The organism is Pseudomonas sp. OF001 (genome assembly GCF_904426495.1).
Classification (GTDB): Bacteria; Pseudomonadota; Gammaproteobacteria; order Pseudomonadales; family Pseudomonadaceae; genus Geopseudomonas.
This window is the reverse complement of sequence record NZ_CAJGBM010000045.1, coordinates 1-112,665: the sequence shown is the minus strand read 5'-3', so window position 1 is coordinate 112,665 and position 112,665 is coordinate 1. Positions and strand designations below refer to the sequence as shown.

Here is a 112,665-nt window from a genome sequence, read left to right as displayed (position 1 = left end):
CATGCTGCGGTTCACGTCGAGGGCGATGCTCGACAGGCTCTTGCGCATGATGTCCATCAGCGGCCCCAGCTGGGCCAGCTCGCCGCGGCCGAGATCGGGCAGGCAGGCGCTGAGGTTGCCGGCGGCGATCTGCGAGTTGAAGCGCTTGGCTGCCTCCAGCGGCGCCAGGCTGGCGCGCACCGTGCGCCGGCCGAGCAGGCAGGGCAGTGCGGTGCCGCCGGCGAGCAGCGCCAGGTCGAGGCCCGGCACGGGGACATCCGTCATGCCGCTGCTCCGCCCCAGCCAGTAGCAGGCCGGCAGCAGCACGGCTACCAGAGCGCTGGTCGCCGCGCTGCCGAAGCCCAGGGAGGCCGGATTGATCCGCCCGAGCAGACCGGCCAGGCCGCTGCGGCGCAGCTCGCCGTCGACCAGCCGGTAGCCGTGTGCGCAGCCGCTGGCGAGCGCCTCGTACACGCGGTTGGCCAGGGCGATGGCCTGCGGCTCGGCGCGGGTGCGCACCGAGGCATAGCCGACCAGCTGGCCTGCCTCGAAATAGGGGGTGACGTGCGCCTGTACCCAGTAGAACTCGCCGTTCTTGCGGCGGTTCTTCACCAGCCCGTTCCAGGCGCGGCCGGCCTTGACCGTCGACCACAGGTTGTCGAATGCCTCGCGTGGCATGTCCGGGTGCCTGACGATGTTGTGCGGGGCGCCATGCAGCTCGTCCCAGGCAAACCCGCTGACTTCGATGAACGCCGGGTTGGCGTAGGTGATCTTGCCGGTCAGATCGGTCCTCGAAATCAGGAAGTCGTCCGGGCTGAGGGTGTATTCGCGGGAGCTGGAAGTGCGGATGTTCATGTACTCGATCACGGTGGCTGACACAGCCCGATTATGTGACGTGCGTCACATTGCTGGCGCTGACGCCGGTCAATTTTCTGTCGCCGGCAAATCGTGGAATAGTCGCGCTGGAGATCGACTATTCCGCGATTGGCCCGGCCCGCGCTGCGGTAACAATGGAACGTGGATTGTCGGAGCCGCTCGTGGGGAGCGCCGGCACGTCATCGGCAGTCGTCCGCCGCGCGGTGCGGACCACCGGCCGAATCGCTCGGACTGGCGCAGAGGCAGACGGATGTACAACGCACAAGGCAAGATCAGGCAGCGTGACCTCTTCGACGAGCATCTGCCGCTGGTGCGCCGGCAGGCGCTCAGCCTGCAGGTGCGCCTGCCGGCCAGCGTCGAGCTGGACGACCTGATCCAGGCCGGGATGATCGGTCTGCTCGATGCGGTGAATCGCTTCGATGCCGGCCAGGGCGCCAGCTTTGCCACCTTCGCCAGCCAGCGCATCCGCGGTGCGATGCTCGACGAGCTGCGCAGCCGCGACTGGGTGCCGCGCAGCGTGCGGCGCAATACGCGGCTGCTCGACGAGACCATTCGCCGCCTCGAGCAGCAGCTCGGTCGCCCGCCCGAGGATCGCGAGATCGCCGCCGCCCTCGATGTCAGTCTCGAGGAGTTCCATCACCTGCTGATGGACGCCAACGGCAGTCAGCTGGTCGCTCTCGACGAGCTGCCGGAGGAGGAGGGCGACAGCCTCTCGGCGGGAGCGCATGCCACGCCCCTGGCCGAACTGCTCGAGGGGCGCCGCCGCGCGGATCTGGTCAAGGCCATCGAGCGCCTGCCCGAGCGGGAGAAGCTGCTGCTCACCCTTTATTACCAGGAAGACCTCAACCTCAAGGAAATCGGCGCGGTGCTCGGTGTCAGCGAGTCGCGGGTCTGCCAGCTGCACAGCCAGGCCGTGGCCCGCCTGAGGGCCGCGCTGGCGGCCTGAGGTGCGGTACGGCTCAGCCGCGGGGCGTCGGGCTGGCTGCGCCGGCCGTCAGCGCATCGCCGAGCAGGATGCCGCCGCCGCTGCGCTTGGCCGCATACATCAGCTGATCGGCCCGGTGGATCAGCTCCAGGGCGTCCAGCCAGTGCTCCGGGCCGTTCTGCACGATGCCGATGCTCAGGTGGGGCGCATGGGCGCTGTCTGCCAGCCGTCGCAGCAGCCGCTCGGCGAAGCGGCTGGCGCCCTGCACGGTGCAGTCGGGCAGCACCACGCAGAATTCGTCGCCACCGTAACGGCAGCAGATGTCGTAGGTGCGGCTTTCCTCGAGCAGGATCGTGCCGATGGTGCACAGGACCGCATCGCCGGCCAGGTGGCCGGCACTGTCGTTGATCTGCTTGAAGTTGTCGACGTCGAAGTACAGCAGCGACAGCGGCTTGCCCGCGCGCTGCGCGCGTGGCAGCTCGTTGCCCAGGCTCTCCATGAGGAACCGCTGGTTGTACAGGCCGGTCAGCGAGTCCTGGCGGGACAGTTCCTCCAGCTCGCGGGTGCGCTCGGCGATCTGCTCCTCCAGCGACAGCGCGTGGCGAATGGCCTCGTTCCTGGCTGCCTCGACCTCGGCCAGCAGGCTGTGGATGTAGGTGTCGAAGACCAGGCCGGTGTCGAAGTGGAACAGCTTGTCCAGCGCCTGGCGGGTGGCCTCGCGCAGGGGGCCGGCGCCCAGGTGGGTGTCGAGGACCTCGAGCAGCAGATGCTTGAGCAGGTGCATCGCCGCCAGGAAGTGCTTGGGTTCGATCGCCAGGCGCTTGTGGATCATGCCGATGTGCAGGCGGTCGTTGACGTACGCCGCGCCGTAGTCGCCGGAGAACAGGTCGCTGACGTAGCGGCTCAGTTCGCCGCGCAGGCGCCTGAGGGTGTCGGCATCGCCGATGATCTCGGCGACCTCCGCGATCTCGGTCTGCAGGCTGAAGAAGCGCCCCACCAGCTCGTCGGTCCGCGCGGCGATGCAGGGCCGGCAGGCGGCCAGCAGTTCGGCGTCCCTGGCGGTGAAGCCGAACAGTTCCTTGCGCCGGGCGATTTCCAGGTCATTGATGTGCATCCGCTGCGCCGGGCTGTAGTGCGTCGGATTCATGCGCTTACCTCGGCTGACAAGGATCGGGTGCGAGCAGGCGGCTTCCCATGCCGGGGGCCGCGCCGGCAATCGGCCGGCCTGGGGACGGATTGGGCGGCGGGCTGTTTCATGGGGCGGCCCTGCCGAGCGGCGGATGCGCGGGCGCAGCCTGCTCCCGGTCCGTCAGGCGTTCGAGGTAGAAGCGTTGCAGTTCCTCGGCGGGCATCGGCTTGCCGACCAGATAGCCCTGGATCTGGCTGATGCCGATGGCATCCAGGTAGTCCTGCTGGCGCTGGGTTTCGATGCCCTCGGCGATGGTGGTCAGGCCCATGCTCTGCGCCATGACGGTGACCGCGCGGACGATCGCCCGGTCGCTGGGCGACTCGACGATGTCCTTGATGAAGGCGCGGTCGACCTTGATCGCGTCCAGCGGAAAGCGCAGCAGATACTCCAGCGAGGAGTAGCCGATGCCGAAGTCGTCGATGGCGATCTGGAAGCCGCGCTCGCGCCACTGGCGCAGCTGCTCGACGGTAGCCTGCGGATCCTGCATGGCGGTGCTCTCGGTGATCTCCAGCTTGAGGTCGCGAGGACGGATGCCGGCCTCGTCCACGCACTGTTCGAGGATGGCCGACAGGTTGCTGTCCTGGAACTGGCGCGGCGACAGGTTGATGCTCATCTGCAGGCGGATGCCGGCGTCCTGCCAGCGGCGCAGCTGCCGGCAGGCGGTGCGCAGGATCCACTCGCCCAGCAGGTTGATCAGCCCCAGCTCCTCGAGTATCGGGATGAAGCGCGGGGGCGCCACCGGGCCGAGCTCGGGATGAGTCCAGCGCACCAGTGCTTCGACACCGACGATGCGGTTGTCGTTCAGGCGCAGTTGCGGCTGGTAGACCAGATGGAACTGCGCGAAGTGGTCCTCCAGGGCCGCGCGCAGGGCGAACTCCAGCTTCAGCTCGACGGCCTTGTTGGCGCTCACCGGTCTGGCGATGGCCAGCGGCTTGCCCTGCAGGCGGGCGTGCTGGCGGGCATCCTGGGCGGCCTGGATCATTTCCTCGGCGCTGCCGGCATGTTCGGGGAACAGGGCGATGCCGGCGGTCATCGAGACGAACAGGGTTTCCTCGCCGATGGTGATCGGCTGGCCGGTGCGCTTGAGGACCGCCTCGGTCTTGAGGCGCACCCGGTTCAGGTCGTTGTGCTGCACGAGCAGGGCGAACTCGTCGCCGTCCAGCCGGGCGATGCTGGTTTCCAGTGGCAGCACCTGGCGCAGGCTGTTGGCTATGCGCGCCAGCAGTTGGTCGCCGGCCTGAATCCCCAGGGCGTCGTTGATGCGGCTCAGGCGATTGATGTCGAACAGCACCATGGTCACGCCATGGCCCTGCTGGCGGGCGCGCTCGATGGCGGCCTCGAGCTGGCGCAGGAACAGCTTGCGGTTGGGCAGGCCGGTGAGGCTGTCGTGCAGGGCCAGGTGCTGGACCAGCTGTTCGGTCTCGCGTACCTGGGTGAGATCCTGGAAGGCACCCTCGAACAGCTCGGGGCTTCCTGGGGAGGGGTGGTGCGCAGCTACCAGGTGCACCACTCGCACCGAGTTCTCCGGGGCCAGCAGGCGGATCTCCTGGTCGAGCCGTCCGCGCGCATCCCGGGCCACCTCCAGCGCCAGGGCCAGGCGCTTGCGGTCATCCGGGTGAGTGCAGGCGAGCAGGGCCTGGCGGTTGCCGAGCTGCCCGCCGTCCAGCCCGGTCAGCTCGGTCAGGTCCGCCGACCACTCCAGGCTGTCGTCCTCGGCATCCCAGGCCCAGAAGCCCATGCGGGCGATCTTCTGCGCATGTTCCTGGCGCAGACGGGTGCGCAGCAGCTCGCGATTGGTGCGACGGGCGCGCAGTGCGTGGCGTATCCGGGCGATCAGCAGCGGCCAGCTGATCGGCTTGCTGATGAAGTCGCTGGCGCCGGCCTCGAAGGCGTGCTCGACATCGACGCCCGCGTCCGCGGCGGTGAGCATGATGATCGGCGTGCCCTGTTCCGCTTCGAGCTGGCGCAGGGCGCGGCAGGCGGCGAAGCCGTCGAGCCGCGGCATCATCACGTCCATCAGGACCAGGTCGGGTTTTTCCCGCTGGAACGCTTCGACGCCCTCCTGTCCGTCGGCGGCCTCCAGGGTGCGGAAGCCCTGGCGGCCGAGGATCGACTGGATCAGTCGCCGTGTCATGCTGTCGTCGTCGACGATGAGGATGGTTTCCAGCGTAGTCATGCGTTGCGCGTCACTCCGTGTCGAGGGAAGAAGGGCGAGCGGGCTCTCCCGCTGCTGGCAGGGGCTGCGCCAGGTAGCGCTCGGCCAGTGCCGAGCGCGTGGCGGCAGCCAACGCCGCGAGGGAAGGAGCGTCGGCGGCCGGGATCGCCTGGCGCTGACGCGCCTGCCACTCGATCCGCCGCGCCAGGTCCGTCAGCGCCAGGGCGCCCATGCTGCCGGCGCTGCCCTTGAGGTTGTGCGCCTGGTGGCGGATCGACTCATGATCGCCGCTGCGCAGGCTGAGCAGCAGGGTGTCGACCATGCCGGGCAGCTTGCCGCAGAACAGGGCGACCACCTCCTGCAGTTCCTCGCCCAGGATCGCGTCGAGGGTGTCGAGCAGGCTGTCGTCCAGCAGCGGCTGGTCGTCGGGCAGCGCACGGAGCGTGTGGCTGATGCTGGCGAGGGGGGTGTCTTTCATTCAACGTCGGCCTGGCGAGCTGGCTGATGCAGCCTGATATGTGACCTTCTTCACATATTATCGGTCGTTCGCAAGCGAACTTGAACCACCTGCGAAGCGCCGCCGCCGAGCAGATCCCCTGCAGGTGCCTGGGAGGGCTCCGGGAAGAGTCGTCGTTTCCATCCGCGCGGGAATCCCGGCTCCTGCCGTCGCGGCAGCGAGGGCAAGGGCCTTTCCGCGAAGTCCCTAAAGAAATCCTGCCGGTGGGCCGATACAGAGCGGTTGGGAAGTATTGCGCCGTTGACCAGTAGAGGCCTTGTGATGGAAGAGCAAATCGACACGCCCACCCGGATCGAACACCCCGGTGAGTGTCTGTCCCTGCTTGAAGGGCTCTGTCAGCCGGGTGGCGCCGCACTGCTGTTCGCGGCCCAGCCGGGACAGCCGCATCCGGTGGTGCTGATGGAGCTGGATCCGGAGGAAGGGCTGGTGATCGACATCAGCGCCACTCCGGAGCTGGCCGGGCGGATCGAGCGCAACGACCCCTTCCATCTGTGCGGCCAGGTCGACGGCGCCATGCTGCGCACCCCCAGCCTGAACGTGCTGGGGCGGTGCGAGGCAGCGGGGCGCGTGCAGTTCCTGTGCGCCTATCCGCAGTGGCTGGACCTGCTGCACCGGCGCAGTTCCTATCGTGCCGAACTGCACAGCGACATGCTGGTGGTGGTCGAGCTGCACCTTCATGGCGGCGAGCAGGTCCTGCGCGGCCGCCTGGTCAACCTGTCGCTGGGCGGCTGCCTGGTCGAGTTGCCGGCCAGGGAGGCGGTGCGCCTCGAGGGGCCGCAGGTGCTCGACCGGCTGGTGCTCGGCTTTCCCGGTGGCCAGCGTCTCGAAGTGCCCGCGCGGGTCTGTCACATGCACGGCGAGCTGGACTGGCAGAGCATGCGTTTCGGCTGCCAGTTCCTCGGCATCAGCGGCGACCAGGAACGGCGCCTGTGGTTGTACGTGCGCGAGATCGAGCGGGAGAAGGCCCGCGCCAGCCATAACGGCAACCGGGCCCTGCAGCCCTCGGCCCTGTTCATCCAGCGCGCGCCGCTGACGCAGGCGCTGCCGGCAGGCGGCAACCCGCTGCCAGGCAGCAGCATCGGCCGACGCCTGGGGCGGGTGGCGGCCTATCTGGACACCCAGCTGATCAAGCTGCGCCACGGTGCGGCGGTCGACTCCAGGCAGCTGTCGCGCCACAGCGATCTGCTGCTCGAGCTGCTGGCGACCGACCGCGATTCCCTGCTGTTCGCCGTGCTGCACCAGCCCGGCGAGCCGCTGCTGGTGCAGCACGGCATCGCCCTGGCGGTGCGCATGGCGGACATGGCCCAGGCGCGCAACCTGCCGCGTCAGGCGACCAAGGCGATCGTCGCCGCCGCCCTGGTACATGACCTGGGCAAGGCGCTGCTGCCGGTCGAACTGCGCCTGGCCAGGCATCTGGATGCCGGCCAGCGCCTGGCCTTCGGCAGCCATGTGGGCCTGCTGCGCGAGCGTCTGGACAGTTGCAAGTGGCTGGCCGGACCGGTGCTGGATGCCGTGGTGGGAGCGATCAACGAGCGCCTCGATGGCAGCGGCTACCCGCAGGCGGCTCCGGCCGAGCGTCTGGGCGAGCTGGCGCGCATGGCCACGGTGATCGATGTGGTCGACGCCATGAGCCGTCCGCGTGCCGATCGCCCGCCCCAGCCGATCGACGCCATCTACCGTCACCTGCTCGCCAGCACCGGCCAGTTCGATCCGCAGTGGAGCCAGCGCTACATCCGCCATTTCGGGCTGATCCCGGTCGGCAGCCTGGTGCGCTTCGGCAGCGGCCAGCTGGCCTGGGTGCGCCGCCTGGATCGCGAGGGGCAGGTGGGCCAGGTGCAGCTGACGGCCAGCCCGGCGCTCGATCCGCGGGGCAGCGGGCCGCTGCTCAGTGATGCCGAGCTGAGCGGGCTGGGGCCGATCGAGAGTATCGTGCTGCCAGAGCTCGCATGATGGCCGGTGCCTGGCCGGGCGACCCACTGATTCTCATGGTGCTGGGCATCCTGGCGCTGGGGGCTCTGGCCGTGTTGCTGGACGGGTTGCGTATCGGGCGTCGGAACCTGGAGGGGCGCGACATGGAGGGCGCGTTCGCCGCCCCGGCTCATGCCAGCGACCCGGTCAGCCAGATGGCGGCCATCCACCGGGTCATGGCGGTGATCGAGTTCGACCTGCAGGGCCGCATACTCACCGCCAACCAGAACTTTCTCGATCTGTTCGGCTGCCGCCTGGAGGAGATCCGCGGGCAGCCGCACAGCATCTTCTGTCCGCCGGGAGTGGCGCACAGCCAGGACTATCAGGAGCTGTGGGAGCGCCTGCGGCGTGGCGAGCACGAAACCGGCGAATACCGCCGGCTGGCCCTCGACGGTCGCGAGCTGTGGGTCCAGGCCTCCTACCACCCGATCTTTCCGCCCGCTGGCGGGCCGGGCAAGGTGGTCAAGTTCGCCAGCGACATCAGCTTCCACCGCGAGATGGAGGCGGAGCTGCTCGAAGCCAAGGAGCGCGCCGAGCGGGCGGCGGCCGCCAGGAGCGCCTTCCTGGCCAACATGAGCCACGAGATCCGCACGCCGATGAACGCCATCATCGGCTTCACCGAGCTGCTGCTCGGCAGCCGGCTGGACGACACGCAGCGCCGGCACCTGCAGACCGTGCAGCACTCGGCCCGCTCCCTGCTGGCCCTGCTCAACGACATCCTCGATACCGCCAAGCTCGAACGCGGGGTGGTCGAGCTGGAGGCGGTCGACTTCTCGCTGCGCGAGCTGGTCGAGCGGATCTGCGCCCTGCTGCGCCCCAATGCGACGGCCAAGGGCCTGACGCTGTCGCTGCACTACGCGGCGGAGCTGGGCGAGGGCTTTCGCGGCGATCCGCTGCGCATCCAGCAGGTGCTGCTGAACCTGCTCGGCAACGCGATCAAGTTCACCCCGCAGGGCGAGGTGAGCCTGCATGTGCAGGCCGAGGGCGAGCAGGTGTGCCTGGCCGTGCGCGATACCGGCATCGGCATCGCGGCCGACCGCCTGCAGAAGATCTTCGAGCCGTTCGCCCAGGCTGACGCCTCGATGAGTCGCCGCTTCGGCGGCACCGGCCTGGGCACCACCATCGCCCGCCAGCTGGTGGAGCTGATGGGCGGCCGCATCGAGGTGCACAGCCGGCCCGGTGAGGGCAGCACCTTCCGCATCACCCTGCCGCTGCCCGCCGTGCAGGCGCTGCCGCGCCAGGCGGTGCCGAGCCTGCCGCACCTGCCGCCACTGCACATCCTGGTGGTCGACGACGTGGAGCAGAACGTCGAGCTGCTGGCGCTCGGCCTGGGCCGCCTCGGCCATCGCATCGGCACCGCCCGCGACGGCGCGCAGGCCCTGGCGGCGCTGGCCAGTGGGCGCTTCGACCTGGTGCTGATGGACGTGCAGATGCCCGGCGTCGACGGCCTTGCCGCCAGCCGCCAGTGGCGCGCCCACGAGCAGGCCCATGGCCTGCCGCGAACCCCGCTGATCGCGCTGACCGCCAGCGTGCTGGAGAGCGACCGCCTGGCCGCCCGCGAGGCGGGCATGGACGGTTTCGCCGCCAAGCCGGTGGAGCTGGATCGGCTGCTGGACGAGATCGTCCGCGTCACCGGGATTGCCCCCGCCCAGGCCGGCGTGGAGCCGGGCACTGCGTCCATGGCCGTTGCCGCCTGTCCGCTGGCAGACAGCTGCCGGGCGACGGCCTGCACGTCTGCCAGTTGTCCGCTGGTCGAGGTGCCGGTGCTGCTCGAGCGTCTGACGCGCGTCTGGCGCCGCGGCGAACTGGACGACCTGGCGTGGCGCCAGCTGCTCGCCAGGCTCGACCCGCAGGGGAACTCGGCCAGCCTGGCCGCCCTGGTGGGTGCAGTAGACGAATTCGAATTCGACCGGGCCCTGCAGCTGCTGGAAGTGCTGCGGAGCCGGCTGGAGACATTGCCCGAGGGCCAGCCAGCATGACCACCGACATCGCCGAACGACGCCAGAAACTCCTCCTCGTCGATGACGAGCCGAGCAACCTGCAGGTCCTGCGCCATATCCTGCAGGACAGCTATCGCCTGCTGTTCGCCCGCGACGGCGACAAGGCCATCGAACTGGCCGGCCGCGAACAGCCCGACCTGATCCTGCTCGACGTGATGATGCCGGGCATGACCGGCTACCAGGTGTGCCGGGCGCTCAAGCGCGATCCGGCGACCCGCGCGATCCCGGTGATCTTCGTCACCGCCCTGACCGATACCGACGACGAGGCCGAGGGCTTCGAGGCCGGCGCGGTGGACTACATCACCAAGCCGGTCAGCCCGCTGATCGTCAAGGCGCGGATCCGCACCCACCTGTCACTGGTACGCGTCGACGAGCTGCGCGAGACCCGCCTGCAGATCGTCCAGCGCCTGGGCATGGCCGCCGAGTACAAGGACAACGAGACCGGCCTGCACGTGATCCGCATGAGCCACTACTCGCGCCTGCTGGCGCTGGCCGCCGGCCTCGGCGAGGACGAGGCCGAGGACCTGCTGCACGCCGCGCCGATGCACGATGTCGGCAAGATCGGCATCCCCGACGCCATCCTGCGCAAGCCCGGCAAGCTGGATGCGGACGAGTGGAGCGTGATGCGCGAGCACTCGCGCATCGGCGCGAAGATCATCGGCGAACACCCCGGTGGGCTGCTCAGGATGGCGCACAACATCGCCCTCTGCCATCACGAGAAGTGGGACGGCAGCGGCTACCCCCATGGCCTGCGCGGCGAGGCGATTCCGCTGGAAGCGCGTATCGTGGCGATCGCCGACGTGTTCGACGCGCTGACCAGCGAGCGTCCGTACAAGAAGGCGTGGAGCGTGGAGGAGGCGGTGGCGCTGATCCGCAGCGAGGCGGGCCGTCACTTCGAGCCGCGGCTGGTGGAGCTGTTCATCGACCGCTGCCTGCCGCAGGTGCTGGAGGTCAGGGAGCTGTGGAAGGAGCGCGAGGTCAGCTGCGCATCAGCCTGAGCATCTCCGCCTCGGCCTTCCACAGCTTGTCGTACAACGTGGCGGCGGCCTTGCTGGCGGCCGGCGGCACTTCGCTGGTGATCTTGAAGCGATGCTCGCGGGTCAGGCCGATGGCTTCGCCGAGCAGCGCCATCACCTCCAGCGGCAGCACCGCGCCATGGCGGGCCAGGTATTCGCCGAGCGCGGTGTCGATCTTGGCGAAGTCGTAGGCGATCTCGTTGCATGCCGCCTCCCACGCCATGCCGGGGAAATGGAAGGTCGGCAGGAACTGGCGCAGCAGCGCCACCAGCGCCGAGGTGGCCTCGAGTTCCTTGTCCAGCAGCAGCGCCGCCTTGCGCGCCTGCAGTTCCAGCCCGCGGTCCTGTTCGCGGCGTACCCGCTCGGCCCATCGGCGACCGATCCAGCCGGCGAGCAGCAGGGTCAGCAGGCTGCCGGCGACGATGGCGGCGAAAAGGACGATGGCGATTTCCGTGGTGGCGCGCAGTTCCATGATGGGGCTCGAAACAGGGGAAGGGAGCGGTACGTGCAGGCGAATTCCTGCGGTGTCAAAAAGTTATCGTCAGAGAGGTGACGAACTTTAGGGCATTGTTCGGGAATGTGGCAGGTCCTTGAGATCGCTCACTGGTACGGCCCAATCGACAGTTTCTGCTGGGCTGGTGCGGCGGGCAGTGCATGTGCCTGACGCTGCAGAAGAGCCTTGGCCTGCAGTTCGTGCAAGGCCAGGTAGTCGTCTTTCAGCTGGGCCTGCAGGCCGTAGTCCTCGAAGCGCTGCAGCAGGTGGGCGATATCGGCGAGCAGTCGGTCGAGTTCGTCGATCACTCGCTGCTGGTCGGCGGCGCTCAGCTCGGCCGGTGTGGCGACCGCTGCCGGGGTGTTCACGCGAAAGTGTTGATCTGCGTGCCTAGAGCGCCCTCGGTGGCCAGCTCGACAGCCGGCTTGGTCGATTGCAGCAGCTGCTGCACCGAGGCGGCTTCGGCCTGCACGGCCTTCTTGAAAAGCAGTGCCTGCTTTTCCTGTTCGCCTTGCACCTGTTGCATCTGCAGGGCGCTGTTGACGGTGGCGTTGACGGAAATATCCATGGCTGGGGCTCCTTGCGGTGCAGTTCAGAAAGAAAAAGGCGCCAAGAAGGCGCCTTTTCCATGGGCTGGAGCAGACGGGGAAGCGCGGCGCGCCACGCTTTCCCATCCAACCATCAGCGCAGCAGGGACAGCACGCCCTGCGGCAGCTGGTTGGCCTGAGCCAGAACCGAGGTGCCGGCCTGCTGCAGGATCTGCGCGCGGGTCATGTTGCCCACTTCCACGGCGTAGTCGGCGTCCTGGATGCGCGAACGAGCGGCAGTCAGGTTGGTCTCGTTGGTGCTCAGGTTGGTGATGGCCGACTCGAAACGGTTCTGCACGGCGCCCAGGTCGGAGCGCAGGCTGTCTACCATCTTCAGGGCGTCGTCCAGAGTTGCCAGCGGATCTTCGGTTTTGGTGCCAGCGGTGGTGGCGGCACTGGTGATGTTGCCATCCTGTCCCACGAAGTACTGATTGGCGGCGCTATCCGTCACCTTGCCGTTTGAGTGCACGGTCAGAGCGGTGTCGGTCGTTGCAGCGGTAGTCAGCTTGCCCGCGGCATTCGTGTAGGTGTCCGTGGGCACGCCGTTGGTAAGAGTTACGTTAATGGGCGCGCCGGTTGCAGAGTCGCCTGCCGCAATGGTGGCGGTAACGTCAAATGTCTGGTCTTTGGAAAGAGTAGCCAAGGCGCTGCTGGAAATGCTTGCACCAATAATGTCAGCAGTGCCTGCGGCGGTAGTGGATTTAATGGTCGGCCCGCCCTCGATAGCCAGCTGCAGGTCACCAGCGGCAGTAGTACCCGCGCCTATTGCTTCGGTCAAAACATCTGCAGTGGCCAGTACGGTACCCGCATCGCCTTGGTTGACGGTTAGTTCATTGTTTGTTGTCAGGTAAAGTGCAACGCCATCGGTGTTAGTGATATTGCCGGCGCTGTCGATAAGGATTTCTTGCGAGGCGCCGCCAGTGGCATTGGTGAAGGTTGCCTTGGTTGGGCCTTCAGCGGTGCCCATGACAAGCGCCTTGATGTCATTTTGGGCATTGGTTGCAGTGACAGCAGTAACATCGTAAGTATAGTTGTTACCGCTTTTGGTCAACGCACCCAAGGTGCCACTGCCATAGCCAAGATCGGTGGCATTTGCGGTGGTGGTGACGGAGCTTGCCTTGGACAGGATGTCATTCGCGCTAATTTTGGTATTAGCTTGGTTCAGGGTGTATGTCGGCGGGGTGCCAGGGGCGGTGGTAATGTTCTTGGCAAGCTTGAGGTCATCTTCGGTGGCGGCCTTGTTAGCGATCTCAGCCTTGCCATCTACGTTGAAGTTGGCCAGGCCCAGGCTTTCCGCATTGATCTTGCCCAGGTTGATCTTGATGGTCTGACCGTCGTTGGCACCGACCTGGATGGTCAGTTGCTGATCCTCGGCCAGTACCTTGACGCCGTTGAAGCTGGTTTCTTCGGAGACGCGATTGATTTCCGCAAGGCGCTGGCCGATTTCGTTCTGGATCGAGCCTAGGTCGTCCGGAGAGTTGGTGCTGTTCTGCGCTTGCACCGCCAGCTCGCGCACGCGTTGCAGGTTGTCGTTGATCTGGTTCAGTGCGCCTTCGGCGGTCTGGGCGACGGAGATGCCGTCGTTGGCGTTGCGCTGGGCCTGGGCCAGGCCGCGAACCTGGGCGGTCATGCGGTTGGAAATCGCCTGGCCGGCGGCGTCGTCCTTGGCGCTGTTGATGCGCAGACCGGAGGACAGACGCTCCATGGCGGTGGTCAGGGCGCTCTTGGAACTGGTCAGGTTCTTCTGCGCGATGACAGAAGTGATGTTGGTGTTGATCACGGACATGGAGTAACTCCTTGCTTGCTCAAGTTAGGTGCCAGTGGCGAGCTGTGCTGCGCGCGTGCTGCGCCTGGCGACAACGGCGCCGTTGGCCGTTACCTCAGATATCGACGGGGAGCGGGGAAGCTTTAGGGCTGGCGACGATTTTTTGTGAGTGGATCGGCATTTTTTGATCTGCCTCAATCCTGCGAATTGCCGGCAGGCCGGCCATGCGCCGGTCGACAGGTCAGGTCAGGCCGCAGGCCGGAGCCCGACTGCGGGCTGGCGGCTTGCGTGCCAGCTTGTGCGGAGCCGATCCGGCCTGCGTTCAGGCCATTTCCAACTGGCGTGCCGCGCAGAACTCGATGAACTGCTCCACCTTGAGCGGCGGCGAGTACCAGTAGCCCTGGGCCAGTTCGCAGCCCATGCCCCTGAGCATTTCCGCCTGTTCGGGCTTCTCCACGCCTTCGGCGACGGTGATGCAGCCGAAGTTGCGCGCCATGTCGATCACGGTCTCGGCCAGGCGGCGGTCCTGGGGTTCGGTGTCCATGTTGCTGACGAAGGCGCGGTCGATCTTCAGCACCGAGACCGGCAGGGTCTTCAGGTAGGCCAGCGAGGAGTGGCCGGTGCCGAAGTCGTCGATGGCCACCGGGACGCTGTGGCGGGCGAGCAGACGCAGCTGTTCGCGGGCCAGCTCGACGTTCTCCATCAGTCCCGATTCGGTGACCTCGACCTCCAGCGCGCCGGCCGGCAGGCGGCTGCGCAGCAGGCGGTTGAGCAGGTTGCGGGCGAAGTCCGGGCGGGTCAGCTGCTGCACCGAGACGTTGACCGCCAGGCGGAAGTCGGGGGAGACCTGTCTGGCGATCAGCCATTCCTCGAGCTGGCGGATGGCGTGCTCGATCACCCATTCGCCGATGCGCAGGATCTCGCCGCTGTCCTCGGCCATGGGGATGAAGTCGGCCGGGGAGACGAAGCCCAGGGTCGGGTGCACCCAGCGCAGCAGGGCTTCGGCGCCGACGACCCGGCCGCTGGGCAGTTCGATCTTCGGCTGGTAGACGAGGAAGAACTCCTGGTTGTCCAGGGCGACGCGCAGCGCCTCGTGCAGGCGGATGCGCTTCTGCAGGGTGTCCTCGATGCTCGACTGGTACAGCCGCCACTCCGCGGCGGTGTCCGGCAGGGCGAGGGCGGCCAGGCGCAGCAGGTGGTCGGCGGACTGGTGGGGCATCGCGGTGTGGCTGATGCCGATGCGGGCGTCGAGGCGGACCTGGACCTGGTCGATGCTGAAGGGCTGGGCGATGCAGTGCAGGATCGCCCGCGCCTGGTTGCTCAGTTCGCCCCTGGCCAGCGGCTGTTGGGTGATCATCAGCCACTTGTTGGTGTTCCAGACGCCCACGGTGGCCTGGGAGGCGAAGTGCTCGAGCAGGCGGTCGCGCAGGTGCAGGCTGAGAGCCTCGCTGGTCGCATAGCCATGCAGGCGGGCGATGTCGTCCACGCCTTCCAGGGCGATGAAGTACAGCGCCGCCGGCGCCTTCTCCCGCAGGCGGCCTTCCAGCTGGGCGAGCAGGGCGCGGCGGTTGGGCAGGGCGGTGACCGGGTCCTCGAGGGACAGGCGGGCGATGGCGGCGGTGCGCTCCTCCACCAGGTTCTGCAGGAGGATGGCGCGGTCGTTGCGCTCCTTGAGCAGGAAGTGCACCTGCAGGGCATTGCGGATGCGCTGCATCACCTCCTGCTGGTCGAACGGCTTGGTGAGGAAGTCGCGCGCGCCGAGGTCGAGGGCCTGCATGCGGGTGTCCCGGCTGGTCTGCGCGGTCAGCACGATGACCGGCGGCGCCTGCTCGCCCCAGCGGGTCTTGAGCCAGGCGAGGATGTCATGCCCGCTCAGGTGCGGCATGTTGATGTCCAGCAGGATCAGGTCGGGCAGTTGCTCCTCGAGCATGGGCTCGACCCAGCGCGGGTCGTTGATGCCCTGGCAGTTGCGGTAGCCGTAGTGCTCCAGCAGCGCCAGCAGCAGCTTGACGTTCACCGGGCTGTCATCGACCACCAGGATGTTGGCGTCGGTGTGGAGCGGTGCGGTTGACTGCACCGGACCCTCTGGCGGACAGCTTTGGGCGACGGGCGCGGCTGCCAGGTCGGGGCCTGCGAGAGTGCCGTGATTGCTGGTGATCATCGTGGTCCCTGTGGGGCGGCGTGGTTCCTCAACGGAATAACGGCCCGGGCAGCGAAAACTTTATGACGATTTGTCGGTGGCGCTGCTCGACGGGTGCGGTTTTGTGCGGTGCTGCACGCCGAGGGCTTCAGAAATGCCCGCGGCTGCCGATAGTTGCGCAGAGGCCCGCCCGGGAGGCGTGCCGTCCCGTCCCCGGTATGCATACGGAGTCCGCATGAATCCCTCCACGCTTATCGGCATCCTCTCCAGCGTCGTGCTGCTGGCGGTGGTGCTGGTCTTTTCCGCCGAGGATCCGTCCCTGTTCCTCGACCTGCCGAGCCTGGGCATCGTGCTGGTGGGCACGCTGGCGGCGACCTTCATCAGCTATCCGCTGGGCGAGGTGCTGCGGGTGTTCGGGCTGTTCGCCACGGTGATGCGCAACGAAAAGCTGTACACCCGCGACGACATGGAGGAGCTGGTGAACATCTCGCGGCTGTGGATGTCCGGCAACCTGCGCCAGGTGGAGGAGGCGCTGCAGCACGTGCGCAACCCGTTCCTGCGCACCGGGGTGCAGCTGGTGGTCGACAACACCCCCGAGGAGGACATCATCGAGCTGCTGCAGTGGCGCATTTCCCGTCTGCGCGCCCGCGAGCATGCCGAGGCGCAGCTGTTCCGGGTGATGGCCAGCTTCGCGCCGGCGTTCGGCATGGTCGGCACCCTGGTCGGCCTGGTGAACCTGATGTTCCTGCTCGGCGATGGCGACATGACCGCCATCGGCCGGCAGATGGCGATCGCGCTGATCACCACCTTCTACGGCGTGCTGCTGGCCAACCTGGTGTTCAAGCCGGTGGCGGTGAAGCTGGAGCGGCGCACCGAGCAGCGCGTGGTGGTGATGAACATGGTGGTGCAGGGCATCTCCATGATGTGCAACAAGCGCAGTCCGGGGCTGATGCGCGAGACGCTGAAGTCGTTCATGGCCCAGTACCAGGACGAGATCAACGATGGCGGCGCCGGGGCACGCGGCCTCAATGGCGGCCGGGCCTGAGGAGCGCCGAGCGATGAGCGAACAGGCAGCCGAGGGCGCCGCGAGCGACGCCGGCACGACCACGGCGATTCCCGCCAGGCAGGCGTTGCTGATGCGCCAGCGCGAGCTGGAGGCCGAGCTGGCGCACGCGCGCCAGGTGGCGGGGCGGGCCAAGCGCAAGATGGGGGAGGGCGAGCCGCTGGCGACCGAGCCCGAGGAAGAGTCCTGGCTGATGACCTACCTGGACATGATGACCCTGATGCTGGTGCTGCTGGTGGTCATGCTGGCCTTCGCCGGCAAGGGCGCGCTGGAAGGGCTGCGCCAGGCGGCCAGCAACCTGCGGCCGGCCCATGAGGGCGTGCTGCCGGCCACTGACGGCCTGCTGCCGCAGTCCGCCCTGCAGGTGCCGACGCCCCTGCCGTCCAAGGCGCCGGTCGATCCGCTCAAGGGCCTGCCGCTGGACCAACTGGGCGACGACATCGACGTGGTGGTCAACGAGAGCACGGTGAGCTTCCGCATCAGCAGCGAGATCCTGTTCAGCTCCGGCCAGGCCGATCTCAGTCTGGCCGGCCTCTCGGTGCTCAAGCGCCTGGTGCCGGTGCTCAACAGCACCAGTCACCGCATCGCGGTGGAGGGCCACACCGACTCGGTGCCGGTGCGCAGCGGCCGCTATCCGTCCAACTGGGAGCTGTCCGGCGCGCGGGCGGGGGGCGTGGTGCGCTATCTGGAAGCCAACGGCGTGGCCAGCGGGCGCCTGCGCGCGGTCGGCTACGCCGATACCCGGCCGCTGGGCGACAACGCCAGCGCCGAGGGTCGGGCGAGCAACCGGCGCGTCGAGCTGATCATGGAAGCGCCGGGTTCATGATGGTGCACTGAGCTGCTCCGTTGTGGTGCGTGAGCCCGCCAGAGGTGCGCGGCGGTTTCCCCGTGCCTGCAATATGACGCCATTTTGATGGCGTGCTTCTTGCTGTGACGCAGTCATCACTTTTGTTGCACGGAAGAACCCCCGATGTCGTCACAGCAAAGCAAGCGCATGGACCTGTCGTCGGCCGAACGCCGCTGGCTGCCCTGGCTGGGCAGGACCGGCAAGCTGGCCATGGGCTGGTCGTGCTGGCTGAACCGCGATACCTGCGCCGAGGTGGAGAAGGTCTTCGAGGGCATCGCGCAGACCCGCAGCCACCTGCTGCACAACTGGGCGCTGACCCAGTGGGCCTGGCTGGCGGAGCTGGCCGACGGTCTGGCGCGCGACTTCACCTGGCTGGACAACCGCCTGCTGCAGGAGCGGCTCGCCCAGTCCGCCGACTGCTCCGAGCTGTTCGTGGTGTCGCCGCAGGGCGTGGTGCTGGCATCGAGCTGGCCCGGGCACTGCAATGCCCGCGATCTCGACCCCGCGGCCCTGGCGGCCGGCCTGCGCCAGCCGTTCCTGCACGGCCCCTATGTCGACCCGCTGACCTTCGACATCGGCCCGTCCAGCTCGCGCTTCCACGACGAGGTGACGCTGATGTTCTATCAGCCGATCCGCCGCGACGACCAGTTGCTCGGCTGCCTGTGCGCCCGGGTGCCCAACGACGTGCTGGGCGACCTGATCCAGCGCGAGGCCGGGCACGTGTACGCCGAATCCGGCGACAACTACCTGTTCATGGTCGAGTCGCGCTTCGATCCGCGCATCCGGGCGGGCACCGCGCTGTCGCGCTCGCGCTTCGAGGACAACACCTTCAGCCACGGCGAAAACCTCAAGACCGGCGTGCACACCCGCTGGGGCACGGTGCGGGTCCGCCGCCACACCGAGCTGGAGCTGCGCTTCGTCGACCCGGCCACCGGCGAGCTGCACCCGGGCGTGCGCGAGACCATCCGCAAGGGCGCCAACCTGTTCGTCAACTATCCCGGCTATTCCGACTACCGGCACGTGCCGGTGGTCGGCAAGGGCGTGACCTTCCAGTTGCCCGGCTCGCCGGATCGCTGGGGGATGATGTGCGAGGCCGACCTCGAGGAGGTCTACCGGCGCCGCTCGCTGACCTTCGGGCTGATGCGGACCTTCCTCTTGGTGATGGGCGGCTGGTACGCCGCCAGCACCGGCCTGCAGCACTACAGCGGCCTGCCGCAGGGCGTGCTCGACCTGCTCGACCTCGGCCTGCTGGGGCTGTGCGGGCTGCTGTTCGCCGCCCTGGGGCCGCGGCGGCTGGCCAGCCGCATGGGCGAGATGACCGCGGTGATCCGCACCATCGCCGAGGGCGGCGGCAATCTGAGCCAGCGCCTGGATCGCGGGCGCATGGGCAACGACGAAAGCGGCGACATGGCGCGCTGGATCAACAGCTTCATCGACAACCTCGACGGCATCGTCGGCGAGGTGATCCGCGCCTCGCACAGCGTCGGGCAGACCAACGCGCAGATGCTGGCGCACAACAACGCGGCCTGCAGCACCTCCACGGCGGTGGCCGAGTCCATGGGCAGCATGCTGGCGCTGGTGGAGGCGCAGCTGACCGAGATCCAGCAGGCCTCACTGACCGCCGAGGAGATGAAGAGCGCCATGGAGGCGGTGATCGGCAGCGCGCGCGAGAGCACCCAGGCGATCCGCAACGTGGTGGACCGCTCGGCGCGCAGCGTGCAGTCGCTGGACAGCCGCATGGGGCAGATCGGCAACATCGTCGAGCTGATCAGCGAGATCACCATCCAGACCAACCTGCTGGCGCTCAACGCCGCCATCGAGGCGGCGCGGGCCGGCAGCCACGGTCGCGGCTTCGCCGTGGTGGCCGGGGAGATCCGCACCCTGGCCTCGCGTACCGCCAGCGCCGCCGACGAGATCCGCCACGTGATCGAGGGACTGCAGGAGGAGACCCGCGACGCGGTGGCCTTCATGACCCATGGCGTGTCGAACGTCGATGCCAGCCTGCGCCAGGCCGAGCAGGGTTCCAGCGAGAACCTGCGCCTGCAGCAGGCGGTGCAGCGCATGTTCGAGCTGATCAAGCAGCTCGACCAGCGCAGCCAGCACTACGGGGACACGATCCGCGGCGTCGACCAGGTATCCCAGAACATGCAGCAGACCCTGCGCACGCTGCAGGGCAGCACCTCCCGGGTGCGGCACACCACCAGCAAGCTGCAGCAGCTGGTGGGGCAGTTCGCCGTCACCCAGGGCTGAGCAGGTCTCAGGCCGACATGGCCGCGACGAGGGAGGAGGCGAGTTCGCTGTCCTCCGCGCTGTCGACCTCGCAGTCGAGGCCGAGCTTGGCGAAGGCGGCTACCTGGCCCCAGTCGACGCCGGCCAGCAGGTGGTCGGTGTCGAGATAGCTCTGCAGCACGGCGACCTGGACGACATCGGCATAGTCGACATCGTTCGTGTCGCGGCTGAAGTTGAGATGCTGGGAGGGGATCGAGGCGATCGACTCGGGGAAGTTCCACTGGTGCAGGATGCGGTCGCCGATCACCGGGTGGACCTCGTCGATGATGAAGGTCAGGCTCTGCGGGTCCTGCAGCAGCTCCGGGTGGTTCTCGGCATAGGTCAGGATCGGCAGCGCGCCGATCTGGTGGACCAGCCCGGCGAGAGCCGCCTGCTCCGGAACCAGGGTCGTGTAGTTGCGGCTCAGCACATAGCTGATGCTCGACACCTCGAGGCTCTTGCTCCAGATCTCGTGCATCTTGCGCTCGATGATGGGCGACTTGGCGCGGAACATCTGCTCCAGCGCCAGGCCGATGGCCAGGGTGCTGGTGTAGTTGATGCCGAGGCGGCTGATCGCCATCTGCAGATCGGTGATTTCCGTGCGCGCCCGCAGCAGCGGGCTGTTGGCCACCCGGATCAGGCGGGCGGTCAGCGCGGTGTCGCTGCCGACTTCCCGGGCCAGTTCGGCGATGCCGATGTCGGGCTGTTGCACGGTCTGGCGAATCCGCAGCGCTGCCTCGGGCAGGGTGGGGAGGACCAGTTGGTCATTGCGAATGGCCTGTAGCAGTTCCCGGCTGACCGTCTCTGCAAGTCGGCTCATGGCTTGGTGTTCCTTGTCGATTCTGGGTGTGACACTGGCGGAGCGCAGGGCTTGCGCCTGGAGGCGGCAGTATTGCCGATCTGGCAGGCAAGAGCGAGCCGGCCGCCTGTCCCGGGCAATGGACAGCGCCTGCCGGCGCCCCTCCATCGGGTATTGCCGCAGGGGCTCGACGCCGAAGGCGTGGCCGATGCGCAACCCGGCCAGTTTGCCGTCCGCGCCCTCGCTGTGCACGCGGAAGCCGCCATCGCGGTGCTGGAAACGTGACCTGATCCCGTTGTGCCACAGGGCCCGGGCCGGCGAGACGGGCAATCAGGCCCGCCGCTGTGCTGGCCGGCGCGTCTCGCCCGTCAGAGCAGCATGACCGGCCAGCCGTGGAGGTAGGGCATGGCGCAGCCATGGAGAGACAGCGCTGGCGGGCACCCATCGGCCGGCTGGCTGTTCGTGCTGCCTTCGTAGTTGCCGCCGAAAACCATCACCAGGCTGACGACCAGCGCTCCTGTCAGCCAGACATAGCCATCGATGCTCATGACATGGCTCCCTGTTTGCTCTTGTTGTTGGCGGAGGGTGTGCGGTCCGTGCGGTTGCAGACGACGCCATTGGCTGGGCGTCGAAGTCCTGCGCGGCCTTGCGTCACGGTTCCTGTCAGGACTCAGCTTAGCCCGCACTCGGTGGGGTTACATTCGGGAAAAGCGAATGATCCGTTCGGTTTATCCGGATCATGGCAGTCCATGCCGCCGCGTTGCTGCGGCAGTCTCCCAGCACGCATGACGGGAGTCCGTTAAGGGCGGCGGCGCCCACCATCTTGCAACTTAACTGAACAACCCCTTCGCCCCGGCGGCCTGTCATCCCCATCGTCCCCTGCAAATAATCCGCCCCAACAGGTCAGCGGATTCGAGGAAGGGGACCATGCAGGATTTCGACGTCATAGTGATCGGCGGGGGCAATGCGGGGCTGTGCGCCGCGCTGTCGGCCCGCGAGCAGGGCGCGCGGGTGGCGTTGCTGGAGCGCGCCCCCGAGGAGCTGCGCGGCGGCAACTCGGCGCACACCGGCGGCGCCTTCCGCGTCGCCTATCGCGGGGTGGACGACCTGCGCCAGCTGATGCCCGACCTGCTCGACAGCGAGATCGAGAGCAGCGACTTCGGCAGCTACACCCAGGACGACTTCTACGGCGAGCTGGCCGCGCAGAGCCAGTACCGCGCCGACCCGGAAGTGCTCGACACCGTGGTCAGCCAGAGCCTCGACACCCTGGGCTGGATGACCCGCCAGGGCGTGCGCTTCATGCCGATCTACGGCCGCCAGGCGTTCAAGATCGACGGCAAGTACAAGTTCTGGGGTGGCCTCACCGTCGAGGTGTCCGGCGGCGGCCTGGGCCTGGTCGAGGCGCTGATGCGCCGCGCCGAGCGCAGCGGCGTCGAGCTGCGCTACGCCTGCCGCGCGCAGAAGCTCGGCCGCGCCGACGGCCGCTGGCAGGTCGAGTGCGCCGATGGCCGGCGCTTCTCCGCGGGCGGGCTGATCCTCGCCACCGGCGGCTTCCACGCCAACCTCGAATGGCGCGCCAAGTACCTGGGGCCGGGCTGGGACCTGGCCAAGGTGCGCGGCTCGCGCTTCAACACCGGCGACGGCATCCGCATGGCCATGGACGTCGGCGCGGTGGCCCACGGCAACTGGTCGGGCTGTCACGCGGTGTTCTACGACGTCAACGCCCCCGAGCTGGGCGACCTCGACCTGCTCAACATGCAGAAGAACTACTTCCACCTCGGCGTGGTGGTCAACGCCGACGGCAAGCGCTTCGTCGACGAGGGCCTGGATTTTCGCAACTACACCTACTCGGGGATGGGCGCCAAGGTCCTGCAGCAGCCGGGCGGCGTCGCCTGGCAGCTGTTCGACCAGCACAGCGAGCACCTGCTGCCCGACGAGTACCGCGTGCGCCACGCCACCCGCATCCAGGCCGACAGCCTCGAGGAGCTGGCCGGCAAGCTCGAGGGCGTCAACGTCAACGCGCTGCTCGATACCCTCAGGGAATTCAACGCCGCCGTGCGCCGCGAGGTGCCGTTCAACCCGGCGATCCGCGACGGCCGCGCGACCCGTGGCCTGGCGATTCCCAAGTCGAACTGGGCCAACCCGCTGGAGCGCGGCCCCTTCGTCGCCTACGCGGTCACCTGCGGCATCACCTTCACCTTCGGCGGCCTCAAGGTGAACAGCGGGGCGCAGGTGATCGACGAGGACGGCCAGCCGATCCCCGGCCTGTACGCCGCCGGCGAGCTGGTCGGCAACCTCTACTACGTCAAGTACGCCGGCGGCGCCGGCCTCACCTCGGGTTCGGTGCTCGGCCGCATCGCCGGCGCTGCGGCCGCTGCCCAACGTTAAAAGGACATCCCATGACCATCCGCATCTGGCACCAGAGCTTCACCGTGCTCAGCGACCTCGGCGCCTACGACGCCGCCCTGCGCGCCCACTTCAGGAAGGTCGCCCGTCCCGACACGGTGATCGACATGCACGGCATGCAGCCGGGCACCTACCGCAGCAACTACCCGGGCGACGACATCAAGTACGCCGCCATCCAGTACCTGCACGGCCTGCAGTTCATGGCCGCCGGCCTCAACGCCGAGCAGCAGGGCTACGACGCCTACGCCATCAGCACCCTGCCGGAGCCGGCGCTGCGCGAGATCCGCAGCCTGCTCGGCATCCCGGTGGTCGGCTACGGCGAGGCGGCGATGCTCACCGCCTGCACCCTCGGCCGCAAGTTCGGCGTGCTGGTGTTCATCGACGAACTGGCCGAACTGGTCACCGACAACGCCCAGCGCCACGGCCTCGGCCAGCGCCTGGCCGGGGTGCGCCACGTCGGCTTCCGCTTCGCCGACGTGCTGGCCGCGTTCAGCGATCCGGCCTCGCTGATCGACCGCTTCCGCACCGCCGCCCGCGCGCTGATCGCCGCCGGCGCCGAGGTGATCATCCCCGGCGAGGCGCCGCTCAACGTGCTGCTCGCCACCCACGGCATCAGCGAGGTGGACGGCGTGCCGGTGCTCGACTCGCTCGGCGCCTGGATCAAGCAGGCCGAGTCGATGGTCGACCTGCAGCGCGCCAACGGCACCCGCACCTGCAACCGCGGCTACTTCTCCGCCCAGCCCGACCCCGAGCGGGTGCGCGAGATCTTCGCCTTCTATGGCCTGGCCCAGCGGTTTCTCGAGCCGCGCTGAGGAGTGATGAACATGAGCGAGATCCTGAATACCCAACTGCTGGTGATCGGCGGCGGCCTGGCCGGTTTCGCCGCCGCGCTGAGCGCCGCCGAGGCCGGCGTCGACGTGCTGCTGCTGGAGAAGACCGCCGCCACCGGCGGTTCCTCGGCGATGAGCGGCGGCTGCCTGGCCTTCGCCGGCACCGACCTGCAGCGCGAGCGCGGCATCGAGGATTCCGCCGAGCTGCTGTACCGCGACCTGGTCGAGGTCGGCAAGGGCGAGTGCGACGAGGCGCTGGTGCGCGCCTACGCCGACCACCAACTAGCCACCTACGAATGGCTCAAGGCCCACGGCGTGGCCTTCCAGCCGGTGATCGAGACCGCCTCCGGGCAGTCGGTACCGCGCGTGCACAACGTCGACCCGGCCGACATGGTGCGCCAGCTGGAGCTGGCCGCGCTCAAGACCGGCAAGGTCGAGGTGCTGCGCAACACCCGCGCCCGCCGCCTGCTGCGCAGCGCCGGCGGGCGGGTGATCGGCGCCAGCGCCGAGCAGGGCGGCCAAGCCCTGGAGATCCGCGCCGCGCGCGGGGTGATCCTCGCCTGCGGCGGCTTCGTCCACGACCGCGAGCTGATCCACCGCTTCGCCCCGCTGTACGACAACGCCGTGTTCATCGGCGGCGAGGGCAACGAGGGCGACGGCCTGCGCATGGCCTGGGCGCTGGGCGCCGACGTGCGCGACATGGTCCACATCAAGGGCACCTTCGGCAAACACCCGATGGACGAGAACAACCACCACGCCTGCCTCGCCGTGTACAAGGGCGCCATCGCGGTCAACCAGGAGGGTCGCCGCTACGTCGACGAGTCGCTGTCCTACAAGCTGCTCGGCGACGCCTGCATGCAGCAGTCCTACGGGGTGACCTACCAGATCCTCGACCGCGACATCATGGAAAACGGCGACGACCGCGTGCGCATCCTCGACTTCGAGCGCCGCCTGGAAGAGGGCTTGTTCGTCGAGGCCGACAGCCTGGAACAACTGGCCAAGCTGCTGGAGCTGCCGGTCGACGACTTCCTCGCCGAGGTGGCCGCCTACAACGCCGCGGTCGGCGCGGGCGAAACCCCGGCCTTCGGCCGCCGCCACCTGGTCCACCTGCACGGCGCGCTGCGCACCATCGCCCGCCCGCCGTTCTACGCCTACCCGTCCACCGCCGCGGTGTTCGGCACCTACTGCGGCGTCAAGGTGGATGCGCAGATGCGCGTGTACGACGTATTCGGCGCGCCCATCGACGGCCTGCTGGCTGCCGGCGAAATGGTCGGCGGACTGCACGGCGCGGCCTACATGACCGGCTCGGCGCTGGGCAAGGCGGCGATCTTCGGCCGCCTGGCCGCCGCTACCGCAAGCCAGAGCTGAGGGGGAAGGGCCGATGAACATCCTGGTACTGCTGGCCGGCGTGGCCGACAACCGCTACCCGCTGCACGACATCCGAATCGACGCCGCCGGGCTGATCGAGGAGAGCGGCCAGTCGCGCCGCCAGCTCGGCCCGTTCGACGAGGGCGCCCTGGAGCTGGCGCTCAAGCTACGCGATGCCCGCGAGGACTGCCGCATCGAGGTGCTGGTGCTCGGCGGCAGCAACAACGACAACCTGCTGCGCAGCGTCGCCGCCTTCAAGCCCGACCGCCTGCGCCTGCTCGACCTGCAGCCGTGCCGGCCCTGGGACGCGCGCCTGAGCGCGGCGCAGATCGCCGGGCTGATCGGCGCGGAAGGCACTCCCGACCTGCTGCTGATCGGCCGCGAGTTCGGCGACCTCGACGAGGGCAGCCTGCCGGTGCTGCTCGCCGCGCGCCTCGGCCTGCCGCTGTTCGCCCTGGCCCAGTACGCCGAATGGCAGGACGGCCGCGTGCGCCTGCTGCGCGAGCGCGGCATCCGCCAGCAGTGGCACGCCGTCGCCGGCCCGCTGCTGGCCACCGTGACCAACGACCGGCGCAACAAGCTGCGCCACCCGCTGATGAAGAACGTGATGCTGGCCAAGAAGATGACCTTCGACAGCGTGACTGCCAGCGCAGGGGAGAACAGCAGCGTCCGCCTCGCCGACCTGGCGCCGGCCCGCGCAGTGCAGCGCGGCGGCCAGTGCCGGCTGCTGGATGGCGACGTGCCGAGCCAGGCCCGCGCGCTGGCCGGCTACCTGCGTGGCGAAGCAGAGGAGAACGCGGCATGAGCGCAGCACGCGAGATACTGGCCCTGATCCCCCTGGCCTGGGGCGAGGACGCCCTCGACATGACCCTCGGCGCCGCCCAGCGGGTGGCCGCCGACGCCGGCCTCGGCTTCGCCGCGCTGCTGCTCGGCAACGCCGGCGCCGAGGAGGGCGCCCGCCGCGCGGCCGTCGCCGGCGCCGCGCGCATCTGCCTGGCCGCGCATGGCGGGCTGGCTCTCGACGCCGAACCCGCCGCCCTGGCACTGGCCGGCGCCGACGCGGTGCGCCGTCAGCCCGCCGCCGCGCAGCGCCTGCTGCTGGTGACGCCGGGCGCCGACGGCGAGGAACTGGCCGCGCACCTGGCGGCAGCACTGGACGCCCAGCCCCTCGGCCGCTGCAACGCGCTGCGCTGGACCGAGGCAGGTCTGGAGGCCGAACGCGCCACCTGGGGCGGCCGCCTGCGCCTGGGCATGACCCAGGCCTCCGGCCACGCCGTCGCCTGCCTGCGCCTCGGCAAGCCCGAAGCGGCCGCCAGCGCCGAGCCGCCGTGCGAACGCCTGGAGTTGGCTACCCTCCTGCCCGCTCCGCTGGCGGTGGAGGAAACTACCAGCGGCCAGCGCCTGCCTCCGGTGGAGAGCGCGCGCATCGTGGTCTCCGGCGGTCGCGGGGTCAACGAACAGGGCTTCGCCCTGCTCGAGGAACTGGCCGAACGCCTGGACGGCAGCCTCGGCGGCAGCCTGCCCGCGGTCGACGCCGGCATGGTCCCGGTGGTGCGCCAGGTCGGCGTGTCCGGCAAGTTCGTCAGCCCGGACATCTACCTCGCCGTCGCCATCTCCGGCACCCCGCAGCACCTGGCCGGCATCAGCCCGGACACCCGCATCGTCGCCATCAACAAGGACCCGGCGGCGGACATCTTCAAGGTCGCCAGCGTTGGTGTGGTGGGGGATTGGGAGCAGGTGTTGCCGGAGTTGTTGAGGGTGGTGGGGGAGGGGCGGGTGGGGGCCTGAGTTGCGCTCGGAGTGGGGCGTGCCGATGAGGCAGCCCCATCTCGTCGGAGTGGTGAGCAGTCTGCTACCGACCCAAAACAGACGCTAAGGAAGCTCTGAAAAAGTCCCGCCTTCGTCACCAAGCCGAGCTGTTTCGGCTTATCCAAGACCAATTGATGAGCGACTAACGCTGCAAGCTCACGTCTGCCCGCAAATTCTCTTCAAGGTGGGCGATGTTTGAGGTGCCGGGTATTGGGAACATGACGGGAGAGTAGTCTAGTAACCACCTTAGAGCCTGCCCGGGAGTAAGCGAGGTTTTTTCACCACCCGAGACCTGCCTTTCAAGGCATTTGCCGGCACCTAACGGAGCGTATGGAACGAACGGAATACCATTACGCTCGCACCAGCTCACGACGTCAGCCGATTGAGGGTTCAACAGGTTGAAGGGGTTTTGGACGGCGGCAATCGGGGCGATTGCTGTTGCCTGCTGGAGCTGAGCGACGCTGACCTTGGACATTCCCAGGGCTTTGATTTTGCCTTCCGTGCGCAACTTCTCCAGCTCTCCTAGCTGATCAGTCAGCGGAACATTTTGGTCAACCCGGTGCAGGTAGTAGAGATCAATCGCTTCGACATTGAGCTGTCTCAAGCTGAGTTCCACACATTGGCGCAGGTACGCTGGGACACCGCACGGCGTCCATTGACCAGGCCCTTGTCGGGTGAACCCCCCCTTGGTCGCAATGATCAAATCATCTGCATACGGATGCAGCGCTTTGCGGATAAGTGATTCCGCAACGTGTGGCCCATAGGCGTCCGCAGTGTCGATGTGTTGGACGCCTGATTCCACGGCAGTGCGCAACAAGTGAATCGCGTCTTTTTCGCTGGCGGGCGGCCCCCATATCCCAGGCCCGGTCAACCGCATCGTCCCAAATCCAAGGCGACGAACTACCTTGCCCGCAAGGAAGCCCTGCATAGGTGCAGTCATAACAACCTCATGCGCTGAAAAACGTCGGTTTGTAGCTCTGCTAGTAGAGATTCGCGCACTTGTGGAAAGAGCACGCGGTGTTTAATCCCGAGGCGGCCTAGGAGCTGGTGCAGGTGGGTGTCAACCAACTCCCTGAAGTGGCTGTTAGTGTCTCGCCCTGGGCCGAGTGCCACTGAGGTGTCCAGCTTGGTTGCTACGACTGCCGTGTAGTTTTGGCAATGGCTGAGCATGAGGGCGTCTATGGCATCAATCTCATAACTTGCGGCGGATGCTCCTCTATACTCAACCGCCGCATACCAGTAGGCCACCGCGTCGATAATGGGGCGATCAACCAGCACGACGTCAGCGTTGGCACAGGCCGTTTGTTGTGCTTCAAGCGTTCTGTCGATAAACCACATCGTTGAGTCATACGTATGCTGGGTCAGAAGGGCGATGCCTTGCTCGACCGCAAGCTTTCCGAACGAAGGGATGGTCGCAACGTGTACGCCCTTCAGCTCAAGGGACACCTTCAGGTCATTGCAGAATGTGGACTTGCCGGTCGAATGAGTACCGGCAACGCCGATGACAACTGGGCTCACCATAGGCTTCCTTGCTCCGGTGCAGGTGCTTGTTCGTCGGTTTGCGTTTTGAGCTGGGCGATCTTGCACACTTCAATCCAGCTCTTGGAGAGGGAGTCCTTGATGAGGCGGTTCAGGAGTAGGGCGGTAACGCGTGCATCCTCTCCGGCTCGATGCAGATCGCATAAAATTTCATCCTGTAAGCCGGTCATCGTCAAAAGCGCCAAGAGGCTATGGCTCTTGGCATCGGGATACACGTGCCGCGCGAGCTTCAACGTATCTATCACGCCAACGGGGGTCCAGTCGGGCAGATGGCGTTTCATAACCCCGTAGTCAACAGAGGCATTGTGGGCGACAAACCATTTGCCTTGCAGATGTTGTTCGACGTCGGCCCGAATTTCCTCCCAGCTTGGGGAGTTCTCTACCTTCGAGTTGCCAATGCCATGCACCCGTTTTGCTTGCCACGTAATTCGATTGGGTGGCTTGATCAGCCAGCTCAAAGGCTGCTCACCTTCAGTCACTGGAAAGGGAGCAATGGCGAGTTCCACCAGATCCGGAGGGTTGTGTCCGTTGCCTTCGACGTCGACAATAACGATGGGCTCGGACGGCCACAGAAAGTCGGTGTCAGTCATCAGAGACTCCTCTGCGCTTCGGCGCGGCCATGGCGGTCGTAATGGTGTGGCTTGTCGGCATCGTGCACTTGGTATCCTAGCGTGTGCTGCATGAAATATCGCCGCTGCTCGTCCAAGCCTCGAACGATGATCGCTCTGTCGGTTATTAGTGGTTCACCCTCTGCCCCCAAGGTCGTGCACAGGGTGTTGAGCAGCGCTTCATCAGGCCTTTTCCATGCCGCTTTGCACGTCGAATATTGAGCAGTTGGACAGGTGTCACACAGCTCGGTGATGCCGAAATGGCCGTTGTAATCTGGTTGCCGGTGAGCGTAGGCAACACCACAAGAGGTTTTACGAAATATGGGCGTACCAGGGGAGTGCACCTCATACATCCTGAGCAATCTCTGTTCCTCCGCCAGCGGCAGCAGCTTGCGCCTCGCGGTAGAGCTGTAGGGTTCGGGAATGCCCTGGCTCTGGTAGTACTGGGCGATCTCCCTACGATAGAACAATCCGCTGAAGACCGTCGCATGCGAATGGTTAGCCAACTCTGCAGCCTGGGCGATGTGCTCCGCCGAGTCATTGAGCCCTGGGATGATAGGGCGCCAGTAAAGCAACGCCCGGTACCGCTGTGCGTGCTGGAACAGGATACGTAGGCTGTTGGCAGCGATTGATGATTTGATGGGCTCAACCTTGGGGTCGTTGATTCCCGAATAGGTCACCAATATCGTCAGCTTGATGTTGCGCAGGGCATTGAAGTGCTCGCAGTCTTCTAGCGTCACTCGCCAGCGAGTGATGACCAAAACGTTGTTCGTGAGGCCAGCCTGATCCAGCAACCGCAAGAGGTTGTGCGTATGGGGTTTGACTTCGGGCAGCATGGGATCTGTTGCCCGATTGAACAGCTGAATCGGAGTGATGTGAGGCTGAAAGTAGCGATGCGAGATGAGCTGCTCAAACGCTTGCTCGTCACTCATCAGTGCTTGGGGCGTCCGCTGATCGAAGTTTTCGAACAGGTGTCGTACGCAATAGCTGCAATCGAGCGGGCAGCCGACGATGTGATTGAGGCTAAGACCGCTTTTGCGGTATTCAACGGGATCCCTGAGACTTGGGTTGACGTCGGACAACTGCTTAGCGTCGATGATGGCGATGTGTTTTTCCATTGGGAACTCCAAATGCCCACTTCTGACCGATAGCTGTCAATCAATGGGAAAGTGTCGGCGCACTGTCTGTCAACCCTCGCCCCCGCCCCCGTCTCCCCGTAAGCAACCCCACACTCGCCCCGGCGCCGGCCTGCGCTGGGCGTCCAGGCTCGCCAGCAGGAATTCGATGAAGGCGCGGGTGCGCGGGGCGACGAAGCGGGATTTGGGGGTGACTGTGAAGAGGGTATGCCCGCAAGTCTGCCAGCCGGGGAACAGTTCCACCAGCTTGCCCTGGGAGAGCAGCCGGTTGACGAACACGCCCAGCACGTAGATGACGCCCAGATCGACCAGCGAGGCGACGTAGTGAACCTGATAGATCGGCGAGGGAGCAGACTTGGCTATGCAACTGCACTGCGACACTCCTCAATCACCTTGGCAATCTCCACCACCGTATCGCGCCGGATCGGGTGCCCGCTCGCCCGCTGGCGGAAATGCCCGGCCTGTTCGAGGATGCGCTCGATGATCGCATTGGCTTCGACAGGTTCCACCCCGCCCTGGCTGGCGAGGGTGAGCAGGTGGCTACGGGTGATGAGGCGTCCTTCGCCGCAGATGTCGGTCTGGTGTTCGCCGCCCGGTCCCTGGCTGAAGGTCAGGTCGTAGGCCGGGGCGAGTCGCCAGCGACGGTCGCTGTCCAGCCGGTAGGCGAAGTTCTTCGCGTGGTCGTCGCGGTTGTGGAACACCACGTTGAATACCGCGTGAGCGAAGGCCTGTTCCACTTCGCGCTGGTCCCGGGTCATCAGGCGGGTGGCGCGCAGGAAGGTGGTGTAGTCCAGCGCGGGCAGGCGGAAGTCGGCATGCAGCAGGCCGGCCAGGCTGTGCACCGGCACGCGCTGTTCGCCGGCGCGGTCGAAGCGGGCGATGCCGAAGCCGGCCAGCCTGGGCGACAGGTCGAAGTAGGTGGTGGCGGGCATGCGCAGCCCGCAGGCGCGCGCCAGTTCGGCGTACAGGTTCTCGATGGCGCACACCTCCTTGTGCTCGCCCTGGGCCTGGAACTTCACCAGCCAGGGTTCGCCGGGGGCGCCGGGCAGGGTGCTGACCTGCTGCGCCTGCAGGTCATACTGCACCAGCGCCTTGGGTCTGGCGCCCTGCGGCGATCCGCCGGTGAGCACCAGCTCCATCAGCACGGCGGACTCCTCGCCGGCGAGCACCTGCTGCGCTTCCTGCGCCAGCGCCAGCAGTTGCAGGTTGGCTTCCGGCAGCGGCGGGGCGGCGGCGGGCACGAAGCTCAGCGCCCCCAGCGCACGGTCGCCGATGAAGGCCAGGCGGTCGAGTGGGCCGGGGCTGATGCCCTGCCTGCGGAACAGCCGGTCCATTAGCAGCAGGCCCCAGCCATCGGGGAGGGCGTCCGCCACCAGTCCCGGCAGGCGATGCTGGTAGGCAGGAAAGCCGCCGTAGGCCTGCGCGCGCAACTTGAGGTGGCGGGGCGACAGTTCCAGCTTCTGGGCCAGTGCCTCGGGGGAGTACTCGAACAGCAGGCTGGCGCCGTCGTCGGCCAGGGTGCCCAGTCGCCAGTGCTCACCCCAGCCGCAGTAGTACACGTCGAGCTTTTTCATGGGCGCTTTCTCCGCGGCGCCCGTACCCGCTGTGTCTGCCGGGCCTGTTCGGCCTGTTCCATCTGGGCGATGGACTGGCTGGGCAGCACGAACAGCGACTGCAGCTCATCGGTCAGCCCGAGGGCCTGCACCACGCGCACCACGGTTTCCAGCGAGGAGGTGCCGTTGCCCTCCAGCTTCTTGATGGTGCCGGGAGCGACGCCGGCCATGCCGGCCAGCTCTTGCTGGGTCAGTTCCTGCGCCAGTCGCTGGAGGCGCAGACGCTGGCCCAGCTCCTGGAGGATTTCGCTGCGGTCTGCGAATGAGAAGTCCACTATATTGACCCTTGGCAGGTGGATATCCGGTTAAAGGATATCATAGTGGCTCTTATGTGGTTGGTCGGGTGTGCAATCGCGTGGAGCCGATTTCCCGTTTTGTAGGGGCGAATTCATTCGCCTGACATGGCCGCGTTGGCGAATGAATTCGCCCCTACAGTGATTGGCCGGGCTCGGAAGCCATTCATGCGATTGCCCTGCGACCATCTCTTGAACGGTATGGTTCTGGGCGTCACTCCTCTAGAATGGCGCCGATAGATAGAGCTTTCGACCTGTTGCCAACAGGTTCGCAGGGCTAAGATGCTGGTGAAGTGCAGGTTTCTGCACGCTCTGACCATGTGGAGCGCGACATGCAAGCCGAACGAGTGTTGAGTGACGAGCTGGTGAACCTGCTGGAAGACAAGATCCCGGTCATGGCCGAAGGCGCCGTCAATACCGCGTACATCAACGCGCTGGTTGCTGGCCGCAGCGTGATGGAGGTTGTGGGCGGCATGCTTGTCGAAACCACTGCCGACGGCAAGCGCAAGGTCATCAGGGCGGCCAAGCCCAAGCACAAGGTGACCCTGGGTGGCGTGATCAAGGTGCGTAGCTGCTCATGACTGTCCCTCGGTTGAGGGTCTTTGCCGGCCCCAACGGCTCCGGCAAGAGCACGATGAAAAGTGCCATCCCTCCCCACCTGATCGGCATCTACATCAACCCGGACGAGATCGAGAAGGCCGCCAAAGAGAGCGGCCGCCTGGAGTTCGGCGATTTCCAGCTGGCAGTTGCCGCTGAGGACGTTCTCGGCTTTCTCCGGGATCATCGACTGGTCAAGTCCGCCCGGCTCGGTGAGGAGGCAGCGAAGATAGGCTTCAGCAACAACGGGCTGGATTTCCAGGCGGTCGCAATGAACTCCTATTTTGCCTCCGTGTTCTCCGACTTCATCCGCAGCAAGCTCCTCGACGCCCGGCTGTCGTTCACCTTTGAAACGGTGATGTCCAGCGACGACAAAGTCGCTTTCATGCTCAAGGCGAGAGAGTCCGGATACCGCACCTACCTCTACTTCGTGGCGACCGAAGATCCTGAGATCAACATCAACCGGGTCAGGAACCGTGTCGCGGCAGGTGGGCATCCGGTTCCGACCGAGAAAATCGTCCAGCGCTACGGCCGCTGCCTCGGCCTTCTGCCGGCGGCGGTTGCCGCGTCGAACCGGGCCTACATCTTCGATAACTCCGGTGCCGATCTGGTGCTGCTTGCCGAAGTGACGGATGGGACCGACCTTGAATTCAAGGTCGAAGAGGTCCCTGACTGGTTCATGGATGCCTACGTCGAGAAGGTGTGCAACGGCTAGCGACAATGCGCCGGGAGCCTTGCAATCAGCCCGGACACCCGCATCGTCGCTATCGACACCCCTTGACCTCTAGCTATCACCCCCGCCCCCGTCTCCCCACATGCAATCCCACACTCGCCCCCGGCGCCGGCCGGCGCTGGGCGTCCAGGCTTGCCAGCAGGAATTCGATGAAGGCGCGGGTGCGCGGGGCGACGAAGCGGGATTTGGGGGTGACGGTGAAGAAGGTGCGGCCGTAGGTCTGCCAGCCGGGGAACAGTTCCACCAGCTTGCCCTGGGAGAGCAGCCGGTTGACGAACACGTCCAGCACATAGATGAAGCCTTGGTCGGCCAGCGCGGCGTCGATCAGGGCGTCGGTGCTGTTGAAGTTCAGCTTGCCCATCGGCTGCAGGTCGTGGGCTTCCTCGCCGAGGGTGAAGGACCAGCGCGCCGGGGTGTAGCTGCTCTTGGGGAACAGGCCCAGGCACTGCGCGGGGTCGAGCTGGGCGGGGTGGTCGGGGGTGCCGAGCTTCTCCAGCAGAGAAGGGGTGGCGCAGGCGACGTAGTGGGCCTGGTACAGCGGGCGGGCGACCAGGTCGGCGTCGTTGACCGAGTCGATGCGGATGGCCATGTCGGTGCCGCTCTCGATCAGCCCCTCGGGGTGGTCGGTCAGGCGCAGGGCGATGCGCAGGTCCGGGTGGCGGGCGCCGAATTCGGCGAGCAGCGGGGCCATCACGTCCTTGCCGAAGGCGGCCGGCGACTCGATGCACAGCTGGCCCTGGACGCTGGCGGTCTGCTCCATCACCTCGGATTCGGCCTGCTCGACCTGGCGCAGCAGCTCGACGCAGTGCTTGAAGTAGCGCTCGCCGGCGTCGGTCAGGCGCAGGGTGCGGGTGTTGCGGCTGAGGAGGGTGACGCCCAGGTGGGTCTCCAGGTTGCGCACGCTGGCGGTCACCGTGGCGTTGGCGATGTCCAGCGATTCGGCGGCGCGGTTGAAGCTGGCGCATTCCACCACGCGGGTGAACACCTGCATGGCCCAGAGTTTGTCGATCCGGCTCTTCATCTTTTTCTAATGCCCCATTAGCTCGGCCGGCCTCGTTCCGTGGCCGGCGCCTTCCTATCGTAACAACCACCAGAGGGAGGCTCAAAAATGACCGATCTGAATTTCGATTTGATTGTGGTGGGGTGCGGCGCCGCGGGGCTGTCCACGGCGGTGTCGGCGGCGGAGAGCGGCCTGCGCGTGGCGGTGCTGGAGCGGGCGAAGAAGGAGGAGCGCGGCGGGCAGACCCGCTTCACCGAGGCCTACTTCCGCATGAAGAGTCACGAGGAGGTGACCGACGACTTCGACGCCTTCCTGGCGGAGAACTCCGGCTACTACCAGGACCCGGACTTCGTCGCCGAGAGCCTCAGCGAGCGCAGCGCCTGGTCGGTGCAGACCCGCGCGCTGGCGAGCATCGACGCCAACGTGATCGGCACCTTCGCCGCCGAGGTGCCGGGCACCGTGCAGTGGCTGAAGGACAACGGCGTGAAGTTCGACTTCCTGCCCACCCAGTTCCTCACCAGCACCCAGCCGCGCCTGCTGCCGGTGGGCGGCGGCGAGGCCATCGTCGAGGCGCTGGCGGCGCGCGCCGAGGCGCTCGGCGCCGAGTTCTTCTACGAGACCACCGCGCGCGGCCTGTTCACCGCCGGCTGCAACGAGGTGGTCGGCCTGCGCGCGTACTCGCCGGCCCGTGGCGAGATCCGCTTCGGCGGCGCGGTGATGCTGGCCTGCGGCGGTTTCGAGGGCAACCTGGAGATGCTCAGCCGCTACGTCGGCCCGCGCGCTTCCTTCATGCGTCCGGTGTGCAAGGGCGGCTACTACAACCGCGGCGAGGGCATCCAGATGGCGCTGGAGGTCGGCGCCGCCGCCGCCGGCGAGTACGGCAGCTACCACGCCGAGCCGGTCGACCCGCGCTCGGGGATCTCCGAGCCGTCGATCTTCATCTTTCCCTACGGCGTGCTGCTCAACAAGGAAGGCCTGCGCTTCACCGACGAGGCGCCGGGCACCGTGGATGCCTGGTACGAGCGCGTCACCCGCAAGATCTTCGCCCAGACCGACGGCATCGCCTGGGTGATCCTCGACCAGAAGGTCAAGGACATTCCCAACTATCGCCTCGGCATCCGCACCGACCAGCCGGCTATCGAGGGTGCGACCCTGGCCGAACTGGCGGCCAAGCTGGAGCTGCCGGTGGCGGCGGTGGAGCGCAGCGTGGCCGAGTACAACGCCGCCTGCCGCCCCGGCGAGTACCGCCCGCTGCAGCTCGACGGCCTGGCCACCGAAGGCCTGACCCCGCCGAAGAGCAACTGGGCGCTGCCGCTGGATAAAGGCCCGTACCTGGCCTACCCGATCATCTCCGCCAACGTGTTCACCTTCGGCGGCCTGAAGACCGACGAGCAGGCGCGGGTGATCAACGTCGACGGCGAGCCGATCCGCAACCTGTACGCCTCCGGGGAAACCGCCGGCATGTACTTCGGCAACTACTGCGGCGGCACCTCGGTGCTGCGCGGCCTGGTGTTCGGCCGCATCGCCGGCCACACCGCTGCGGAGCGTCGCTGAGATGGCCGTGGCAATGGTGACCGGCGCCGGCGGCGCCATCGGCAGCGCGGCGTGCCGCCTGCTCGCCGCGCAGGGCTACCGGGTGGCGGCGCTGGATCTGAGCGAGCCGGCGACGCTGCCGGCCGGCGCCTGCTTCCGCGCCTGCGACGTGTCTTCGCGCGCCAGCGTGGCGGCGGTGGTGGAGGAGGTGGAGCGCGAGCTGGGCGAGATCGACGCGCTGGTCAACGTGGCCGGGGTGGTCTCCAAAGGCAGCGCGCTGGATCTGGACGAGGCCGAGCTGCAGCGGGTGCTGCGCATCAACGTGCAGGGCACGCTGATTCCCTGCCAGCTGGTCGGTCGGCGCATGGCCGGGCGGGGCAGGGGCGCCATCGTCAACATCGGCTCGGTGGTCGGCAAGAACGGCGGCAACGCCCGCCCGTGGCTGGACCCGGCCGAGCAGGCCAGCGCCGGCAACGTGGCCTACGGCATGTCCAAGGCGGCGGTGCACAGCCTGACCCAGTTCCTCGCCAAGGAGCTGGCCAGCCGCGGCGTGCGGGTCAACGCGGTGGCGCCCGGCCCCATCGCCACCGACATGACCACGACCTTCCCCGAGACCCTGCGCGCGCTGATCCCGCTCGGCCGCATGGGCCGCGCCGAGGAGGTGGCCGAAGCAATCGCCTTCCTGCTCTCCGACAAGGCCGGCTTCATCAGCGGCGAAATCCTCGACATCAACGGCGCCCTGTGGTGCGACTGATTCAACCCAGCAGAGACTTGAAACAATGAAGAGCATTTATCTGGTTCTGGACATGCAGAACGACCTGATCCACGAAGACGGCGCCAGCGGCAAGTCGCCGCTGGGCGAGCAGGTGCGCTCGCGGGAGATCGTCGCGCGCACCGCCGCGGCCATCGACAAGGCGCGCAGCAAGGGCATTCCGGTGGCCTTCGTGCGCGTGGCCTTCTCCGACGACCACGGCGAAGCCAATCCGAACTCGCAGGTGTTCGGCCCGATTGCGAAAAACGGCATCCTCAAGATGAACGCCTGGGGCGGCCAGGTGCACGCGGCGCTGGCGCCGCAGGCCGGCGAGTGGGACATCGTCAAGCACCGCGTCTCGCCGTTCTACCAGACCAAACTGGAGCTGCTGCTCAAGCGCGAGGGCATCGAGCGCATCTACTGCAGCGGGGTGAGTACCCAGGCGGTGGTGCAGGCTACAGTACGCGACGCGCATGACCGCGACTTCGACGTGGTGCTGCTGGAGGACTGCTGCGCTTCGCCTTCGGCCCAGGAGCATGCCAACTCGGTGGCCAGCATCGGCCGCTTCTGCACGGTGACCACCGCGGACGCCGCGTTCGACTGACAGAGCTGGGTGGACCAGCGGAGACACGGAAATGACCACGCTGGAAAACCCGTCGCTGCGCACCGAGGACGCGCCCGTGCAGGGCGCTGCCCTCGGCGCCACTGCCGCGCTGATCGTCGGCACCTTCGCGGTGGTGATGTCGGCGACCACCATCAACATCGCCATCGTGCCGATGATGCAGGAGTTCGCCGTCAGCCACCGGGTGGCGCAGCTGTTCTCCTCGCTGTTCCTCGGCGCCACCGTGCTCACCGCGCCGCTGGCCGCCTGGCTGTCGCGGCGCTGGGGCGCGCGCCAGGTGTTTCTCGGCGTGCTGCTGCTCTACGCGCTGGCCTCGCTGGCCGCCACGCTGTCCGACTCCTTCCTCTCCATGCTGCTCGCCCGCGGTCTGCAGGGCGCCTGTGCCGGGGTCATCCAGCCGCTGTCGATGTTCCTGGTGCTGGCGGCGGCATCGCCGGAACGCCAGGGCCGGGCGATGTCGTTGTACGGCCTCGGCGTGGTGCTGGCCCCGGCGCTGGGGCCGACCATCGCCGGCTGGTTCGTCGATCACATCGGCTGGCGCAGCACCTTTTCCCTCGGCGTGCCGCCCTGCCTGCTGGCGCTGGGCCTCGGCTGGTTCTGCCTGCCGCGCAGCGCGGCGGAGCGGGAGGAGGGCGGCAGCTTCGACTGGCCGGGCCTGGCCCTGCTCGGCGTGCTGGTGACGCTGACCTTCGCCACGCCGTTGGTGCTGGAGCGTTCCGCCCTGCTGGCCGCGGCGCTGTGTCTGCTGTGGCTGGGCGCGGCCTGGCTGTTCTGGCGCGTCGAGCGCGCTCGCAAGGATGCGCTGCTGCCCTTCGCGCTGTTCGCCAGCCCGGGCTTTCGCGCCGCGGCGCTGGTCAGCGTCGCCTACGGCGCCGGCATGTACGGCTCCACCTTCCTGATCCCGGTGTTCATGCAGGGCGCGCTGGGCATCCCGGCGCTGACCACCGGCAACATCCTGCTGCTCGGCGGCGTGGCCCTGGCGCTGAGCACCAGCCTGGCCGGGCGGGTGGTCGACCGGCTGTCCGCGCGCCTGGTGGTGGCCGGCGGGCTGGCCTGTTTCGCCCTGGCCTGCGCGCTGCTGGCCTGGGCCCGCGAGCTGGCGTGGATCGCCGTGGCGGTGGTGCTCTGCCGCATCGGCCTGGGCCTGGTGATCCCCGGTCTGTACACCGGCATGGCCCAGGTGGTGGTGCCCGGCGGCCTGCGCGAAGGCACCGCGGTGATCACCCTGCTGCGCCAGGGCGGCGGGGCGCTGGGGGTATCGCTGATCGGCGTGCTGACCGCCTCCGCCGGCAGCGCCGAGCTGGCCGGCTGGCTGGGGCTGGCGCCGGCGGGCAGTGCGGCCGCGGCGCCGGCGACGGTGTTCGCGGGCATCGCCCTGCTGTTCGTCGCGGCGTTGGGGGGGGTGCGGCGGCTGCGTTGAGCAGCGGATCAGGGCAAGCCATCGCAAGGGGCACATTCAAGGCGCCATGCATGAGGCGCGGCTCTTTGTAGGGTGGGCTTTAGCCCACGCTGATCGCCGTTGGTGGGCTAAAGCCCACCCTACGGGCCTTTGCGCCCGGTCCCAACATTTAGCCAATTCATTGGTCAGGAGCCGACCAGCCAGGCGCCCGCCGGCACGCGATGGCGCAACTTGCGGCAGTCGCCGGGCGGCGGCTGTTTGCCTGGCGAGCGTTCCGGAAACCAGATGCGGCATCGCCCGGGTGGCGGAAGATGGCCACGGGGGATGCGGTAGATCTCCGCCTCCTGCGTCGTGTCGAGCGCCGCCGCCTGCATGCCCGGCTCCTCGAAATCGTCCTCGTATTCCGCGTCGCGGGACCAGCTCCGCTGGTTGCTGCGGGCCTGCTCCTGCGCCAGCCGCTCGCGCAAGTCGGCAGCCCGGGCTTCGGCCTGCTGGCGCTTCTCGATTTCCTCGTAGAGCTGCTGTTGCAGGGCGACCTGCTCGTCATCCACGGGCTCCGCGGTTTCCGCCGGGGGAAGTCCCTGCACGGCGGCCTGCCGGGCGGCATTGATCAGCCAGACGTTGCGCTCGCGCAGGGTGCGGTCGCCCCCGGAGAGGACGTCGGATTTGGCGGCCAGGGCCTCGGCCTGCTGGAAGTTGCCCTGGCGCAAACGAACCTGACCGAGGTAGTGCACGATCACCGGATTGCCCGGTTCGATGCGCTGGGCGCGCTCCAGGGTGGCGGCCGCCTGCTCGGTCCGCCCGGCTGCGAGGTCGCGGGAGGCGCTTTCCACCAGGGCCCTCACCACCGGGCTTTCCGGGCGTAGCGGGCGTTCGGCCGCGCTGGCGGCGAACGCCGTGCAAGCGGCCCAGATCAGCAGTCCCGGCCAGAGGGCGGCCTTCCTCAGGTTTTTTTTCATCATGATGGCGAGCGGTCGTCGAGGCCTCGGTGATCTTCCCGCCCGTGCCCGGGGCGGGGCTTGCGGTCCTCTTCGATCGCCTTTCGTGGCTGCCGTTCCCAGGCACGGCAGCTCTTTTTGCCGGCCGCCTCAGCCTTCGCCCTGCGCCATCTTCTTCAGCCGGTAGTCGAGCTGGGCGCGGGTGTAGCCGACCATCCCGGCGGCCCTGGAGACGTTGCCTTCGCTGAGCTCCATGGCCACCTCGATATACACCTCCTCGATCTCGGTGAGACGCACCGGACCGCGCTGCAGGGTGCGCCGGGCCAGCGCCTGCAGCTGGTCGCGGCTGGCGTTGTCCTGCAGGCCCATGCCGACGCCGACTTCCTCGCCCGCCGGCAGGCGGATGCCGATGGCCGGGGCGGCCTCCCAGCTCACCGTGCCGACCCGTTCGCGCTGCTCGGCCAGATTGAGGCCGGACAGGTGGCGCAGGTCGATGGCCTCGTCGTCATCGGCGAGGATCACTGCGCGTTCGATGACGTTCTCGAATTCGCGGATGTTGCCCGGCCAGTGGTAGTCGAGGATCGCCTGCAGCGCGCGCGGGGTGATGCCGGTCAGCCGGCGACCGTGCAGCGCCGACAGCTTGGTCATGCACACGTCGAGCAGCAGCGGCAGGTCGTCCTTGCGCTCGCGCAGCGGGGCGATGGTCACCGGGAACACGTTGAGGCGGTAGAACAGGTCGCTGCGAAAACGCCCCTCCTTGACCGCCACGGCGAGATCCTCGTTGGTCGCGGCGATCACCCGCACGTTCACCTTGAGCGTCTTGTTGCTGCCCAGGCGCTCCAGCTCGCCGCTCTGCAGCACCCGGAGCAGTTTGCCCTGGGCGGTCATGCTGAGGGTGCCGATCTCGTCGAGGAAGATGGTGCCGCCGTCGGCGAACTCGAAGCGACCGGCGCGCGGCTCGGTGGCGCCGGAGTAGGCGCCGCGCTGCACGCCGAACAGCTCGGACTCGATCAGCGCCTCGGGGATGGCTGCGCAGTTGATCTCCACGAAGGGGCCGTTGGCGCGCCGGCTGTTGGCGTGCACCTCGTGGGCGAACATGGTCTTGCCCACCCCGCTTTCGCCGAGCAGCAGCACGGTGGCGTTGGTGCTGGCGACGCGGAGGATCTTGTGCAGCACTGCGTGGTAGGCCGCCGAGCTGCCCACCGGACGATCCAGCTCGGGCAGGTTGCTGCGCGGCTGGCTCAGGCCGAAGGGGGCGGGGCCCAGGCTGGCCGGTTCGGAGCGCTTCGACGGCGGCGGGGCCGGCTCGCCGCGGCGGTGGTCGGCGGCACGCGGCTGGAAGTACTTGAGGTCTTCCTCGGCATCCTCCCATTCCTCCACCGGCCGGGCCACGGCGCGGCACACCTCGTCGCCGCTGGCGCGGCACTCGGTCTCGCGCACCAGGATGCGCTTGCCCATCAGGCGGGTGAGGAAGCCCGAGCTGTAGCCCACTTCCATCCAGCAGATCGGGTCGCTGCTGGTGCCGTTGCTGGCCACGTGCAGGTCGCTCTCCACCGAGTGCTTCCAGATGAACTCGCCGTACAGGTAGCCCTTGCTCTGGTCGAACTCGACGCACACCGGGGTGACCTCGACCATCCCGGACAGCGCGTGCAGCTGCGCGCCGGCGGCGAGGATGTCGAGCTGGGAGCCGCTGGTGCGGGTCCTGATCGCCAGTTCGGCGTCGCGCAGCCCGGTGAGGTAGCCGATGCGGGTGAACAGGCCACGGGTGTACTCGACGCCCATGGACTCCAGCAGCTCCTGGCGCATGGCGCCGAAGGCCTCGGCGTGGACCAGCAGCATGCGCTTCTCGCCGAGCCAGATCAGGCCTTCCCGGGGATTGAAGTACAGGTGCTCGGCGAGGTCCTGCATGTCCGGAAAACGCAGGTCGGTGATGATGCCACGCGCGTCGCCGCGCATTCCCTTGCCTGCGCCTGCGCTGTTTTCGGTCGTGGTCATGGTGATGTCCGTTGTCGTTCTTTGCTTGTCGAGGGCTCTGGCGGCCGTTTTCAGCTTCGCCCGCCCGCTCCGGCGCCGGCAAGGGAAAGTTGCGATTTTTCATCGCGGATTTTCTGAGGCTTGCGAATTTTCGCAAGGCCGGCCCGACGGCCGAGGCGCCGGTGCGAGCCTTCCGCTTGCGGCAGGAGATTCTCTATCTGTCTGATTGAAAAGGATTTTCCTGTCGATCCTGGCGGCCTCCACGAACTTGGCACGCCGCTCGCAATGTTCCTCGCAAGACGAAGCCCCGCTCAGGGGCACTTATAAAAACAACAGAGGAACGAGCAGTGGCAGAGATCAACTCACTCGGTTACGTCGGTCTGGGCGTCAGCGATCTGGAACAGTGGCATTGGTTCGCCACCGAGATTCTCGGCATGCATGTGGGCCAGCGCGACGCCCAGGGCATGAGCCTGCGCATGGACGAGCACCAGCAGCGGATCTTCCTCGAGGAGAACAGCGCCGACGACCTGCTGGTGGCCGGCTGGCAGCTGAAGACCGAGGCGGGCCTCGAAGCCTACGTGGCCGAGCTGCGCGAGAAGGGCGTCGAGGTCACCGCGCTGCCGGCCGAGATCCTCAAGCGCCGCAAGGTGGAGAAGGCCTACGCCTGCCAGGACCCCAACGGCTTCACCCACGAATTCTTCTTCGGCGCCCATGTCGCCGAGCTGCAGGACGTGTTCCGCTCCAAGGTGCTGAAGAGCCGCTTCATCTGCGGCGAGCTGGGCGTCGGCCACATCCTGCCGTTCGCCAAGGCCGGCAAGGGCGAGCAGACCCTGAGCTTCTACAAGGACGTGCTCAAGCTGCGGGTCAGCGACTACATCCGCGAGGAGATCATGCCCGGCCTGCTGGTCGACGCGACCTTCTTCCATACCGCCAGCGGCCGCCACCACTCCATCGCCACCGCCGAGAACCCGGTGGCGACCAAGACCCTCAACCACATCATGTTCCAGGTCGAGGACATCGACGACGTCGGCCTGGCCTACGACCGCACCGTGAAGGCCGGCATCCCGGTGGCCCTGGAGCTCGGCCACCACCCGAACGACCGCATGTTCTCCTTCTACGCGCGCACGCCGTCCGGCTTCAACTTCGAGATGGGCTGGGGCGGGGTGGTGATCGACGAAGCCACCTGGGAAGTGCGCAGCTACTCGGAGATGAGCGACTGGGGCCACAAGCGCAACCAGATCGCCTGACCGGCACCACGGAGAATCGAACATGAGCATTTGGCTGGATTTCCTGGGCGCCGAGATTCGCTTCGTCGAGCTGCCCACCTACGGTCGCACCCGCATCGCCGAAGCCGGCAAGGGCAAGGCCGAGACGCTGATCCTGATGCACGGCATCGGCGGCCACCTGGAGGCCTACGCGAAGAACGTGGTGGCCCTCGGCGAGCACTACCACGTGATCGCCTTCGACTACGTCGGCCACGGCCTGTCGGCGAAGAAGACCGACATCGAGTACTCGATCGCCGACTACGTCGAGCAGCTGCGCGAGCTGATGGATGTCCTCGACATCCCGCAGGCGCACATCTCCGGCGAGTCGCTGGGCGGGGTGGTCACCGGCGACTTCGCCGTGCGCTACCCGCAGCGCATCGGGCGCGCGGTGCTCAACACCACCGGCGGCATCCCGGTGGTCAGCGACAAGGGCCGCGCCGACCTCAAGTACCTGGCCGAACTGTCGGCCCGCAGCTTCGGCCAGGCGCCGACCTTCGACAGCATCCGCGAGCGCATGCAGTGGCTGCTGTTCGAAGGCAACTGGCACCTGCTGAGCGACGAGCTGATCGCCACCCGCCTGGCCTTCTACTCCTCGGTCGGCTACCAGCAGTGCGCGCCGCTGATCTACTCGCGCCTCAAGCGGGTCAAGGAGGGCGGCAAGCCCGACATGATCGAGCTGGAGCAGGTGCAGTGCGAAACCCTGCTGCTGTGGACCACCCACAACCCGATCCACGACGTGGCCGCCGCCGAGGCCGCCCTGCCGCGCCTGCCCAGGGGCCAGCTGTACGTGATGAAGACCGAGGCCGGGCACTGGCCGCAGTACGAGGACCCCGAGGAGTTCAACGGCGTGATGCTGAAGTTCCTCGCCAGCGGAAAGCTCTGAATCCCGCACAACGCTCAACCGCATCTCCCCGCCGCCCGTCGCGGGCGGTGGGATGCCGATAACAAGAACAGAGAGATCACACCATGAACCAAGTCCTGAAGAAGTCCGAACTGCTCGCCTGCCAGCAGATTCCCAGCGAAGCCGAGATCCTGCAGCGCGCCCGCGACCTGATCCCGATGCTGCTGGAAAAGGCCACATCGGTGGAAAAGAACCGCATGGTCTCGAAGGAAACCATCCAGGCCTTCGTCGATGCCGGTTTCTTCAAGATCCTCCAGCCGGCCAAGTTCGGCGGCTGGGAAATGAATCCCAGCGTGTTCTACAAGGTGCTGATGGAACTGGGCCGCGGCTGCTGCAGCAGCGCCTGGAACATGATGATCCTCGGCATCCACCAGTGGGAATTCGGCAGCATGCCCGAGCAGGCCTGCGTCGACGTGTGGGGCGAGAATGATGCCACCATCATCGCCTCGTCCTACCCGCCCTTCGGCAAGCTCGAGGAGGTCGAGGGCGGCTACCGCATCAGCGGCACCTGGAAGACCTCCAGCGGCTGCGACCACGGCCAGTGGGCTTTCCTCGGCGGCCTGCGCAAGGACGCCAACGGCAAGGTGATCGACCGCCTGTCCATGCTGGTGTCGGCCACCGACTACGAGATCATCGACGACTGGCACACCTTCGGCCTGGCCGGCACCGGCAGCAAGAGCCTGCTGGTCAGGGATGCCTTCGTGCCGGCCCACCGGGTGCATAGCCTGATCAAGTACGAGTACAGCGAGCGCGGCAATCACTACCTGTACCCGTTCAACCAGGTGTTCTTCGGCGCGGTGTCCTCGCTGATTGTCGGCATGGCCCAGGGTGGCGTCGACGAGTACATCCGCCAGATGAGCGTGCGCACCAACACCACCGACGGCAACAGCGCGGCGCTCAGCCCCTACGTCAAGGATCGCCTGGGCAACGCCGTGGTGCGCGTGCGCACCGCCCGCGCCCGCCTGCTGCAGATGATGGCCGAGACCACCGAGATCGTGGAACGCCGTGAGCTGGTGCCGACCCATGACCGCGTGCACCACATGCTCGACATCGCCCGCGTCGGCCGCGAGTGCGAGGAGGCGGTGATGCTGCTGTTCAAGGCCACCTCGGCGCGCGGCATCTACCTGGACAACCCGCTGCAGCGGATCCTGCGCGACGTCATCGCCGCCGCCAACCACATCACCCAGAACGCCGACGACACCGCCGGCATGCTCGGCGCCTACCTGCTGGGCCAGCAGCTGCCGCCGATGATCTTCGGCCTGGAGCCGGTATCCATCCACGACTGAGGAGAGCAGAACGTCCGTATGTGTGCATCTGCCGGCCGCCGGGGCCGGCAGACATCCCGATAACAATAAAAGCGCTCAAGCGTAATTCGAGGTATCCACATGACTTCCAAGAAAGCCGCGCGGCCAGTCGACTCTGCCTGCGCAGTGGAAAGGGCCTTCAAACTGTCCGCACTGACCGTCGCCATCGTCCTGCTGCCCAACATGTCGGCGCAGGCCTTCCAGTTCGATACCGGTAGCGACATCGAGGTGCGCTGGGACAACACTCTCAAGTACAGCAACGCCTGGCGGATCAAGGACCAGCACGACAAGCTGATCGCCGACCCCAACCTGGACGACGGCGACCGCAACTTCGACCAGGGGCTGATCTCCAACCGTGTCGACCTGCTCTCCGAGCTGGACGTCAGATACCAGGACCTCGGTTTCCGCGTCAGCGGCGCGGCCTGGTACGACGATGTCTACAACAAGAGCAACGACAACGATTCGCCGGACACCGCCAACGCTTTCAGCGTCGACCACGACGAGTTCACCGACGATACCCGCGACCTGCACGGCCGCGATGCGGAGTTCCTCGACGCCTTCGTCTACGGCAAGTTCGCCATCGGCGAGGAGATGTGGGGCGTGGCCCGCCTGGGCCAGCACGCGCTGCTCTACGGCGAGAGCCTGTTCTTCGGCAACAACGGCATCGCCGCCGCCCAGCAGCCGATCGACGCAGTCAAGGCGCTGTCGGTGCCCAACTCGCAGTTCAAGGAACTCGGCCTGCCGGTCAAGCAGATCTCCGGCCAGTTGCAGCTGACCCCCAACTTCTCGGTGGGCGCCTACTACCAGTTCGAGTGGGAGCGCAACCGCATTCCCGGCTCCGGCAGCTACTTCAGTCCGGCCGACCTGCTCGACGAGGGCGGCGAGCGCATCATCCTCGCCACGGCGCCGGGCGTCGGGCCGGTGGCTTCCTTCTACCGCGGCAAGGACATCGAGGCGCGCGACTCCGGGCAGGGCGGCATCCAGCTGCGCTACCGCTCCGATGCGCTGGATACCGACTTCGGCCTGTACGCCGTGCGCTACCACGACAAGAACTTCCAGGTGCAGGTGCGTCCGGGCGCCAATGTCGGCCCGGGCCAGCCGGCGGACAAGCAGGGCGAGTACATGCTGGTGTTCCCCGAGGACATCACGGCCTACGGCTTCAGCGCCAACCGCGGCATCGGCAACGCCAACGTCGGCTTCGAGGCGTCGATCCGCCACGACGCCCCGCTGGTCAGCCTGACCGTGGCCGATCTCAGCGCCGTGGCGCCGGTGGCGGTGGGCGACAACGACCGCAATCCGCTGTACGCCATCGGCAAGACCGCCCATGCGCAGATCAACATGATCAACGTGCTGCCCACCGGCACCTTCTGGGATTCGGCGACCATCCTCGCCGAGCTGGCGTGGAACCGCACGCTGAGCGTGGACAAGAACCGCGAGAACCTCGACCCCAACTCGACCCGCGACGCCACCGCCATGCGCGTGGTGTTCACCCCGACCTACTTCCAGGTGCTCGACGGGCTCGACCTGTCGGTGCCGATGGGCTTCGGCTACGGCATCGACGGCCGTTCCTCGGCGGTCGGCGGCTTCAGCCAGGCCAAGGGCGGCAACTACAACATCGGCATCGCCGGCGACTACCTGAAGTCGATCAACTTCAGCCTGTCCTACAACGGCTACTTCGGACCCTCGGCGCCGATCAACATCAACGGCATCAAGACCTACGAGCAGACCAACGCCGACCGCGACTTCATCGCCTTCAGCGTCTCGCACACTTTCTGAGGTGTTGACCATGTACAAGAACAACAAAGCCCGTTTCCTGACTTGCGTATCCCTGCTGTCCCTGTGCATCGGCGCCGCCCATGCGGCGGTCAGCCCGCAGGAGGCCGAGGCCCTCAAGGGCAAGCTGACGCCGATGGGCGCCGAGCGCGCCGGCAACGCCGACGGCAGCATCCCGGCCTGGAACGGCGGCTTCACCGAGGTGCCGGCCGGCTACCAGCAGGGGCAGCGCAACGTCGACCCGTTCGCCGCCGACAAGCCGCTGTACACCATCACCGCGGCCAATCTCGACCAGTACAAGGACAAGCTGTCCGAGGGCGTGATCCAGCTGTTCAAGGACAACCCGCAGACCTTCCGCATCGACGTCTATCCGACCCGGCGCACCGCGGCGGCGCCGCAGTGGGTGTATGACAACACCCTCAAGAACGCCACCCGCGCCACCCTGGAGAACGACGGCCTGACCGTGAAGGGCGCCTATGGCGGCGTGCCCTTCCCGATTCCCCAGTCGGGCCTCGAGGTGCACTGGAACCACATGACCCTGTGGCGCGGCGAGTCCACCCACACCAAGTACAAGGTGTGGACCACCACCGCCGACGGCAAGCAGGTGCTGGCCACCGCCGCGGTCGACGACGGCCAGTATCCCTACTACTACAAGGACGGCTCGCTGGAGAGCACGCCCAACCCCAACTACATGCTGGCGATCCAGTCCACCTACGCCCCGGCCTTCCGCGCCGGCGAGGCGCTGATGGTGCACAACGTGCTCGACCACGTTAAGGGCCGCACCCTGTGGCAGTACCTGGCCGGCCAGCGCCGCGTGCGTCGCGCGCCGAGCATCAACTTCGACACCCCCAACGTGGTGGCCTCCGGGGTCAACTTCGTCGACGAGACCTTCGGTGGCGGCGGCTCGCCCGAGCGCTACGACTGGAAGCTGATCGGCAAGCGGGAAATGATCATTCCCTACAACAGCAACAAGCTGCTGGCCAACGCCGACCAGGCGGTGATGGACCAGCGCCATGCCAAGCCGGAGATGATGCGCTGGGAGCTGCACCGCGTCTGGGAAGTGGAGGCGACCCTCAAGCCCGGCAAGCGTCACGCCGTGCCCAAGCGCAAGTACTACTACGACGAGGACAACTGGGGCACCGCGATCCTCGACGGCTGGGACGCCGAGGGCACCCTGTGGCGCACCGCGCTGACCACCCCGTTCGCCGCGCCGGACATCCCGGCCACGGTGAACTACTGCACCGGCTTCTTCCACGACCACCGCACCAAGGCCTGGGTCTACAACTGCGCTCTGGGCGATGCCGGCAAGGACCAGTACGCCATGGCTGAGCGCCGCCGCGAGAGCCACTTCTCGCCGGAGTCGCTGATGACCCAGAGCGCGCGCTGAGTTCCGATGCGGTCGGCTGCCTTCCCCGCTGCGGCGGGGCGGGCAGCCCGTGCGGTGCCCTGTGGTAGCGGAGATTCCAACAGTGAAAAGAACAATGATCGCCTTATGCATATCCCTGGCCGGCGTGGTCGGGGCGGTGGCGAGCGCCTGCGCCGACACCGAGTTCCAGAAGCGGCCGGAGGTCGTCCGCGACGTCCCCGACACCCTGCAGCAGGCGGCGCTGCGCTCGCCGCTGGCGGCGCGTTCGCCGCTGAATGCTGCGGCCAGCGCAGGGGAGCGCATCGTCGCGGTGGGTGCGCGCGGCCACATCGTCTATTCCGACGACCGCGGACAGAGCTGGCAGCAGGCCGAGGTGCCGGTGTCGGTGACCCTGACCGGGGTGTGCTTCGCCGACCGCGACACCGGCTGGGCGGTCGGTCACCGCGGCGTGATCCTCAAGAGCGTGGACGGCGGCCAGAGCTGGAGCAAACAGCTGGACGGCCGGCAGGCCGCCGCGAGAATCCTCCTGGCCCGCGAGCTGCAGGACCCGGAGCGGGTCCCCGATGCCCGCCGCCTGCTGATGGAGGGTGCCGACAAGCCGTTCCTCGATATCCAGTGCGTCGATCGCCAGCATGCGGCGGTCGTGGGTGCCTATGGCTTCGGCTTCGTCACCCGTGACGGTGGCGACAACTGGACGCCCTCGCTGGAACTGCTCGACGGCACCGAGCAGCGTCACGTCAATGTCGTCCGCGAACACGGCGGCCAGCTCTACCTGGCCGGCGAGCTGGGCATGCTGCTGCGCCTGGACAGCGACCTGCAGCAGCTCGAGCCGCTCGGCGAGCCCTATCCGGGCAGTTTCTTCGGCCTGGTCGTCACCCGCAGTGGCCACCTGCTGGCCTTCGGCCTGCGCGGCAACCTGTTCCGCTCCGGCGATGCCGGCGCCAGCTGGCAGCAGGTCGGGTTCGCCGGCAGCCAGAGCCTCACCGCCGGGGTCAACCTGGCCGACGGCGGCATCCTGCTGGTCGACGAGTCCGGTGCCGGCTGGCTGAGCCGCGACGACGGGCAGAGCTTCAGGCCGGTCAGGCCCAGTGCGCAGTTCCCCTTCGCCGGCCTGCTGGCCACCGCCGACGGCGGCAGCGTGGCGGTCGGGGTCAACGGCGTTTCCTTCTTCGAGCCGGGCGCGCTGCGTTGAGTCGGTCAATAACAAGAGGTCAATAACATGGCTATCGGACATTCCACCGACGATTTCGCCGCCATCGCATCCCTTGCGGATTTCGACAGGCATTCGGGCAACCGCCTGGAGCGCCTGCTGTTCAACCATCGCAGCCTGGTGATCGGCGTCTGCCTGCTGCTGACGCTGCTGTTCGCGGTCGCCGCCACCGGCCTGCGCCTGAACGCCAGCTTCCTCAAGACCATCCCGGCCAACCATCCGTTCGTGCTCAACTTCCTCGCGCATGCCGACGAACTCAAGGGCAGCGCCAATGCCGTGCGCATCGCCGTGGCGGTGCCGGAGGGGCAGGGGGGCGACATCTTCAGCGCCGAGTACATGGAGACCCTGCGGCAGATCAACGACGACCTGTACCTGGTGCCGGGCGTCGACCGCGCCTTCATGAAGTCGCTGTGGACGCCGCTGACCCGCTGGCAGGGCGTCACCGAGGAGGGCTTCGACGGCGGCCCGGTGGTGCCGGACGGCTTCGACGGCGGCGCCGAGAGCCTGGCGACCCTGCGCGCCAACGTCGAGCGCTCCGGCGAGATCGGCCAGCTGGTGGCGCGCGATATGCGCTCGACCATCGTCCATGTGCCGCTGCTGGACATCGACCCCAAGACCGGCCAGGCACTGGACTACCAGACCCTGTCCAATGCGCTGGAGGAGATCCGCAGCCGCTACCAGGCCAAGGGCGTGGACATCCACATCATCGGCTTCGCCAAGGTGATGGGCGACCTGATCGCCGGCCTGCAGGCGGTGCTCGGCTTCTTCGCCGTGGCGGTGCTGATCACCACGGCGATCCTCTACTACTTCACCCGCTGCTGGCGCAGCACCCTGGTGGTGCAGGGCTGCACCCTGGTCGGGGTGATCTGGCTGCTCGGCTGCCTGCCGCTGCTGGGCTACGAGCTCAATCCCTACTCGATCCTCATCCCGTTCCTGGTTTACGCCATCGGCGTCAGCCACGGCGCGCAGAAGATGAACGGCATCATGCAGGACGTCGGCCGCGGCACCCACAAGCTGATTGCCGCGCGCTACACCTTCCGCCGCCTGTTCGCCGCCGGGATGACCGCGCTGCTCGCCGACGTGGTCGGCTTCGCGGTGCTGACCATCGTCGACGTGCCGGTGATCCAGGAGCTGGCGATCATCGCCAGCGTCGGCGTGGGCATCCTGGTGTTCACCAACCTGGCGCTGCTGCCGATCATGCTGTCCTACACCGGCGTCTCTCCGCTCGCCGCCGCGCGCAGCCTCAAGCTGGAAGCGGGCGAGGCGGGCGGTCCGCGCCTGCTCGGCGTGTTCGAGCGCTTCACCGGCCCGCGGCCGGCGGCGCTGGCGCTGCTGGTGGCGCTGGGCATCGGCCTGTTCGCGCTGCTGGTCGGCCGCGAGCTGAAGGTCGGCGACCTCGATCCGGGCGCCCCCGAGCTGCGCGCCGACTCGCGCTACAACCGCGACAACCAGTTCGTCATCAGCCACTACCAGGCCAGCAGCGACGTGTTCGTGGTGATGGTCGACACCCCGGCCGGCCAGTGCATCGACTACGCCACCCTGCGCAAGGTCGAGGAGCTGGAGTGGCGCCTGCGCCAGCTGCCGGGCGTCGAGGGCACCAGTTCCATCGCCGGGCTGGCGCGCAAGATCAACGTCGGCATGAACGAGGGCAACCTCAAGTGGAACGAGCTGCTGCCCAACCAGGCGATGATCAACGCCGCCGCCATCCGCTCGCCGCGCGAGCTGTTCAATGACACCTGCGACCTGCTGTCGGTGTACGCCTACCTCAAGGACCACAAGGCCGACACCCTGAGCGACGTGGTGGCGGTCAGCGAGCGCTTCGCCGCCGAGTACGACGACGAGCGCGCGCGCTTCCTGCTGGCGGCGGGCAATGCCGGCATCGAGAGCGCCACCAACATCGTGGTCAAGGAGGCCAACGGCCAGATGCTGCTGGGCGTGTACCTGGCGGTGACCCTGCTGTGCTTCGCCGCCTTCCGCTCCTGGCGTGCGGTGGTCTGCGCCATCCTGCCGCTGATCCTCACCTCGCTGCTGGCCGAGGCGCTGATGGTCAAGCTGGGCATGGGCCTCAAGGTGGCGACCCTGCCGGTGGTGGCGCTGGGCGTCGGCATCGGCGTCGACTACGCGCTGTACATCCTCAGCGTCACCCTGTTCTGGCTCAAGCGCGGCGCCTCGCTGGCCGAGGCCTACGCCCGGGCCCTGCAGTTCACCGGGCGGGTGGTGGTGTTCACCGGCCTGACCCTGTCGCTCGGCGTGGTGACCTGGATCTTCTCGCCGATCAAGTTCCAGGCCGACATGGGCGTGCTGCTGACCTTCATGTTCCTCTGCAACATGCTGGTGGCCCTGGTGCTGGTCCCGGCGCTGGCCTGCTTCATGCTCAGGCCGGCGGCGCCCGTGGCCTGCGCCAGCGGCCAGGAGGTGCCGGCATGAACCTGCATCCCAACCCCGGCGCCAGCGCCCAGCGCCTGAGCGATCCGCTGAGTCTGCCGGTGGCCCACCAGGCCATCGCCGCCGCCCTGCGCCACGCCGAGGAGCGTGGCCTGCGGGTCAGCGTCGCGGTGGTCGATGCCGGCGGCCATCTGCTGGCCTTCTCCCGCCTGCCGCAGGCGCCGCTGCACACCATCGACATCGCCCAGGACAAGGCGATGACCGCGGTGTCCTTCTCCATGCCTACCGGGGCGCTGGGCGAGCTGATGAGCTGCGCGCCCGATCACGTACGTACCTGCCTGCTGCTGCGTCCGCGCATGGTGCCGATGGGCGGCGCCTTCCCGCTGCTGGTCGACGGCCGGCTGGTCGGCGCGATCGGCGTGTCCGGCGCCAGCGAGGAGCAGGACATCGAGTGCGCCGCCGCCGGATGTCACGCCATCGCATGAGCCTGCACTTTCTCAATCCATTCCGCAGTTTCCCCGCAGAGGAGAACCACCCCGTGAACAGCACTTCCTTCGACATCGCGGCGCTGGGCGACGAACTGTTCAACGCGCTGCGCAGCGGCGAGGCGGTGGCGCCGCTGACCGAGCGCTTCCCGCAACTGGGCATTGAGGATGCCTACGCCATCCAGCAGCGCCTGATCGCCCGCCGCCTGGAGCAGGGCGAGCGCATCGTCGGCAAGAAGATCGGCGTCACCAGCCAGGCAGTGATGGACATGCTCAAGGTGAACCAGCCGGACTTCGGCCAGCTCACCGACCGCATGATCGTCGACCAGGGCTCCAGCGTGCCGATGGCCTCGCTGATCCAGCCCAAGGCCGAGGGCGAGATCGCCTTCGTGCTCAAGCACGACCTGGTCGGGCCGGGGGTCACCGTGGCCGACGTGCTGCGCGCCACCGAGGGCGTGATGGCCTGCTTCGAGATCGTCGATTCGCGCATCCAGGACTGGAAGATCCGCATCCAGGACACCGTCGCCGACAACGCCTCCTGCGGCGTGTTCGTGCTCGGCGACCGCCTGGTCGACCCGCGCCAGCTGGACCTGTTCACCACCGGCATGGTGCTGGAGAAGAACGGCCGCATCGTCGGCACCGGTGCTGGCGCCGCGACCATGGGCTCGCCGGTGATCGCCGTGGCCTGGCTGGCCAACACCCTGGGCCGCCTGGGCATGGGCCTCAAGGCCGGCGAGGTGATCCTCTCCGGCGCGCTGTCGGCCATGGTGCCGGTGGCGGCCGGCGACCAGCTGCGCATGACCCTGACCGGCATCGGCAGCTGCTCGATCCGCTTCGACTGAGCGACATCCACAAGGAAATCCCGATGAACAACAAGAAATTGAAAGTCGCCATCGTCGGCTCGGGCAACATCGGCACCGACCTGATGATCAAGATCCTGCGCCACGGCCAGAATCTGGAAATGGGCGCCATGGTCGGCATCGACCCGGCCTCCGATGGCCTGGCCCGCGCCGCGCGCATGGGCGTGGCCACCACCCACGAGGGTGTCGAGGGCCTGACCCGCATGGACGTGTTCCAGGACATCGACTTCGTGTTCGACGCCACCAGCGCGGGCGCCCACGTCAAGAACGACGCCTTCCTGCGCTCGCTCAAGCCTGGCATCCGCCTGATCGACCTGACCCCGGCGGCCATCGGCCCGTACTGCGTGCCGGTGGTCAATCTGGAAGAAAACCTCGCCGCGACCAACGTCAACATGGTCACCTGCGGCGGCCAGGCCACCATCCCGATGGTCGCCGCGGTATCGCGCGTGGCCAAGGTGCACTACGCCGAGATCGTCGCTTCCATTGCTTCGAAATCCGCCGGCCCGGGCACCCGCGCCAACATCGACGAATTCACCGAGACCACCTCCAAGGCCATCGAGGTGATCGGCGGCGCCGCCAAGGGCAAGGCGATCATCGTCATGAACCCGGCCGAGCCGCCGCTGATCATGCGCGACACCGTGTTCGTGCTGTCCGAAGCGGTCGACCAGGCCAAGGTCGAAGCCTCGGTCGAGGAAATGGCCCAGGCCGTGCAGGCCTACGTGCCGGGCTACCGCCTGAAGCAGAAGGTGCAGTTCGACGTGATACCCGAGGACGCGCCGCTGACCATCCCGGGCCATGGCAAGTTCTCCGGTCTCAAGACCTCGGTGTTCCTCGAAGTCGAAGGCGCCGCCCACTACCTGCCGGCCTACGCCGGCAACCTCGACATCATGACCTCCGCCGCGCTGGCCACCGCCGAGCGCATGGCCCTGTCGATCCTGAACAACGCCATGAACAACGGCTGAGGAGAAGCGCCATGACCTTCGACCCGAGCAAGAAGCTGTACATCTCCGACGTGACCCTGCGCGACGGCAGCCACGCCGTGCGCCACCAGTACTCGATCCGGAACGTGCAGGACATCGCCCGCGCCCTGGACGAGGCGCGCGTCGATTCCATCGAGGTGACCCACGGCGACGGCCTGCAGGGTTCCTCGTTCAACTACGGCTTCGGCGCGCACACCGACCTGGAGTGGATCGAGGCCGCCGCCGACGTCATTAAGCACGCCAGGATCACCGTGCTGCTGCTGCCCGGCATCGGCACGGTGCACGACCTCAAGGCTGCTTTTGAGGCCGGCGCCCGCTCGGTGCGCATCGCCACCCACTGCACCGAGGCGGATGTCTCCAAGCAGCACATCGAGTACGCCCGTTCGCTGGGCATGGACACCGTCGGCTTCCTGATGATGAGCCACATGATCCCCGCCGAGCAGCTGGCCGCCCAGGGCAAGCTGATGGAAAGCTACGGCGCCCAGTGCATCTACATGGCCGACTCCGGTGGCGCGATGAACATGCAGGACATCCGCGACCGCATGCGCGCCTTCAAGGCCGTGCTGAACCCCGAGACCCAGACCGGCATGCACGCCCACCACAACCTGTCCCTCGGCGTGGCCAACTCCATCGCCGCGGTGGAGGAGGGCTGCGACCGCATCGACGCCAGCCTGGCCGGCATGGGCGCCGGCGCCGGCAATGCACCGCTGGAGGTGTTCATTGCTGCCGCCGAGCGTCTGGGCTGGAACCACGGCACCGACCTGTATCGCCTGATGGACGCCGCCGACGACCTGGTGCGTCCGCTGCAGGACCGTCCGGTGCGCGTCGACCGCGAGACCCTCGGTCTCGGCTACGCCGGCGTCTACTCGAGCTTCCTGCGCCACGCCGAAGTGGCGGCGGCCAAGTACGGCCTGAAGACCCTCGACATCCTCGTCGAACTGGGCCGCCGCCGCATGGTGGGTGGCCAGGAAGACATGATCGTCGACGTGGCCCTCGACCTGCTGGCGGCAGGCAAGGGCCACTGAGTTTCCCATTCGCATGCAATTCAACATCGAACAACAAGGAAAACAACCATGAGCCAGTACACCCAGGACAACACCAGCCACTTCGTCCAGGTCGGCGACCTGCGCCTGCACTACAACGACGCCGGCAGCGGCGAAGTGGTGATCATGCTGCACGGCTCCGGCGCCGGCGCCACCGGCTGGGCCAACTTCCACCGCAACGTCGACGCCTTCGTCGAGGCCGGCTACCGGGTGATCCTGCTCGACTGCCCGGGCTTCGGCAAATCCGACCCGATCCTCAGCGCCGAGCCGCGCTTCGTGGTCAACGCCCGCTACACCAAGGGCCTGATGGACGCGCTGGACATCGACCGCGCGCACCTGATCGGCAACTCGATGGGCGGCGGCAGCGCGCTGGCCTTCGCCGTCGAGTTTCCCGAGCGGCTGAACAAGCTGATCCTCATGGGCGCCGGCGGCGTCGGCAAGACCAGCCTGTTCACCCCGCTGCCGATGGAGGGCATCAAGCTGCTGTTCCAGGTCTACCGCGAGCCGACCCTGGACAACCTGAAGAAGATGCTCAACGTCTTCGTCTACGACCCCAGCACGCTGACCGAGGAGCTGATCCAGCTGCGCCTGAACAGCATCCTGGCCAACCCGCTGCACCTGGAGAACTTCCTCAAGAGCGTCGAGCTGAGCCAGTTCAACTTCGGCGACTTCAGCGCCGACCTGCCGGGCATCAAGGCGAAAACGCTGATCACCTGGGGCCGCGACGACCGCTTCGTGCCCATCGACTGGAGCCTCAAGCTGCTCAACGGCATCCCCGACTCGCGCCTGCACGTGTTCAGCCAGTGCGGCCACTGGGCGCAGTGGGAGCACGCCGCGGCGTTCAACCGCCTGGTGATCGACTTCCTGCAGCACTGAAGCCGGCACAACGACAAGGGGGGAGACGGTTACCGTCTCCCCCCTTGTCGTTTGCGCGGCTGATGGGGCTGGCTTCAGCGGCTGGCCATGCCCAGACGCAGCGCCTTCTTGAACACTTCTAGCTCGCCATCGCTGAGGGTGCCGAAGATATCCTGCTGCGCATTGTTCACTGTGCCCCACAGCGCCTCCAGCTTGGCATGCCCGGCGGCGGTGACTTGGTGGCGCTGCTCCACACTTTCCAGATAGCCGCGTTCCTGCAGGGCAGCCAGGGCTTCCTCGACTTCCTGCGCCGGCATGGCGGCGGCTTGCTGCAGTTCGGCGAGGCTGGCGTTGGGCGCGCTGTCCAGCACCAGCAGCAGGCGCGCCTCGCTGTTGCGCAGGTCCAGCGCGAGGTTCTCCTGGACGAAGCGCGGATGGCAGGCGTTGACCGCCTGGATCAGCAGGTAGAACAGGTTGTCGCCGAGGCGGGTGTTGAGCAGGTCGCGGCTCTCGCTCGCCTCGCCGGTCTCCGGCTTGCGCCCGCGCGGGTGGGGCAGGACCATGGCGTAGCCGCCCTGGTGATAGACCAGCGGCGCGCGGCCGTGGTCCTCGTAGCGCTCCACCCGCCCGATCATGATCCAGTGGTCGCCGCCGTCGATGTGCTGGAACTGGCTGCACTGGAAGTTGCCGGCGCAGCCGTCGAACAGCGGCGCACCGCCGAGACCCGCGCTGTGTTCGATGCCGGCGAACTTGTCTTCCTGCGGGCGGGCGAAGTGGTTGGACAGGGCGATCTGCTCGGCGGCCAGCAGGTTGACCGCGAAGTGGCTGGCGTCCTGGAACACCTCCCAGGCGCTGGAGCGCTTGTCCAGGCTCCAGAGGATCAGCGGCGGCTCCAGCGAGACCGAGTTGAAGCTGTTGGCGGTGACGCCGACCTTGTGGCCGTCGGCACCGCAGGCGGTGACGATGGTCACCCCGCTGGCGAAGTTGCCGAGGGCGCGGCGGAACTGGCGGGGATCGAGGCTGGGGTCGAGGTTTCGGTCTGCACTAGTCATGTGGCTCTCCTGGGATCCTTTTGCGCCGCTGCCTGCGCGAGATCCGTCTGGTTGTCGAGGTAAGGCCATTCTGGCCAACCCGGCCGGCGGCTTCATCGACGTTAAAGCGAAAGCACCGTTCGCTTCGTTTGTCTGGTCGCCCGCTGCCCGGCTGGTAGCTTTGCCGTGAACCATGCCTGCAAAGTCAAAGGAGTTGCCCGTGCCCAGGATCCATCCCGCCGCCATCTTGGCCTGTTCGCTGCTCGGTACTGCCGCCTTCGCCGACGCGCCGCCCTGCACGCCGGGGCAAGGCTTCCAGCCGGTCTGCGGCATTGCCCCGCCGGAGGATCTGGAACTCACTCCGGACGGCCGCCAACTGATCATGAGCATCACCCCCGGCCTGGCCGGCCAGCAGGTTTCGCGCCTGCGCATGATGGACCTGCAGAGCGAGAAGGTCCGCGACCTGCCGCTGCAGATCGCGCCGCAGGAAGGCTGGGGCGAGGCCGGCTGTAGCGCGCCGGCGCAGGCGCCCGGCGCCCATGGCATCCACCTGACCAAGCGCGCCGATGGCCGCCAGCAGCTGCTGGTGGTCAACCACAGCGGTCGCGAGGCCGTCGAGTTCGTCGAGCTGGTGGCGGACGGCGGCGACTGGCAGGCGTACTGGCGCGGCTGCGTCGAGCAGCAGGAGATCGGTCGCTTCAACGATGTGGCGGCCACCCCGGACGGCGGCTTCGTCGCCAGCGTGATGTTCGAGTCGCCGAGCATGGCGCCGCCGCTGCCGCTGGAGCAGATGCTCGACGGCCGCGACACCGGCTACCTGATGCGCTGGGCGCCGGGACAGGCGCTGCAGAAGCTGGCGGGCAGCGATGCGCCGTTCCCCAACGGCGTGCAGGTGTCGGCCGATGGCCGGCATGCCTGGTTCGCCGCCTGGACCGCCCAGGAGATCCGCCAGTTCGACCTGCAGGAGGGGCGCCCGCTGGCGCGGGTGCCGGTCGGCTACATGGTCGACAACCTGAGCTGGGGCGCGGACGGTCGTCTGCTCGGCGCCGGCATCGACGACGCCGGCGCCTTCCAGCGCTGCTTCGCCAGCCATGTCGAGCACTGCCCGGTGGGCTTCAAGGTGTCTGCCGTGGATACGCAGAGCGGCGAGAACCGCGAGCTGTTCGCGGCGAAGGAGGGCGTGCTGGCCGGCGCCTCGGTGGCGGTCGACGCCGGCGGGGTACTCTATATCGGTTCCTATACCGGGGATCGTCTGCTCCGCCTGCAATCCACCCAGGCGGATGAGTGAGCAGACTGGGCCAACAAGAACAACGGGAATACACCATGCAACGACTCAAGCGGGCGGCCGGTGCCGCCCTGCTGGCCTGCGTATTGCCGGCCGGCGCCTGGGCGGCCGAGCAGCCGAACATCCTGCTGATCCTCGCCGACGATCTGGGCTTCTCCGACATCGCCAGCTTCGGCGGCGAGATCGAGACGCCGAGCCTCGACCAGCTGGCCGGGGAGGGGGTGCGGATGACCGATTTCTACGCCGCGCCGACCTGCTCGCCGACCCGGGCGATGCTGATGTCCGGCACCGACAACCACCTGGTCGGCCTCGGCACCATGGCCGAGGTACTGCCCTTCGCCAAGTCCCTGCAGGGCCGTCCGGGCTACGAGGGACACCTCAATGGGCGCGCCCATTCGCTGCCGCGGCTGCTCAAGGACGGCGGCTATGTCACCTACATGGCCGGCAAGTGGCACCTGGGCAAGGCCGACGACCAGGGGCCGCACGCCTGGGGCTTCGACCGCTCGCTGACCCTGCTCGAAGGCGGCGCCAGCCACTTCAAGCCGCTGCCGGGCTCGACGGTGCGGGTCGAGAACGTCAGCTACCGCGAGGACGGCAAGCCCGTCGAGCTGCCGGAGAACTTCTTCTCCAGCGACTTCTACACCGACAAGCTGATCGACTACATCGAGTCCGGGCGAGCGAGCGGCAAGCCGTTCTTCGCCTACGCCGCCTACACGGCGCCGCACTGGCCGCTGCACGCTCCCGAGGCCTACATCGACAAGTACCGTGGCCGCTACGCCGCCGGCTACGACGCCATCCGTGAGGAGCGCATCGAGCGCCTGAAACGGCTCGGGCTGGTCGATCCGCAGTTCGTCGCCGCTGCGCCGGCGAGCGTGCCGAGCCCGCAGTGGCAGCAGCTCGATGCTACGGAGAAGGCGGTGCAGGCGCGCAAGATGGAGGTATACGCGGCCATGGTCGAGCACCTGGATGCGAACATCGGCCGGCTGATCGACTACCTCAAGCGCATCGGTGAATACGAGAACACCCTGATCGTGTTCATGTCCGACAACGGCGCCGCCGGCGAGGACCACGCCAAGGGCTACTCGCCGGGCGACGGCATGACCGACGACTCGCTGGCCAACATCGGCCGCCGGGGCTCCAACATCAACTACGGCTACCGCTGGGCCGAGGTCAGCGCGACGCCGTTCAGTCTGGTCAAGGGCACCACCGCCGAGGGCGGCATCGCCGTGCCGACCATCGTGCGCCTGCCGGCGGCCATGGGCGGCGGGGGCGGGCGCATCCTCGGCGGCTTCGGCCGGGTCGACGACCTGGCGCCGACCTTCCTCGAGGTGGCCGGCCTGCCGCTGCCCGGCGACAGCTACCGGGGAGCGCCCAAGGCGCCGATGACCGGGCGCTCGCTGTTGGCCATGCTCGCCGGCGGACGGGCCGACACGCCGCGACAGGTGGTTGGCGAGCTGTTCGGCCAGGCCTACGTGCGCGACGGCGACTGGAAACTGGTGGCCGCCCGCGCCCCGCACAGCGGTCCGCCGCTGCCCGACCGGCCCTACGAATGGAAGCTCTACAACCTGGCCGAGGATCGCGGCGAAACCACCGACCTGTCCGCCCGCCATCCGCAGAAGGTCGAGGAACTCAAGGCCCAGTGGCGGCGCTATGTGGACTGGGCAGGGGTGGTCGAGCCACCGCCCGGCAGCTGAATCCTTGCTGGCGAAGAGGCCCCCGCATCGGGGGCCTCTTGCATTGGCGCCGCGGCGGATTCTGCAGCAAAGCTGAACGCCCCCTTCGCTCGCCTTGCCTCCTCAACGCTGGGCGCGGCTGTCGATAATCCGTGCCACAGGCAAGCCCGTCCGGGCATGACAGCAACGAGCGAGGTGGTGATGAAGATTCTGGTGACCGTGAAGCGGGTGCTGGACTACAACGTCAAGGTCCGTGTCAGGGCGGACCACTCCGGCGTCGATCTGGCCAATGTGAAGATGGCGATGAACCCGTTCTGCGAGATCGCCGTGGAGGAAGCGGTACGCCTCAAGGAGCAGGGCATCGCCAGCGAGGTGGTGGTGGTCTCGGTCGGCCCGGCCGCCGCCCAGGAGCAGCTGCGCACCGCCCTGGCCCTCGGCGCCGACCGCGCCGTGCTGGTCGAGAGCGACGCCGAGCTCGGCTCGCTGGCCGTCGCCAAGCTGCTCAAGGCACTGGTCGACAAGGAGCAGCCGCAGCTGGTGATCCTCGGCAAGCAGGCCATCGACAGCGACAACAACCAGACCGGGCAGATGCTCGCCGCGCTGACCGGCTTCGCCCAGGGCACCTTTGCCTCCAAGGTCGAGGTTACTGGCGACAAGGTCAACGTCACCCGCGAGATCGACGGCGGCCTGCAGACCGTGGCCCTTGCGCTGCCGGCCATCGTCACCACCGACCTGCGCCTCAACGAACCGCGCTACGCCTCCTTGCCCAACATCATGAAGGCCAAGAAGAAGCCGCTGGAGACCGTCACCCCGGACGCCCTCGGCGTATCCACCGCCTCCACGCTCAGGGTGCTCAAGATCGAGGCGCCGGCCGCGCGCAAGGCCGGAATCAAGGTGGGCTCGGTGGCTGAACTGGTCGAGAAACTGCAGAACGAAGCGAAGGTGATCTGAGATGGCAATCCTGGTAATCGCTGAACACAACAACAGTGCCCTGGCTGCCGCCACCCTCAACACCGTGGCCGCCGCTACCCAGATCGGTGGCGACATCCATGTGCTGGTCGCCGGCCAAGGCTGTGGTGTGGTGGCCGAAGCTGCCGCCCAGGTCGCCGGTGTGGCCAAGGTGCTGCTCGCCGACGTCCCGGCCTACGCCCATCAGTTGCCGGAGAACCTCGCGCCGCTGATCGTCGGGCTGGCTCGCAACGCCTACAGCCATGTGCTGGCGCCGGCCACCAGCAACGGCAAGAACTACCTTCCGCGCGTCGCCGCGCTGCTCGACGTCGAGCAGATCTCCGAGATCGTCAGGATCGTATCGGCCGATACCTTCCAGCGCCCGATCTACGCCGGCAACGCCATCGCCACCGTGCAGTCTTCGGCCAGCGTCAAGGTCATCAGCGTGCGCAGCACCGGCTTCGACGCGGTGGCGGGCGAGGGCGGTAGCGCCGCCATCGAAGCGGTTGCCGTTGGCGGTGACGCCGGCATTTCCGCCTTCGTCGGCGAGGAGCTGGCCAAGTCCGAGCGCCCCGAACTGACCGGCGCCAGGATCGTCGTCTCCGGCGGCCGCGGCCTGCAGAACGGCGACAACTTCCAGCTGCTCTACGGCCTGGCCGACAGGCTCGGCGCCGCCGTGGGCGCCTCGCGTGCCGCCGTCGATGCCGGCTTCGTGCCCAACGACCTGCAGGTCGGCCAGACCGGCAAGATAGTCGCGCCGCAGCTGTACGTCGCCGTGGGCATCTCCGGCGCCATCCAGCACCTGGCCGGGATGAAGGACTCCAGGGTGATCGTGGCGATCAACAAGGACGAGGAGGCGCCGATCTTCCAGGTCGCCGACTACGGCCTGGTCGCCGACCTGTTCGAGGCCGTACCCGAGCTGGAACGCGTGCTCGCCGGGTAGGGCGCCAGGTCAGCCCTGGATGAGGGCGGCAACCTCGCTGGGGCTGAGCACCTTGCCCACGGAGACCACCTTGTCGTCGATGGCCAGGGCCGGGGTCGACATCACGCCGTGGGCGGCGATCTCGGCGAAGTCGGTGACCTTGACCACCTCGGCCTCGCGGCCGAGGCTGGCCAGCGCCGCCCGGGTGTTTTCGGTGAGGGTCACGCACTTCTTGCAGCCGGAACCGAGGATTTTGATGATCATCAGGTTTCTCCTGGGATGTATGAGCCGGTTCAGATGAACAGGTAGGCAAAGGCATTGAACAGATAGCCGATCAGCATGATGCCGACCACCACGATGGCGAAGAACAGCGCCAGCAGCGGCGCCTTGACCACCTTCTTGAGCATGATCAGCGAGGGCAGCGACAGCGCGGTCACCGCCATCATGAAGGCCAGCACGGTGCCGAGGCCGACACCCTTGGCCACCAGTGCCTCGGCGATCGGCAGGGTGCCGAAGATGTCGGCGTACATCGGCACGCCGACCACTGCCGCCACCGGCACCGACCACCAGTTGTCCTGGCCGATCACCGCGCCGATCAGTTCTGCCGGAATCCAGTTGTGGATCGCGGCGCCGATGCCCACGCCGATCAGGATGTACAGCCAGACGCGCTGGATGATTTCGCCGACCTGCGCGCGGGCGTAGCTCAGGCGATCGCGCAGGGTCAGTCGCTCCTGCGGCAGGTCGAGCGCCTTGTGCCGGGTGACGAAGGCTTCGACGTACTGCTCCATCCGCGCCTGGCCGATCAGGGTGCCACCGAGCACCGCCAGCACGATGCCGACCGCCACGTAGGCCAGGGCGATCGTCCAGTTGAAGACACTGGCCAGCAGGATCATCGAGGCCAGGTCGACCAGCGGCGAGGAGATCAGGAACGAGAAGGTCACCGCCAGCGGCAGCCCGGAGCTGGTGAAGCCGATGAACAGCGGGATCGACGAGCAGGAGCAGAACGGCGTGACCGTGCCGAGCAGCGCGCCGGTGAGATTGGCGCGGAAACCGCGCATGCCGCCGAGAATCCGCCGGGTACGCTCGGGCGGGAAGTAGCTCTGCACCCAGGAGATGGCGAAGATCAGCACCGACAGCAGGATGAAGATCTTGATCACGTCATAGATGAAGAAGTGCAGGCTGCCGCCGAGGCGGCTGGCCATGTCCAGGCCGAACACGTCTTCCACCAGCAGGCGTACCAGGGTGGAGAGCCAGTCCATGCGCAGCAGCTGGTCGTTCAGCCACTTGAAGATTTCCATGGAAGCTCCTTAGCGACGCGGCAGGGCGCGCTCGTACCAGGCGCGGCTGTGGTTGACCATGCGCACCAGGGCGAGCATCACCGGCACTTCGATCAGCACGCCGACCACCGTGGCCAGCGCGGCGCCGGAGTCGAAGCCATAGAGGACGATGGCCACCGCCACCGCCAGTTCGAAGAAGTTGGAGGCGCCGATCATGGTGGCGGGACCGGCCACGTCGTGGCGCACCTTCAGGCTGCGGCACAGCCAGTAACCGAGGGCGGCGATGAACAGGGTCTGCAACAGGATCGGCACGGCGAGCAGGCCGATCACCAGCGGTTGTTCGACGATGGCCTCGCCCTGGAAGGAGAACAGCAGCACCAGGGTGGCCAGCAGGGCGAGGATGGAGAACGGCGAGACCTTCGCCAGCGCGGCCTGGAAGGCTGCTTCGCCACGCTTCATCAATTGGGCGCGGATGAACTGGGCGATGGCCAGCGGGATGACGATGTACATCACCACCGAGAGCAGCAAGGTGTCCCAGGGCACCGGAATCGACGACACGCCGAGCAGCAGCGCGACTATGGGCGCGAAGGCGAACACCATCACCAGGTCGTTGAGCGCCACCTGGGTCAGGGTGAAGTTGGCGTTGCCGTTGCACAGGTTGCTCCACACGAACACCATCGCCGTGCAGGGCGCGGCGCCGAGCAGGATCAGCCCGGCCATGTAGCTGTCCAGTTCGCCGGCCGGCAGCCAGTCGGCGAACAGTACCTTGATGAACAGCCAGCCGATCAGCGCCATGGAGAACGGCTTGACCGCCCAGTTGACGAACAGGGTGACGCCCATGCCGGCCTTCTGCTGGCGTACCTCGTGCAGCGCGCTGAAGTCGATCTTCATCAGCATGGGGATGATCATCACCCAGATCAGCACGCCGACCGGGATATTGACCTGGGCCACCTCCAGCGCCCCGACCGTCTGGGCCGCAGCGGGCAGGTACAGGCCGAGCAGGGTGCCGGCGACGATGCACAGGAACACCCAGAGGGTCAGGTAGCGCTCGAAGAAGCCGAGCGGCGCGCCGGCGGCCTGTCTGGCCGCCACTTCACAGGGGCTGGACATCGATGTTTCCTTCCTTTCTTGCAGATGCCGGCTGCCGAGAGGCAGTGCCGGATATTCAGTGCCCACCGAGGGCTGCGTCGATCTCGCTCACCGTACTGCGCGCCGTGCGGGTCACGCCGATCAGGGTGGCCGAGGCGGCGCCGGTCCACTCGCCGTAGCCGACCAGCCACAGGTTCGGCTGCTTCAGCGCACGGGTATTCTCGACGGCCACCTTGCCGTCGGCCTCGATCACCCCCAGCGCGCTCAGGTGATCCAGAGCCGGGCGGAAGCCGGTGCACCAGACCACCGCATCGACCTCGGCACGACGGCCGTCGGCCCACTCCACGCCGTGTTCGGTGAAGCACTTGAACGGCCTTTCGCTGACCAGCACGCCACGGCTGCGCGCCTCGCGCACCGGTTCGACCATCACCACGTCGCCGAGGCCGCCGATCGGCTGCTCGACCGTGCGGCCCTCCTGCTGGGCCTTCCAGCGTTCGGTGGCGCGCTCGAACAGCACGCGGCCATCGACATCGTCGGCCAGGAACAGCGGCGGCTCGGGGGTGATCCACAGGGTTTCGGCGACCTTCGACACCTCGGCGAGGATCTGCGCCCCCGAGTTGCCGCCGCCGACGATCATCACCCGCTGGCCGGCGAAGGGTGCCGGGGCGACGTAGTGCGCCGAGTGCAGCTGCATCCCGGCAAACTGCTCGCGACCGGGGTAGTCGGGGATGTACGGGTTGCTCCAGGTGCCGGTGGCACTGACCACCGCCCGCGCCTGCCAGCTGTGCTGGCCGGCGCGCACCCGCAGATGGTCGCCGTCGCGCTCCACCGCCTCGACATGCACCGGGCGCAGCACTGGCAGCTGGTAGCGCTGCTCGTAGCGGCTCAGGTAGTCGATGACCTCGGCGCGGGTCGGGTAGGTGGATGCACTGGCCGGCATCGGCCAGCCGGGAATCGAACTCCAGGTGGCCGGGGAGAACAGCCGCAGCGAGTCCCAGCCGTGCAGCCAGGCGCCGCCGGGGCTGGCCTGTTCGTCGAGCAGCAGGAAGGATCGCTGGGTGCGGCGCAGGAAGTAGGCGGTGGCCAGCGCAGCCTGGCCGCCGCCGATGATGAGTACGTCCACTGTAGTCGGGGTGTTCAGCATGCCGGGCCTCGCATGTCCGTGATGGTAGCTGGCCACTGGGGCCGCTCAGGGTTCACCGGGATGGCAAAACCTTAACATTCGAATAGTCGAATATGTGAGTTTTTTCTGCCGGAGCGGCATGCGGTCGCAGGGGGATGCAGCAGCCAGGCACTTGATGCGGAGGTCGGCAGTTGTCCGTGCTTGCATGCTTTACTTCATATATGGCTGATAATATATTCGCCAAAACGCATTCTCAAGCGAGCCGACCCGATCGGTCACCGGCCACGCGTGCAATGTCGTCACCCCTCCACGTGCGCACCGAGACATCCGCGCCGCGGAAGCAACAATGCCGAGGATTGCCATGGTCGAGCACCTGACCCCCACCACGGTTTTCAAATGCCTGGCCGACGAGACCCGGGCGCGCATGACCCTGCTGATCGCCCGCGAGGGCGAGCTGTGTGTGTGCGAGCTGACCGCGGCGCTGGAAGAAAGCCAGCCGAAGATCTCTCGCCACCTGGCGCTGCTGCGCAGCTGTGGCGTGCTGGAGGATCGTCGCCAGGGCCAGTGGGTGTACTACCGCCTGCATCCGCACCTGCCCGACTGGGTGCACGAGATGCTCGGCACCATCCTGGCGGCCAACAAGCACTGGCTGCGGCCGAACAGCGAGCGCCTGGAGGGCATGCGCAACCGCCCCGGGCGCACCAGCGCCTGCGCCTGACCCTCATTTGACAGCCCGGATTGACACCATGCACGACGACCTGCCCAACATCGATCCCGAACTGCTCGATCTGCCCGACCCGGACAGGCTCGGCCTGCCTGCCCTGCCCGAGCACAAGCCGCGCATCCTGCTGCTCTACGGCTCCAACCGCGAGCGCTCCTACAGCCGGCTGCTGGTGCAGGAGGCCGCGCGCCTGCTCGAGCGCTTCGGCGCCGAGACGCGCATCTTCGACCCGTCCGGCCTGCCGCTGCCGGACGACGCGCCCGAGGACCACCCCAAGGTCCGCGAGCTGCGCGAGCTGGTGCTCTGGTCGGAAGGCCAGGTGTGGTGTTCGCCGGAGCGCCACGGCGCGATGAGCGCGGTGTTCAAGGCGCAGATCGACTGGATTCCGCTGAGCATGGGCGCGATCCGCCCGACCCAGGGCAAGACCCTGGCGCTGATGCAGGTCTGCGGCGGCTCGCAGTCGTTCAACGCGGTCAACCAGATGCGCGTGCTCGGTCGCTGGATGCGCATGTTCACCATCCCCAACCAGTCCTCGGTGGCCAAGGCCTTCCTCGAATTCGACGAGGCCGACCGCATGAAGCCATCTGCCTACTACGACCGCGTGGTCGACGTGATGGAGGAGCTGGTCAAGTTCACCCTGCTGCTGCGCGGGCGCGCCGACTACCTGGTCGACCGCTACTCCGAGCGCAAGGAATCGGCCGAAGAGCTGTCCCGCCGCGTCAACCTGCGCACCATCTGAGTCTCCAAGGAAACCCCATCGTGCCCCATCCCTACGACATCCTCGACGTCCCCGGCTGCTCCGGCCGACTGATCTTCACCCCGTGCCCGGGCAGCAAGGACACCGGCGTGGCTGACGCCCTGGATACCTTGCAGGCGGCCGGCGCCGAGGCGCTGATCACCCTGATGCCGGCCAGCGAGCTGGAGCAGAACCAGGCCGCCGACCTGCCGGCACTGTGCGCCGCGCGCGACCTAGAGTGGTTCCACCTGCCGGTGGCCGACGAGCAGGTGCCGCTGGACGATTTCGCCAGCGCCTGGAGCCAGGCGCGCGAGCGCATCGCCGCCCTGCTCGGCGAAGGACGCAGCATCGCCATCCACTGCAAGGGCGGCTCCGGGCGCACCGGGCTGATCGCCGCGCGCATCCTGATCGACCGTGGCCTGCCGCGCGGCGAAGCGGTGGCCATGGTCCAGGCCCTGCGCCCCAAGGCCATCCAGCATCCGGCGCATGCCGCCTGGATCGCCCAGTTCGACGCTGAATAAACCTTCACCGGGAACGGAGACAACAAGACCATGACCATCAAGGTAGGCATCAACGGCTTCGGCCGCATCGGACGACTGGCCCTGCGCGCGGCCTGGGGCTGGCCGGAGCTGGAGTTTGTGCAGATCAACGATCCGGCCGGCGACGCGGCGACCCACGCCCATCTGCTCAATTTCGACTCGGTGCACGGCCGCTGGCAGCATGAGGCGGGCAGCGACGGCGACTGCGTAGTGATCGACGGCAAGCGCATCCGGGTCACCGCCAACAAGGCTATCGCCGATACCGACTGGTCGGGTTGCGATCTGGTGATCGAGGCCAGCGGCAAGATGAAGACCGTCGCCGTCCTCCAGGCCTATCTGGACCAGGGCGTCAAGCGCGTGGTGGTCAGCGCACCGGTCAAGGAGGCGGGCGCACTGAACATCGTCATGGGCGTCAACGACCAGCTGTTCAATCCCGAGCAGCATCGCATCGTCACCGCTGCCTCCTGCACCACCAACTGCCTGGCCCCGGTGGTCAAGGTGATCCATGAGGCCCTCGGCATCCGCCACGGTTCGATCACCACCATCCACGACCTGACCAACACCCAGAGCATCCTCGACCAGCCGCACAAGGACCTGCGCCGCGCCCGCGCCTCGGGAATGAGCCTGATCCCGACCACCACCGGCTCGGCCACCGCCATCGCCGAGATCTTTCCCGAGCTGCGCGGCCGCCTGAACGGCCATGCCGTGCGCGTGCCGCTGGCCAACGCCTCGCTGACCGACTGCGTGTTCGAGGTGGAGCGCGCCACCAGCGCCGAGGAAGTGAACCAGCTGCTCAAGGCTGCCGCCGCAGGCCCGCTCCAGGGCATCCTCGGCTACGAGGAGCGCCCGCTGGTGTCCATCGACTACCGCACCGACCCGCGCTCGTCGATCGTCGACGCGCTGTCGACCATGGTGGTCAATGGCACCCAGGTGAAGGTCTACGCCTGGTACGACAACGAGTGGGGCTACGCCAACCGCACCGTGGAGCTGGCCCGCAAGGTCGGCCTGGCGGGCTGACCCGCAGAACGCAATACAGGGTGGGGCGGGTCGCGCAGCGGCTTCCCCATCCTGTATCTGATCCACCTCCGTCGCCTGGATTACCCCATGCACGCCCTGTCCCGTCTCTCTCCCGAAATCCGCCAGTACCTCTTGGTCACCGGCAACTACTGGGCCTTCACCCTTACCGACGGCGCCCTGCGCATGCTGGTGGTGCTGCACTTCCATGGCCTCGGCTACAGCCCGTTGCAGATCGCCGCGCTGTTCCTGTTCTACGAGATCTTCGGCGTGGTCACCAACCTGGTCGGCGGCTGGCTGGGCGCCCATCTGGGCCTCAATCGCACCATGAACATCGGCCTCGGCCTGCAGGTGGCGGCGCTGCTGATGCTCACCGTGCCGGCGGCCATGCTCACCGTGCCCTGGGTGATGGCGGCGCAGGCGCTGTCCGGGATCGCCAAGGATCTCAACAAGATGAGCGCCAAGAGTTCGATCAAGCTCTTGGTGGCCGACTCGCAGCAGGGCACCCTGTACAAGTGGGTGGCGCTGCTGACCGGCTCGAAGAACGCCCTCAAGGGCGTCGGTTTCTTCCTCGGTGGCGCGCTGCTGACGGCGATCGGCTTCACCGGCGCGGTACTGGCCATGGCGGCGGCGCTGGCGCTGATCTGGCTGGCCAGCCTGGTGACGCTGAAGAAGGACCTCGGCAAGGCCAAGAGCAAGCCCAAGTTCCGCGACCTGCTGTCGAAGAGCCGGGCGATCAACATCCTCTCCGCCGCGCGCCTGTTCCTGTTCGGCGCCCGCGACGTGTGGTTCGTGGTGGCCCTGCCGGTCTACCTGTCCGCCAGCTTCGGCTGGGACTTCTGGCAGGTCGGCGGCTTCCTCGCCGTGTGGGTGATCGGCTACGGCTTCGTGCAGTCGTTCGCGCCGTACTTCACCGGCAAGCGCAGCGGCAGGGTGCCGGACGGCCGTGCGGCCTTCGTCTGGGCGGCGCTGCTGGCCGGACTGCCGGCGGCCATCGCCCTGGGCCTGGGCTCGGAGCTGTCCGCACAGACGGTGCTGATCGGCGGCCTGCTGCTGTTCGGCGCGCTGTTCGCCATCAACTCCTCGCTGCACAGCTACCTGATCGTCAGCTACGCCAAGGAGGACGGGGTCTCGCTGGACGTCGGCTTCTACTACATGTCCAACGCCCTCGGCCGGCTGATCGGCACGCTGCTGTCCGGCTGGGTGTTCCAGGCCTGGGGCCTCGAGGCCTGCCTGTGGGTATCCAGCGCCTTCGTGCTGCTCGCCGCGCTGATTTCCATCGGCCTGCCGAGACACGCCGCCGTGGCCGCGGCCTGACGATGACAGTGGTGCAGTCCGGCCGGATCAGGACGAGGCGACGATGCTGCGCGGCTGACGAGGAAGCAGGCTCGGGCGGACCACATGGCGTGCGCGGCGCTTCAGGGGCGCAGCGTGCGCGCGTATAGTCGCGGGTCGATCCCGCCGACCTCAGGAGCCGCCGCGATGGGCCCCATCCTTCTCGCCGATGCCCGCAACCCCGAACTGCGCGCCGCGCTGCACGCCCTGTGCGGCGATCTCGAACTGATCGCGGCGGACACCGCACCAGAGGCGCTGCGCCGTTGCACGATCTGGCTGGGCGAGCCGGACCGGCTGGTGCCGCTGCTGCGCGCCGGGCTGCGCCCGCAGTGGCTGCAGTCGACCTGGGCGGGCTACCGGCCGCTGCTGGCGGCCGATCTGCCCCGCGATTACCGGCTGAGCCGCGCCGTCGGCGTGTTCGGCCAGCCGATCGCCGAGTACCTGCTCGCCCACCTGCTCGAACACGAGCAGCAGCTGCGGGCGCGCCGGGAAAGCCAGCGGCAGCGCCAGTGGGATGCGCGGATTCCAGGCAGCCTGTTCGGGCGCCGGCTGCTGATCGTCGGTGCCGGCGAGATCGGTCGCGAGGTCGCCCGCCTGCTGGCGCCCTTCGGCCTGCGCCTGACCGGCATCGCCCACCGGCCGCGCCCGCTCGAGCACTTCGAGCGGATCGCCGGGCTCGACGCGCTGCACGCCGAGGCCGGCGCGGCCGACTACATCGTCAACATCCTGCCCGACACGCCGCAGACCGCCGACCTCTACGATGAGAGCTTTTTCCACGCCGTCGCGCCGGGTGCGCTGTTCGTCAACGTGGGGCGGGGCAGCGCGGTGGTGGACGCGGCGCTGCTGCACGCCCTGCAGGAGGGCCGGCTGGCCGGTGCGGTCCTCGACGTGTTCCGCGAGGAGCCGCTGCCGGCGCAGCATCCGTTCTGGGACGCGCCGGGCCTGACGCTGACCGGGCACATCGCCGGCCCGCTGGTGCCGGCCGCGCTGGCCCGGCTGTTCGTCGACAACCTGGCGCGTTACCAGGCCGGCGAGGCGCTGCACGGCGAAGTCGACTTCGCCGGCGCCTACTGAGCCACCGATGGCGAAGGTCGCGGCAAGGCGTTGCCTGGTCCGGGTCGGTTCGCTCAATAGGCGGCAGAGGACTGCATCGCCCAGAGATGCGCGCCGACCAGCGCGCGCCAGGGCGAGAACTCCGCCAGCCAGGCCCGCGCCTGCGCCTCGCTGACCTGCTCCGGCTGGCCGAGTAGCGCCTGCAGCCCGCGGCGCACGGCGGCATCGCCATGCAGCGAGCCGTCCAGCCAGCCGAAACCGCGCAGCAGCGCGTAGTTGACCGTCCAGGGGCCGATGCCGCGCAGCGCCTCGAGCTGCGTCCGGACCTCCTCGACCGGGAGCGTGTGCATCCAGGCGTCGAGGGGAAGGCGCTGCTCCACCACCCCTCTGGCGAGGGTCAGCAGGGCGCCGGCCTTGGTCGCCGAGAAGCCGGCCTGGCGCAGGGTCGCTTCGCTCAGCCCGGCGACCTGGGGAGCCTGCGGGTAGCACAGCAGGCCGCCGGAATGACGCACGTTCGCCGCCATCACCAGCTTGCGGCGAAGGGCGACGGCGGCGCCGACGCTGATCTGCTGGCCGGTGATCGCCCAGGTCAGCGCCTCGAACGGGGTGGCGGCGAGCGGCACGCGCAGGCCGGCCTGCCGGGCGATCAGGGGGCCGAGCTGGGGATGGCGGCGGTGGCGCTGTTCGAAGGCCTCCACGTCCTGCTCCAGGCCGAGCATGCGGCGGACCATGGCCTCGAAGGCCGGCTGTCCGGCCTCCGCCACTGCGCCGTCGACGGACAGGCATGCCTGTGCCCGGTCGCGGTGGAATTCGATGGACAGGCAGGCCGCGGCATCGCCCCAGACGAGGCCCTTGTGCAGCGCGGTCGCGTCGACCCGCTCGGCGATGGCCTGCGGGTCGCGGCGATGGAAGGCCAGGATATCCTGGGGGCGGAAGGTGGCGCCCAGCGCCATGGTGCAGGAAAGCTTGGTGGTCACGGCGTGGCCTCCCGCTCGAGCAGCGCCCGCTTGCGCTCCACCCCCCAGCGATAGCCGGAAAGCCCGCCGTCGCTGCGCACCACCCGATGGCAGGGAATCGCCACGGCCAGCGCGTTGGCCGCGCAGGCGCCCGCCACGGCGCGCACGGCCTTGGGCGCACCGATGCGCTGGGCGATTTCCGCATAGCTCGCCGTGGTGCCGGCCGGGATTTCCCGCAGCGCCTGCCAGACGCGCTGCTGGAAGGCGGTGCCGCGCACGTCGAGGGGCAGGTCGAGTCCGCGCCCGGGCATTTCCACGAAGCCGACGACCGTGGCCACCAGTTGCTCGAAGGCGGCATCCGCGCCGATCAGCTCGGCCTTGGGGAAGCGGTCCTGGAGGTCGCGGGCCAGGGCATCGGGATCGTCGCCGAGCAGGATGGCGCAGACGCCGCGTTCGCTGGCGGCGACCAGGATCGAGCCCAGCGAGCACTCGCCCACCGCGAAGCGGATGACCGCCCGGTTGCCGCCGTCGCGGAAGCTCCCGGGAGGCATGCCCAGCAGGTGTGCCGACTCCTGGTAGAAGCGGCCGGCCGAGTTGTAGCCGGCCGCGTAGATCGCATCGGTGATCCTGCCGCCGCCGCCCAGCGTCGCGCGGACCTTGCGGGCGCGGAGTTCCGCCGCGTAGGCCCTCGGCGTCACGCCGGTGACCGCCTTGAACAGGCGATGCAGGTGGAAGGCGCTCATCCCGGCGCCGCGCGCCAGCTCCGCCAGGCTGGGCGGCGTGTCCGCGGCCTCGATCTGCCGGCACAGCGCGGCCACCAGGGCGGCCTGCCGCTCGGCGAGGGGCGCCTGGTCGGGCTTGCAGCGCTTGCACGGGCGGAAGCCCGCCCGCTCGGCGGCGGCGGCCGAGGCGAAGAAGCGGACGTTCTCTGGCCGCGGCGTGCGCGAGCCGCACGAGGGGCGGCAGTAGACGCCCGTGGTCCGCACCGCGTAGCAGAAGCGGCCATCGGCTTGCGGGTCGCGGGCGACCACCCGGGCCCAGCGCGGGTCGGACAGGGTCGCTGCAGCAGGTTGTTCGGTTGGCTTGGACATGTCCGGATTATCCCACGAGTTCGACGCTGCCTACTGTAGGCCCGGCCGGGGGCGGACACACTCCGGGTCTTGCTTTCGAATTCGCCGGCGCCGTCCTTCAGGCTGCCGCCGAATGCCTGAGCGTCCTGATCAGCAGGTTGTGCAGGCTGTCCACGGCCTTGCAGCCCTGCGAGGCCCGGCTGCGATACACCGCGACCTCCATGGGTTCGAGCGGCCCCAGGCCATGTTCGCCACCCAGGATCTGCAGGCCGGCGGGCACGCTGCACTGGGTCAGCACCGCGACGGCCAGCCCGCTCTCGACGGCGGCAATCTGTCCGGCCAGGCTCGAGCTGTTGTACACCACCTTGTAGCGGCGCCCCTGCAGGGCCAGGGAGTTAAGGGCGCTGCGCCTGGCCAGGCTGGTGCTTTCATAGACCGCGATGGGCAGCGGGTCGCGTCTCCAGACCTCGAACTGGGCGGAACCGACCCACACCATCGGCTCATGGAACAGCAGGGTGCCGTGTCGCGGCTGGTCCCGGGAAACCAGCGCCAGGTCGAGATCGCCGCGCTCGACACGGGGGATCAGCGCGGTCGACTGCTCGCAGTTCAGCTCGATCTCCACCGCGCCATGATGGGGCGCGAAGCGCTTGAGCACGGGGGTCAGGTAACGCGCGGCATAATCGTCCGGGACGCCCAGGCGGATGCGGCCGGCCAGTTCCTCGCCGTGAAACGCCGCCTGGGTTTCCGCGTGCAGGTCGAGCATCCGCCGCGCATAGCCCAGCAGCAGCTGCCCCTGTGCCGTGAGTTGATGCTGCCGGGGGCCGCGCACCAGCAACTGGCAGCCCAGCGCCGCTTCGAGCTTCTTGAGCTGCATGCTCACGGCCGACTGGGAGCGATGCACCTCCGGCGCCGCGCCGGACAGCGAGCCGGCATCCACCACGGCAACGAAGCATTTCAGCCAGTCGATCTGCAGGTCCTGGAAGGTCATGGGGCACGCTCTGGCATTCGAATATCAAATAGCATACAGCAGGATTATGCGTTTTCCTTTCTGCTCGGCGGCGCGCATAGTCGCGGCCTGAGCCTGCTGCGACGCCCGTTGCAGCAGCGGAATCGACATCGACGAGCAGAGAGGCTGCGGCATGACGGGCACGGATACCACCCTGCACGAGTTCGATCGCCAGATGGTGTGGGCTGGCTTCAGGCAGCTCGTTCCCATCTCCCTGTTCGTCACGGTATTCGGCGCGGCCTTCGGCCTGGCCGCCGTGCAGGCAGGGCTGCAGGACTCGGTGATCATGGCGATGAGCACGCTGGTCTTCGCCGGCGCCTCCCAGTTCGCCGCATTGGAGCTGTGGGGGCCCCAGGTTCCGCTCTTCACCCTGGTGCTCACCGTGTTCGCCATCAATGCCCGGCATCTGCTGATGGGGGCGACACTCTATCCGTGGCTGCGCCAGCTGCCGCCGGCCAGGCGCTATGGCGTCATGCTCCTGGCCTCCGATGCCAACTGGGCCATGTCCATGCAGGCGTTCGGCCGCGGCCAGCCGGGGATCGGCCTGCTGCTGGGCGGCGGCCTCGCCCTCTGGTCGTTCTGGGTGGTGGGCACCTGGCTGGGCATCTGCTTTGGCGGGGCCATCCACGATCCCCGGAGTCTGGGGCTGGACATGGTGATGGGCTGCTTCCTGCTGGCCATGGTGGTGGGCGGGGAAAAGAACCTGCGCATCCTGACCATCTGGGTCGTCGCGGCCGGCGCCTCCCTGCTGGCCTACTGGTTCCTGCCGGACAACAGCCATGTCGTCGTCGGTGCGCTGGCAGGTGGCTTGACCGGAACCTTCCTGGCGGAGAAGAAACGTGAGTCTTGATGCGACGGGTTCCGGCGCACTGATCCTGGTGCTGCTAATGGCGGTAGTGACCCTGGCGACACGCTGGGGCGGTGTCTACGTGATGTCGTTCGTGCCCATCGGCTACCGGGTGAAACAGTTCATCGGCGCCATGGCCAGCTCCGTGCTGGTGGCGCTGCTGGCTCCCATGGCGCTGCAGGGGGACACCGGCGCAAGGCTGGCCCTGCTGGCGACGGCCGCCACCATGCTGCTGCTGAAAAAACCGCTGCCCGCCATCGCTGCCGGCATCCTGGTGGCGGCGCTGGTCAGGCAGTTCTGAGCTGACGCTCAGGGCCGAGGGTCCAGCCGCAGCGAAATCCGGCGCTGGCCGAACGCGCCGGCCTGCTCGCACCGCTCTCGCTCGAATGGACTTGCCAACCGTGGCTGCTCGGCTCGCGGCTAAGCTCGGTCGCTCGAGGTGCCGCGGGCGTACTTCTTCTGCAGGATCATCGACGCTTCGTTGTAGGCAGTCTGGAAGGCGGCGCTGCTGATCCAATTCACTGCCGTGTCTTCGTCTTCATCGTGGAAGAACCCGCGATAGGCGATCAGCAGGCCCATCATGAAGTCGATGGCTGCGTCTTCCTCTTCCTCGGCGACCACCAGCTCCAGCACCGGGTACTGCAGAAACACCAGGCACATCGCGAGCAGGCTGATGCCTTCGCCGACCTTCATCGCCTGGAACAGGTCGTCGAAGTGCGCCGGATCGAAACCGTTCTCCTCGATGTCTTTGAAGTCGAAGGTGCTCAGGTCGATTTCGACATCATCGAATGGCTCGTTGACCAGCGGATTGGCCAGCAGCGGATGTACGACATTGGCCTTGGCTTTGCCCGACCGGTTCTGCTTGGCCTTGACTTTGGCCCGCTGGGCACGTTTTTGCTGTTTATCCGGGGAGGCCATGGGGGCGGGTTCCTTGTTCGATGCAGCCATGTTCATGGCTCAGGGTTATCGGGCGCAGATTGTATTGAGTCTTGGCCAGGGTCGTCGGCCAAGGGGCAGATTTTTGTGCTCTGAACGTTTGCTTCCGGCCACTCTCCAGCGACAGCGTGCGGCCCAAAGCAGCTGCGCGCCGAGCTGACCGTTCTTTCTCGCTGGCGGTCGCTGTGCGATGCGGCTACCTGGCCGATGGCGCCTGCGTCATCTCGGTTCCAACCTGCTGTCGGTCAGGCAGTCGACCAGGTCCGCGGCGAAGCGCGACAGCAGCTCGCGCTTGCGCACGCACACCTGCAGGTCGCGCTGTGCCCAGGGTTCCTCCAGTTCGACAACGGCCAGCGGCAAGCGCTGGCTGTGTTCGGCGATGGCGCTGCGCGGCACCAGGCCCAGACCGACGCCGGCGCTGACCATGCGGCACACGGCCTCGAAGCTGCGCACCTGGATGCGCACCTCCAGATGGCGGCCGAGCGCGGCGGCGGCGTTCATGGTGAAGGTGTGAATGGCCGAGCCGGCATGCAGCATCACGAAGGGGTGGTCCAGCACCTCGGCAAAGGCGGTACGGGCGCGTCTGGCCAGCGGGTGGTCGGGCGGGGCGATCAGTACCAGGCGGTCGGCGCGATAGGGGATCAGCTCCACTTCGGCGCCGGCCACCGTATCGGCCACGACTCCGACCTCCACCTCGCCGCGGGCGACGGCCAGGACCACTTCGGGGCTGGTGTGCTCTTCCAGCGAGATACCCACCTGGGGGTGACGCTGCAGGAAGGTCGCCAGGCTGTCCGGCAGGAAGGCATGGGTGGCGTGGGTGTTGGCCCACAGGCTGACGTGGCCGCGCACCCCCTTGGCATAGGGGCTGAGGTCAGCATGCATCTGTTCGAGCTGGGCGAAAACCTGGCGCGCGTGGCGTAGCAGCACATCGCCGGCACGGGTCAGGCTGACGCCGCGGGCCTGGCGAACCAGCAACGGCGTGCCCGTCGACTCTTCCAGCAGGCGAATGCGATGGCTGGCCGAAGAGGCCGCCAGATGGACGCGCTCGGCGCCGCGGGTGAGGTTGCGCGCCTCGGCAATGGCGACGAACAGGCGCAGGTCGGTCAGATCGTAGTGCATAGGCTTGGTCGAATCCGAACGCTGTATTGCGGAAAAGCCAATTTAACCGGGTTTCGCTTGGCGTGATCATTCGTCTCAGAAAAAGTCTGAGAGGTGATCTGCCATGGCGTGGAACAACTGGTCGGCCGAGCGCTGGGGCATCGTGCTGGCGATACTCGCGGCATTCGGTTTTTCGTTTAAGGCGATCTTCGTCAAGCTGGCCTATGCCGCAGCGCCCGTGGATGCCGTCACGCTGCTGACCCTGCGGATGACCTTTGCCTTGCCGGTGGTGCTCTGGGTCAGCCTTTCGCTGTTGCGCAGCGGCCCCGCGCTGACTCGCCAGGACTGGGGGCTGCTGATCCTGCTGGGGCTGCTCGGTTACTACGGGGCCAGCATCCTCGACTTCGTAGGCTTGCAGTACATCTCTGCCGCTCTGGAGCGGCTGATCCTGTTCGTCTATCCGACCCTGACCGTGCTGATCGGCGTGCTGTTCATGGGCAAGCGCCTGGAGCGACGGCAGATCGGCGCGCTGCTGCTGTCCTACGCTGGCATTGGCCTGGCGTTCGCCCACGACCTGCAGGTGGCCGACGACATGGGGGTGGTGCTGCTGGGCGCGGCCTTCGTGTTCGGTTCGGCGCTGTCCTATGCGCTGTACAGTGCCGGCGCGGAGATCGCCATCAAGCGCGTCGGCTCCATGCGCTTTGCCGCGCTGGGGATCATCGTCTCGACCTTGGCGACGCAGATTCACTTCGTGCTCAGCCAGCCGATTTCCGTGCTGAACCAGCCTGCACCGGTTTACCTGTATGGCGCGGGCATGGCCCTGTTTTCCACGGTGCTGCCGGTGTTCTGGCAATCGGCCGCCGTGCAGCGCATCGGCGCGGCGCGCACCGTGCTGATCGGCACCCTGGGCCCGATGCTGACGATCTTCTTCGCCTGGCTGTTGCTCGCCGAGCCGGTTTCCCTGGCGCAGCTGGCCGGGGCCGGCCTGGTGCTGGCGGGAGTGTTGCTGGTGGCGCGGCGTGCGGCCCCGGCCCAGCCGCACCCGGTCGCCGAGGCTGCCGCTGTTGCCGGCGCCCAACCGGCATCGGCTGCCGTCGCTCCGCCCGGGCGCTAGCCGGCGCAGCGCCGCTGCGGCCCATCGACGGGAGGCCAGCCGTTCAGGACTGCGGGTTCAGCCGCAGCGGAATCCGGCGCTGGCCGAACGCGCCGGCCTGCTGGTCGAAGCGCCCGGCGATGGCGGTGTGGCACTGCGGACAGCGGCCCTCGGCGGTCAGCCGGTAGTGCAGGATGCGGTGCCAGTCACGCTCGATCAGGGGCGCGCCGCAGCCCGGACAGAAGGTCGTGCCGCCCTCGGCATCGTGCACGTTGCCCGTGTAGACATAGTGCAGCCCCTGCGCCAGGGCGATCTGCCGGGCGCGCCTGAGCGTTGCCGGCGGGGTGCGCGGGGTTTCGAGCATCTTGAAGTCGGGGTGGAAGGCGGTGAAGTGCAGCGGCACCTCCGGCCCCAGCTCCCTGAATACCCAGGCGCACAGGGCCTCGATCTCCCAGTTCGAATCGTTGTGGTCCGGGATCAGCAGGGTGGTGATCTCCGTCCAGACGTCGGTTTCGTGGCGCAGATAGACCAGGGTATCCAGCACCGGCTGCAGATGCGCGCCGGTGAGCTTGAAATAGAACTCGTCGGTGAAGGCCTTGAGGTCGACATTCGCCGCGTCCATCACCGCGAAGAGTTCGCGGCGCGGCTCGGCATGGATGTAGCCGGAGGTCACCGCCACCGTGCGGATGCCGCGCGCGCGGCAGGCGATGGCCGTATCGATGGCGTATTCGGCGAAGATCACCGGATCGTTGTAGGTGAAGGCCACGCAGGCACAGCCCGAGTTCTCCGCCGCCAGGGCGATCTGCTGCGGGCTGGCCTGATCCATCAGGTGGTCCAGGTACTCTGGTATCATTTTGCGATTGGATTGGATCGCATGTTGCACCAGGGAGGCGTTTGTTCGGGTGATGGAAGGCGCAGAGTCAAACACGGTTCATGAAGCGACGGCAGCCGCTTTGGGATTTTACTACCAGAGCCAGTTCGCGTTACTGACTCTGGTATCGCAGACAGCTGATGATGCTGCTGTGGCCATCGAGAGGCTGGACGACGTGGAGCTCAAGGCCAATGGCCAGACCCTCCTGTACCAGCTCAAGCATTCCATCCAGGAAAATCCGCCCCCCGTCACCCTAGCATGCGTAGCGCTGTGGAAAACCATCAAGGTATGGATTGACGCCATTCCCCTCGTGTCACTTGCCGATACGACCTTTCATCTTGTTTCAGTAGGCAGCGTACCCAGCGATTCTCCTTTGATGGCTCTGTGCGATACGCAGGCTGATCGAGAGCCTTTGCTCCAGGCGATGCTTGAGGAAGCCAATAGAGTGATCGAGGAGCGCGCTGCCGACCAAGCTGCCTGTGTAAAGCCTCGTCATGCCTCGCGTGTCAAGGGCTGTGAGGCCTTTCGTGCTCTTGATGCGTCGACCAGATCCAGCCTGCTGCGGCGAATCCGTATTCAACATGGCAACGTAACTGTTGGGCAGATCCCTGAGGCGCTGTCCAAATACCTGCACATCCTTCCGAAAGAGCAGCGTTTCCAAGCCGCTGAGCGCCTGCTCGAGTGGTGGGATCAGCAGGTGATTTACACTCTGTGTGGCAAGCGCGATCGGGTGATTCAGCGCAGCGAGATGGAGCACAGTATCTCCTCCATCATCGCTCATTTGGATGACGAAAAGCTGGTCGCTGACTTCGATATGGTCAGCCATCCAGATGACTATAAGGCTGACGGTATGCTTTATCGTCAAATCGCTTTGGTTCAGGGGCGACCCTCAGATATTTCTAGGGCTGTCCGTGAACAATGGAGAGCTGCGAAGCAGCGATCGAAATGGATCGTCGATAAGCCTCAGATGCGCTCGAAGATTGCAGGCTATGACGCGAAGCTCGCCGAGCATTGGTCGGATCTCCACGCTCGAATGGCCGAGGACTGTGAGCACCTAAGCCCTTCTGAGGTTGAATCCAAAGGGTTGGATCTCCTGCGCTGGACTCACGACTTGGCACCGAAAGAGGTTGAACCGATCGCGCCTAGCTGGAGCGGGCACTATTACGTGCGGGGCACCTATCAAGTACTGGCCATTGATCTGCAGGTGGGGTGGCACGCCGACTATCTGAAGCTTCTCAAGGACTAGAGTATGGCCATCGCCCACGACATTTTTGCCGAAACCAATCCGGCATATTGCGCTGCATTACTGACCCATTTCGTTTCAGAGTACTGCTCTCGGAGCAACACGCCGCCAGACATCACGCTGTGTTACGCAGCGCTGCCTCTGGCACTGTCAGGTGACCTAGCGTCCACGTTTGATCGTACCGACCGAAGGACGGGCCTGTTGGCGTGGCTTCATCGCAGCCCGGTCGTACAGATCCGGCTTGCTGATCGAGTGAATGGCTCACTGGATATTGTCACCGAAGCGATCCGATTTGCGTGCTTCAGCCAATTGCTGATAGTCAATGCCGAGGGTCGTTTAGTCCTGGGGGCATCCCCGTTGCGCAAAGATCTCACTAAGCAATTGAGTGAGGAAACTCAGAAGGTTTTCAAGAATATCGACCGCTTGGGCTGCTGGTTTGCCCTAGCTGGTACTACACGGACTGTATTCGACATGATGGGGCTGGAGTTATGAGCCGCTGGAATATCTCAAACATTTTTTTCATCGGTGAAGGCGGGCGGGTTCGCATCCTTGATCTGAAGCTGGGTGAGGTGAACATCTTCACCGGTGCATCCGGCACTGGTAAATCAACCCTGATCAAGGCCATCGACTATTGCCTCGGCTCCAGCAAATGTGAGCTCGCAGCTCACGTAAAACGCCACAGTGTCGCGGTGGGTGTGAAATGGGTGCTAGGTGACGCGCAAATGATCACTGCGCGGCTCGTCCCACCTGTAGGCCAAGGCACCAGTATCAAAATGTTCGTCAGCAATGGGCGGAATTTGCCTATTCCCAATGCTGTTGACCAGCTCCAAGGTGCGACAACAGTCGATGCTGGTAAAGCATTCATCGAGCGAGCATTTGGCATCGGCTGTGTGTCTGACGCCTCCGATGACAAGACCGCCCGTAAATGGCGGCCAACGGTGCGCCACGCGACGGCCTACATGTTCGTCCCGAAGGATGTCATCTATAATGAAACGGCTTTGCTCCATGGGCTGGATCAGGCTGATGAGGCCCCGGCGATTATTGAGACGATGCCCTACTTTTTATGCGTCGTGAGCGAAGACACCGTGCTTCAAGAGCGGCGATTGCGCGATCTTCGCAAGCAGCTTGAGCGAGAGGAGCGACAGCAGCGGACTCGCCTGGCAGCGGGCAGCGATTACAAGAAGCACGCCATGCGCTTACTGCTGGATGCCAGCCGCAGTGGCCTGTGTGACCTCCCCTCGGACGACGCTTCCGAGAAGGAACTTGAGGCCGCCCTGCTGCGGGTCAAGCGTATCAATGCAAAAAGCGTATCGAATCCCAATGAGAGTGAGCTCGGTAACCTGTACAATACTCGGCGCAGCTTGCTGAGTGACATCGAAAAGGCGCGCAGGCAATCTCGTGCGACCCGGTCGGCCCTTGAGGACATGATGGGTTTTCAGGGTGCTGTACGACGCCAGTACGAGAAATTGAAAATTGCGGAGCACCTTCAGCCGACAGCTGACACATGCCCGTTGTGCGATACTCCGACTGAGCGCGGCATTGCGATTTCTGAAGCTATTCGCCACTCCATGAGGATTGTTCAATCGGAGAGCGTGGCAGTTGAGAATGTCAGGCCGCGCCTGATCGAACATGAAAACTCATTGCAGATCGAAGTTGCTCGCCTTAACCTCAAGCTGCGTGAAACCGATGAACGCATAAAGACCTGGGTTCGACAGAGTGATGAGGCCAAGCAACTGGATAGCTTGGCCCGATACCACTCTCACCTGCTGGGTAAGGTGTCACAGTTTCTGGAAATGAATCCGGCTACACCGCTGCCTGGTACAGATTTGAGTGTCCTGCGTGAGCAGATTCATAGACTGGAATCACTCTTCGACAGCGCCGCCAAGCAAGTATTGCTTTCCCGTGCTGAACGTAAAGTTTCCCAGTATCTTTCGGAGGCATTCGCCAAATTGCCTACGGTTGCACCTTGCATTGGGGCGGAACTTGAGTTCTCCTCCAAGCCACCAGATGTTGCGATCATCGAGGAGGGCTCGGGCGCTGTTTTGCGGCTGCATGACGCGGGGTCGGACGAGAACTATCTAGCTATCCACATCGCGCTGTCCTTCGCGCTTCAGAGATACTTGGGAGAGATCAAAGCACCAGTGCCAGCGTTTCTCGCGTTCGACCAGATCAGTCGACCTTACTACCCGCAACGCGGTGAAGACGAATCGGACATTGGGGAGAACGAAGAGGTTTCAGCCATGCGCCGACATCTAGACTTCCTGTTCAAGGAGACAGCTGCCCAGAAGGGTTTGCAGGTGCTGCTTATCGAGCACGCATTCTTCGGGGATGATCCTCGTTACGTCGCTGCCACTCGCAAACGTTGGAACAAGCTTTCAGAGGATGCGCTGATTCCTCGGGATTGGCCGAAGAGGCCGGACACGCAATGAGGAGCGTACCCTTCGTCGGGTAGGACCGGCATGACATGGTCAGTGGGGCTTGGCACAGGCTCCGAACCGCTATCAGGCATGCAGGCGGTATCACGCAGCACTGCGTAGTGCTGCCTCAATGAGATTGGACTTTGATCGGTCCCTGCTGAGTAGCTGCCTGAGCTGTGACTAAGGGGGGAATTACCCTTTGGCGGACATCGCCAGCCCCGCCCGCCAGTTCGCCGCCCCACCACCGAGCACGTAGAATTCCCCTGTCGGCATTTTCTCAAGGTCATCGGCGTGGAAGGGCAACTGGGTTTCGTGCTGACGCGGCACTGGCGCGACACGTTGGCGGGCAGCGAGGTCGAGTTCTGGCTGGCGACCGACGCCGGCCCGCGCCGCGTGCGGGTGCCCGTGCAGCCTGCGGTGGCCTTCGTCCCCGCCGAGCAGCGCCGGCGCGCCGAGCAGCTGCTCAAGGGCGAGGCGGATGCCGAGCTGCGCGAGCTGGAGCTGCGCGACTTCCATCACCGCCCGGTGCTCGGCCTCTACTGCCGGCAGTACGCGCAGCTGCTGCGTCTGGAAAAGGTCCTGCGCGCCGGTGGCGTGGATGTCTACGAGGCCGACATTCGTCCGCCCGAGCGTTTCCTGATGGAGCGCTTCATCACCGCGCCGCTGACCTTCGCCGGTACGCCGGCTGACGACGGTGTGCTGCTGGATGCCCAGTTGCGTCCTGCCCCCGACTATCGTCCGCGCCTGCGCCTGGTCTCCCTCGACATCGAGACCAACAGCCGCGGCGATCTGTATTCCATCGCCCTGGAAGGCTGCGGCCAGCGCCAGGTGTACATGCTCGGCCCGGCCAATGGCGAGGCGAGCGGGCTGGACTTCGCCCTGGAGTATTGCGCCAGCCGCGGCGAGCTGCTGGAGCGGCTCAACGACTGGCTGGCGCGCCATGACCCCGACGCCATCATCGGCTGGAACCTGGTGCAGTTCGACCTGCGCGTGCTGCGCGAGCACGCCCAGCGCCTGAAGGTGCCGCTGCGCCTGGGGCGCGCTGGCGACGAGCTGGGCTGGCGCGAACATGGCAGCCGCAACGGCCACTTCTTCGCCGAGGCCGCCGGGCGGCTGATCATCGACGGCATCGAGGCGCTGCGTTCGGCGACCTGGAACTTCCCCTCGTTCAGCCTGGAGAACGTGGCGCAGACGCTGCTGGGCGAGGGCAAGGCGATCGACAACCCCTACCAGCGGATGGCCGAGATCGACCGCCGCTTCGCCGAGGACAAGCCGGCGCTGGCGCGCTACAACCTCAAGGACTGCGAGCTGGTGACGCGCATCTTCGCCAAGGCCGAGCTGCTGTCGTTCCTGCTCGAACGGGCCACGGTCACCGGCCTGGCCGCCGACCGTAGCGGCGGCTCGGTGGCGGCCTTCACCCACCTGTACCTGCCGCTGATGCACCGCCTGGGCTTCGTCGCGCCCAACCTCGGCGAGCGCCTGCCGGAGGCCAGTCCCGGCGGTTTCGTGATGGATTCGCGCCCGGGCCTCTACGAGTCGGTGCTGGTGCTGGACTACAAGAGCCTGTACCCGTCGATCATCCGCACCTTCCTGATCGACCCGGTCGGCCTGATCGAAGGGCTGCGCCAGAGCGACGACGCGCACTCGGTGCCGGGTTTCCGCGGCGCGCGCTTCTCGCGCACCCGGCACTGTCTGCCGGCGATAGTCGCGCGGGTCTGGGAGGGGCGCGACGCGGCCAAGCGCGACGGCAACCAGCCGCTGGCCCAGGCCTTGAAGATCATCATGAACGCCTTCTACGGCGTGCTCGGCTCGAGTGGCTGCCGCTTCTTCGACCCGCGCCTGGCGTCCTCGATCACCATGCGCGGGCACGAGATCATGCGCCGCACCCGCGAGCTGATCGAGGCGCGCGGCTACCAGGTGATCTACGGCGATACCGACTCCACCTTCGTCTGGCTCGGCCGCGCGCACGAGGAGGAAGACGCCAGCCGCATCGGCCGCGAGCTGGTGCAGCAGGTCAACCAGTGGTGGCGCGAGCACCTGACGGCCGAGTTCGGCCTCGACAGCGCCCTCGAACTACAGTTCGAGACCCACTACCGGCGCTTCCTGATGCCCACCATCCGCGGCGCCGAGGAGGGCAGCAAGAAGCGCTACGCCGGCCTGGTGCGGCGCGCCGACGGCAGCGAGGAGATGGTGTTCAAGGGCCTGGAAACCGTGCGTACCGACTGGTCGCCGCTGGCCCGGGAGTTCCAGCAGGAGCTCTACCGGCGCATCTTCGACCGGCAGCCGTTCGAGGACTATGTGCGCGACTACGTGCGCCGCACCCTGGCGGGCGAGCTGGACGAGCTGCTGATCTACCGCAAGCGCCTGCGCCGGCGCCTGGACGACTACGAACGCAACGTGCCGCCCCATGTGCGGGCGGCGCGTCTGGCCGACCAGTTCAACGCCCGCCACGGACGCCCGCTGCAGTACCAGCGCGGCGGCTGGATCAGCTACGTGATCACCACCGCCGGGCCCGAGCCTCTGGAGTCCCGCCAGGCGCCCATCGACTACGACCACTACGTGACGCGCCAGCTGCAGCCGGTGGCCGACGCCATCCTGCCCTTCGTGCACAGCGACTTCCGGCGGCTGGTGGATGGGCAGATGGAGCTGTTCTGAAGCGGCGATTTCCAGCAGACAGAAACGCCGGATCAGCCTTCCAGCTTGCGCGGCGCCATGAAGTACAGCCAGGCCGTACTGCTGGTCGAGGAGCTGTGGCAGCCGGGCGGCACCGGGGCGCAGGCGGGCATCGCTTTGTGCTCGCTGCGCTCGCAGTTTCCCCATAAGCAGCGACACTTCATGGAGCCGCCGCGCTCCAGCGGCCGAGGTGTCGTCCATGCTGTCCGAGCTGTCCCTCATCCACTGGCTCACGCTGGATGGCCTGATCACCGTGGTGGCCGTCCTCGTCTACGTCGTCAACTCCCATGTGCGGCGCCAGCGCCGGCATCCCGTGGCGGCGGTCGCCTGGATGCTGTTCATCCTGCTGCTGCCCTACCTGGCCCTGCCGGCCTTCCTGCTGTTCGGCACCCGCAAGCTGGCCCGTCCGCCGCTCGCGCCGGTGGCTGCACCCAGTGCCGAGGGCCGCGCCGGCGGCTGGGCCGTCGAAACCATCATGACGCTCGGCCAGCCCGCGCCGGCGCACTACCGCGAGCTGAACGTGCACACGGACGGCCGGCAGGCCGGCGAGGCACTGTGGGCCACCATCGACGCGGCGCAGGTCTCGCTCGACCTGTGCACCTTCCTCATCGGCCGCGATGACCTCGGCGAGGCTGTGCTCGACCGGCTCTGCCGGAAGGCCCGCGCCGGCGTGCGTGTCCGGCTGTTGCTGGACGGCATGGGCATCCTGATGGCCCGCCGGCCGAACCTGCAGCGCCTGACCGCCGCCGGCGGCGAGCTGGCGCTGTTCGCGCCGCCGCTGCACGCCCCGCTGCGCTCGCCGACCAACCTGCGCAACCATCGCAAGCTGCTGATCGCCGATGCGGGGCGGGCCGAATGCCGGCTGTGGTGCGGAGGACGCAACCTGGCGGCGGAATACTTCGAGGGCAAGTCCGGCGCCGCGCCGTGGGGCGACCTGAGCTTCGACCTGCGCGGGCCACTGAGCGCCCAGGCCAGCGCGCTGTTCGAGCGCGACTGGGCCTTCGCCAGGGGCCTGCCGGCCAGCCATCCCGGCTGTGCCCCGGCGGGGTTTGTGCCCGGCGGGGCGCAACTGGTCGCTTCCGGCCCGGACCAGGCCGACGACACCGTCTACGCGCTGCTGGTCAGCGGCGCCTACCAGGCCCGCCAGCGCATCGCCCTGGCCACGCCGTACTTCGTTCCCGAGACGGCCCTGCTGATGGCGCTGTGCCTGGCCGCGCGCCGCGGGGTGGCGGTCGACCTGCTGCTGCCGGCGCGTTCCAATCACCGCCTGTCCGACCTGGCCCGGGGGCGGCCGCTGCGCACGCTGGCCGCTGCCGGGGCGCGCATCTGGCTGGCGCCGGGGATGATGCACGGCAAGCTGGCGGTGTTCGACGAGACGCTGGCGCTGAGCGGCTCCGCCAACTTCGACAGCCGCAGCCTGTTCCTCAACTACGAGCTGATGGTCGCCTTCCACCGCGCCGAGGACGTGCGCCGCTTCGCCGCCTGGTTCGAACAGGAGAAGGGCGGCGCCAGCCCCTACGTCGCCAGCCAGCCGGGGCTGCTGCGCGACGCGGCCGAGGGCGTCTCGCAGTTGCTGGGGTTGCAGTTGTGAGCCGGAGCATTCGGGGCGAAGGCGGCGGCGAGGGCGGGGGTCAAGTCAGAACGCGCTGGCCAACGATCTTCGTTCCCAGCCGTGGCGGCATCAGTCACAATCCGCGCGAGCACGCCGCCGACGACCAGTCGCTCAGGGGCGTACAAGTACTGCCCAGGGTGGTCGCTCGTCGACTTCGCCAGTGAATCCGCTTTTGCTTGCCAGATTTTCCAGATGCCTTGCGGGGCGTCCGGCAGACCTGGCGCCATTCCAGAATCGATCTCCCCCCCATGAATACTCCCAGTCCAGGCAACACCTCCGCCGGCATTCTGCTCAATGTCCTGTCCTCGATCCTGTTCGCCGTCATGTATGCCTACACGGGGCTGCTGGCGCCGTTGAGCGGCGAGGAAATCTATGGCTGGAGAACGCTGCTCACGGTTCCGTGCCTGACGCTGCTGCTCCTGGCGACAGACGCCTGGGATGAAGTGAGGTCAATCGGGCGAAGGCTGCGCCACGAAAGCCTGTTCTGGGCCAAGCGCCTCCTGTCCGCCTTCCTGCTGGGCATCCAGGTCTGGCTGTTCATGTGGGCCCCGCTGAATGGCCACGCCCTGGACGTCTCGCTCGGCTACTTCCTGCTGCCCATCACCGCCGCCATGGTCGGGCGATTCGCCTTCCACGAGCGGATAACCCCGCTGCAGCTTCTGGCCTGCGGACTGGCCGGAATCGGCGTGATCAATGAGTTCACCGTGGTTGGCCGGGTTTCGTGGCCGACCCTGCTGGTCTGCCTGGGATACCCACTGTATTTCTATCTGCGCCGAGTCATTGGCACCAACAACCTGGGGGGACTGTGGTGCGACATGACCCTCAGCCTGCCGCTGAGCCTGTTCTTCATCTGGAAGGGCGGGATGGTGCTGAGTGGCGCGGATGGCGCCGCCCATCTTCCCCTGCTGATCGTCGGGCTGGGCGCCCTCAGCGCCTCGGCACTGGCACTTTCCGCACTCTCGGCGCCGCGGCTCAACCTGACGCTGTTCGGCCTGCTCTCCTATGTCGAGCCGGTCCTGCTGGTCCTGGCCTCCCTGCTGCTGGGGGAGTCCATCGCGCCGTCGCAGTGGCCGACCTACATCGCCATCTGGCTGGCGATCCTGGTGCTGATCATGGACGGCATCCGGTCGCTGCTGCGTCAGCGGTGGCGTGGCAGGCCGGCGGCAGGCGAGAGCGCCAGGGCTGCCGACAGGGACGCCGGCTAGCTAGCATCCTCCCGACGTCCACCCGCGCTCGGCCTGGAAGCGGCGTGTGGATCAGTCCAGCAGCCTGATCCGGCGCAGCCAGGGCCGCCCCTCCTGATCGACGCCAAACACGCCGACGGAGTCGCTGCCGATGGCGAGCAGGCTGCTCGAGTCGAGGGTTGCGGTCGCGCCGACGGCGATGGGCGCTGACCACTGTCCGTCACGGTACTCCATGAGCCCGAGCGGCTGCGGCGGGGGCGACCACCAGCCCACGCGAGTCTCTTCAACCAGCACGATCACGCGGCCATTCTCCAGGGTCGCCACGCCCGTGAGGCGGCGGTGGCCTTTGCCGTCGAGCAGCAGGCGCGCGGGTTCGGGCAGGCCGCCGACGATCCGGCGCACCCAGATGCCGCCGGCGTTGTCCGAGGCGAGGACCAGGCTTTCCCGGCCCCGAGGATCGGCAGCGATCCGCGGATTGCTCCAGAAGGGTTCGGGGGCGGTTGTAGCGGTGAGGGAAACCAGTTCCTCGAGCGTGATTCCGAGCAGCGACCAGCTGGCGTCGCCGGCGCCCCGCGGGGCGATCCGCCGCGCCGGCAGGGGCGCCGCCGGGTGGCCCGGCGCGTTGAAGCGCTCGTAGCGCAGCTGGCTGTCCTCGGCCAACATGAAGCGCCGCCGGCGATAGACGACCTCGATGTCGCCATCCCTGCTGGCGACGGCGTCGGCGTAGGCGAGACTCAGGTTGCTCGCCCGATCGACGATGCCGCGCTCGAGCCAGCCGGAAGCCGTGTGTTCGGCGATGCCGAACTTGGTGACCAGGCTCGGCCAGGGCCAGACGATCCCGGCGCCAAGACCACCGAAGCCGAACCAGTCCCAGCGTTTCCTGTTGCGCGGATCGGGCGCGGAGAGTTCGAAGAGACAGGCGACATTCGGCCCGCCGCGGACGAACCGCCGGCAGCCGGGATTCTCCAGCTCCTCCCAGCCGGCAGCACCGAGCGCGAAGAGGCGATTGTCGACGATCGCATGCAGCACGCCGCCGGCGTCGACAACGGCGTCGAGCCGTTCGGCCGACGAGGATGCTGCAGGGACAGGTTCGGCTTCGCGCAGCTGCCCATCGCTGACGACGCGATGGCGCAGACGATCTTCAGGCTGCGACCACAGCAGGACATGAACGGCCTGCTGCGCATCGACCACCGCCTTGAGCAGGCGCGACCGCGGCCCGGCGAGAAGGATCGGCTCGCCGAGCGATATGGCCGCAGGCTTGCCGCTGCTCGACTGCGGATCCGCCCCAGGCCTCGACCAGGGAAGGCTTGCACAACCGGCGGCGAGCAGCAGGCTCAAGGCCGCGCAAAGCGGGCGGACAAGGTGCATCAGGCATGACCGATGGCTCAGGACGGCGCTGCTCCCCGAGGGGCGTCGACGGGCCCCGGGTGCGCAGCATATGGCCAGTATAGGGCGCGGCGCGGGAGGTCCGGGGCAGCCATCAACCTGCGCCTGCCGGGTTGGCTCGCCAGGAGCGGTGTTCGTCAATCGAGCATCCTTTCGAGCTGCCGCCGGGCCTGGAAATCCGCACCCGCCAGCTCTGCGAGCAGGGCGTCGGCCCCCTGGAGCGGGCGCAGGTCGCCATCGGCAAGGCGCGCACCCTGCTGGCGCGGATCTGAAGTCAGATTCCCACCGTGACCTCGCGGATGTGCTCTCCCTCGCGCACCAGGAACACCGCGCCCAGGCCCTGCTCGCGGGCCAGCCGGGCGCCGCGCTCGACGCCCAGCACCATCAGCGCCGTGGCCCAGGCGTCGGCGTACAGGCAGCTGCCGGCCAGCACGGTGACCGAGGCGATGCCGTTGTGCAGCGGCGTCCCGCTGCGCGGGTCGAGGGTGTGCGAATAGCGCTGGCCGTCGCGCTCGCGCCAGTGGCGGTAGTCGCCGGAGGTGGCGATGGCCGTGTCGGCCAGTTCCAGGCTGGCGAACACCTCGCGGCGGCCGTACTCGGGCTTCTCCAGGGCGACGCGCCAGGCGCCGTCGGGCTTCTCGCCGCGGGCGCGCAGCTCGCCGTCGATGCCCACCAGATAGCGCTGGATGCCGTGGCGTTCCAGGCAGCGGGCCAGTTCGTCGACGCCGAAGCCCTTGGCGATGCCGTTGAGGTCGAGGCTGACCTCGGCCTCCTTGCGCACGGCGCGCCGCTCGGTGTCGAGGGTCAGCGCCGTGGCGGCCGTGCAGCGCGGCGTTGCGCTTGCGCCTGCCGGCGCCGGGCCGAAGCCCCAGGCGCTGACCTGCGCGCCGAGGGCGATGTCGAAGGCGCCGTGCGACAGGCTGCCGACGTGCAGGCCGGCGAGCAGCACCTGGTACAGCTCGTCCGGCAGCTCGAACCACTCGCCGAGCGGTGTGCGGTTCAGTTGCATCAGGGTGGAGTCCGGCTTCCAGGTCGACATCTGCGCATCGACCCGGTCCACCGCCGCCTGCAGCTCGGCCTGGATGGGCCGGGTGTCGAGCCCGGCGGCGGCGAAGAACACCGCGGTGAAGCGGCTGCCCATGGTCGGCCCGCTGAGGCTGTAGCGCACCAGCGGTTCGCAATCAGTAAACGTCTTCACGGAAGCGCCCCTGTGCCTTGAGTTGATCGAGGTTGCTGCCCATCTCGGCCAGCAGGGTTTCCAGAACGGCGCGCACGCCGGCGGCCATCTCCCGCGAGCCGCAGACCAGCACCTGGGCGCCCTGTTGCAGCAGTGCGCGGATACTGGCGCCATCCTCGCGCAGGCGGTCCTGCACGTAGGCCGGCGTCGGCCCCTCGGAGAAGGCCCGCTGCAGGCGCTGCAGGCGGCCGTCCGCCAGGCACTGCCGGAGCTCCTCGCCATACAGCTGGTCGCTGGCGTGGCGTCCGCCCCAGTAGAGCTGGATGGGGCGGCGGGACTCATTCCTGCGCACGAAGCCGATCAGCGGCGCCACACCCACGCCGGCGCCGATCAGCAGCACCGGATGCTCGCCGGCCTGCGGACGGAAGCCCGGATGCGGCTGGATGCTCGCCGCCAGCTCTGCGCCCGGCTGCAGGCCGTGCAGGTAGCTGGAGCACAGCCCCTGCGGATGGCGGCGCACGCAGATCTCGACGAAACCGTCGTCAGCGGCGCTGGCGATGGAGTACAGGCGCGGCGCAGTGTCTTTCTGCGAAGCGTCGGCCTGCGCGGTATCGACCGCCGCGGCATCGAGCGGACGGATGGCCAGCAGGTCGCCGGGGGCGAAGCTGGTGCTGCCGGGGGCCACGGCGAAGCGCAGCACCGCGGCCGGCTGGCCGCCGCGCTCGCTGTAGCACTGGCGCTCCTGCAGGGTCAGGCGCACCGCGCTGGTCGGCAGCAGCGCCGATTGCAGGCGCAGCGGAGTGCCGAGACATTCGCCGAGCTGCCCGGCCCAGGCGTTCAGCTCGCCGCTGGCCTGGCGGTCGACGCGCTGCAGTGGCAGCAGCGGCTGGCAACCGCGTTGCAGCAGGGCCTGCTCGACTGCTTCGGCATAGGCGCAGAAGCGCGGGAACTGGCGATCGCCGAAGCCGACCACCGCCACCGGCAGGCCGCGGGCGGGCCAGCGGACTTCGGCCAGGCGGCCGAGGAACTGTGCGGCGCTGTCCGGCGCCTGGCCGTCGCCGTAGGTGGCAGCGAGCAGCAGCAGGCAGCGTGCCTGCGGGTAATCGTCCTGCACGGCGTTCATGGCGGCGACGTGCACCGGCCAGCCGGCAGCCTCGAGTTGCGCCTGCAGCTGGCGGGCGTAGGTCCAGGTCGAGCCGCCCTGGCTGCCGACCAGGATCACCGCCTTGGCCTGTTCGGCCGGTACGCCCTGGTCCTGTACGCCGGCGCGGCCGCGCCGCTGCCACCAGCCGAGCAGGCCGCTGCCGCCGAGGAACAGGGTGGACAGCGCCAGGCCGGCGAGGGCCATGGACCACAGCGGCATGCCCTCGCCGGTGTGCAGGGCGTAGGCGGTCTCAAAGAGGTTCTGCGCCGCGCCGTTGCGCTGGAAGCTGATCCACTGGCCGCTGGCGGCGTTGACGAAACCGCTGCCGCTGGCGGTACGCACGCCGAGGTAGTGGATGTCGTCCGTGGCGCTGGGGAATTCCAGCTCGCGCAGCTGGGGCAGCTCCACCTGGCGCAGCGCCGCGAGGCTGCCCAGCGGCAGGTGCGGGGCGGCCTGGATGCCTTCCGGCCAGGCCGGCTCGTTGTCGGAGCCGTCGCCGAGCAGGCCCAGGCTGGTCGCCGACAGGTACAGGCCGCTGAGGGCGAGCACGGCCAGCCCCGGCAGAGTCCAGCGGGCGATCACCGTGTGCCAGTGCAGCATGCCCTGGCCGGCGCGTATCGGCGTCAGCAGGCGGCGCCAGCCACCGAGGCGGCGGGCCAGCAGGATCGCGCCGCTGATCGCCAGCAGCGCCAGGGCCAGCGCCGCCAGGCCGCTCAGCCAGCGGCCGGTGGAGCCGAGCAGCAGCTCGCGGTGCAGGTCGCGCAGCCACTCGAGGGTGGCCGACGGGACGTAGGGGCCGAGGTCTTCGCCGGTCGCCGGGTCGACCACGTGGACCGGCTCCTCGACATCGCCGCCGAGGGTGGCGAGCAGGGTGCCGTTGGCGCTGCGCTCCAGGCGCTCGACGTTGGGCAGGTGCTGGCTGACGCGCTCGGCGACGACGGCCACGCTGTCGCCGGGGGCGTCCAGCTGGCCGAACTGTTCGCTCAGGCTGGCGCCCGACAGCACCAGCCCGGTGGCGGCGGAAACCAGCAGCAGGGCGCTGAGCAGGAGGCTGGTCAGCAGGTGCAGGCGACGATTCATGGTGGCCTCGTGGGGGTCAGAAACTGTAGCTGAGACGGTCGACGTAGCCGCTGCCGCTGGCTTCGCCCGGCTCGCGGGTCAGCGGCAGGCGGACCTCGGCGCGGTTGTCGCGCTTGTCCTCGACCGCGCTGTCGACGCGGATCTCGTAGCCGGCATCGAGCAGGGCCTGCTCCAGTTCGACCTCGACCGTCAGGTTGTCGCCACTGCCGACGCTGGCGCCGGTCAGGCCGTCGTACTCGGCGCTCTGCGCGCCGCCACCGCGGGTCCAGTCGCGCAGGTGGCGGTAGTACTTGGCCTTCTTGCCGGCGACCCACAGGGTCTTCTGGTACTGGCCGTCGGCATCGGTCAGGTAGATGGCCAGGTAGGCGCCCTTGCCGCGGTATTCCTTGAGGGTGACGTCCAGCGTCAGGGACTGGGTCTGTGCCTGGACCAGCAGCGGTGCGGCGGTGGCGCCGGCCAGGGCCAGCGAGATGAGCTTCTTGTTCATGGGGGCAGGCTCCTGCGGATTCGATGTGGCTACAGTACGGAACCAGGCTGAATCCAGGCTGAAGGGCTGCGGGAATGGGCTTAATCGGGACTTAAGCCAGGTGTGCCTGCCGGGCGGTTGCCTGCCTGGAAAGAGAACGCCCGCAGTCTCCAGCGGGCGTTGCACTATGCTCGGGCGCCAGCGGAGGTGGCCGGATGCGAGCGGGAGAGGGCGCTCCCGCCGCGTCGCCCCGTTCCGCTCGGCGGATCACAGCTTGGCGATGGACACCTCGGTGGATTTGACGAAGGCGATCACTTCGCTGCCGACGGCCAGTTCCAGCTCCTTGACCGAGCGGGTGGTGATCACCGAAGTGACGATGCCGGCGGCGGTCTGCACGTCGATTTCGGAGAGCACGTCGCCCAGGACGATCTCCTTGATGGTGCCCTTGAACTGGTTGCGCACGTTGATGGCTTTGATGGTCATGGTCTTGCTCCTTCAGGGGTATGGGTAAGGCTGGCGGTTTTGGACTGGGAATGGTTGGTCAAAGGGCCCAGCGCAGTTGCGTGGGCAATGGCGATACGGGTTCGGCGGTTTCTGCCTGCGCCGGCAGGGCCAGCACGCGCTCGAGCACCTGGGCTTCCAGCGCGGCCAGTGCCGCCGAGGCGCGCGGGCGCGGGCGGGCCAGCGGGATCGGCAGATCGAGGCCGATGTGGCCGTCCTCGATGAGGATCACCCGGTCGGCCACCGCCACCGCCTCGTTGACGTCGTGGGTGACCAGCAGCACGGTGAAGCCGTGCTGCTGCCACAGGCGCTCGATCAGCTGCTGCATCTCGATGCGGGTCAGTGCGTCCAGCGCGCCGAGCGGCTCGTCGAGCAGCAGCAGGCGCGGGCGGTGGATCAGCGCGCGGGCCAGCGCCACGCGCTGCTTCTGCCCGCCGGACAGCGCCGCCGGCCAGTCGTGGGCGCGCTCGCCAAGGCCGACCGCTGCCAGTGCTTGCAGCGCCTGGCTTTTCCAGTCGCCGGACAGGCCGAGGCCGACGTTGTCGATCACCCGCTTCCACGGCAGCAGGCGCGAGTCCTGGAACATCAGGCGGATGTCCTCGCGGGCCGCGGCCAGCGGCGCGTTGCCGGCCTGCAGTTCGCCGGAAGTGGCATGGTCCAGTCCGGCCAGCAGGCGCAGCAGGGTGCTCTTGCCGCAGCCGCTGCGGCCGACCACGGCGACGAACTGGCCGGCGGGGATGTGCAGGTCGATGCCGTGCAGCACCGTGCGCTCGCCGAAGGCCTTGGTCACGCCGTGCAGGTGCAGCGGGAGGCCGCGCTTCAGATCTTGGGTGCTCATCGGGCACCTCCTTGCTGGTAGGCCGGGTGCCAGCGCAGCCAGGCGCGTTCGAGGCCGCGGGCGGCGACATCGGCCAACTTGCCGAGCACCGCGTAGAGCAGGATCGCCAGCACCACCACGTCGGTCTGCAGGAACTCGCGGGCGTTCATCGCCAGGTAGCCGATGCCGGCGTTGGCCGAGATGGTTTCCGCCACGATCAGGGTCAGCCACATGAAGCCGAGGGCGAAGCGCACGCCGACCAGGATCGACGGCAGGGCGCCGGGCAGGATCACCTGGCGGAACAGGGCGAAGCCTGCCAGGCCGTAGCTGCGCGCCATCTCCACCAGGCCGGCGTCGACGCTGCGGATGCCGTGGTAGGTGTTGAGGTAGATGGGGAACAGGGTGCCGAGGGCGACCAGGAAGATCTTCGCGCTCTCGTCGATGCCGAACCACAGGATCACCAGCGGGATCAGCGCCAGGTGCGGCACGTTGCGGATCATCTGCACCGAGCTGTCGAGCAGGCGTTCGCCCCATTGCGACAGGCCGGTGACGAAGCCGAGCGCCAGGCCCAGGCTGCCGCCGATGACGAAGCCGATGCCGGCGCGCCAGCCGCTGATCGCCAGGTGCTGCCACAGCTCGCCGCTGCTCAGCAGCGCCCAGCCGGCGACGGCCACGGCGCTGGGCGCCGGCAGGATGCGGCTGGACAGCCAGCCGCTGCTGGCGGCCAACTGCCAGACGCCGAGCAGCAGGACCGGCAGCGCCCAGGGCGCCAGGCGCAGGGCCAGCCGTTGGATAGGTGTCGTACTCATCGTTCAGTCACTCTTGCGGTGGCAAGTCGTCGTTGCAGTGTTTCACGATGGTTCCCACGCTCCGGCGTGGGAACCCGCGGCGTGGACGCTCAGCGTCCAGTGCTCGGGGCTGCGTGCCCACGCTGGAGCGTGGGCACGATCAACGCCTTAGCTGGCCGCCGCCTTGGGCAGGATGTCGCTGGAGATCATCTCGCCGAACGGGCTGACGTAGCCGCGGCTCTCGGGACGCTGCGGCTGGGCGATATCCAGGTGCGGGAACAGCAGCTCGGCGACCCGGTAGGATTCCTCCAGGTGCGGATAGCCGGAGAACACGAAGGTGTCGATGCCGAGATCCGCGTACTCCTTGACCCGCGCCGCCACGGTCGGGCCGTCGCCGACCAGCGCGGTGCCGGCGCCGCCGCGCACCAGGCCGACGCCGGCCCACAGGTTCGGCGCCACTTCCAGCTGGTCGCGCTTGCCGCCGTGCAGGGCGGCCATGCGCTGCTGGCCGACCGAGTCGAAGCGCGCCAGCGAGGCCTGCGCCTTGGCGATGGTGTCGTCGTCCAGGTGGCTGATCAGCCGCTCGGCGGCGGCCCAGGCCTCTTCGTTGCTCTCGCGCACGATCACGTGCAGGCGGATGCCGAACTTCACGCTACGACCGTGCCTGGCGGCGCGCGCACGCACGTCGGCGATCTTCTCGGCCACCGCCTGCAGCGGCTCGCCCCAGGTCAGGTACAGGTCGACCTGCTCGGCGGCCAGCTCGTGGGCGGCCTCCGAGGAGCCGCCGAAGTACAGCGGTGGATGGGGCTGCTGGATCGGCGGGTAGAGCAGCTTGGCGCCCTTGATCTGGATGTGCTTGCCGTCGAGGTCGACGGTCTCGCCGCTCAGCACGCGCTTCCACACGCGGGTGAATTCGTCGGCGGCCTCGTAGCGCTCGGCGTGGGAGAGGTGCAAGCCGTCTCCGGCCAGCTCGTCCGGATCGCCGCCGGTGACCAGGTTGAACAGCGCGCGGCCATTGGACAGGCGGTCGAGGGTCGCCGCCTGGCGCGCGGCCACGGTCGGCGAGATGATCCCCGGACGCAGGGCGACCAGGAACTTCAGGCGCTGGGTGGCCGGGATCAGCGAGGCGGCGACCAGCCAGGAGTCCTCGCAGGAGCGCCCGGTGGGGATCAGCACGCCGCCGAAGCCGAGGCGGTCGGCGGCCTGCGCCACCTGGGTCAGGTAGCCGTGGTCGACGGCGCGGGCGCCCTCGGCGGTGCCCAGGTAGTGGCCGTCGCCGTGGGTGGGGAGAAACCAGAAGATGTTCAGACTCATCGCAATAATCCTTCATGCGGGCGCGCGTGGGGGCTTGGCTCATGCGCGCGATGATTCGGGAAAGGAGTTCAGGCGGACGCGCAGCGCCCGCCTGCGGGCTTACTGCTGGGCGACCTTGGCTGGCGGCGTCCAGACCACGTCCTTGATGCTCAGGCGCCTGGGAATCAGCTTGAGGTCGGCGAAGGTGTCGGCGATCTTCTGCTGGGCTTCCACCACTGCCGGAGTCAGCGGCTGGGCGCCGTAGCCCTGGCGGGCGACGGCCTTGTGGGTGATCTCGGCCGGCAGGCCGATCAGCGGGGCGACCTGGGCGGTGACCCTGGCCGGATCGGCCTTGGCTTCCTCGCCGATGGCGCGGATTTCCTCGATCAGCGCGCCGACCACCTGCGGGTGCTGCTGGGCGTAGCTGCCGCTGGCCAGGTAGAACTGGTGGTTGTCGACCAGCCCGGAGCCGTCGCGCAGGGTGCGCGCCGCCAGTTGCTGCTCGGCGGCGGCCTGGAACGGATCCCAGATCACCCAGGCATCGACGCTGCCGCGCTCGAAGGCGGCGCGGGCGTCGGCCGGCGGCAGGTATACCGGGGTGATGTCGGTGATCGACAGGCCGGCATCCTCCAGGGCGCGCACCAGCAGGTAGTGCACGTTGGAGCCCTTGTTGAGGGCGACCTTCTTGCCCTTCAGCTCGGCCACGTTCCTGATCGGCGAATCCTTGGGCACCAGGATCGCCTCGCCGGTGGGTGCCGGCGGCTCGTAGGCGACGTAGCGCAGGTCGGCGCCGGCGGCCTGGGCGAACACCGGCGGGGTCTCGCCGGTCACGCCGAAGTCGATCGAGCCGACGTTGAGGCCTTCCAGCAGCTGCGGGCCGCCGGGGAACTCGGTCCACTGCACCTTGACGCCCTGGGCGGCGAGGCGCTGTTCCAGGCTGCCCTTGGCCTTGAGCAGCACCAGGGTGCCGTATTTCTGGTAGCCGATGCGCAGGGTGTTGTCGGCATCATCGGCGGCGAGGGCGGCGGAGGAGATCGCTGCAGCCAGCAGGGCGACCAGTCCGCGACGCAGGTAGGGGGTGCGCATGGCGCTCTCCTTGTATGCAAGTCGGTAGTGGTGGGTGCCTGCCGGTCCGTTGACGGACGAGTGAGGACTTTTACTGCCCCCTTCCCGTATGGGCGGGGCGGAAAAGAGAGGGGCTGCGCGGGAGCGCTCGCCCGGAGGGGAAGCGGTGGTTCAGACGCTCCAGCGGGCGCCGAGCAGCTGCTGTTCGAGCTGCCCCGGCTGCAGATGGCGCGGACGGCGTACCAGTGCCTGGTAGAACTGCTCCAGTGCGCTTGCCAGCCGTTGCTCCAGCTCCTCGCTGAGGACCACGCGGCCCTCTTCGTAGCGAGTCTGGCGATCGTCGGCGAACACGCCCTGCAGCACTTCTTCGGCCTTCAGTGCGGCCAGCACGGGCTTGAGCGCGTAGTCCAGCGCCAGCAGGTGCGCCGGGCTGCCGGCGGTGGCCAGCGGCAGCACCACCTGATGGGCCAGGGCGCGCTCGGGCAGCAGGTCGAGCAGGGTCTTCAGCGCGCCGGAATAGGCGGCCTTGTACACCGGCGTGGCGACCAGCAGGCCATCGGCGGCGCGCACGCGCTCGGCCAGTTCGACCACCTGCGGGCTGTCGAAGCGCCCGTAGAGGAGGTCCTCGGCGGCGAAGTCGCGCACGTCGAAGCTGACCACCTCGACGCCGCGCGCGCTCAGCCAGCGGCGCGACCACTCCAGCAGGCCGGCGGAGCGCGACTGCTGCGAGGGACTGCCGGAAAGGGATACGACCAGCATCGCTGTTTCCTTCTCGTGTGAATAAAAAATGGGCCTGTTCTGCCTGGCAGGCCCCGAACCCCATGCGTGGCTTGAGGGTTGAAACCTGGGTGTCGAAACTCAGCGGTTCGGCTGCGGGGTCAGGCGCAGGTAGGGCTTCACCGCGCGGTAGCCTTTGGGGAAGCGCTGCTGGATCTCCGCCTCGTCCTTGAGCGAGGGCACGATCACCACCTCGTCGCCGTCCTGCCAGTTGGCCGGGGTGGCGACCTTGTGGTGGTCGGTCAACTGCAGCGAGTCGATCACCCGCAGGATCTCGTGGAAGTTGCGCCCGGTGCTGGCCGGGTAGGTGATGATCAGGCGTACCTTCTTGGCCGGGTCGATGATGAACAGCGAGCGCACGGTCAGGGTGTCGTTGGCGTTCGGGTGGATCAGGTCGTAGAGGTCGGAGACCTTGCGGTCGGCGTCGGCCAGGATCGGGAAGTTGACCTGGGTGTCCTGGGTCTCCTCGATGTCCTCGATCCACTTGAGGTGCGAGTCCACCGGGTCGACCGACAGGGCGATGGCCTTGATGCCGCGCTTGGCGAACTCGTCCTTCAGCTTGGCGGTGAAGCCCAGCTCGGTGGTGCACACCGGGGTGAAGTCGGCCGGGTGGGAGAACAGGATGCCCCAGCTGTCGCCGAGCCACTCGTGGAAACGGATGCGGCCGACGCTGGATTCCTGTTCGAAGTCGGGGGCGATGTCGCCGAGGCGGATGCTCATGGTTCTGCTCCTCAGAAGGGGATGTCCTTGGGTGGAGGTCACTATGCGCAGGATTTTTCAGGATTAAAAAGAATAAATTTCTATTTTCTAATTCTTTTTGGAAATATCAGGCTGGCCGTCAGGCCCGGACTTGCTTATGCATCCAGGAACTAGTCAAGAAACAAAATGTTCTTTTATGGAATAAGCGGGCTTTCCTATAGTCCCGCTTTTCTTTGTCCTGCCCCCAGGGGTTGCCCGATGAAGCGACTGCTTGCTTCTTCCATGCTGGCCTGCAGTCGCCTGAAGCGGCGGAGCGGCAAAAGCCCGACGGAGAATCCCGCCGGGCTTTGTCGGTGGCAGCAGGGCGCTGTCGCTGCCGAGCGGGCTTACAGCAGCGGCAGGCTGTAGCTGACGATCAGGCGGTTCTCGTCGACGTCGCGCTGGCTGGCGAGGTCGCTGCGCAGCGAAGCGTTCAGCCAGGCAAAGCCGAGGCCCTTGAGTGCGCCGCTCTGCACCACATAGTCGAGACGCAGGTCGCGCTCCCATTCGCCGACATCGCCGGAGCTGTTGGCCACGTCGTAGTTGACGCCCTTGTTGTAGATCGCCTTGGCGGTCAGGCCAGGTACGCCGAGGGCGGCGAAGTCGTAGGCATAGGAGGCGATCCACACGTCGGCGCCCGGCGCGCGGAAGCCGCCGATCTGCCGCTCGGCGATGGTGTAGCCGCTGACCCCGGCGCCCTGGTTGAGCAGGCCGAGGATGCTGTCGCCGCCGTTGTGCTGATAGCCGAGGCCCAAGGCGTGGCCGCCGACCTTCCAGGTGAACTGGGCGCTCGACAGCTGGCTGTCGATCTCGCCCTTGTGCGGGTCGCCGGCCGGCCGGCCGAGGTCGCCGCCCACCGACCAGCCCTCGGCGCGCCCGGCGGCGCTGGCGTTCTTGCCGTCGGAGCTGCTGTCGAAATAGCGCAGGTCGCTGACCAGGCTGCCCAAGGGCAGGGCCAGGGTATGGGTCAGGCCGAGGAAATGCTGCTCGTAGTAGTCCTCGAGGTTGCCGTAGTAGTACTGCAGCAGCAGGTTCTTGCCGATGCGGTAGTCGGCGCCGCCGTAGTAGAACTTGTTGGTGTTCGGCTTGTTGGGGCCGGCGGCGCTCAGGCTCTCGCGGTCGCTGGAGGCGCGCAGCTTGGTGTGCTCCAGCTGGCCGCCGATCAGGGTCAGGTTGTCGATTTCGTTGGAGGTGATCTGGCCGCCCTCGTAGGTCTGCGGCAGCAGGCGGCCGTCGTTGTAGACCACCACCGGCAGCTTGGGCAGCAGGGTGCCGAGGCGCGCCTCGGTCTTGGACACGCGCAGCTTGCCGGTCAGGCCGAGATGGCTGAACTCGTCCGCCGCCTTGCCGTTGCTTTCCAGCGGGAACAGTTGGCTGGGGCTGCGCTCGATGCCGGCCTTGCCGAAGCGGCCGCCGGAGTCGAGCTTGACGCCGAGCAGGCCGAGTGCGTCCACACCGACGCCCACGGTGCCCTGGGTATAGCCGGAGGTGTAGTTGAGAACGAAGCCCTGGCCCCACTCCTTGACCGACGGCGCATTGGCGTCGCGGATATCCTGGTTGAAGTAGAAGTTGCGCAGGCCGAGGCTGGCCTTGCTGTCTTCGATGAAACCTGCGGCGGACGCCTGCTGCACGGACGGCAGACCCACGATGCCCGCCACAATGGCCAGGGCCAGAGTGGACTTGTTCATTGCTCGATGCTCCAGATGATCGAATGCTGGATGAGGCGGCCGTGCGGGCGTTTCGTGGTCGAATGGGCTGTCACTGGCCGACTGATGAAGCGACGTTGTTGTCGGCGAGAGCTAGGCTAAGCGAACTTTTGTAATTCCAAAAAGAATTATTAATTTGAATTTAATGTCTATTTTGAATATAAAAATCTGGGCGTGAAAAGGCGCCGCCGGACCTGCCGGCGGCGCTTGGTTCAGGGTGAAAGAGGCCTGCGGGCGCGCGAACGGTGCCGCCTCGACCGCGCGCTACCAGGCCATGGCGTAGCTGCGGAAGGCGCGCTGTTCGTGCTGCGGGTGCAGCAGCGGCGCGGCCTGGTGCTGGCTGAAGTCCTGCAGGATGTCGTTGCGCAGCTCGGCCAGGCGGTAGTCCTCGCGGCGGCGCGGGTGCGCCACGTCGACCTCGACGATGCGCTTGATCCGCCCCGGCCGCGGCTCCATCACCACCACCCGGTCGCCGAGCAGCACCGCCTCGTCGACGTCGTGGGTGACCAGCACGGTGGTGATGCCCTCGGCCAGCCAGATGCGCGCCAGCTCTTCCTGCAGCTGGGCGCGGGTGAGGGCGTCGAGGGCGCCGAAGGGTTCGTCGAGCAGGAGGATCTTCGGCCGGTTGACCAGGCCGCGGGCGATCGCCACGCGCTGGCTCATGCCGCCGGACAGCTGCGCGGGATAGGCGCGGGTGAAGTTCTGCAGGCCGACCAGCTCGAGGTGCCGATGCACGGTGTCCAACCGCTCGGCCTGGCTCAGCGGCGAGTTGGCCAGTGCCAGCAGCACGTTGTCCTCCACGCTCAGCCAGGGGTACAGGCGGTGGTCCTGGAACACGATGCCGCGCTCGGGATCGGTGCCGCGGATCGGCACGCCGTCGAGCAGCAGGCGGCCGGCGCTGGCTTCCTCGAGGCCGACCAACAGGCGCAGCAGGGTGGATTTGCCGCAGCCGCTGCCGCCGACGATGCTGATGAACTCGCCCTGGCGGATGTTCAGGCTTATGTTCTCCAGCACGCTGAGTTCGCCGTCCTTGACCGCGAAGCGCTTGTCGACCCCGTCGAGGGTCAGGAAATCGGTCTTGCTCATGGGTTGCTTCCTTCAATCAATGGGGGCGCACGCGCCAGGCCAGGCTGCGGGTTTCGATCCAGGCGGCCAGGCGGTTGAGCAGCAGGCCGACGGCGCCGACCACCACCAGGCCGTAGAGCACCTGGTCCATCTCGAAATGCTCGCGGCCGTCGATCATGGTGTTGCCGATGCCGGGGCCGGCAGAGAAGAAGTATTCGGCGCCGATGGTCGCCAGCCAGGCGTAGATCAGCCCCAGGTGCAGGCCGGTGAAGATCGCCGGCGCGGCGGAGGGCAGCACCAGCTTGAACAGCCGCTGGGCGCGCGACAGGCCGAGCACGCGGGCCACCTCGTACAGCTCTACGCGGGTGGCGCGGATGCCCTCGAAGCTGTTCAGCGCCACCGGGTAGAACACCGCCAGGGCGATGAACGCCACCTTGGCCGGCTCGCCGAAGCCGAACCAGGCCGATAGCAGCGGGATCCAGGCGAACAGGGCGATCTGCTTGGCGGCGTGGAAGGTCGGGCCGACCAGTCGCTCGGCCAGCCGCGACAGGCCGAGCAGGCTGCCGAAGGCCAGGCCGATCAGGCCGCCGAGCACGAAGCCGGCGAGGTTGCGCTGCAGGCTGGCGGCGAGGTTGTGCCACAGCTCGCCGCCGCGCGCAGCCTGCCAGAAGGCGTCGAGCACCGCCGGCGGGCTGGCGACCAGCTTGGTGTCCACCCACTGCAGCGCGGTGGCCAGCCACCACAGCAGCACCAGGCCGACCGGCACCACCCAGCCGCGCAGATCGGGCCGGCGCTGTAGCAGGGGAAAGCGTTTCGCAAGGTCGATCATGTTGTCGTGCTCCTCAGAACGCCTGGCGCTGCCAGCGCTGCAGGCGGGTTTCGATCAGCGCCAGGCTCTTGTCCAGCAGCAGGCCGACCAGGCCGATCACCAGCATCGCCACGATCACCAGGTCGAGCTGGAACATCTGCCGGCCGTCGACCATCAGGTAGCCGATGCCCTCGCTGGAGGCGAGCAGCTCGACGGTGACCAGGGCGATCCAGCCCTTGGTCAGGGCGAAGCGCACGCCGGTGAAGATGCTCGGCAGCGCCGCCGGCAGAATCACCCGGCGCAGGCGCTGCGCCAGGTTGAAGCGATACACCTGCGCCACTTCCAGGTAGCTGTGCGGGATGTTGCGGATACCGGCGAAGGTGTTGATGGTCATCGGCACCAGTACCGCCTTGGCGATCACCAGGTACTTGAGCCCCTCGTCGATGCCGACCAGCATCATCAACAGCGGAATCCAGCCGAGCACCGGCACCTGGGCGATGGCCTGGAACAGCGGCCACAGGTAGGCCTCGACCTGGCGTGACAGGCCCATCAACAGGCCGAGGGCGAGGCCGACCAGGCCGCCGAGCAGCGAGCCGATCAGCACCCGCTGCAGGCTGATCGACAGCTCGAACCACAGATCGCCGCTGCGCAGCAGGTCGAGGAAGGTCTGCAGCACCAGCGCCGGCGGCGGCAGGATCTGCGCCGACACCCAGTCGCGGGCCACCGCGGTGTGCCAGAGCAGCAGCAGGGCGGCCGGCAGCAGCAGGGCACTGGCCTTGACGCCCAGCCAGTTCAGCGGGCGGGCCAGCTCGGGCCAGTGCCAGTGGGGAAGCGAACGCGGGGCTCCCGCGACTCGGGTCATGCTCATGGGGAAGTCCTCCGGGCGGAAAGATCGGGTAGCGGGCGGCGCAACTGGCGCAGCAGGAAGGCGGCGAACGGCAGGATGAACAGCAGGAACAGCGGTTGCAGGCCGAAGCGGGCGCCGAGCAGGCCGCCGAGAAGGCAGCCGCTCATGCTGCCGGCCGGCCCGACCAGCGCGGCCAGCCCGGCGACCCGGCCGTGGCCGAGGCGCAGGCCGCTGCGCGCGTAGCTGGACAGGGTGGCCACCTGCAGCATGCCCAGGCTGGCACCGAGCAGCAGGGAGCCTGCCCACAGCAGCGGCGCGCTCTGGCCGAGGCCGAGGGTCGCCAGGGCGGCGCTGCACAGCAGCAGGCTGGCGACGAAACCGTTGCGGCTGCGCTCGCCGAACACCCGGCCGAGCAGGAACAGCGCGAGGATGAACGCCAGGCCGTGGCCGCTGAGCAGGGCGGCGGCCTGCTGCGCCGACCAGCCGTAGTCCTGCACGGTGATGGCGACGATGAAGAAGGCGAAGAACATCGCCGCCGCCTGCACGCAGAAATCCAGCAGGCAGTTGCCGCGCAGCTGGGCATCTCCGCGCAGCAGGCCGAACTGCCGGCCGAGCGCGGCCAGGCTCAGGCGCTCGGCGCTGCGCCGCTGCGCTGGATAGAAGCGCAGCACCAGTGGCGCCAGCAGCGCCGGCAGCACGAAGGCCAGGCCGATCAGGCTCCAGCTGCCGGCCGCGCCGCGCCAGTCGACCAGCAGCGCCGCCAGGGTCGGGCCGACCAGCAGCAGGCCGATCATCTGCGAGCCGCGGAACCAGCCGGCGCGGGCCTCGCCCATCTGCGCCAGCTGCTGCATGAACACGGTGTTCAGCGACACGAAGCGGCATGGCATGCACAGCCCCACCAGCAGGGTCAGCGCCAGCAGGTACAGCGGGTGCGGCACCAGCGGCACCAGCTGGTAGACGGCGCCGGCCAGCAGGCTGCCGAGCACGAACAGGCGCAGCGGCCCGAGCCGCTCGACCAGCACGCCGCACGGCAGGCTGGTGAGCAGCAGGCCGGCGGTCTGCGCCCCGGCGATCAGCCCCAGCTGCAGTGGCGAGGCCTGCAGGCTGATGGCGTACAGCGCAGTGGTCACCTTGGCAAGGCCGACGCCGATGCCGGCCAGGGTGGCCAGAAGGATGAAGCTGGCCAGGGTGCGCCCGTGCGCCAGTCCGGCGGTGGTCGTGGTCATGCGTGGCTCACTGGCTCAGCGGCTGGTTGGCAGCGTCGTACTCCGGCCACAGCTTCTGCAGGCCCAACTGCTCGATGGCGGTTTCGACGTACCTGGGCTCGACCCAGCCGGCCACGTTGACGTCGCCGCGCAGCAGACCCAGCTCCTTGGATTCGGCGACGGTGGCGCGGTAGCGGTCGACGAAGAACTCGTCGAGACGCGGCGAGTAGCGGCGCGCCAGGGTGAGGTCGCCCTGCTCGGCGCGCAGCGAGTCGACCGGAGTGCCGGACTTGGCCCACAGCTCGAACGCCGCGTCCTCGTTTTCCGGTGCCGACACCCAGGCGGCGGTCTTCACCAGGCCGTTGACCACCTTCTGCACGATCTCGGGATGCTTTTGCTCGAAGTCACCGTCGACCAGCACGTGGGTCTGGCGGGTCAGGCGGGCGTCCACCGCGCGGGTGTCGTAGATGATCCGGCCGACGCCGTTCTTCTGCAGCTCGAAGGCGGTGGAGGACAGCCAGGCGCCGTCGATGTCCTTGGAGGCCAGCGCCGCGGCGGCGGTGGGGAAGTCCATGTTGATGGTGCGGAAGTCGCGGTCCTGCAGGCCTTCGCGCTTGAGGGTGCGCGCGGTGGCCAGCTGCAGGTTGGTGCCCTTGAACTGCGCCACCTTCTTGCCCTTGAGATCGTCCAGGCTCCTGGCCGGAGAATCGGCCGGCACCACCAGGTAGTTGGAGGCGAGCAGGCCGTCGGCGGCGATCAGTCTGGTGTTGAGGCCGCCGGCCTTGCCGATCACCGCCGGCAGGTCGCCCTGCCAGGCGAAATCGAGTTGCTTGTTGGCCAGCGCCTCGTTGACCGCGGGGCCGGCGCCCTTGAAGTAGGTCCACTCGACCTTGATGCCGTCGGCTTCCAGTTCCTTCTCGATGGCCTGGCGCTGGTGGGCCAGGCTGGTCACGCTGGAGGAGGCGAAGGGAATGCCGCCCTTGCCGACGGTGGCCAGGCCGAAGCGGATCACCTGGGGTTGCTCGGCGGCGAGCGCGGCGCCGAACCAGCTGGCGCCGAGGGCGGCGACGAGGGGGAGTAGCAGTTTGCGTTTCATGGGGGACTTCCTGTTTCCGTCGAAGGGGGCTTGCCGGAGCGCCGGATGGTGACGCGGCGGGTACAGGAAGGGTGGTTGCAGGTGTTATGCCAAAGTCTTTCAAATCATTAAATTAAAATGCCATAACGACATAACAGGCCGGCAAGCGGCCGTTTGGCGCGCTCTGCCGCTGGCGAGCAGGGGGCGCCGGTCGGGCGACGGTGCGCCGTGCGGCGCGGCGCTCGGCGAGGCTGTGGCGAATTGCGCAGCGCCGGCAGCGAACTGTTGGAAAGTCCGCAGCGCCGCGCTCCGGACGCCGCCAGGTTGGACAGGCTGGGCACCGGCCCCGAGGCCAGCAGCAGGCGCAGCAGCAGATAGCACGCAGAAGCCCGCCCGCCAGCGCGGGCGGGCGGAGAGCCGCCCTGCAACGGACCTCAGCCGGCGTTGCCGTAGCGCGCGCCGGCCGGTGGTGGCAGCAGGTCGTAGCGTTTCATCAGGGTGCGCAGCGCGTGGCGGCTGATGCCCAGGCGGTCGGCGCTGTGCACCTGGTTGAAGTGGTGGCGGGCGAGGGTGGTCTCGACCAGCAGTTCCTCCCAGCGCGCCAGCAGCTCCGGGTGGTCGTGGTCGAGCAGCTCCTGCAGCTGCTGGCGGATGCCCTGCCAGAGCGGGTCGGTCGGAGCGCTCGCATTGTTAGCCGGCGCACCAGCGGTCGTGGTCGGAGCCGGGGCAGACGCAGCCCGACGGCTGAACTGCAGATGGCGTCCCTCGATCAGCGGCCCGCCGGCCAGCAGGGCGGCGGACAGCAGGGTGTTCTCCAGCTCGCGGATGTTGCCGGGCCAGCTGTGCGCCAGCAGGCGCTGCACGGCGTCGGCGTTCAGCTCGGGCAGCGGGCGGGCGTGCTCGCGGGCGAACTGGCCGAGGAAGTGCCGGGCCAGCGGCAGGATGTCGCCGGGCCGGTCGCGCAGCGGCGGAATGCGCAGGGTGACGATGTTCAGCCGGTAGTAGAGATCCTCGCGGAAGCGCCCGGCGCTGATCGCCGACTGCAGGTCGACGTGGGTGGCGGTGACGATGCGCACGTCGATGGGGATCGGCTTGCGTCCGCCGACGCGCACCACCTCGCGCTCCTGCAGCACGCGCAGCAGCTTGACCTGCAGCGCCAGCGGCAGGTCGCCGATCTCGTCGAGGAACAGGGTGCCGCCCTGGGCGGCCTCGAACCAGCCCTCGCGGCGGCCGTTGGCGCCGGTGAAGGCGCCGGCCTCGTGGCCGAAGAATTCGCTCTCGGCCAGGCTTTCGTTGATCGCCGCGCCGTTCACCGCCACGAACGGCCCCTTGCGGCCGCTGCGCTTGTGCAGGTGACGGGCCAGCAGTTCCTTGCCGGTGCCGGTTTCGCCGTGGATCAGCACGGGCACGGGGCTGGCGGCGACCAGCTCGGCCTGTTCCAGCAGTTGCTGGGAGCGGATGTCGGCGAACAGCAGCGCCTTGGCCCGGATTTCCTCGCGGCTGTTCTCATGGGGAGCCAGAGTCAGGACGGGTGCGTTCATGGCGGCCTCGCTTGCTACGGGTTCTCGATCCGGCAGGACTGTAGCGGCACATGCTTATATTTAAAAATAATCAAATTTACTTTCTATATTCCAGATTTTGAATGTGAGCTGTTGCCCGTACTGCTGGCGAAAAATCGGCAGAACGCGGCCTTTGCTGCGCAAAATCCAACAGTTGCACGGCAAGAGGCCGCTAAAAGCGCTGAATATGCGGGCTTCATGCAATTGGCACGCTTGCTGCAATCACCCTGTCAGCGCCGCAACGGGCGGCGATCCGAACCTTCTCGACCGACAGGGAGCCCCATGAGCCAGCGTCAATTGAGTCTGAATGCCTTCCTGATGGCCACCGGCCATCACATCGCCGCCTGGCGTCACCCGGACGTGCCGGCCGGCGCCGAGGTGGACTTCCGGGAGTACCTGCGGGTCGCCCGACTGGCCGAAGCCGCCAAGTTCGATGCCGTGTTCGTCGCCGACGGCGTGGCGGCCAATTTCGGCAGCGGCAGCCTGGAGGCGGCATCGCGCAATGCGCGGGCCTCCTTCCTCGAACCCTTCACCCTGCTGTCGGCGCTGGCCGCGGTGACCGAGCGCATCGGCCTGATCGGCACGGTCAGCACCAGCTTCAACGAGCCCTACCACCTGGCGCGCAAGTTCGCCTCGCTGGACTGGATCTCCAATGGCCGTGCCGGCTGGAACCAGGTGACTTCCAACACCCTGGCCGAGGCGCAGAACTTCAACCGCGACGAGCACCTCGAGCATGCCCTGCGCTACGAGCGCGCCGGCGAGTTCCTCGACGTGGTCAAGGGCCTGTGGGACAGCTGGGAGGACGACGCCTTCGTCCGCGACAAGGCCAGCGGCCAGTTCTTCGATCCGGCCAGGCTGCACGTGCTCGATCACCGGGGCAAGCACTTCCGGGTCAAGGGGCCGCTCAACGTGGCGCGCTCGCCGCAGGGCTACCCGGTGCTGGTGCAGGCCGGTTCCTCCGAGGCCGGCAAGGAGATCGCCGCGCGCACCGCCGAGGCGATCTTCACCGCCCACCAGAGCCTGGAAAGCGCGCAGGCCTTCTATGCCGACGTCAAGGGCCGCCTGGCCAGGTACGGCCGGAGCCCGCAGGAGCTGAAGATCCTCCCCGGCATCCTCGCCATCGTCGGCCATACCGAGGAAGAGGCCGAGGCCAAGTACCGGCAGCTGCAGGAGCTGATCCACCCGCAGGTCGGCCTGTCGCTGCTCTCGGGAATGATCGGCGCCGACCTGTCCGGCTACGACCTCGATGGCCCGGTGCCGCAGGACCTGCCGGAAACCAACGGCGGCAAGAGCCGCCAGGCGCTGCTGCTCGATCTGGCCGCGCGCGACAACCTGAGCATCCGCGAGCTGTACCTGCGCATCGCCGGCGCCCGCGGCCACTGGACGGTGGTCGGCACCGCCGAACAGGTCGCCGACCAGATCCAGCTGTGGTTCGAGAACGGCGCCGCCGACGGCTTCAACGTCATGCCGCCGTGGCTGCCGGGCGGCCTCGAGGACTTCATCGAGCTGGTGGTGCCGGAGCTGCGCCGCCGCGGGCTGTTCCGCACCGAGTACGCCGGCACCACCCTGCGCGAGCACTTCGGCCTGGCCCGGCCGGAAAACCAGTACGTCCGGCAGCGCCAGCAGCGCGCCGCCAGCTGAAACCTGACAGACAACCTTTGCTTTGCCAACGAGATCGGCGGGCATCACCGCCAGGGAGAACCGACATGAGCCTCAGCATCCAACCCATCACCGGCCGCATCGGCGCCACCGTCAAGGGCGTGCGCGTCACCGACCTCAGCGACGCGCAGTTCGCCGAGCTCTACCAGGCGCTGCTCAAGCACAAGGCGCTGTTCTTCCCCGAGCAGCACCTCAGCGACGCGGAGCAGGAAGCCTTCGGCCGCCGCTTCGGCGACCTTTCGGTGCACCCCACCGCACATACCGCGGCCAACACCGCTGGCATCCTCGAGGTGGACTCCGAGCGCTCTCGCGCCAACTCCTGGCACGCCGACATCACCTTCCTCGCCGACTATCCGAAGATCACCCTGCTGCGCGGCGAGGTGGTCCCCGAGTTCGGCGGCGACACCGTGTTCGCCAATGCGGTGACCGCCTACGACGAGCTGCCGGCGCCGCTCAAGCAGCTGGCCGACAGCCTGTGGGCCCGCCACACCAACGTCTACGACTATGCCTCGCCCAAGGAGCTGGCCGGGGTCGAGCAGCACCTGCGCTTCCGCGAGGACTTCACCTCGGTCTACTACGAGACCGAGCACCCGCTGGTGCGCGTGCATCCGGAAACCGGCGAGAAGGCGCTGCTGCTCGGCCACTTCGCGCAGAAGATCGTCGGCCTCAGCTCGCGCGACTCGCGCACGCTGCTCGAGCTGTTCCAGGCGCACATCGTCAAGCTGGAGAACATCGTGCGCTGGCGCTGGAGCAAGGGCGACCTGGCGGTATGGGACAACCGCGTCACCCAGCATATCGCCGTCGACGACTACGGCAACGCCCGCCGCGTGGTGCGCCGCACCACCGTACACGGCGAGATCCCGGTGTCGGTCAGCGGCGAAACCAGCCGCGCCATCAAGCCCAGCCCCGAGGCGCGCAGCCCGCTGACCGACGCCGACAAGCTGGGCCTGAAGAAGGCCGGCTGAGTCCAGCCCGGAACCGAAACCGGCGCAGGGCGGCGCCGGCAGGCCACCGCACTGCGCAGGACCGCTCCGGCGCTCCCGGATGCGGCGGGGCTGGACCGGCCGCCGTATCCGGGCAATCCTTGCTGCCTTGTTTCCCCGGATCAGCCGCGCAGGAACGCCATGAGCAAGAACGTCTTCGTCTTCAGCCGCCTCAGCCCCGAACACCAGGAACGCTTGCGGCACAACTTCAACGTCACCCTGCTCGACCCGGCCGGCGACATCGAAGCCCAGTACGCCGCGGCGCTGCCCGAGGCCCACGGCCTGCTCGGCGTCGGCCGGCCGTTCGGCCGCGCCCAGCTAGAACGCGCCGGCCAGCTGGAGGTCGTCTCGACCATCTCGGTGGGCTACGACAACTACGACCTCGCCTATCTGAACGAGCGCGGCATCCTGCTCACCAACACCCCGGACGTGCTCACCGAGACCACCGCCGACCTCGGCTTCACCCTGCTGATGTCCGCCGCGCGGCGGGTTCCGGAGCTGGACGCCTGGGTCAAGGCCGGCCACTGGCAGGCCCCGGTCGGCCCGGCGCAGTTCGGCAGCGACGTGCACGGCAAGACCCTGGGCATCCTCGGCCTCGGCAACATCGGCGCGGCCATCGCCCGCCGCGGCCGCTTCGGCTTCAACATGGAGGTGCTGTACAGCGGCAACAGCCGCAAGCCGCAACTGGAGCAGGAACTGGGCGCGCGCTACTGCGGCTTCGACGAGCTGCTCGGCGAGGCCGACTTCGTGGTGCTGGTGGTGCCGCTCAGCGCCGCGACCCGCCAGCTGATCGGCCGCCGCGAGCTGGCGCTGATGAAGCCGGGCGCCATCCTGGTCAACGTCGCCCGCGGCCCGGTGGTCGACGAGGCAGCGCTGATCGAGGCGCTGCAGAACGGCCAGATCCGCGCCGCAGGCCTCGACGTCTACGAGAAGGAGCCGCTGCGCGAGTCGCCGCTGTTCGCCCTGTCCAACGTGGTGACCCTGCCGCACGTGGGTTCGGCCACCCACGAGACGCGCCAGGCGATGGCCGAGCTGGCGCTGGACAACCTGGAGCGCGCGCTGCTCGGCGGCACGCCGCGGCACAGGGTCAATCCGCAGGTGCGGGTGGGGTAGGGCGCTTTCTCTCTCGTCCCCGTCCGTGGCCATGGGCGGGGACTTCCTCAGGTTGTGTTGCACTTGCGCCCCGCGCTACTCTCGGCACCTGTCATCAGCGCACACAAAGGGACTTGGCGCCATGGTGCATAACCTACCTTCACCACCATCACTCTTGTCAAAGCTGCGTCTCAGAGCGGTTTTCCGTTTCTCTGGCGGAGTTTTATCCATCAGTCCCGTTCGGGGTGTTATGCACCAATTGGTGTCTGTTTTTTGTTAGGCGTCTAGGGAAGGTCTGAAAAACACTTCCCGATCTGGTGAAATGGCCCGCCAGCCCCTCTGGAGTTCCCTTGCATGAAGCAGCTGTCTTTCGCCGATGCCGAGTACGCCGGCAAGCGCAAACAGACCCGCCGTGAGCGCTTCCTGATCGAGATGGATCAGGTCGTGCCCTGGCAGGCGCTGACGGCGCTGATCGAGCCGTACTACCCGAGAGGCGAAGGTGGGCGTCCGGCCTATCCGCTGGCTGCCATGCTGCGTGTGCACCTCATGCAGAACTGGTTCGGCTACAGCGATCCGGCGATGGAGGAAGCCCTCTACGAGGTGACGATCCTGCGCCACTTCGCTGGACTGCACCTGGATCGGATTCCGGACGAAACCACCGTCCTCAACTTCCGCCGTCTGCTGGAGCGGCACGAACTGGCCAGCCAGATCCTGGAAGTCATCAATGGCTACCTGGGCGAGCGCGGTCTGCTGTTGCGCCAGGGCAGCATCGTCGACGCGACCATCATCCATGCGCCCAGCTCGACCAAGAACAAGGATGGCAAGCGTGATCCGGAGATGCACCAGGCCAAGAAGGGCAACCAGTACTACTTCGGCATGAAGGCACACATCGGCGTCGACGACGACTCGGGGCTGGTACACAGCGTGATCGGCACGGCAGCCAACGTGGCGGATGTCACTCAGCTCGACAAACTGCTGCACGGTGAAGAGTCGTATGTCTGCGCTGACGCCGGTTATACCGGCGTCGAAAAGCGTGCCGAGCATGAAGGCCGTGAAGTCATCTGGTCGGTTGCCGCTCGCCGCAGTACCTACAAGTCGCTCGGCAAGCGCAGCCTGCTCGGGCGCGTGATTCGCCAGATCGAGAAGACCAAGGCCCAGACGCGCGCCAAGGTTGAGCATCCGTTCCGGGTGATCAAGTGCCAGTTCGGCTACACCAAGGTGCGTTTCCGTGGGTTGGCGAAGAACACGGCCCAACTGGTCACTCTGTTTGCCCTGTCGAACCTCTGGATGATGCGGAAACGACTGCTGATGGCAGGCGAGGTGCGTCCGTGATGCGGGCAGTAGCCCACAGGGTGCCCGTGAAGGGCAAGATCAACTCCCGAAAATCTAGAAGTGTTGACAGTGGCTCTGGTTGCTGTATGATTCATCTCCCTCGCTTCGGTGGTCGAGTTCTTCGCTGAAGCGCAAGCGGTTGATTCGGAAAGAAAATTTTCGAAAAACGCTTGACAGATTGAAAGGC

General features: G+C 67.6%; 106 protein-coding genes (1 of these 106 only partly in view). 56 read left to right on the top strand and 50 right to left on the bottom strand.

Annotated elements, in window-relative coordinates; translation table 11 throughout:
* Positions 1-834 carry the beginning of a methyl-accepting chemotaxis protein gene (locus RA210_RS18285; protein WP_201487566.1) on the bottom strand. It extends 855 nt beyond the left edge of the window, so the window shows 834 of its 1,689 coding nt (coding positions 1-834); its start codon is at positions 832-834; its stop codon lies off the left edge, out of view.
* 271 nt (positions 835-1,105) lie between these two features.
* Here RA210_RS18285 and RA210_RS18280 point away from each other — a divergent pair, with 271 nt between their 5' ends.
* Positions 1,106-1,801 (top strand): RNA polymerase sigma factor FliA, encoded by a 696-nt coding sequence (locus RA210_RS18280; RefSeq protein WP_201487565.1) that lies wholly within the window; start codon positions 1,106-1,108, stop codon positions 1,799-1,801.
* Between the two features lie 13 nt (positions 1,802-1,814).
* Here the strand turns inward: RA210_RS18280 and RA210_RS18275 are convergent, their stop codons facing one another.
* From RA210_RS18275 to RA210_RS18265, 3 genes are all read right to left on the bottom strand, one after another.
* Positions 1,815-2,927: a GGDEF domain-containing protein gene (locus RA210_RS18275; RefSeq protein WP_201487564.1), complete on the bottom strand. Its 1,113-nt coding sequence runs from the start codon at positions 2,925-2,927 to the stop codon at positions 1,815-1,817.
* A 106-nt stretch (positions 2,928-3,033) separates the two neighbouring features.
* On the bottom strand, positions 3,034-5,145 hold the full coding sequence (locus tag RA210_RS18270; protein ID WP_201487563.1) for a putative bifunctional diguanylate cyclase/phosphodiesterase: 2,112 nt from the start codon (positions 5,143-5,145) through the stop codon (positions 3,034-3,036).
* A 10-nt stretch (positions 5,146-5,155) separates the two neighbouring features.
* Positions 5,156-5,602: an Hpt domain-containing protein gene (locus RA210_RS18265; protein ID WP_201487562.1), complete on the bottom strand. Its 447-nt coding sequence runs from the start codon at positions 5,600-5,602 to the stop codon at positions 5,156-5,158.
* A gap of 300 nt (positions 5,603-5,902) precedes the next feature.
* Here RA210_RS18265 and RA210_RS18260 point away from each other — a divergent pair, with 300 nt between their 5' ends.
* From RA210_RS18260 to RA210_RS18250, 3 genes are read left to right on the top strand one after another with little or no spacing between them, the layout of a single operon-like run.
* A complete protein-coding gene (locus RA210_RS18260) occupies positions 5,903-7,591 on the top strand; it encodes a PilZ domain-containing protein (RefSeq protein WP_201487561.1) in 1,689 nt (562 codons plus the stop codon).
* Positions 7,588-9,588 carry a PAS domain-containing hybrid sensor histidine kinase/response regulator gene (locus RA210_RS18255; protein ID WP_201487560.1) on the top strand — a complete coding sequence of 667 codons (2,001 nt, stop codon included), beginning with the start codon at positions 7,588-7,590 and terminating at the stop codon, positions 9,586-9,588. Before RA210_RS18260 ends, RA210_RS18255 begins: the two co-directional genes overlap by 4 nt.
* A complete protein-coding gene (locus RA210_RS18250; protein WP_201487559.1) occupies positions 9,585-10,607 on the top strand; it encodes a response regulator in 1,023 nt (340 codons plus the stop codon). Before RA210_RS18255 ends, RA210_RS18250 begins: the two co-directional genes overlap by 4 nt.
* On the opposite strand, the gene RA210_RS18245 is transcribed toward RA210_RS18250, so the two are convergent.
* The 5 genes from RA210_RS18245 to RA210_RS18225 form a co-directional block, all read right to left on the bottom strand.
* Complete coding sequence (locus tag RA210_RS18245) at positions 10,588-11,097, bottom strand: hypothetical protein (RefSeq protein WP_136490530.1); 510 nt, start codon at positions 11,095-11,097, stop codon at positions 10,588-10,590. The two genes, RA210_RS18250 and RA210_RS18245, sit on opposite strands and share 20 nt — an antisense overlap.
* Positions 11,098-11,225: 128 nt before the next feature.
* Entirely contained in the window at positions 11,226-11,486 is a 261-nt protein-coding gene (locus RA210_RS18240) for a hypothetical protein (RefSeq protein WP_201487558.1), read from the bottom strand.
* Positions 11,483-11,686, bottom strand: coding sequence for a hypothetical protein (locus tag RA210_RS18235; protein WP_201487557.1), 204 nt, complete (start codon positions 11,684-11,686; stop codon positions 11,483-11,485). Before RA210_RS18235 ends, RA210_RS18240 begins: the two co-directional genes overlap by 4 nt.
* 113 nt (positions 11,687-11,799) lie before the next feature.
* Entirely contained in the window at positions 11,800-13,491 is a 1,692-nt protein-coding gene (locus RA210_RS18230; RefSeq protein WP_201487556.1) for a flagellin N-terminal helical domain-containing protein, read from the bottom strand.
* 301 nt (positions 13,492-13,792) lie between these two features.
* On the bottom strand, positions 13,793-15,547 hold the full coding sequence (locus tag RA210_RS18225; RefSeq protein ID WP_201487555.1) for a GGDEF/EAL domain-containing response regulator: 1,755 nt from the start codon (positions 15,545-15,547) through the stop codon (positions 13,793-13,795).
* A gap of 298 nt (positions 15,548-15,845) precedes the next feature.
* On the opposite strand from RA210_RS18225, the gene RA210_RS18220 reads away from it, so the two are divergent.
* The 3 genes from RA210_RS18220 to RA210_RS18210 all read left to right on the top strand — a co-directional run bounded on the left by RA210_RS18220 (position 15,846) and on the right by RA210_RS18210 (position 19,770).
* The gene (locus RA210_RS18220) at positions 15,846-16,655 is read left to right on the top strand and encodes a motility protein A (RefSeq protein ID WP_136490535.1); all 810 of its coding nucleotides are present in this window, start codon (positions 15,846-15,848) and stop codon (positions 16,653-16,655) included.
* A gap of 13 nt (positions 16,656-16,668) precedes the next feature.
* Positions 16,669-17,499: an OmpA/MotB family protein gene (locus RA210_RS18215; RefSeq protein WP_136490536.1), complete on the top strand. Its 831-nt coding sequence runs from the start codon at positions 16,669-16,671 to the stop codon at positions 17,497-17,499.
* Between the two features lie 144 nt (positions 17,500-17,643).
* Positions 17,644-19,770 (top strand): methyl-accepting chemotaxis protein, encoded by a 2,127-nt coding sequence (locus RA210_RS18210; protein WP_201487553.1) that lies wholly within the window; start codon positions 17,644-17,646, stop codon positions 19,768-19,770.
* A 7-nt stretch (positions 19,771-19,777) separates the two neighbouring features.
* On the opposite strand, the gene RA210_RS18205 is transcribed toward RA210_RS18210, so the two are convergent.
* The gene (locus tag RA210_RS18205; protein ID WP_136490538.1) at positions 19,778-20,608 is read right to left on the bottom strand and encodes an HDOD domain-containing protein; all 831 of its coding nucleotides are present in this window, start codon (positions 20,606-20,608) and stop codon (positions 19,778-19,780) included.
* 51 nt (positions 20,609-20,659) lie between these two features.
* Here RA210_RS18205 and RA210_RS18200 point away from each other — a divergent pair, with 51 nt between their 5' ends.
* The gene (locus tag RA210_RS18200) at positions 20,660-20,872 is read left to right on the top strand and encodes a hypothetical protein (RefSeq protein ID WP_201487552.1); all 213 of its coding nucleotides are present in this window, start codon (positions 20,660-20,662) and stop codon (positions 20,870-20,872) included.
* Between the two features lie 83 nt (positions 20,873-20,955).
* Here RA210_RS18200 and RA210_RS18195 read toward each other — a convergent pair whose 3' ends face one another.
* Positions 20,956-21,135, bottom strand: coding sequence for a hypothetical protein (locus tag RA210_RS18195; RefSeq protein ID WP_201487551.1), 180 nt, complete (start codon positions 21,133-21,135; stop codon positions 20,956-20,958).
* A gap of 379 nt (positions 21,136-21,514) precedes the next feature.
* Between RA210_RS18195 and tcuA the strand changes: the two genes are divergently transcribed.
* The 5 genes from tcuA to RA210_RS18170 are packed head-to-tail and all read left to right on the top strand — an operon-like array spanning position 21,515 to position 26,979.
* Positions 21,515-22,975, top strand: coding sequence for an FAD-dependent tricarballylate dehydrogenase TcuA (gene tcuA / locus RA210_RS18190; protein ID WP_201487550.1), 1,461 nt, complete (start codon positions 21,515-21,517; stop codon positions 22,973-22,975).
* Positions 22,976-22,986: 11 nt separating this feature from the next.
* Positions 22,987-23,805, top strand: a complete 819-nt coding sequence (locus RA210_RS18185; RefSeq protein ID WP_201487549.1) for an aspartate/glutamate racemase family protein — start codon at positions 22,987-22,989, stop codon at positions 23,803-23,805.
* A gap of 12 nt (positions 23,806-23,817) precedes the next feature.
* Positions 23,818-25,191 carry an FAD-dependent oxidoreductase gene (locus RA210_RS18180; protein WP_201487548.1) on the top strand — a complete coding sequence of 458 codons (1,374 nt, stop codon included), beginning with the start codon at positions 23,818-23,820 and terminating at the stop codon, positions 25,189-25,191.
* Between the two features lie 13 nt (positions 25,192-25,204).
* On the top strand, positions 25,205-25,996 hold the full coding sequence (locus tag RA210_RS18175) for an electron transfer flavoprotein subunit beta/FixA family protein (RefSeq protein WP_201487547.1): 792 nt from the start codon (positions 25,205-25,207) through the stop codon (positions 25,994-25,996).
* Complete coding sequence (locus tag RA210_RS18170; RefSeq protein WP_201487546.1) at positions 25,993-26,979, top strand: electron transfer flavoprotein subunit alpha/FixB family protein; 987 nt, start codon at positions 25,993-25,995, stop codon at positions 26,977-26,979. The genes RA210_RS18175 and RA210_RS18170 overlap by 4 nt, the downstream gene beginning before the upstream one ends.
* Positions 26,980-27,142: 163 nt before the next feature.
* Here the strand turns inward: RA210_RS18170 and RA210_RS18165 are convergent, their stop codons facing one another.
* The 7 genes from RA210_RS18165 to RA210_RS18135 all read right to left on the bottom strand — a co-directional run bounded on the left by RA210_RS18165 (position 27,143) and on the right by RA210_RS18135 (position 32,171).
* A complete protein-coding gene (locus RA210_RS18165; protein ID WP_201487545.1) occupies positions 27,143-27,940 on the bottom strand; it encodes an aldo/keto reductase in 798 nt (265 codons plus the stop codon).
* Entirely contained in the window at positions 27,937-28,518 is a 582-nt protein-coding gene (locus RA210_RS18160) for an AAA family ATPase (protein ID WP_201487544.1), read from the bottom strand. The genes RA210_RS18165 and RA210_RS18160 overlap by 4 nt, the downstream gene beginning before the upstream one ends.
* Complete coding sequence (locus RA210_RS18155; RefSeq protein WP_201487543.1) at positions 28,515-29,129, bottom strand: 3'-5' exonuclease; 615 nt, start codon at positions 29,127-29,129, stop codon at positions 28,515-28,517. The genes RA210_RS18160 and RA210_RS18155 overlap by 4 nt, the downstream gene beginning before the upstream one ends.
* Positions 29,129-30,265: a radical SAM protein gene (locus RA210_RS18150; RefSeq protein WP_201487542.1), complete on the bottom strand. Its 1,137-nt coding sequence runs from the start codon at positions 30,263-30,265 to the stop codon at positions 29,129-29,131. The genes RA210_RS18155 and RA210_RS18150 overlap by 1 nt, the downstream gene beginning before the upstream one ends.
* Before the next feature lie 69 nt (positions 30,266-30,334).
* Positions 30,335-30,664 (bottom strand): hypothetical protein, encoded by a 330-nt coding sequence (locus RA210_RS18145; protein ID WP_201487541.1) that lies wholly within the window; start codon positions 30,662-30,664, stop codon positions 30,335-30,337.
* Positions 30,643-31,857 carry a type II toxin-antitoxin system HipA family toxin gene (locus tag RA210_RS18140; RefSeq protein ID WP_201487540.1) on the bottom strand — a complete coding sequence of 405 codons (1,215 nt, stop codon included), beginning with the start codon at positions 31,855-31,857 and terminating at the stop codon, positions 30,643-30,645. Before RA210_RS18140 ends, RA210_RS18145 begins: the two co-directional genes overlap by 22 nt.
* Positions 31,854-32,171, bottom strand: a complete 318-nt coding sequence (locus tag RA210_RS18135; RefSeq protein WP_201487539.1) for a helix-turn-helix domain-containing protein — start codon at positions 32,169-32,171, stop codon at positions 31,854-31,856. The genes RA210_RS18140 and RA210_RS18135 overlap by 4 nt, the downstream gene beginning before the upstream one ends.
* 350 nt (positions 32,172-32,521) lie before the next feature.
* Between RA210_RS18135 and RA210_RS18130 the strand changes: the two genes are divergently transcribed.
* Together RA210_RS18130 and RA210_RS18125 are read left to right on the top strand one after the other, a co-directional pair.
* Entirely contained in the window at positions 32,522-32,770 is a 249-nt protein-coding gene (locus tag RA210_RS18130; RefSeq protein WP_201487538.1) for a hypothetical protein, read from the top strand.
* Positions 32,767-33,501: a zeta toxin family protein gene (locus RA210_RS18125; RefSeq protein ID WP_201487537.1), complete on the top strand. Its 735-nt coding sequence runs from the start codon at positions 32,767-32,769 to the stop codon at positions 33,499-33,501. Before RA210_RS18130 ends, RA210_RS18125 begins: the two co-directional genes overlap by 4 nt.
* 76 nt (positions 33,502-33,577) lie before the next feature.
* Here the strand turns inward: RA210_RS18125 and RA210_RS18120 are convergent, their stop codons facing one another.
* Entirely contained in the window at positions 33,578-34,540 is a 963-nt protein-coding gene (locus tag RA210_RS18120; RefSeq protein ID WP_236574802.1) for a LysR family transcriptional regulator, read from the bottom strand.
* An 87-nt stretch (positions 34,541-34,627) separates the two neighbouring features.
* Between RA210_RS18120 and RA210_RS18115 the strand changes: the two genes are divergently transcribed.
* The 4 genes from RA210_RS18115 to RA210_RS18100 are packed head-to-tail and all read left to right on the top strand — an operon-like array spanning position 34,628 to position 38,845.
* Positions 34,628-36,073 carry an FAD-dependent oxidoreductase gene (locus tag RA210_RS18115; RefSeq protein WP_201487536.1) on the top strand — a complete coding sequence of 482 codons (1,446 nt, stop codon included), beginning with the start codon at positions 34,628-34,630 and terminating at the stop codon, positions 36,071-36,073.
* A gap of 1 nt (position 36,074) precedes the next feature.
* Positions 36,075-36,806, top strand: a complete 732-nt coding sequence (locus RA210_RS18110) for an SDR family NAD(P)-dependent oxidoreductase (protein WP_236574801.1) — start codon at positions 36,075-36,077, stop codon at positions 36,804-36,806.
* A gap of 25 nt (positions 36,807-36,831) precedes the next feature.
* Positions 36,832-37,407: a cysteine hydrolase family protein gene (locus RA210_RS18105; protein WP_201487535.1), complete on the top strand. Its 576-nt coding sequence runs from the start codon at positions 36,832-36,834 to the stop codon at positions 37,405-37,407.
* Positions 37,408-37,438: 31 nt separating this feature from the next.
* Positions 37,439-38,845 (top strand): MFS transporter, encoded by a 1,407-nt coding sequence (locus RA210_RS18100; RefSeq protein ID WP_201487534.1) that lies wholly within the window; start codon positions 37,439-37,441, stop codon positions 38,843-38,845.
* A 164-nt stretch (positions 38,846-39,009) separates the two neighbouring features.
* On the opposite strand, the gene RA210_RS18095 is transcribed toward RA210_RS18100, so the two are convergent.
* Positions 39,010-39,786, bottom strand: a complete 777-nt coding sequence (locus tag RA210_RS18095; protein ID WP_201487533.1) for a tetratricopeptide repeat protein — start codon at positions 39,784-39,786, stop codon at positions 39,010-39,012.
* 126 nt (positions 39,787-39,912) lie between these two features.
* On the bottom strand, positions 39,913-41,757 hold the full coding sequence (locus RA210_RS18090; RefSeq protein ID WP_201487532.1) for a sigma-54-dependent Fis family transcriptional regulator: 1,845 nt from the start codon (positions 41,755-41,757) through the stop codon (positions 39,913-39,915).
* 11 nt (positions 41,758-41,768) lie between these two features.
* Here RA210_RS18090 and RA210_RS18085 point away from each other — a divergent pair, with 11 nt between their 5' ends.
* From RA210_RS18085 to RA210_RS18025, 13 genes are all read left to right on the top strand, one after another.
* The gene (locus tag RA210_RS18085) at positions 41,769-41,966 is read left to right on the top strand and encodes a hypothetical protein (protein WP_201487531.1); all 198 of its coding nucleotides are present in this window, start codon (positions 41,769-41,771) and stop codon (positions 41,964-41,966) included.
* Between the two features lie 117 nt (positions 41,967-42,083).
* Entirely contained in the window at positions 42,084-42,983 is a 900-nt protein-coding gene (locus RA210_RS18080; protein WP_201487530.1) for a VOC family protein, read from the top strand.
* Positions 42,984-43,005: 22 nt separating this feature from the next.
* Positions 43,006-43,884: an alpha/beta fold hydrolase gene (locus tag RA210_RS18075; RefSeq protein WP_201487529.1), complete on the top strand. Its 879-nt coding sequence runs from the start codon at positions 43,006-43,008 to the stop codon at positions 43,882-43,884.
* An 83-nt stretch (positions 43,885-43,967) separates the two neighbouring features.
* A complete protein-coding gene (locus tag RA210_RS18070; RefSeq protein WP_201487528.1) occupies positions 43,968-45,188 on the top strand; it encodes an acyl-CoA dehydrogenase family protein in 1,221 nt (406 codons plus the stop codon).
* Between the two features lie 99 nt (positions 45,189-45,287).
* On the top strand, positions 45,288-46,982 hold the full coding sequence (locus RA210_RS18065) for a DUF1302 domain-containing protein (protein ID WP_201487527.1): 1,695 nt from the start codon (positions 45,288-45,290) through the stop codon (positions 46,980-46,982).
* 10 nt (positions 46,983-46,992) lie between these two features.
* Positions 46,993-48,366: a DUF1329 domain-containing protein gene (locus RA210_RS18060; RefSeq protein ID WP_201487526.1), complete on the top strand. Its 1,374-nt coding sequence runs from the start codon at positions 46,993-46,995 to the stop codon at positions 48,364-48,366.
* A gap of 94 nt (positions 48,367-48,460) precedes the next feature.
* Positions 48,461-49,537 (top strand): WD40/YVTN/BNR-like repeat-containing protein, encoded by a 1,077-nt coding sequence (locus RA210_RS18055; protein ID WP_201487525.1) that lies wholly within the window; start codon positions 48,461-48,463, stop codon positions 49,535-49,537.
* A 27-nt stretch (positions 49,538-49,564) separates the two neighbouring features.
* A complete protein-coding gene (locus tag RA210_RS18050; RefSeq protein ID WP_201487524.1) occupies positions 49,565-51,982 on the top strand; it encodes an efflux RND transporter permease subunit in 2,418 nt (805 codons plus the stop codon).
* Positions 51,979-52,425 carry a GlcG/HbpS family heme-binding protein gene (locus tag RA210_RS18045; RefSeq protein ID WP_201487523.1) on the top strand — a complete coding sequence of 149 codons (447 nt, stop codon included), beginning with the start codon at positions 51,979-51,981 and terminating at the stop codon, positions 52,423-52,425. The genes RA210_RS18050 and RA210_RS18045 overlap by 4 nt, the downstream gene beginning before the upstream one ends.
* A 53-nt stretch (positions 52,426-52,478) precedes the next feature.
* Positions 52,479-53,267 (top strand): 2-oxopent-4-enoate hydratase, encoded by a 789-nt coding sequence (dmpE, locus tag RA210_RS18040; RefSeq protein WP_236574800.1) that lies wholly within the window; start codon positions 52,479-52,481, stop codon positions 53,265-53,267.
* Between the two features lie 23 nt (positions 53,268-53,290).
* The gene (locus RA210_RS18035; RefSeq protein WP_201487521.1) at positions 53,291-54,247 is read left to right on the top strand and encodes an acetaldehyde dehydrogenase (acetylating); all 957 of its coding nucleotides are present in this window, start codon (positions 53,291-53,293) and stop codon (positions 54,245-54,247) included.
* Positions 54,248-54,258: 11 nt separating this feature from the next.
* Positions 54,259-55,290: a 4-hydroxy-2-oxovalerate aldolase gene (dmpG, locus tag RA210_RS18030; protein WP_201487520.1), complete on the top strand. Its 1,032-nt coding sequence runs from the start codon at positions 54,259-54,261 to the stop codon at positions 55,288-55,290.
* A 48-nt stretch (positions 55,291-55,338) separates the two neighbouring features.
* Positions 55,339-56,184, top strand: a complete 846-nt coding sequence (locus RA210_RS18025; protein ID WP_201487519.1) for an alpha/beta fold hydrolase — start codon at positions 55,339-55,341, stop codon at positions 56,182-56,184.
* Positions 56,185-56,258: 74 nt separating this feature from the next.
* Here the strand turns inward: RA210_RS18025 and RA210_RS18020 are convergent, their stop codons facing one another.
* Positions 56,259-57,215 carry a p-hydroxyphenylacetate 3-hydroxylase reductase component gene (locus RA210_RS18020; RefSeq protein ID WP_201487518.1) on the bottom strand — a complete coding sequence of 319 codons (957 nt, stop codon included), beginning with the start codon at positions 57,213-57,215 and terminating at the stop codon, positions 56,259-56,261.
* A gap of 199 nt (positions 57,216-57,414) precedes the next feature.
* Here RA210_RS18020 and RA210_RS18015 point away from each other — a divergent pair, with 199 nt between their 5' ends.
* The 4 genes from RA210_RS18015 to RA210_RS18000 all read left to right on the top strand — a co-directional run bounded on the left by RA210_RS18015 (position 57,415) and on the right by RA210_RS18000 (position 62,043).
* Complete coding sequence (locus RA210_RS18015; protein ID WP_201487517.1) at positions 57,415-58,482, top strand: SMP-30/gluconolactonase/LRE family protein; 1,068 nt, start codon at positions 57,415-57,417, stop codon at positions 58,480-58,482.
* A gap of 35 nt (positions 58,483-58,517) precedes the next feature.
* Positions 58,518-60,173 carry an arylsulfatase gene (locus tag RA210_RS18010; protein WP_201487516.1) on the top strand — a complete coding sequence of 552 codons (1,656 nt, stop codon included), beginning with the start codon at positions 58,518-58,520 and terminating at the stop codon, positions 60,171-60,173.
* A gap of 180 nt (positions 60,174-60,353) precedes the next feature.
* Positions 60,354-61,103 (top strand): electron transfer flavoprotein subunit beta/FixA family protein, encoded by a 750-nt coding sequence (locus RA210_RS18005; RefSeq protein ID WP_201487515.1) that lies wholly within the window; start codon positions 60,354-60,356, stop codon positions 61,101-61,103.
* Position 61,104: 1 nt separating this feature from the next.
* A complete protein-coding gene (locus RA210_RS18000) occupies positions 61,105-62,043 on the top strand; it encodes an electron transfer flavoprotein subunit alpha/FixB family protein (protein WP_201487514.1) in 939 nt (312 codons plus the stop codon).
* A gap of 9 nt (positions 62,044-62,052) precedes the next feature.
* On the opposite strand, the gene RA210_RS17995 is transcribed toward RA210_RS18000, so the two are convergent.
* The 4 genes from RA210_RS17995 to RA210_RS17980 are packed head-to-tail and all read right to left on the bottom strand — an operon-like array spanning position 62,053 to position 65,532.
* Positions 62,053-62,286: a thioredoxin family protein gene (locus RA210_RS17995; protein WP_201487513.1), complete on the bottom strand. Its 234-nt coding sequence runs from the start codon at positions 62,284-62,286 to the stop codon at positions 62,053-62,055.
* A 29-nt stretch (positions 62,287-62,315) separates the two neighbouring features.
* Positions 62,316-63,320: a permease gene (locus RA210_RS17990; RefSeq protein ID WP_201487512.1), complete on the bottom strand. Its 1,005-nt coding sequence runs from the start codon at positions 63,318-63,320 to the stop codon at positions 62,316-62,318.
* Between the two features lie 9 nt (positions 63,321-63,329).
* The gene (gene arsB, locus RA210_RS17985) at positions 63,330-64,409 is read right to left on the bottom strand and encodes an ACR3 family arsenite efflux transporter (RefSeq protein WP_201487511.1); all 1,080 of its coding nucleotides are present in this window, start codon (positions 64,407-64,409) and stop codon (positions 63,330-63,332) included.
* 55 nt (positions 64,410-64,464) lie between these two features.
* A complete protein-coding gene (locus RA210_RS17980; protein WP_201487510.1) occupies positions 64,465-65,532 on the bottom strand; it encodes an ArsO family NAD(P)H-dependent flavin-containing monooxygenase in 1,068 nt (355 codons plus the stop codon).
* A gap of 340 nt (positions 65,533-65,872) precedes the next feature.
* On the opposite strand from RA210_RS17980, the gene RA210_RS17975 reads away from it, so the two are divergent.
* From RA210_RS17975 to RA210_RS17950, 6 genes are all read left to right on the top strand, one after another.
* Entirely contained in the window at positions 65,873-66,229 is a 357-nt protein-coding gene (locus RA210_RS17975; RefSeq protein ID WP_320548868.1) for a metalloregulator ArsR/SmtB family transcription factor, read from the top strand.
* 28 nt (positions 66,230-66,257) lie between these two features.
* Positions 66,258-66,971 (top strand): arsenical resistance protein ArsH, encoded by a 714-nt coding sequence (gene arsH / locus RA210_RS17970; RefSeq protein WP_201487508.1) that lies wholly within the window; start codon positions 66,258-66,260, stop codon positions 66,969-66,971.
* Positions 66,972-66,991: 20 nt separating this feature from the next.
* Positions 66,992-67,489 (top strand): phosphatase domain-containing putative toxin, encoded by a 498-nt coding sequence (locus RA210_RS17965; RefSeq protein ID WP_201487507.1) that lies wholly within the window; start codon positions 66,992-66,994, stop codon positions 67,487-67,489.
* A gap of 30 nt (positions 67,490-67,519) precedes the next feature.
* Entirely contained in the window at positions 67,520-68,524 is a 1,005-nt protein-coding gene (locus RA210_RS17960; RefSeq protein WP_201487506.1) for an ArsJ-associated glyceraldehyde-3-phosphate dehydrogenase, read from the top strand.
* 87 nt (positions 68,525-68,611) lie between these two features.
* Complete coding sequence (arsJ, locus tag RA210_RS17955) at positions 68,612-69,838, top strand: organoarsenical effux MFS transporter ArsJ (protein WP_201487505.1); 1,227 nt, start codon at positions 68,612-68,614, stop codon at positions 69,836-69,838.
* 165 nt (positions 69,839-70,003) lie between these two features.
* Positions 70,004-70,930, top strand: coding sequence for a D-2-hydroxyacid dehydrogenase (locus RA210_RS17950; RefSeq protein WP_201487504.1), 927 nt, complete (start codon positions 70,004-70,006; stop codon positions 70,928-70,930).
* Positions 70,931-70,983: 53 nt separating this feature from the next.
* Here the strand turns inward: RA210_RS17950 and RA210_RS17945 are convergent, their stop codons facing one another.
* The 3 genes from RA210_RS17945 to RA210_RS17935 all read right to left on the bottom strand — a co-directional run bounded on the left by RA210_RS17945 (position 70,984) and on the right by RA210_RS17935 (position 73,923).
* Positions 70,984-71,886: a DNA-3-methyladenine glycosylase family protein gene (locus RA210_RS17945; RefSeq protein ID WP_201487503.1), complete on the bottom strand. Its 903-nt coding sequence runs from the start codon at positions 71,884-71,886 to the stop codon at positions 70,984-70,986.
* Positions 71,883-72,956, bottom strand: a complete 1,074-nt coding sequence (gene ada / locus RA210_RS17940) for a bifunctional DNA-binding transcriptional regulator/O6-methylguanine-DNA methyltransferase Ada (protein ID WP_201487502.1) — start codon at positions 72,954-72,956, stop codon at positions 71,883-71,885. The genes RA210_RS17945 and ada overlap by 4 nt, the downstream gene beginning before the upstream one ends.
* 97 nt (positions 72,957-73,053) lie before the next feature.
* Positions 73,054-73,923, bottom strand: a complete 870-nt coding sequence (locus tag RA210_RS17935; RefSeq protein WP_201487501.1) for a LysR family transcriptional regulator — start codon at positions 73,921-73,923, stop codon at positions 73,054-73,056.
* Between the two features lie 151 nt (positions 73,924-74,074).
* Between RA210_RS17935 and RA210_RS17930 the strand changes: the two genes are divergently transcribed.
* Entirely contained in the window at positions 74,075-74,791 is a 717-nt protein-coding gene (locus tag RA210_RS17930; RefSeq protein ID WP_201487500.1) for an AzlC family ABC transporter permease, read from the top strand.
* Positions 74,781-75,089 carry an AzlD family protein gene (locus tag RA210_RS17925; RefSeq protein ID WP_201487499.1) on the top strand — a complete coding sequence of 103 codons (309 nt, stop codon included), beginning with the start codon at positions 74,781-74,783 and terminating at the stop codon, positions 75,087-75,089. The genes RA210_RS17930 and RA210_RS17925 overlap by 11 nt, the downstream gene beginning before the upstream one ends.
* 119 nt (positions 75,090-75,208) lie before the next feature.
* Here RA210_RS17925 and RA210_RS17920 read toward each other — a convergent pair whose 3' ends face one another.
* The gene (locus RA210_RS17920) at positions 75,209-75,706 is read right to left on the bottom strand and encodes a hypothetical protein (protein WP_201487598.1); all 498 of its coding nucleotides are present in this window, start codon (positions 75,704-75,706) and stop codon (positions 75,209-75,211) included.
* Between the two features lie 237 nt (positions 75,707-75,943).
* Positions 75,944-76,843, bottom strand: coding sequence for a LysR substrate-binding domain-containing protein (locus RA210_RS17915; RefSeq protein WP_136489489.1), 900 nt, complete (start codon positions 76,841-76,843; stop codon positions 75,944-75,946).
* 103 nt (positions 76,844-76,946) lie between these two features.
* Between RA210_RS17915 and RA210_RS17910 the strand changes: the two genes are divergently transcribed.
* Positions 76,947-77,936, top strand: a complete 990-nt coding sequence (locus RA210_RS17910) for a DMT family transporter (RefSeq protein WP_201487498.1) — start codon at positions 76,947-76,949, stop codon at positions 77,934-77,936.
* Between the two features lie 43 nt (positions 77,937-77,979).
* Here the strand turns inward: RA210_RS17910 and amrS are convergent, their stop codons facing one another.
* Entirely contained in the window at positions 77,980-78,741 is a 762-nt protein-coding gene (amrS, locus tag RA210_RS17905) for an AmmeMemoRadiSam system radical SAM enzyme (protein ID WP_201487497.1), read from the bottom strand.
* Between the two features lie 79 nt (positions 78,742-78,820).
* Between amrS and RA210_RS17900 the strand changes: the two genes are divergently transcribed.
* From RA210_RS17900 to rarD, 6 genes are all read left to right on the top strand, one after another.
* A complete protein-coding gene (locus RA210_RS17900) occupies positions 78,821-80,032 on the top strand; it encodes an ABC-three component system protein (RefSeq protein WP_201487496.1) in 1,212 nt (403 codons plus the stop codon).
* A gap of 3 nt (positions 80,033-80,035) precedes the next feature.
* Positions 80,036-80,521: a three component ABC system middle component gene (locus RA210_RS17895; protein WP_201487495.1), complete on the top strand. Its 486-nt coding sequence runs from the start codon at positions 80,036-80,038 to the stop codon at positions 80,519-80,521.
* Positions 80,518-82,458 (top strand): DUF3732 domain-containing protein, encoded by a 1,941-nt coding sequence (locus tag RA210_RS17890; RefSeq protein ID WP_201487494.1) that lies wholly within the window; start codon positions 80,518-80,520, stop codon positions 82,456-82,458. The genes RA210_RS17895 and RA210_RS17890 overlap by 4 nt, the downstream gene beginning before the upstream one ends.
* Before the next feature lie 279 nt (positions 82,459-82,737).
* The gene (locus tag RA210_RS17885; protein WP_201487493.1) at positions 82,738-85,101 is read left to right on the top strand and encodes a DNA polymerase II; all 2,364 of its coding nucleotides are present in this window, start codon (positions 82,738-82,740) and stop codon (positions 85,099-85,101) included.
* Between the two features lie 217 nt (positions 85,102-85,318).
* Positions 85,319-86,710, top strand: a complete 1,392-nt coding sequence (locus RA210_RS17880) for a phospholipase D-like domain-containing protein (protein WP_201487492.1) — start codon at positions 85,319-85,321, stop codon at positions 86,708-86,710.
* A 269-nt stretch (positions 86,711-86,979) separates the two neighbouring features.
* On the top strand, positions 86,980-87,936 hold the full coding sequence (gene rarD, locus RA210_RS17875; RefSeq protein WP_201487491.1) for an EamA family transporter RarD: 957 nt from the start codon (positions 86,980-86,982) through the stop codon (positions 87,934-87,936).
* 51 nt (positions 87,937-87,987) lie between these two features.
* Here rarD and RA210_RS17870 read toward each other — a convergent pair whose 3' ends face one another.
* Positions 87,988-89,253 carry a hypothetical protein gene (locus RA210_RS17870; protein ID WP_201487490.1) on the bottom strand — a complete coding sequence of 422 codons (1,266 nt, stop codon included), beginning with the start codon at positions 89,251-89,253 and terminating at the stop codon, positions 87,988-87,990.
* A 161-nt stretch (positions 89,254-89,414) separates the two neighbouring features.
* Between RA210_RS17870 and RA210_RS17865 the strand changes: the two genes are divergently transcribed.
* Positions 89,415-89,573: a hypothetical protein gene (locus RA210_RS17865; protein WP_201487489.1), complete on the top strand. Its 159-nt coding sequence runs from the start codon at positions 89,415-89,417 to the stop codon at positions 89,571-89,573.
* Between the two features lie 2 nt (positions 89,574-89,575).
* Here the strand turns inward: RA210_RS17865 and RA210_RS17860 are convergent, their stop codons facing one another.
* From RA210_RS17860 to RA210_RS17780, 17 genes are all read right to left on the bottom strand, one after another.
* Positions 89,576-90,499, bottom strand: coding sequence for an FAD:protein FMN transferase (locus tag RA210_RS17860; protein ID WP_236574799.1), 924 nt, complete (start codon positions 90,497-90,499; stop codon positions 89,576-89,578).
* Positions 90,483-92,702, bottom strand: coding sequence for a PepSY domain-containing protein (locus tag RA210_RS17855; protein WP_201487488.1), 2,220 nt, complete (start codon positions 92,700-92,702; stop codon positions 90,483-90,485). Before RA210_RS17855 ends, RA210_RS17860 begins: the two co-directional genes overlap by 17 nt.
* A gap of 16 nt (positions 92,703-92,718) precedes the next feature.
* Entirely contained in the window at positions 92,719-93,189 is a 471-nt protein-coding gene (locus RA210_RS17850; protein WP_201487487.1) for a DUF2271 domain-containing protein, read from the bottom strand.
* A gap of 246 nt (positions 93,190-93,435) precedes the next feature.
* Positions 93,436-93,651: a TOBE domain-containing protein gene (locus RA210_RS17845; protein WP_090215127.1), complete on the bottom strand. Its 216-nt coding sequence runs from the start codon at positions 93,649-93,651 to the stop codon at positions 93,436-93,438.
* A gap of 58 nt (positions 93,652-93,709) precedes the next feature.
* Positions 93,710-94,507, bottom strand: coding sequence for an aliphatic sulfonates ABC transporter ATP-binding protein (gene ssuB, locus RA210_RS17840; RefSeq protein WP_201487486.1), 798 nt, complete (start codon positions 94,505-94,507; stop codon positions 93,710-93,712).
* Positions 94,504-95,295 carry an aliphatic sulfonate ABC transporter permease SsuC gene (ssuC, locus tag RA210_RS17835; protein ID WP_201487485.1) on the bottom strand — a complete coding sequence of 264 codons (792 nt, stop codon included), beginning with the start codon at positions 95,293-95,295 and terminating at the stop codon, positions 94,504-94,506. Before ssuC ends, ssuB begins: the two co-directional genes overlap by 4 nt.
* A 147-nt stretch (positions 95,296-95,442) precedes the next feature.
* On the bottom strand, positions 95,443-96,588 hold the full coding sequence (ssuD, locus tag RA210_RS17830) for an FMNH2-dependent alkanesulfonate monooxygenase (protein WP_201487484.1): 1,146 nt from the start codon (positions 96,586-96,588) through the stop codon (positions 95,443-95,445).
* Between the two features lie 99 nt (positions 96,589-96,687).
* Entirely contained in the window at positions 96,688-97,653 is a 966-nt protein-coding gene (locus RA210_RS17825; protein WP_201487483.1) for a sulfonate ABC transporter substrate-binding protein, read from the bottom strand.
* A gap of 150 nt (positions 97,654-97,803) precedes the next feature.
* Positions 97,804-98,391 carry an NADPH-dependent FMN reductase gene (gene ssuE / locus RA210_RS17820; protein WP_201487482.1) on the bottom strand — a complete coding sequence of 196 codons (588 nt, stop codon included), beginning with the start codon at positions 98,389-98,391 and terminating at the stop codon, positions 97,804-97,806.
* 99 nt (positions 98,392-98,490) lie between these two features.
* Complete coding sequence (locus RA210_RS17815; protein WP_136489474.1) at positions 98,491-99,129, bottom strand: peroxiredoxin; 639 nt, start codon at positions 99,127-99,129, stop codon at positions 98,491-98,493.
* A 365-nt stretch (positions 99,130-99,494) separates the two neighbouring features.
* Positions 99,495-100,835 (bottom strand): OprD family porin, encoded by a 1,341-nt coding sequence (locus tag RA210_RS17810; RefSeq protein ID WP_201487481.1) that lies wholly within the window; start codon positions 100,833-100,835, stop codon positions 99,495-99,497.
* A gap of 282 nt (positions 100,836-101,117) precedes the next feature.
* The gene (locus RA210_RS17805) at positions 101,118-101,939 is read right to left on the bottom strand and encodes an ABC transporter ATP-binding protein (protein WP_201487480.1); all 822 of its coding nucleotides are present in this window, start codon (positions 101,937-101,939) and stop codon (positions 101,118-101,120) included.
* Positions 101,940-101,955: 16 nt separating this feature from the next.
* Complete coding sequence (locus tag RA210_RS17800; protein WP_201487479.1) at positions 101,956-102,747, bottom strand: ABC transporter permease; 792 nt, start codon at positions 102,745-102,747, stop codon at positions 101,956-101,958.
* A 13-nt stretch (positions 102,748-102,760) separates the two neighbouring features.
* Positions 102,761-103,594, bottom strand: a complete 834-nt coding sequence (locus RA210_RS17795; protein WP_201487478.1) for an ABC transporter permease — start codon at positions 103,592-103,594, stop codon at positions 102,761-102,763.
* A complete protein-coding gene (locus tag RA210_RS17790) occupies positions 103,591-104,799 on the bottom strand; it encodes an MFS transporter (RefSeq protein WP_201487477.1) in 1,209 nt (402 codons plus the stop codon). Before RA210_RS17790 ends, RA210_RS17795 begins: the two co-directional genes overlap by 4 nt.
* 7 nt (positions 104,800-104,806) lie before the next feature.
* Entirely contained in the window at positions 104,807-105,874 is a 1,068-nt protein-coding gene (locus RA210_RS17785) for an ABC transporter substrate-binding protein (protein WP_201487476.1), read from the bottom strand.
* 413 nt (positions 105,875-106,287) lie between these two features.
* Positions 106,288-107,394 carry a sigma-54 interaction domain-containing protein gene (locus RA210_RS17780; RefSeq protein ID WP_201487475.1) on the bottom strand — a complete coding sequence of 369 codons (1,107 nt, stop codon included), beginning with the start codon at positions 107,392-107,394 and terminating at the stop codon, positions 106,288-106,290.
* A gap of 300 nt (positions 107,395-107,694) precedes the next feature.
* Here RA210_RS17780 and RA210_RS17775 point away from each other — a divergent pair, with 300 nt between their 5' ends.
* The 4 genes from RA210_RS17775 (at position 107,695) to RA210_RS17760 (ending at position 112,478) form a co-directional block, all read left to right on the top strand.
* Positions 107,695-109,053, top strand: coding sequence for an LLM class flavin-dependent oxidoreductase (locus tag RA210_RS17775; RefSeq protein ID WP_201487474.1), 1,359 nt, complete (start codon positions 107,695-107,697; stop codon positions 109,051-109,053).
* 65 nt (positions 109,054-109,118) lie between these two features.
* A complete protein-coding gene (locus RA210_RS17770; protein ID WP_201487473.1) occupies positions 109,119-110,036 on the top strand; it encodes a TauD/TfdA dioxygenase family protein in 918 nt (305 codons plus the stop codon).
* A gap of 159 nt (positions 110,037-110,195) precedes the next feature.
* Complete coding sequence (locus RA210_RS17765) at positions 110,196-111,167, top strand: 2-hydroxyacid dehydrogenase (RefSeq protein ID WP_136489464.1); 972 nt, start codon at positions 110,196-110,198, stop codon at positions 111,165-111,167.
* A 333-nt stretch (positions 111,168-111,500) separates the two neighbouring features.
* The gene (locus tag RA210_RS17760) at positions 111,501-112,478 is read left to right on the top strand and encodes an IS5 family transposase (RefSeq protein WP_201487472.1); all 978 of its coding nucleotides are present in this window, start codon (positions 111,501-111,503) and stop codon (positions 112,476-112,478) included.
* Positions 112,479-112,665: the final 187 nt, after the last annotated feature.

Excerpts from the sequence above, each read along its gene's own strand:
- RA210_RS18260 (WP_201487561.1), top strand. The coding sequence starts at position 5,903 with ATGGAAGAGCAAATCGACACGCCCACCCGGATCGAACACCCCGGTGAG.
- RA210_RS18235 (WP_201487557.1), bottom strand. The coding sequence starts at position 11,686 with ATGGATATTTCCGTCAACGCCACCGTCAACAGCGCCCTGCAGATGCAA.
- RA210_RS17910 (WP_201487498.1), top strand. The coding sequence starts at position 76,947 with ATGGCGTGGAACAACTGGTCGGCCGAGCGCTGGGGCATCGTGCTGGCG.
- RA210_RS18170 (WP_201487546.1), top strand. The coding sequence starts at position 25,993 with ATGAGCGCAGCACGCGAGATACTGGCCCTGATCCCCCTGGCCTGGGGC.
- RA210_RS18005 (WP_201487515.1), top strand. The coding sequence starts at position 60,354 with ATGAAGATTCTGGTGACCGTGAAGCGGGTGCTGGACTACAACGTCAAG.
- RA210_RS17850 (WP_201487487.1), bottom strand. The coding sequence starts at position 93,189 with ATGAACAAGAAGCTCATCTCGCTGGCCCTGGCCGGCGCCACCGCCGCA.
- RA210_RS17770 (WP_201487473.1), top strand. The coding sequence starts at position 109,119 with ATGAGCCTCAGCATCCAACCCATCACCGGCCGCATCGGCGCCACCGTC.
- ada (WP_201487502.1), bottom strand. The coding sequence starts at position 72,956 with ATGTCCAAGCCAACCGAACAACCTGCTGCAGCGACCCTGTCCGACCCG.
- arsB (WP_201487511.1), bottom strand. The coding sequence starts at position 64,409 with ATGTCCAGCCCCTGTGAAGTGGCGGCCAGACAGGCCGCCGGCGCGCCG.
- RA210_RS17810 (WP_201487481.1), bottom strand. The coding sequence starts at position 100,835 with ATGAACAAGTCCACTCTGGCCCTGGCCATTGTGGCGGGCATCGTGGGT.
- arsH (WP_201487508.1), top strand. The coding sequence starts at position 66,258 with ATGCACGACGACCTGCCCAACATCGATCCCGAACTGCTCGATCTGCCC.
- RA210_RS17775 (WP_201487474.1), top strand. The coding sequence starts at position 107,695 with ATGAGCCAGCGTCAATTGAGTCTGAATGCCTTCCTGATGGCCACCGGC.
- RA210_RS17790 (WP_201487477.1), bottom strand. The coding sequence starts at position 104,799 with ATGACCACGACCACCGCCGGACTGGCGCACGGGCGCACCCTGGCCAGC.
- RA210_RS18230 (WP_201487556.1), bottom strand. The coding sequence starts at position 13,491 with ATGTCCGTGATCAACACCAACATCACTTCTGTCATCGCGCAGAAGAAC.
- RA210_RS18185 (WP_201487549.1), top strand. The coding sequence starts at position 22,987 with ATGACCATCCGCATCTGGCACCAGAGCTTCACCGTGCTCAGCGACCTC.
- RA210_RS18070 (WP_201487528.1), top strand. The coding sequence starts at position 43,968 with ATGAACCAAGTCCTGAAGAAGTCCGAACTGCTCGCCTGCCAGCAGATT.
- RA210_RS17895 (WP_201487495.1), top strand. The coding sequence starts at position 80,036 with ATGGCCATCGCCCACGACATTTTTGCCGAAACCAATCCGGCATATTGC.
- amrS (WP_201487497.1), bottom strand. The coding sequence starts at position 78,741 with ATGGATCAGGCCAGCCCGCAGCAGATCGCCCTGGCGGCGGAGAACTCG.
- RA210_RS17880 (WP_201487492.1), top strand. The coding sequence starts at position 85,319 with ATGCTGTCCGAGCTGTCCCTCATCCACTGGCTCACGCTGGATGGCCTG.
- RA210_RS18165 (WP_201487545.1), bottom strand. The coding sequence starts at position 27,940 with ATGACTGCACCTATGCAGGGCTTCCTTGCGGGCAAGGTAGTTCGTCGC.
- RA210_RS18210 (WP_201487553.1), top strand. The coding sequence starts at position 17,644 with ATGTCGTCACAGCAAAGCAAGCGCATGGACCTGTCGTCGGCCGAACGC.
- RA210_RS18050 (WP_201487524.1), top strand. The coding sequence starts at position 49,565 with ATGGCTATCGGACATTCCACCGACGATTTCGCCGCCATCGCATCCCTT.
- tcuA (WP_201487550.1), top strand. The coding sequence starts at position 21,515 with ATGCAGGATTTCGACGTCATAGTGATCGGCGGGGGCAATGCGGGGCTG.
- RA210_RS17990 (WP_201487512.1), bottom strand. The coding sequence starts at position 63,320 with ATGGAAATCTTCAAGTGGCTGAACGACCAGCTGCTGCGCATGGACTGG.
- RA210_RS17795 (WP_201487478.1), bottom strand. The coding sequence starts at position 103,594 with ATGAGCATGACCCGAGTCGCGGGAGCCCCGCGTTCGCTTCCCCACTGG.
- RA210_RS18105 (WP_201487535.1), top strand. The coding sequence starts at position 36,832 with ATGAAGAGCATTTATCTGGTTCTGGACATGCAGAACGACCTGATCCAC.
- RA210_RS18115 (WP_201487536.1), top strand. The coding sequence starts at position 34,628 with ATGACCGATCTGAATTTCGATTTGATTGTGGTGGGGTGCGGCGCCGCG.
- RA210_RS18250 (WP_201487559.1), top strand. The coding sequence starts at position 9,585 with ATGACCACCGACATCGCCGAACGACGCCAGAAACTCCTCCTCGTCGAT.
- RA210_RS17780 (WP_201487475.1), bottom strand. The coding sequence starts at position 107,394 with ATGAACGCACCCGTCCTGACTCTGGCTCCCCATGAGAACAGCCGCGAG.
- RA210_RS17915 (WP_136489489.1), bottom strand. The coding sequence starts at position 76,843 with ATGCACTACGATCTGACCGACCTGCGCCTGTTCGTCGCCATTGCCGAG.
- RA210_RS18065 (WP_201487527.1), top strand. The coding sequence starts at position 45,288 with ATGACTTCCAAGAAAGCCGCGCGGCCAGTCGACTCTGCCTGCGCAGTG.
- RA210_RS18045 (WP_201487523.1), top strand. The coding sequence starts at position 51,979 with ATGAACCTGCATCCCAACCCCGGCGCCAGCGCCCAGCGCCTGAGCGAT.
- RA210_RS17980 (WP_201487510.1), bottom strand. The coding sequence starts at position 65,532 with ATGCTGAACACCCCGACTACAGTGGACGTACTCATCATCGGCGGCGGC.
- RA210_RS18100 (WP_201487534.1), top strand. The coding sequence starts at position 37,439 with ATGACCACGCTGGAAAACCCGTCGCTGCGCACCGAGGACGCGCCCGTG.
- RA210_RS17975 (WP_320548868.1), top strand. The coding sequence starts at position 65,873 with ATGGTCGAGCACCTGACCCCCACCACGGTTTTCAAATGCCTGGCCGAC.
- RA210_RS18245 (WP_136490530.1), bottom strand. The coding sequence starts at position 11,097 with ATGGAACTGCGCGCCACCACGGAAATCGCCATCGTCCTTTTCGCCGCC.
- RA210_RS17960 (WP_201487506.1), top strand. The coding sequence starts at position 67,520 with ATGACCATCAAGGTAGGCATCAACGGCTTCGGCCGCATCGGACGACTG.
- RA210_RS18060 (WP_201487526.1), top strand. The coding sequence starts at position 46,993 with ATGTACAAGAACAACAAAGCCCGTTTCCTGACTTGCGTATCCCTGCTG.
- RA210_RS18125 (WP_201487537.1), top strand. The coding sequence starts at position 32,767 with ATGACTGTCCCTCGGTTGAGGGTCTTTGCCGGCCCCAACGGCTCCGGC.
- RA210_RS17890 (WP_201487494.1), top strand. The coding sequence starts at position 80,518 with ATGAGCCGCTGGAATATCTCAAACATTTTTTTCATCGGTGAAGGCGGG.
- dmpG (WP_201487520.1), top strand. The coding sequence starts at position 54,259 with ATGACCTTCGACCCGAGCAAGAAGCTGTACATCTCCGACGTGACCCTG.
- RA210_RS18140 (WP_201487540.1), bottom strand. The coding sequence starts at position 31,857 with ATGAAAAAGCTCGACGTGTACTACTGCGGCTGGGGTGAGCACTGGCGA.
- RA210_RS18150 (WP_201487542.1), bottom strand. The coding sequence starts at position 30,265 with ATGGAAAAACACATCGCCATCATCGACGCTAAGCAGTTGTCCGACGTC.
- RA210_RS17825 (WP_201487483.1), bottom strand. The coding sequence starts at position 97,653 with ATGCGCACCCCCTACCTGCGTCGCGGACTGGTCGCCCTGCTGGCTGCA.
- RA210_RS18010 (WP_201487516.1), top strand. The coding sequence starts at position 58,518 with ATGCAACGACTCAAGCGGGCGGCCGGTGCCGCCCTGCTGGCCTGCGTA.
- ssuE (WP_201487482.1), bottom strand. The coding sequence starts at position 98,391 with ATGCTGGTCGTATCCCTTTCCGGCAGTCCCTCGCAGCAGTCGCGCTCC.
- RA210_RS17765 (WP_136489464.1), top strand. The coding sequence starts at position 110,196 with ATGAGCAAGAACGTCTTCGTCTTCAGCCGCCTCAGCCCCGAACACCAG.
- RA210_RS17920 (WP_201487598.1), bottom strand. The coding sequence starts at position 75,706 with ATGGCCTCCCCGGATAAACAGCAAAAACGTGCCCAGCGGGCCAAAGTC.
- ssuC (WP_201487485.1), bottom strand. The coding sequence starts at position 95,295 with ATGAGTACGACACCTATCCAACGGCTGGCCCTGCGCCTGGCGCCCTGG.
- RA210_RS17805 (WP_201487480.1), bottom strand. The coding sequence starts at position 101,939 with ATGAGCAAGACCGATTTCCTGACCCTCGACGGGGTCGACAAGCGCTTC.
- RA210_RS17950 (WP_201487504.1), top strand. The coding sequence starts at position 70,004 with ATGGGCCCCATCCTTCTCGCCGATGCCCGCAACCCCGAACTGCGCGCC.
- ssuD (WP_201487484.1), bottom strand. The coding sequence starts at position 96,588 with ATGAGTCTGAACATCTTCTGGTTTCTCCCCACCCACGGCGACGGCCAC.
- RA210_RS17785 (WP_201487476.1), bottom strand. The coding sequence starts at position 105,874 with ATGAAACGCAAACTGCTACTCCCCCTCGTCGCCGCCCTCGGCGCCAGC.
- RA210_RS17760 (WP_201487472.1), top strand. The coding sequence starts at position 111,501 with ATGAAGCAGCTGTCTTTCGCCGATGCCGAGTACGCCGGCAAGCGCAAA.
- RA210_RS17900 (WP_201487496.1), top strand. The coding sequence starts at position 78,821 with ATGGAAGGCGCAGAGTCAAACACGGTTCATGAAGCGACGGCAGCCGCT.
- ssuB (WP_201487486.1), bottom strand. The coding sequence starts at position 94,507 with ATGAGCACCCAAGATCTGAAGCGCGGCCTCCCGCTGCACCTGCACGGC.
- RA210_RS18255 (WP_201487560.1), top strand. The coding sequence starts at position 7,588 with ATGATGGCCGGTGCCTGGCCGGGCGACCCACTGATTCTCATGGTGCTG.
- RA210_RS18270 (WP_201487563.1), bottom strand. The coding sequence starts at position 5,145 with ATGACTACGCTGGAAACCATCCTCATCGTCGACGACGACAGCATGACA.
- RA210_RS17845 (WP_090215127.1), bottom strand. The coding sequence starts at position 93,651 with ATGACCATCAAAGCCATCAACGTGCGCAACCAGTTCAAGGGCACCATC.
- RA210_RS17815 (WP_136489474.1), bottom strand. The coding sequence starts at position 99,129 with ATGAGCATCCGCCTCGGCGACATCGCCCCCGACTTCGAACAGGAATCC.
- RA210_RS18205 (WP_136490538.1), bottom strand. The coding sequence starts at position 20,608 with ATGAGCCGACTTGCAGAGACGGTCAGCCGGGAACTGCTACAGGCCATT.
- RA210_RS18120 (WP_236574802.1), bottom strand. The coding sequence starts at position 34,540 with ATGAAGAGCCGGATCGACAAACTCTGGGCCATGCAGGTGTTCACCCGC.
- RA210_RS18280 (WP_201487565.1), top strand. The coding sequence starts at position 1,106 with ATGTACAACGCACAAGGCAAGATCAGGCAGCGTGACCTCTTCGACGAG.
- RA210_RS18095 (WP_201487533.1), bottom strand. The coding sequence starts at position 39,786 with ATGATGAAAAAAAACCTGAGGAAGGCCGCCCTCTGGCCGGGACTGCTG.
- RA210_RS18000 (WP_201487514.1), top strand. The coding sequence starts at position 61,105 with ATGGCAATCCTGGTAATCGCTGAACACAACAACAGTGCCCTGGCTGCC.
- RA210_RS18055 (WP_201487525.1), top strand. The coding sequence starts at position 48,461 with ATGATCGCCTTATGCATATCCCTGGCCGGCGTGGTCGGGGCGGTGGCG.
- RA210_RS18025 (WP_201487519.1), top strand. The coding sequence starts at position 55,339 with ATGAGCCAGTACACCCAGGACAACACCAGCCACTTCGTCCAGGTCGGC.
- RA210_RS18130 (WP_201487538.1), top strand. The coding sequence starts at position 32,522 with ATGCAAGCCGAACGAGTGTTGAGTGACGAGCTGGTGAACCTGCTGGAA.
- RA210_RS18220 (WP_136490535.1), top strand. The coding sequence starts at position 15,846 with ATGAATCCCTCCACGCTTATCGGCATCCTCTCCAGCGTCGTGCTGCTG.
- RA210_RS17930 (WP_201487500.1), top strand. The coding sequence starts at position 74,075 with ATGACGGGCACGGATACCACCCTGCACGAGTTCGATCGCCAGATGGTG.
- RA210_RS17855 (WP_201487488.1), bottom strand. The coding sequence starts at position 92,702 with ATGAATCGTCGCCTGCACCTGCTGACCAGCCTCCTGCTCAGCGCCCTG.
- RA210_RS18175 (WP_201487547.1), top strand. The coding sequence starts at position 25,205 with ATGAACATCCTGGTACTGCTGGCCGGCGTGGCCGACAACCGCTACCCG.
- arsJ (WP_201487505.1), top strand. The coding sequence starts at position 68,612 with ATGCACGCCCTGTCCCGTCTCTCTCCCGAAATCCGCCAGTACCTCTTG.
- RA210_RS18265 (WP_201487562.1), bottom strand. The coding sequence starts at position 5,602 with ATGAAAGACACCCCCCTCGCCAGCATCAGCCACACGCTCCGTGCGCTG.
- RA210_RS18075 (WP_201487529.1), top strand. The coding sequence starts at position 43,006 with ATGAGCATTTGGCTGGATTTCCTGGGCGCCGAGATTCGCTTCGTCGAG.
- RA210_RS18180 (WP_201487548.1), top strand. The coding sequence starts at position 23,818 with ATGAGCGAGATCCTGAATACCCAACTGCTGGTGATCGGCGGCGGCCTG.
- RA210_RS18275 (WP_201487564.1), bottom strand. The coding sequence starts at position 2,927 with ATGAATCCGACGCACTACAGCCCGGCGCAGCGGATGCACATCAATGAC.
- RA210_RS18215 (WP_136490536.1), top strand. The coding sequence starts at position 16,669 with ATGAGCGAACAGGCAGCCGAGGGCGCCGCGAGCGACGCCGGCACGACC.
- RA210_RS17800 (WP_201487479.1), bottom strand. The coding sequence starts at position 102,747 with ATGATCGACCTTGCGAAACGCTTTCCCCTGCTACAGCGCCGGCCCGAT.
- RA210_RS18020 (WP_201487518.1), bottom strand. The coding sequence starts at position 57,215 with ATGACTAGTGCAGACCGAAACCTCGACCCCAGCCTCGATCCCCGCCAG.
- RA210_RS18035 (WP_201487521.1), top strand. The coding sequence starts at position 53,291 with ATGAACAACAAGAAATTGAAAGTCGCCATCGTCGGCTCGGGCAACATC.
- RA210_RS17995 (WP_201487513.1), bottom strand. The coding sequence starts at position 62,286 with ATGATCATCAAAATCCTCGGTTCCGGCTGCAAGAAGTGCGTGACCCTC.
- rarD (WP_201487491.1), top strand. The coding sequence starts at position 86,980 with ATGAATACTCCCAGTCCAGGCAACACCTCCGCCGGCATTCTGCTCAAT.
- RA210_RS17935 (WP_201487501.1), bottom strand. The coding sequence starts at position 73,923 with ATGACCTTCCAGGACCTGCAGATCGACTGGCTGAAATGCTTCGTTGCC.
- RA210_RS18155 (WP_201487543.1), bottom strand. The coding sequence starts at position 29,129 with ATGACTGACACCGACTTTCTGTGGCCGTCCGAGCCCATCGTTATTGTC.
- RA210_RS18090 (WP_201487532.1), bottom strand. The coding sequence starts at position 41,757 with ATGACCACGACCGAAAACAGCGCAGGCGCAGGCAAGGGAATGCGCGGC.
- RA210_RS18110 (WP_236574801.1), top strand. The coding sequence starts at position 36,075 with ATGGCCGTGGCAATGGTGACCGGCGCCGGCGGCGCCATCGGCAGCGCG.
- RA210_RS18195 (WP_201487551.1), bottom strand. The coding sequence starts at position 21,135 with ATGAGCATCGATGGCTATGTCTGGCTGACAGGAGCGCTGGTCGTCAGC.